The following is a 110,667-nucleotide window of genomic DNA, read 5'->3' on the forward strand; positions in this document are numbered from 1 at the left end:
AGGCGCGGGAGGATGTCAATGGCAGACTTCGAGTCGTTGATTCGGGCGTTGCTGTATACACAGTGCGCCTCGGTCTCTGGGTGTAATAGTCCGAACGGGCCGGCCGATGAGTGGATGACTCGTGAATGTGTCTGTAGAAGTCTATTTTCCGGGTGAAGCCAAACAGTCGCCAATCAGCACGGAGCCAATCGTTCGGGATGATAAGCGCTGCCGGTTCGGCGAGGCCGACTCGTATCGTGCTCGATGGGTAACTGAGAGCTCGGTGAGGTAGACTCCTTCTCGACGTGCGTTCAGGTGGTACGCTGACTGTTGTGGGAACAGGGTTCGGAACGCGTATCTGAGTCGGTGATCATTCGAGGTCATGGGCAGTGAAAAAGAAAAAATGCTGAACGGGGAGCCGTACGACGCAGACGTTCCCGAACTGTTGGCCGAGCGGGAACGTGCTCGCAAACTCGCAAGACGCTATAATCGGACGACATCGGACGACGCTGAGACGCAACGGAACCTGTTAGAGGAACTGTTCGGCTCACTTGGTGACGAATGCTACGTCGAGCCGCCGTTTCGCTGTGACTACGGATACAACATCCACGTTGGTGAGAACTTCTACGCGAATTTCGACTGCGTGATGTTAGACGAATGCCGGGTGGAGATCGGGCGGAATTGTATGCTTGGCCCGAGTGTGCATATCTACACCGCAACCCACCCGCTCGACGCGGACGAACGGATCAGCGGTCAGGAATATGCCAATCCCGTCACGGTCGGTGAGAACGTCTGGATCGGTGGCCAGGCAGTTCTCAACCCCGGCGTAACGGTTGGAGACAACGCAGTCGTTGCCTCTGGCGCAATCGTAACAGAAGACGTACCGGAGAATGTGGTCGTACAGGGTAATCCTGCAACGGTAGTGAAAGATCTTGAGGCAGACGATTGATTTTCGCCGTCCGTAACCCGTACCGAACAGAATCGGGTCGGCGTGCCGCTAGTTCAGGATGTACCCACACCACCGACACGCGCTGTATAACGCGAGACCCAACGAGACGGTATTGGAGCACTCCCTCCGCTGAGATCGTCTGAATAGGTGATATCCGGAGAGCGGACGGCTCGATTACGTCGAGCTTTCGTACGCGATTTTGCCGTCGATGACCGTGATATCGATGTCGATATCCGCGATCGACTCCGGCTCCGCGAATGGGTTCGCATCAAGCACGACCGCGTCGCCGAGTTTCCCTGATTCGAGTGTTCCTTTCTCGTCTTCGGTGAACTCGGCGTACGCCGCGTCCCGCGTGTATGCGGCGATCGCCTCGTCGACGGAGAGACGTTGCGTGTCGTGTGGTGCGTTGACCGAGTGGTGGATGCCGTGGAGCGGACCGATCGGCATCGTGTCGCTGCCGAACGCGAGCGGCACATCCGCGTCGCGGACGCTCCGGAAACGGTTGTTCCCGCCACGGGCCTCGCTCCCGAGGACGGTCTCGTAGATCCCGTCTTCGCCGGCCCACTGGAGGAAGTTCGGTTGCATACTCGCGACGATCCCGAGGTCAGCCATCCGAGCTATCGCGGCGTCGGTCGCCAGTTCCAGGTGTTCGATCCGGAGTCTCGGGTCCGGTACGCGGTAGTCGTCGAGCACCGCCTCGTAGCAATCGAGCACAGTGTCGACCGCCACGTCCCCCAGCGCGTGGGTGGCGATCTGCTGATCGGCTCGGGCGGCGGTCCGGAACAGCTCGCGGAGCTCGGACTCGGTCGTCACCATCGTCCCATCGTTGTCGGGGTCGTCGACGTAGGTGCCGGAGATCTTGCCGGTTCGTGCGCCGAGTGACCCATCGGAGAACGTCTTGAGCCCGCCGATCCGGAGCCAGTCATCGCCGAACCCGGAGGCGATCTCGAGGTTCGACAGCGACTCCGCCTTCCCGGAGTGCAGATAAAAGGTCACGCGGAGTCCCAGCTCGTCGTCTCGCCACGCGCCGAAGAACGCTGCGTGGATCGGGCTGCCGAACTCCTGTGGCGCGGTGAGCCCCGACATGTTCTGAACCGACGTGACGCCGAGTTCGTGTGCCCGCTCGGTCGCCGCCGCCAGTGCGCGGCGGGCCTTGTCGCCGCGCGGGTACGTCGCTTGTTTCACGCGGCCGGCGGCGTCTTCCACGAGCACCCCGGTCGGGGTGCCGTCGTCGTTACGGTTCACGTCACGCTCCACACCATCGAGGTCGACTCGGTCGAGCGCGAGACTGTTGACAGCCGCGGCGTGGCCGTCGACGCGCATCGCCGCGACGGGGTGATCTTCGCTCACCGCGTCGAGATCGGTTCGGGTGAGGTGTCCGTCCTCGTCTGGCCACGTCGTTTCGTCGAAGTTGTAGCCGAGCACCCAATCTCCTGGCTCGGTTGTAGCCGCGTTCTCTCCGAGCATTGAGAGCGCTTCGGCGCGGTCGTCTGTGTCGGCAAGATCGGTCTCCAACTGATCGATCCCGACAGACAGCAGGTGCGTGTGGGCGTCGTTGAACCCCGGAAGAACGACCCGACCGTCCAGATCGACGGTCTGCGGATCTGTCGCGGCCGCCTCAACGGGTTCAGTGTCACCGGCGGCGGCGACGCGACCGTCGCGGAACAGGATCGACTCGACCACGCTCCGGTCGTCATCGAACGTATGCACGGCACCGTCGCGCAGGAGGAGCTCGGTCACGGATTACGCCTCTTGATCCGGCCACCGCTCGATGTAGACGGTTTCGTCGGTGTAGAACCGGACGACGTCCTCGGCCTGCGCGTGGAGGTCGCCGAAGAACGAGTCCTTCTGACCGCCGAAGTGGAAGAACGCCATCGGGGCTGCGGTCCCGACGTTGATGCCGACGTTCCCCGCCTCGAGCTCGTGGCGGCACGTCGCCGCCTCGTCGCCGCGGTTCGTGAAGACTGACGCGGCGTTGCCGTAGCGGCTCCGGTTGGCAATGTCGACCGCTTCGTCTAGGTCACTGGCCCGAATCAGTGCCAGCACCGGTCCGAACAGCTCCTCCGTCGCGACGGTCATCTCGGGCGTTACCTCACCGAAGACCGAGGGCGCGAGGAAGCATCCCTCCTCGGAGGCGGCCTGCTCGCGCCCGTCGAGCAGCAGTTCCGCGCCCTCCTCGACGCCGGTCTCGATGGCGGCTTCGATCCGGGCTTTGGCCTCGCCGGAGACGACCGGTCCGACATCGACGCCGTCCTCGAGGCCGTTGCCGACCGTCTGGGCCGCGGCCCGGTCGACGACCAGCTCCGCGAACTCGTCGTACACGTCGTCGTGCACGACTGCGACCGGATTCGCCAGACAGCGCTGTCCGGTGTTGGCGAACGCCGAACTCACGGTCTTCTCCGCGGCGTACGACAGATCAGCCGCGTCGCTCACGATGACGTGGTTCTTCGCGCCGCCCTGCGCCTGCACGCGCTTGCCGTTCGCGGCCGCCGTCTCGTAGACGTGTTTCGCGACATCGGTGCTCCCAACGAACGAGGCGCCGACCACGTCGTCGTGCGACAACAGCGCGTTCACCGTGTCCGGGCCGCCGTGGACCAGCGAAACGACGCCGTCCGGGAAGCCGGCGCGCTCGAGCAGTTCGAACAGCGCGATCGCGGTGTACGGCGTCCGCTCGCTCGGCTTAAGTACGAACGCGTTCCCGCACGCGACCGCGTACGGGAGGAACCACAGCGGGATCATGCCGGGGAAGTTGAACGGCGTGATCGCGGTGAACACGCCGAGCGGATGGCGGACCGCTGTCTCGTCGATTCCCGGCGCGGCGTGCTGGAGGTGACCGCCCTGCAGCAGCGTCGGCGCGCCGCACGCCACCTCGACGTTTTCGATCCCGCGGCGGAGTTCGCCTTCGGCCTCCGCTCGCGTTTTCCCGTGTTCGCGGACGAGCAGTTCTGCGATCTCTGACTGGTGTTCCTCCAGCAGCGACTTGAACCGGAAGAGCGGCTGAATACGATCTTCGACCGGCGTCTGCCGCCACTCCTCGAACGCTTCGTCCGCCACGCCGACCGCGGCGTCAACGTCGGACTCGGTACTGTTCGGCGTCTCGCCGAGCGCCTCGCCGGTCGCCGGGTCGACGACCGTCTCGGCGACACCGCCGCTCGGGCGCGTCCACTCGCCGCCGACGTAGTTCGCCATCGGCCGGTCGAGGAGGTCGTGTAGGTCGGTGGCTTCCTGCTCGCCGGTTCCTTCGAGGCTCATTCGATCTGCTCCCCTTCGATGACGATCTCACGGCCCGCGAGCTCGTCGATGAACTGCTCGGGATCGAACAGCTCCTCCGGCGGCTTCGCGCCGTCGGCCGTCGCGTCGCCCTGTCCGACGAGCACTGCCGCGATCCCCATCGGGACGCCGGTCCAGACGGCGGTCGCCTTCAGTCCCCAGTCGTCGAGGCGCGATTCGACCACGGTCGAGTACCGGTATTGAGCGTGCTCGCCGTCTTCCGTCCCGGCGACGTCGACGCGGAAGGACTTCCACTCCTCGACCGGGCCGGGCTTCGGTTGCCGGTCGAGGTGCCAATCGAGGAACTCGCGGGGCGAGGTCTCGACGCCCTTGTACTCGACGGGCTCCTCGCTGGTGAGGTTCAGCCCGATGAGCACGTCGCAGATGTTGACGAGGTCGGGCGAGAATGCGACCCGGAAGTCGACGTCCTCGACGCCGGGGAACGTGGTCGGCATCGTCGCCAGCTCGGAGTGGATGCTGTGGAACCCCTCGACCTCGCCGACCGGCGACGGCATCGTGTACGTCTCGCGGCCGGAGAGCGGATCGAGCGTCCGGTACTCGCCGTCCTCGTAGACGATTGGGTCCATCGTCAGCTCGTCGAGGATCGTCTTCGCGGAGTAGGCGAAGCCCTCGCCGCCGCCGCGCGCGCCGGTGCGAATGTGAATCGATTCGACCTCGTCGAGGCGGCTCGCCCCCATCGCGGTCGCGATGTTCGTCAACCCCGGGCTGGCACCCATTCCGAGGACGGCGGTCAGGCCGGCGTCGGCGAACATCTCGTCATACGCTAGCTGGTCCTGCGTCTTGTGGTACAGTCCGCCGAGGTCGAGGTAGTGACAGTCGGCGTCGAGACAGGCCTCCATCACCGCGACGTTGAACGCGTACGGGAGCGCGTTGGCGACCACGTCTGCGTCGGCTATCGTCTCGACCACGCTCTCGTGATCGGTCACGTCGACGCGCGCCGTCTCGACGTCACCCGGGAGCTCGGCGGCGAACTCGTCGGCGGAGTCGATGTCCGCGTCCGCGATGAGGAGGTCGTCGACCGCCTCGTTCTCCGCGAGTTCCCACGACGTCGCTCTACCCATCGCGCCGCAACCGCCCAGCGCGACGACTCTCATTCGGTGCCTCCGTAGTTCATCATCACAGATTTCACTTGTGTCATAGCTTCTAAGTGCCACTTACTGCCGTACCGCCCGCCCGAACCGCTCTCGCCGTAGCCGCCGAACGGGAGCAGTCGTTCCCAGTAGTTGTTCGTCTCGTTGATGAACACGCCACCTGCCTTGATGCGGTTCGCGGCGTCGTGAGCGCGTTCCAGCGAATCGGTGAATATCGCCGCCTGCAGCCCGTACGGCGAGCGGTTCGCGATCTCGATCGCCTCTTCGTACGACGACGCGGTGAGAACCGGCGTCACCGGGCCGAACGTCTCCTCGGTGGCGACGTCCATCTCCTCGGTCACGCCGTCGAGCACGGCCGGCGTGAAGAACAGCCCGTCCGTCTCCCCGCCGGTCCGGACCGTCGCGCCGCGCTCCACGGCGTCGTCGAAGTGCGCGCGGGCCTTCGACTGGATCCGCTCGGAGATCATCGGGCCGACGTCGACCCCGTCCTCGAAGGGGTCACCGAGTACGAGGTCCTCGGTCCGCTCCACGATGGCGTCGACGAGCTCGTCGTGGACGCCCTCGGTCGCGATGACGCGCTCCGTCGCACAGCAGACCTGCCCCGCGTTCCAGTTGCTGCCCGAGACGATGCTGTCGGCCGCGTGCTCCACGTCCGCGTCGTCGAGGACGACGATCGGGTCCTTCCCGCCGAGCTCCAACAGACACTGGGCGTTGCGCTCGGCCGCCGTCTCCGCGATCTCCTGGCCGACCGCGCTGCTGCCGGTAAACGCGATGAGCCGGATGTCGCGGTTACCGACGAGCGCCGCACCGGTGTCGCCGTCGCCGGTGACGAGGTTGAACGCTCCGTCCGGGAGGCTCGACTGCGCGAACGCCTTCGCGATGTGGTACGCCGTCAGCGGCGTCTCCTCCGCCGGCTTGAACACGACCGGATTGGCCGTCGCGACGGCGGAGTAGATGCTGCCGCCGGGAATCTCCAGCGGGAAGTTCCACGGGGAGATCACCGCGCACGGCCCGTACGGCTCGCGCTGCGTGTACGCGAACCGGTCGCGCCACTCAGAGGGGACGACGTCGCCGAACAGGCGAATGGCGTCGTGCGCGTAGTCCTCGCTGGACTCGATGACGTACTCGGTCTCCTCGTAGGACTCGTGGAGGGGTTTCCCCTCTTCCTCGGTGATCCCCTCAGCGATCTCGTCCTCGTGTTCCTCGAAGTAGTCCGTCACCTCCTCGAGCACCTCCGCGCGCTCGAACGCGGTCATCTCTTCGAGTTCCGTCTGGGCTCGGCGCGCGGCGTCGACCGCGGCCGCCACGTCCCGGTCGTTCGCCTGCGGGACCGTGTCGATGACCTCTCCCGAGACGGGAGAGACGACGTCGATCCCGGCCGACGATTCCGAGTCGACCCACTCTCCGTCGATGTACAGTTGGCGCATGTGTCGTGTCCTCGGTGGCCATACAGCAACCCCCATGAAAAATCTTTCTCGATACGCCCCATTTCACCGAATTATATTCGGCAATCTGCGATCCAGAGGGGAATACCAACGGGTGTTCGCCGCTTATCGAGCGAAATTGTCTGCCCTGCGCGCTCAGTACGGGGGCTCGTCGAGCGCGAGGTTGACCGACTTCGATCGGGTGTGTTCTTCGAGCGCCTGCTGTGCGCACTCGCGGCCGAAGCCGGACTGCTTGAACCCGCCGAAGGGCGTGCCGGGAACCGTTCCGAAGTACTGGTTGACCCAGACGCTCCCCGCTTCGACGTCGGCGGCCGCGCGGTGGGCCACGGACGGGTTCTCGGTCGCGATTCCCGCCGTGAGTCCGTATTCGACGCCGTTGGCGATCTCGATCGCCTCCGCGTAGTCCGAGAACGTCATGAGGAACTGCACCGGGCCGAACACCTCCTCTTGGGCGATCCGCATGTCCGGGTCAACGTCGTCGAAGACGGTCGGCTGGTAGAAGGCGCCGTCGGCGTACTCGTCGCCCTCCGGGGCCTCGCCGCCGCTGAGGACGGTCGCTCCCTCATCGCGACCCACTTCGACGTAGTCGTCGACGCTCTGACGGTGGCCCTCGTAGGCCAACGGACCCATCACCGCTCCGTCTTCGAGCGGATCGCCGGGCTCCCAGCCGGCGAGTTCCTCTAGGTACGCGTCGACGAATTCGTCTTTCACGTCCTCGTGGACGAGGAGTCGCGTCGCCGAGTCGCAGGACTGGCCCGCGTTGTACATCCCGCCGGTCGCGGCGTTCGCGGCCGCCTCCTCGACGTCGGCGTCCGGGAAGACGATGAACGGGTTCTTGCCGCCAAGTTCGAGCGTCACGGGCGTGACGCTGTCCGCGGCGGTCCGCATGATCGACTGGCCGACGGGGACGGAGCCCGTGAACGACACCTTCCCCACGTCGGGATGGTCGATGATCGGCTCGCCCACGTCGGCTCCGGAGCCCGGAACGACGTTTATCACACCGTCGGGGAGGACGCCGTCGGCCAACTGCGCGGCCCGGATTACCGACAGCGGGGCCGGACTCGGTGGCTTGACGACCGTCGTGTTCCCGGCCGCCAGCGCCGCCCCGACCTTCCACCCCATCAGCAGGATCGGGTAGTTCCACGGGAGGATCTGTCCCGTGACGCCGTACGGCTCCTGCCGGACGTACGCATGCGAATCCGTTCCGGTCGGAACGTATTCGCCTTCCTGCGCGACCGAGACGTTCGCGTAGTACTCGAAGAAGTCGAGGCCGTTCTCGATGTCCGCCTTCGCGTACGCGAGCGGTTTGCCGACCTCCAGCGTCTGGAGGAGCGCCAGCTCGTCGACGTTCTCCCGCATCTCCTCGACCCACGCGCGAAGCAGCGCCGCCCGGTCGCCCGCGTCCATCGCTCCCCAGCCGTCGTCGAACGCGGCGTCGGCCGCCGCGACGGCGTCGTCGACGTCAGCGCCGCCGCACTGCGCGACGGCCGTTATCGGCTCGTCGACCGACGGGTCGGTCGGTTCGAACGTCTCTCCGTCGCTCGCCGGTCGCGTGTCCCCGTCGACGTACGCCCCGAAGTCGAGCTCAGCGATTTCACCGTGCGCCTGTTCGTGTCGGTCCCGAATCGTACCTGTGAAGTTCATAATCGTGTGTCCGTCGTCGGTTGCGTCACTCCGGGCCGGTCTCCGGAGTCATCTCGTCTGCCGTGTCGTTTCGTCTGCCGTCTGAGGTCCGCACGCACCCGCGAACGCAGGGATCGTGCTCTCCCATTCTCCGATTACTCGGTGAGTACCACGCTGTTCTCGGACGCCCAGCCGATCTGAACCGTCTCGCCCGGCTGGAGGTACGAGCCCTGGTCGCGGATCTGCATGTCCACGGTGAACTGCTCGCCGTCGTCCAACCGAACGACGAACTTGCCGAGATTCCCCTTGTAGATCTCGTCGATGATCTCCGCCTGGAAGCTGTTGTCGAGCCCGACGGCGTCGTCGCCGATACGGATCTTCTCCGGTCGGACGGCGAATCCGGCCGTCGGTCCGGCCGCTGAATTCTCCGGGACGCGATACGAGCGGCCATTCCGCCGAATGGTCGCTCCCTCGGCGTTTTCCGAGTAGTCGCCGCGGACCAGGTTCGTCTCGCCGATGAAGTCCGCGACGAACTCCGTCGCGGGCTCCTCGTAGATCTCGGTGGCGGTGCCGAGCTGCTCGACGTGGCCGTCGTTCATCACCGCGATCTGGTCGCTCATCGTGAGCGCCTCCTCCTGATCGTGGGTGACGTAGACGAACGTCGTGTTCAGCTCCTCCTGTAAGTTCTTCAGTTCGACCTGCATGTTCTGTCGGAGCTTCAGGTCCAACGCCCCGAGCGGCTCGTCGAGGAGGAGCACGGCCGGTTCCGTGATGAGCGCCCGCGCCAGCGCGATACGCTGTTGCTGGCCGCCGGAGAGCTCGCTCACCTGCCGGTCTTTGGTCCCCGGCAGTTCGACGAGTTCGAGCATCTCCTCGACGCGCGATTCGATCTCCTCGTTGGATCCGCGACGCACGAGCCGCTTGATCGACCGGCCGACGCCGCCGCGGCCCTCCTCGCCGCTCTCGTCGACGCCCTGCATCTGAAGCCCGAAGGCCACGTTCTCGCCGACGGTCATGTGCGGGAACAGCGCGTACGACTGGAACACCATACTGGTGTTGCGCTCGAACGGCGGGACGCGCGTCACGTCCTCGTCTTTGATGTACACCGCGCCCTCCGTCGGCGTCTCGAAGCCGTCGATACAGCGGAGGAGCGTTGTCTTTCCGCACCCGCTCGGTCCGAGCAGCGTGAGGAACTCGCCCGACTCGACACGGAGGTCGACGTCGTCGACCGCGGTGACGTCGTCGAACCGCTTCGTCACGCCCTCCAGTCGGACGTCGTAGTCCGTCATTCCTCAGGCGCTCTTGATCTCTTGCCAGGCGTTGCTGTACAGCGTCGTCGCCTGACCGATGTTCTCGATGAATTCGAGGTTGCTCATCGTCTCGTCGTCGGGATAGATCGACTCGTTGTCGAGGATCTCGTCGAGGATGTACTCCTCGGCGGCCTCGTTGGGGCTCCCGTAGTACGTGTAGTTCGTGATCTCGGCGCCGACCTCGGCGTCGAGGAAGTGATTGATGAACGCGTGCGCCGCGTTGACGTTCTCCGCCTCGGCGGTGATCGCGGCGGTGTCGACCCACACGACGCCGCCCTCCTCCGGAATAACGTAGTTGACCGGGGAGCTCCCGTCCTCGAACGTCTCCCAGTACGCTTGGAACGCGCCGCCGGACCACGCGTGGAGCGGGCTGAGCTGCTCGTTGATCAGGTTCGTCGGGAAGTTCGACGAGTCGTACGTCGCGAGGAGGTCCTTCTGCTCGATGAGCAGCTCCTTCGCCTCCTCGATCTCGGACTCCTCGGTCGTGTTGAGGGAGTAGCCGAGGTACTTCAGCGCGGCGCCCATCGTCTCGCGCACGTCGTCGAGCATCGACATCTGCCCCGAGAACTCCTCGTTCCACATCGTCTCCCACGAGTTCACCTCGATGTCGCCGACCATCTCCTCGTTGTACGCGATCCCGGACGTGCCCCACTGGTACGGGACGGAGAACCGCTGCTCCCCGGGGTCGTACGGCGCCTCGCGGAACATCTCGGAGAGGTTCCCGAAGTTCGGTATGGCGTCGAGGTTAAGCGGCTGAACCATGTCCTGCTCGTTCAGGATGTTCACCATGTAGTCGCTCGGGAAGATCAGGTCGTACTGACCCGTTCCGCCCGCGTTCAGCGCGTTGAACATCTCCTCGTTCGAGGAGTACAGCGAGACGGAGACGGAGACGTCGTACTCCTCTTCGAAGCCGCTGATGAAGCCGTCGGGCCAGTAGTCGCCCCACTGGAAGATGCGGAGCTCGTCCTCGAGCTCGTCGCCGTCGTCACTCCCGTCGCTGCCGTCGCTGCCGTCGCTGCCGTCGCTCCCGTCGCTGCCGTCACTTCCGTCGCTGCCGTCACTCCCGTCGCTGCCGTCGCCGCCTCCGCCGCTACATCCCGCGAGTCCGACGAGCCCGGCCGCCGAGACGGCGCCTGTGGTCCGAAGGAACGTTCGCCGATCGCTGGTGGATTGCTGTTGTGGCATGGGTTGTCAGTGTCTCTTTTTCTCCAACTACGACACCACACCATAAATATTTCGGGAGATCATGCGTTCAGTCGCATATATTTCACATAATTCACCAGGTCGGACCCTGAAACCATTGGGCGACGGCGACGAGAGCCATGGTGACGACGATGATCAGCGCCGCGACGACGTTGACGCCGGGCGAGATCCCCTGCCGGACCATCCCGAAGAAGAAGATCGGGAGCGTGTTCTCCTGCCCGATGATGAAGAAGGTGACCACGAAGTCGTCGAAGCTCATCGCGAACGCGAGCAGCGCGCCCGCGAGGATCCCCGGTTTGATCATCGGAAGCGTCACGAACCGGAACGTCTCCAACTCGTTCGCGCCGAGGTCCATCGCGGCCTCTTCCATCGTCTGATCGAATGTCTGTAGCCGCGCGGCGACGACGACCGCGACGAAGCTGATTCCGAACGCGACGTGGCCGATGATCGCGGTCCCGATCCCCAACTGGATCCCGACGATGTTGAAGAACAACAGCAGCGAGATTCCCATCACGATGCTCGGGATGATGATCGGCATGAACACGACGCCGGTGAACAGCCGCTTGCCGGGGAAGTCGTAGCGGTCGAGGGCGAACGCCAGCATCGTCCCGAACACGCAGCTGATGACGACCGTCGCCGCGGCGATCTCGACCGAGTTGAGCAGCGCGTTCCACGCGGCGTTCGGGTCGACCCTGGCGACCGTTTCGCCCTGCAGCAGCGCCGTGTACCACTTCGTCGTGAACCCCTGCCAGACGACCGCGTACCGCGAGTCGTTGAACGAGAGCGTGATCAACACCGCGATCGGGAGGTAGAGGAACAGGTAGACGAACGCCGTCTGGGCCAGCAGGAACCCGGAACCGCGCTCGAACAGCGACGCGCGCGCTCGGCGGAACGCGCCCATCACGCGAGCTCACCCCCGCCGCGTTGGTAGGCGGCGATGCTGAGCAGCATGATCCCCATGAGGACGAACGCGCCCGCGGCTCCGAACGGCCAGTGGCCGGCCGAACCGAACTGGCTGGCGATGAAGTTCCCGATCATCTGACTGTCGGTGCCGCCGAGCAGTTCGGGGATCACGTACGCGCCCGCGCTCGGAATGAACACGAGGATGCTTCCCGCCATGACGCCCGGCTTCGACTGCGGGAAAATGACGTAGTAGAACGCCTCGAAGCGGTCAGCGCCGAGGTCCATCGCCGCCTCTTGGAGCGTGAAGTCGATCTCCTCGATGCTGGAGTACACGGGGAGGATCATAAACGGGATCCAGATGTAGACGAGCCCGAGGAGGACCGCGAACTGCGAGTTCATCAGCGAGACCCCCTGCTCGACGAACGGGAGCACCGCGAACGCGCTCATCAGGACGCTGTTGGCCGACAACAGCAGTTGGATGGCGTAGATCCGGACGAGGAATGAGGCCCAGAACGGGAGGATGACGAGCACGACGAGGAGGTTCTGGTACTCCTCGGGAGCGATGTGGCCGATGTAGTAGGCCATCGGGTAGCCGACGACGAACGAGACCACCGTCGCGAGGATCCCGTAGCCGATGCTTTTGAAGAGGAGCCTGACGTACGGCGTCGGCTGCGTCGACGAGAGCGTCTGCGTTCCGGGAATCACCGTGTCGATCAGCCACGCGACCGTCGCCCAGAGCGCGCCGAGCATCGAGGCCTCCCCGGGGACGAAGAACCGGCGGTACTGCTGGAAGCCGAGGTTCTCGGTCGCGAGCAGGACCTCGCCGAACGCGCCTCGTTCGCCGAAGCTGAAGAAGAACATCACGGCGAGCGGTGCCAAAAAGAAGACGCCGAGCCAGAACGCGCTCGGTGCGAGGTTGACGATCGCACCGGTCCACTGGTTCCGGCGAACGCGCTGAACCAGCTGCGCGTCGACGCCCGACGCCCGATTGTTGGTATCGCGTCCCATTCTCTCGTTGGCGTACCACAGCCCACATGAAATATGTTTGGGCGAATTCGATACTTACAGACAAACGTACGAGGAGAACCGCAGTTGAGGAAATATTATCATGATAGATACCGTACCGACGAATAAACTCGTGCGATCAAACAAAACACATAGGGACCCGGCCATCGAATCACCCGGTATGGACATCGACGAGGTCGACCGGAAGATTCTCGCTATCCTTCAGGTCGACGGTAGGGCGGCTCTCTCCGAGATCGCGAGACGGCTTGATATGGGAACGGCGACCATTCATGAACGAACGAAGGCATTGGAAGAAGAGGGGTACATCCGCGATTACCGCGCGGTGCTCGATCCGGAGCTGCTCGAACGCAACGAGGTCGGCTTCATCCGCATCGTGGCGACGGCCGGCCGGTCGTCGGAAGTCGCCGAACGCCTCGTTGAGGTGACGGCGATCCAAGAGATCCACGAGCTCACGGGCGATGCGGACCTGTTATTGAAGGTCCGCGTCGCCGACCGCCAAGAGATGACTGAACTGCTGCGAGAGATCGGTCAGTTCGAGGGCGTCGAGAGCACCGCGACTGACATCGCGCTCCGGAGCGTTAAGGAAGAACACACGCTGCGCATAGACGAATGAACGAAATCTGGGACCTCGAACCGTCCGTCAGATCGGAGTACGGCTCGCTCGAACAGGTCCTGGTCCACGAGCCGGGCGAGGAGTTCAAATCGGTAGTTGATCCGGACACGTGGAACTGGGACGGGCTGCCGCGTCAGGAGAAAGCCGCCAAAGAGCACCGTTCGCTAGTGGAGGAACTGGAGGCACACGGCGTCGAAGTGCTCACGCTCGAGGGCGTTATGGGGAGCCTCGCGGAATCGCTGTTCGTTCGCGACGTCGGGTTCGCGATCGGCGGCGGAATGGTGATCGGGAAGATGGTGGAAGAGACCCGACACGGGGAGGAACGCCGACTCTCCGAGCGCATGATGGAGCTGGGAGCGCCGATTTATCACACCGTTCACGGCGACGGCGGCTTCGAGGCCGGAAACATGGTTTGGATCGACCGAGATACCGTCGCTATCGGTCGATCGCAGACCACCAACGCGGCCGGGATCCGACAGGTCCGGAGCGTCTTGGAGACGTTTGGGGTCGAAGTGGTCGAAGTACCGATATTCGGCAGCACGGAGAGCACCGGCCAGACGCATCTCGCCTTGGTGTTCGGCATGGTCGCGCCCGATCTCGCGCTCGTCTACTCCGAGGCCGTTCCTCCGGAGTTCCTCGACATGCTCCACGACCGGGGCATCGAAACGGTCTCGGTTCCGATGCGGGAGCAGCGCAACCGGGCGACGAGCGCCATCGTCGTCGATCCAGGGACCGTGCTCCTCCCCTCCGGGAACCACGAGGTGCGCGCCGCTCTCACCGACCGCGACTTCCACGTTATCGAGTTGACCCTCAGGGAAATCAGGAAGGCGGGGGGCGGTCCGCAGGGACTCGTGCTCCCGCTGTCTCGAACTGTTACCGGAGAATAATACGAATCGCCGTATCTATTTCGGTATCAGATTGCTTCTGCCAAAGATTTATTTTCTGCCCCTCCGATATCTATCTCGATGAGCCTCGGTGACAAGGAGCGCGACCATGCACGCCCGTTGGAAGAGAAGACGTCGAACAGCCGGGAGTTTCACCGGCGCGCGTCGAACGTAACACCGCTCGGGGTCGAGTCGAACGTGCGTTCGTTCGACCCGTACCCGTTCTACATTGAGGAGACGGACGGCTCGTACGTCTACGACATGGACGATAACGAGTATCTGGACTTCCTCCTAGCGCTCGGTCCGATCATCCTCGGACACGGCCATCCCGAGGTCAAAGACGCCGTCAAACGGCAGGTCGAGCAGAGCGATCTGACCGCGACGCCGCAGCCGGTCGCCATCGAGTTCATGGAGAAGGTCTGCGAAATGGTCCCCTCCATCGAGTCTGTTCGGATGGCGAACAGCGGCACGGAGGCGACGATGCACGCGCTCCGAGTCGCTCGGTCGTACACCGGGAAAGAGAAGATTGCCAAACCCGAGGGGGGATACGCGGGCGCGCACGACTACGCGCTACAGAGCGTCTACGCCAGCGAGGAGGCGCTCGGTCCCGAGGACGAACCGAACACGGTGTCGTACGGGACGGGAATCCCCGACGCGGTGAGCGAGACGGTCGTCGCGTTCCCCTTCAACGACAAGGAGGCGACCGAGAAGATCCTCCGGAAGCACGCCGATGACATGGCGGCCGTGATCATCGAGCCGGTGATGTTCTCGTGCGGTTGTCTCAAGCCTCGCGACGGGTATCACGAGTTCCTCCGCGAACTGACAGAGGAGCTCGACATCGTCCTCATCTGGGACGAGGTGATGACCGGCTTCCGGCTGGGGCCGCAGTCCGCACAAGGTCGGTTCGGCGTCACGCCGGACATGACGACGTTCGCGAAGGCCGCCGGCGCCGGCTATCAAGTCGCCGGATTCGGCGGTCGAGAGGACATCATGGAGGAGATCATCCCGCCGAGAAAGAAAGAAGCCTCCAAGTGGAACTCGTCGGCGTTCCACGGCGGCACGTACAATGGACACCCGGTCGCGGCTGCGGCCGGCCTGAAGACCCTGGAGATACTTGACGAGCGCGACGTGTACGAACACATCGACCGTCTCGGCGACAAACTGTTCACCGGGCTTCAGGAAGCCGCCGACGACGTCGGGCTCCCGGTCAATGTCGAACACATCGGCTCGATGGGACAGGTGTACATGACCGACCACGACATCCACGCGTATCGTGACACGTGGCACGCAAACACCGATCGATTCGCCGACTGGTGGATGGAAGCTGCGGCCGGCGGCGTCCTCTTCGGTAACCCGCTGCAGGGCGAGCGGTTCTTCACGACGTACACTCACACCGACGAGGAGGTCGACCACGCACTGGAGGTCGCGGAAGACGCGTTCCGCTCGGTCGACCACCAGTACGAGTGATGATGCCGAACCGGCCTAATTCATCGATTCGGGCCGTTAAGCGGTCGAATAGGACATGACGGGCGGCGATCTCGGGAAGACAAACGAACCGCTCGAACTCCCGGGGAGCAGAAGCGGAGACGACCCGTCTGTCGTGATCGTCGGCGGCGGCGTGATCGGCTGTGCGGCCGCCCGCGAGCTCGCGCCGGACCATCGCGTACTCCTGCTCGAACGCGACCAGATCGCGAGCGGAGCGACGGCACGGGCAGCGGGTGAGGTGACGATGGAGCCCTCCTACACGGACTACCCGGAGATCGCCGATTACGCGACCGACTTCTTCAGAAGGTACGACGGAACGGGCTCGTTCGAGTACACCCAGACGCCGAGCGCGGAACTCGTTACCCCTGACCGTGAGGACGAGGCACGTGCGCGCGTGGACCGTCTTCGAAAGGACGGAGTTGAGGTTGCGTTTTTGGAGCCGTCGGAGGTCGAGGATCGGTGGCCGCAGATCGACCCATCATCGTTCGCCGGTACGGTTCGGTTCACAGACACAGGTCACCTCGATCCGTACACACTCACGACGACGCTACAGTCCGACGCCGAGGCGCACGATGCTCGCTTCGAGACCGGGGTGACCGTAACGGAGATCCTCGAAGACGGCGAACGAGTCACTGGCGTCGACACCGAAGACGGGGCGATACGCAGCGACAACGTCCTCGTGGCCACCGGCTGGCGCGTCAACGAGTTACTGACTCCCATTCTGGAAGTTCCGATTCGACCGTACCGGACGCAGTGTCTGGTCTTGCGTCCGGACTCGTCGTTGTCCGACGCCTTCCCGATGGGGTGGATTCCCGGCGAGCACGTCTACTTCCGTCGCGAGGGGAACGGGGATCTCCTCGTCGGCGGCTGGTCGTTCGCCGAGGACGATCCCACGGCAGCGAGCGAACGTGCCGACGAAGCGTTCCAGGACCACGTCGCCGGCCTCGTTCCGCGGTTCCTCCGGGCAGATGGTCGCCTCCGTGTGGTCGACGGCTGGGCGGGAATCGACGGGGCAACGCCCGACACGCGTCCGATAATCGACTCGCCGGCGGACGCTCCCGACGGCCTCGTCATCGCCGCCGGATTCCACGGACGCGGTGTGATGTCCGCACCCGTCGCCGGGCGGCTCGTCCGGTGTCTCACGACCGGCGAGGATCCGCCAGTCCCGACCAGGCCGTTCTCACTGTCTCGGTTCGATTCTCGAAGCCCAGACTTCGAGTTCCTGAGTATCAGTGCCGGTGGGGACTGACGAACCACCGATCAGCAGTTTTCGCCGTCGTCGTACGAAGGGGCGTTGTTCGGACTTCGGGGGGGTGCTCCTCCAGGACGCATACGGCGCGTGTTCGTCTCAAGCGACGTACTGAGGGACAGCGATCGCTATCGCCTCGTCGGGTTTTAATGCAGTCATCTGACAAAGTGCCTCGCATGTCCGAGCCACCTACTATCGACCCTGAAACTGCCGACTGGTTAACCCTCGACGAAGACGAAGAGATCGTTTGGTCCGGAAAACCACACGAGAGCAGCTTGATCCCGGCGCTTGTCGTCGGAATCCCTCTCGCTCTCGTCCTCATCGGGTTATTCGTCATCGCCGGGACCTATCTCCAGCGCGAGAATACGCAGTACGTCGTGACGACCGATGGACTGTACAAGAAGACGGGGATCCTCTCACGTGACGTCCAGCGCATCGATTTCGGAAAGGTCCAAAACACGTCCTACAGCCAGGGATTCTTCGGCTCGCAGTTCGGCTACGGGAACGTCGATATCTCGACCGCTGGCGGCTCCGGTATCGAGATGCAGTTCCGGTCGGTCCCCGAACCGCGCGAGGTTCAAGAGCGCATCAACAAACGCGTGAAGGGCAGCCGTGGTGAACCGACGACGGAATCAGGTGAAACCACGCGCGACGTACTTGACGAGATCCTCGTCGAACTCAGAGCGATCCGCTCTACCGTCGAAGCACAACGGGAGACGACGGGGAACACATCGGCCACGACGTCCAACACCGGTAATGCGGCGGACGAACGACCGACTGGTGAAGGGAGCACCGGCCACAGTGAGTTCGCGAGTAGCAACCCGAGAGCCGAGAACGCTACCGCCGACGAAGAGTCGGCTGATGAACGGTAGCCAGCCATGACGGATTCGATAGATCCGGCGATCCCGCTCGACACCACCGAATCGGTCGAATGGTCCGGCCGCCCGCGGGTCACTACCGTCCTTCCAGCAGTCGTGGTCGGCGTTCTCCTCATCGTCTCCGGAATCGTGGTCAGCGTTGCCAGAGGGACCCCGCTCTTCCTCGCGGTCGTTCCACTCGGAGCGGCGATCCCGCTTTGGAACTATTTCGCTCTCCAAGGCGTGCAGTACGTGATAACGGAGGAAGCACTCTACGTGAAACGCGGCGTGTTGACCCGGTCTGTGACACAGGCGAACCTCGAAACCGTCCAGAACAGCTCCTTCGAGCAGGACATCACGGGGTCGATTTTCGGATACGGCTCAGTGACGTTCGAAATCGCCGGTGGGGACGACCTCTCGTTCCGGGCGATCGAAGACCCTCGTGCCATCCGGGCACTCGTCGATCGAACGGCAGCGAACGACGACGGTCTCGGTGGAGACGGTCGACGGGAATCCGGCATCCCCGGAGATCTGACGCAGTGGCGGCAAATTCGTGACGAGATACGAGCGCTTCGCAGCTCTCTCGAAGAGTAGTCGTTCGGGAAAGGCCAGAGAGTAGACGGTATCCCTGTGACGTGCCCGACTCGACGGGCGCCGAGTGAGCGTGGCGAGGAGACGAGCGAGGACGGACGGTCGAATAATTGCTTCTGGCAACTCACGACAGCAAGAGCGTCTTTCCGCGGCAACTGCGCAGCGAGACCGACACTCAGCATATACGTCTGCGAGCCTGAGTGGTGGTAGATGCGGTGGGATCCGCGACCCGCGCTTCGGCGACTCTCCAGACTGGTGACCCCGATGACGCTCACACAAACACAGATACGCGAGTACGACCGCCGCGCGATGGATAGTGCGGAGACTGCCACGGCGACGTTCGGGATCGGCTGTTTCTGGGGGCCCGACGCCCAGTTCGGTGCGATGGACGGCGTCGTTCGCACTCGCGTCGGCTACGCCGGCGGAACAAAACTCGATCCGACGTATCGCTCGTTAGGCGACCACACGGAAGTGGTGCAAGTCGAGTTCGATCCCGACGCGGTAGCGTATCGAGACCTTCTGAATCGGGTGTTCACGTCGCACAACCCGCAGCACCAGACGAAGAAAACACAGTATCAGAGTATCGTGTTAGCCGAGACGGACGACCAACGAGCGGTCCTCGATGAGTTCCTCGCTACGCGAGGGCTCACCGCCGACGGAATCGGCACACGCATCGAACAGCTCTCGCGCTTCTATCCCGCCGAGGACTACCATCAGAAGTACAAGCTTCGGTCCGTCTCCTCGCTCACGGACGCGTTCGAGGCGGCGGGATACGGCGGCGACGAGTTGCGTGAATCGCCGCTCGCTGCCACGCTGAACGGGTACGCCGCCGGACACGATGTTGCCATTGCCGAGGAACTACCGATATCCGACCGCGGGACGGCCTAGACCTCGCGAATTTGTTACCGACGGCCAGCGCCGTCGACGGAGAGTCGGTCGAACAGCGGACGCGGGTCGCCGACGGCGACGGTTCCGACACGGTCACGCCCGACGTGAAACGGCAAGCGGCGCGGGAAGCCACGCCGTATCGGCGGATCCGCAGGCTTTCACCTGTCGCGCAGTAACGGACCAGTGTGTCTAACGAACGGTCCCATCAGTCCGGTTCCGGTCTCGACGTCCTCATCTCCGGCGGATCGATGGGGGGGCTCTTCACTGGTATTGCGCTCGCACGGTCGGGCCACCGTCCGACGATCTACGAGCGGTCGGCAGGTGCGCTCAAAAGCCGCGGCGGCGGGATCGTCGCCCAACGGAACATCCGACGGTTTCTCGGCGATCACGACCTCGTCGACCCGGAAGCGATCACGACGCGGTCTCACGAGCGCCGGTTTCTCGATGAGAGCGGTGACGTCGAACGCGCCGTGTCCGAGACGATGGTGTTCACGTCGTGGGACGCGCTCTATCGACAGCTCCGCGACGCCTTCCCCGACGAGCGATACCGGACGGGGACAGCGGTCACAGCCGTGACGCCCGAGACGGCGACCGTAACGATCGATGACGGGACGGAACGGACTGCCGACGTAGTCGTCTCCGCGGAGGGCGGCCAGTCGACGACGCGCGCTCACCTGCATCCCAACGTGGAACCGGAGTTCGCATCCTACGTCGCGTGGCGTGGCGTCGTCGACGAAGCGGCCCTTCCGGCCGGGTGTGTCGAGGCCTTCGACGGGACCTTCACGTTCTACCAAGGGACCGATCAGCTCATCCTCGCGTATTTCATCCCGGGCCCGGACGGCGAGACCGAACGAGGATCGCGTCGACTCAACTGGGTGTGGTACGACACGCTAGACGGGCGGGACCGGCGTGCGATATTCACGGATACGAGCGATACCGAACGACGGTTCTCCGTCTCACCGGGTCGGTTGCGCGAACCGGTGGGTCGCCGACAGCGAGAGCGCGCAGCGACGCTTCCGCCCGTGTTCGAGACGCTCGTGGGCGAGACGCCGGAACTCTTCGTACAGGCGATCTACGACCTGACGGTGCCGGCGATGGTCGCGGGTCGGGCGTGTCTGCTCGGTGACGCCGCGTTCGTTGCCCGGCCGCACACGGCCGCCGGGACGGCGAAGGCGGCTGGCGATGCGACCGCGCTCGCCGACGCACTTGCGAGCCACGGGTCGGTCGACGACGCGCTCGAAGCATGGGGTCGAACACGCACCGAGTACGGCACCACCCTCGTTGCCCGCGGGAAACAGATGGGTGACGTGCGGCTGAACCTGGACTGATCGGTGGCTCGGAGTGACCGCCCGAACGAGCGCCGCGCGTCACCGGTCGTCGAGCGGACCGGCAACGGGTAGAAGCCGACGCACTTACTCACGGGCCAGACGGGCCTCCGTATTCCGACCACCGACCCTATCCGCTTCGACTGGTTTCAACGGCGTCCAAAGTCGAACGCTACCGGTCTCTGAACTCCACCGTGTAGCCGTTCTCTCGAAGCGCTTCTACGAGGTCGTCTCCCCGCTCGATCTTGAATTCGTGGAACGAATTGTCGGGACTGTCTGCCGAATACAGCTCCGAGTCGATATTCTCCGGTATCTCGTTCTGATGGGTATTCTCTTGGACGACGACGGGTTGGCTGGGAACGCGCCCGGAACTGCTATCCTCTGTCATTTGAACACCTGTTGTTACAGCGAGACGGCTATTTGAATTCCGATTCCGGTTTCCGTCGAGACGGCTGTCTGACGCGATCACATCCGCCGAAATGGAACCGATGAATCGCGGGTCTGTCAGGCCCTCGGACCCCGGCGCTGTTGCAGTTCTCCGCTGGGGGCCGCCTTGCAAAGCGATGCTGAATACAGCGCGCATGCCGGTCACGTGGCCCGGTCTGTGTCAGCGTCACACACAGAGCAGGCGGGTTGCGGCAGGCGAATCCGCATCTCGGCGACCGGGCAGCGACCGCCGGCGTCACCCGTGAAACCGGTACAGCGACGTGACGTACGGCAGCCGGTTGAGCATCCAGATCGCGACCGGGAGCCCCACGACCGTGACCGCGAGGAACGACGCCGCGTTCGCCCACAGCAGGCTCAGCCACCAGCCGACGAGGATGAAGTAGATCGCTCGGACGGCGAGCGAGCGTTGCCCCCGCGCCGACTCGGGCGCCGAAAGCGACCGCGGCTCCGCGAGCGTGAGCACCGTCGGCACGAGGTTGATCAGCTTGATGCCGACCGGGAGCAGGACGACCGTGACGTTGAGCAGCCACGCGGTGTTGACGACGATCGGTGTCGCCCACCAGCCGACGAACACGAACCACAGCGCGCGAACGAGGAGGGATCGTTGTGCCATTGCTCGGAATAGACCCCCACGTAGTAAATCCGTGTCGTCGATCCCGGCGATCCCTGAAAAGCGGATCTTCCGTTCTACGACGCGGAGGTACACGAGACGACGACCGAAGCGGAACGAGCAGAGCTGTGCTAGGCGTCGGGTGACTACCGACGGAACCTGCGGACTGGGACAAAACCAAGCGGGTGACTGTCTCCGAGGACGGCGCGTTTCGCGGCGGCAAAACACGCTCGTTCGCGCCGGGTGCCGGGAGGAGAGGTGCCGGATGCGACGGATGGGTCGTGACTCAGTGCGCAACTCCGTCAATACGCGAACAGAGCCCGGACATCACCCCGTACTCTGATACGTTCAAGCGTCGTCGTCGATTTCCGTTGCCGTCCGACGATACGTCTCGTCAAGCGAGGGACCGCCGAGCGTCGTGTACAGTTCGATGAGGTCGGCGACGTCACTCAGGCAGTAATCTTCGAGGAGTCGGGTGAGCTCTCGGTGGACGCTGGTCCCCTCGATGCCGGCGGCGACGTTGTCGACGTATCGCTCGCCGAGCACCTGCCCGACGTGTTTGCCTTGGACGCCGCTCCCGTCTATCTCTGAGAGGTACGTGTCCGGGAACTCGTAGTCGTCGTACCAGACGCTATCGTTGTCTACGCCGCCGAGGTCGTATGCTTTCCAGTCGGGGAGGATCTGCTGATCGTCCCAGAGTTCGTCGGCGTATTCGTCGGCCGCGGCGAGGGCGACGTCGACGTGGTTTTCGAACAGGGCCTCGGTCCGGTCGAAGAACCCGTGACCTGTCGCGGCGTCTATCTCTCGAGCCCAGTTGAGGAGGTGTTTCCCGTCGAACCAAGCACCGTTGTAGGTGAGGAGGCGGTCGACGTCCCGTTCGTCACACCACTCGAACATTCGCTGGTAGAGGTCGGTCGTGTGAGTGGCTTCCCAGTCCCCACGACGGAACGGTACCGCGGTTTCCGGCGTCGTCTCGAGACCGTCCGCGTACGCGAGACCGACGGCAACCAACTCGTAGTATTCCGTGTCGTTCGAGTTCTCGGGTGGTTCCTCGAAGGGGCTCGCGGTTTCGATGTCGAGGACGAGTGTCCCCATATTACGAGAGTGCTCCCCGGATACTCAACTCGAGTTCGCCAGTCGGTGTCGCCATAGACACGTCTCACGAGCGGTCATGATAAACATTATCTTAATATTGGGAAACTCCGAGCCGGCCGGAGTTCAAATTCATCGACGACAGTAGGATGACTGACTGATTAGTAGGACAAAATTTCCCATTTTCGACTCTGTTGAAATCTCCAGATGCTGACAGGAACTGACTGCCGGATACAGAGGATAAGTTCAGCATCGGGAGCGCGTTCAATCCAGGCTGGGCGAGTGCAGTAGCCGACTTGTCGCACCCATCGTAGTGTTGACCGTCGTAATTGAGCTACTTTTCAGGATTCGTGCCGATCAGACAGCGCAGCACCGGGGTGGATGAGCGATACTAATCAGCCCTTCAAATACTTCCGGCGGCGGATTATAATTTGGTGACATATTGACCCCGAGTCAAGAAGCACGCACCCATCGTAGTCGAGCGCCCCCCTGACCTCGAAGCCACCGCGGTCATCATCAACGTGAGAGCCAGCAGCAACACCGAAGAAACGGCCGATGTCGCCCCGACGTCAACACCCGCCTCCAACAGTCCAGCACGCAATCAGAGTTGGCCAGCGGCCAGACACACGGTCCGCGTCTGCAAGTCACGCGGCTCTGGCAGTGAACTACACCCTTCCAAGAGAAGCGCAAACTCTCGGGCCGTGAGCACATCCTCGCGGGTGTGCCGCGTGGTCAACGATTGTCGATGCCGCTGTGCCCATTCATTCGATCGATGATAGTTAATCGTCATCCACCACAAGAACGCTGTTCCCCCGAACCGAACGGCGACGTATCGGTAACAAGTCAACCCTGTGCCCGCTGAATATAGAGGAAGTTAGTTTGCCGCCGCCAGCGACGGCGTAGGGACGGACGCCCGAACCGCAACCCATCGGTAAACGACGATGAGCGCAAGATAGACGAGAAGCAACGCGATATAATTCGGCCAGATCCCTTGCCCTGGATCGACCATGAGCGGCCAGAAATTACCGACCCCGTGGAGGAAGACAACGAGATAGAGGTTCTGCGTGAGCGCGTAGATCGTGCCAAAGATCGTCCCCGACAGAGCGAGCAGCACCAGCGTCCCAGCGAGCTGCGAAACGGGCGTTCCGTTGACCAGAAGCTCAACCGGGATATGGAGCGCTGAGAAGATCACACCGGTCACCACGATACTGATCGCCGTGCGAACCCGGAGAGAGCTGAACTCGAAGAGCGAAATCAGTTTGTTCTGTAGGTAGCCACGGAACGCCAGCTCCTCGACCGGTCCGGTGAACGCGTAGGTGGTGAACGCCCCAGCAGCGATAACGGTGGTCGAGAAGTTGAACGGGTCCGACTGATAGAACGCGTACACCCCGAACGATATCTCGTTGCCCGCAAGAAGGCCCATCCCGACAACGACTGCGTTAATGACAACGATGACACCGACGACCGCGATCGCCGCAGGCCGAAGGAGTCGTCGTGACAGCCCGATCTCGTTGAGCGTAACGCCATCATAGCGGTACACCGCTGCGACGATGCCGAACTGGACGAGACCGGACGGGATAGTCCAGAGCGATTCAACGAGGACCGAGGCGTCATCTCCGAACAGCCAGGTGAACGTGGTCGTCGAAATCATCACCCAGATAGTGAACGCAAGCACCAGTCCGACTGCGGGCCAGATACCGCATTGAAAGGTGGGCGACCACTGGGCCACTGAGCTTGACGTATTCGACTGATTACTCGTCATACTCACAGGTTGGCGACAACGAGCAATATCTGGGAGCCGAGCAGGACGCCGAGTGTGCCCAGCACGGCGACGACGTAGTATGGGCGGATGGCACCGAACTCGGCGGTGTCGTGCAACAGCGCGTCAAGCGCGCACGCGAGAACTGCCGTCGCGGCCACGAGCACTGGGAACAAGGTCAGGATGAGTGGAGTGGAGGCAAACTCCGGCCCGTAGTACGGTCCCATCCCGAGCGTCCAGTGAATCCGCAGCTGCTCCGCGAGCATCCCGTAGGCGATGACGCTTCCGACCGCACTCAACAGGACCATCGCGAGACTACCAGCGGACAGTACGCGACTCGGAGCGTCATTGCCGGCGAAGCGGGTCACGAACGATACCATCCGTGCGTCGTCGATGTTCGGTGGTACTTCCATTGTCACACCCCATGCTTCAAGCGGAAGTCAAAAAGGCGTACGAGCAGTCCTTCACTCCCTGAAGCGTTCGCCACCTCTTTACTCCCCGTGGTCGCAAATGGTGTCAATGAGTGAGGATGATCCCGAAATCGAGACTGTTGCCGGTCTCCTCGAAGATCAGACGGTTCGAGAGATCCTCACCGAAACGAGCCGGGAACCCATGTCTGCAACCGCACTGAAAGAGCGCTGTGAGGCGTCGGGACCGACGATTTACCGCCGCCTCGAAGGGCTTCAGGAAGCCGATTTCGTCGTTGAACAGACCCGTCCGGATCCAGACGGTGGCCACCACCGACAGGTGTATGAACCGAACTTGGACCGCATCACGATCGGTCTCGAAGAGGGGTCGCTCTCGATGCAGATCACTCGGCGAGAACGGATGGCCGACCGGTTCACGCGGCTCGTAGAGGAGATGTAACAGTGTTCGAAGCAATGCCCAGGGGCCTGGCAAAACTCGTCCTACAAGTCGGTAGCGAACTATCGGGAACCATTCAGACGGGGCTGTTGGCGTACGAACTGTTGGGGGCAGCGCTCGGAGTGTTCATCGCCTATCTCGCCTATCGGGGGTATCGCCGCAACCGAAGTCGGCCCATGCTGTTCGTTTCGCTTGGCTTCGCCCTCGCGCTTGGTGTTCCCCTCGCGATCACACTGGTGTATCTGGCACTCCCCGTCACAGGTGGTCGGGTGGTCGTGTCGGTCGTCAACCAGACGTTCGAAGTCGTTGGTCTCTCGTGCATCGTCTATGGCCTCCGTTCATAGCAGTGATTCTCCAGCGAATCCGCGACCGTCGCTACAGTAGGTCCTCGGGCGAGAGACCCGATAGCTACAGCCGTAGTGAAATCGTCCCGCTTCAACGAGTGAAGTCCTGCTGGACGTGTTTTTTATACCCCGTTCCACCCTCCGGGTGATGACGCAGAGTTCAACGACACACCGTCGCCGGCGTGTCGCATCGCTAATCGACTCACACCCGACTGGGGCGTTTTTCCTCCTGGCAGTCGCCATCTCGTGGGGGGCCTGGATTCCGCTGTTTCTGGTGATCCCCTCCGCGACGAGTGTCGTCATGATGCCGGGGGCGTTCGGCCCCGCCATCGCGGCGGTGGTCGTACTGTGGGTCCAGGGGGAGTCAGTTCGGGAGTGGCTGACCGACGGCCTGGACTGGCACATCGAAAAACGCTGGTACGGTACTACCCTTGGACTCGCGCTCGTACTCGCGCTCGTACTCGGAGTCGGGCTCGCGATCAGTACGGGGCAATTTACCACAGATCGCCTGCCGCAAGTAGCAGCGATGTATCCGGTCACGGTGCTAATTACATCGTTGCTCGGCGGTGGTCAGGAGGAGTTCGGGTGGCGTGGATTTGCGGTCCCGGCGCTTCAGGATCGCTTCGACGCGCTAACCACGAGCGTTATCGTCGGCCTTGTCTGGGCGGTATGGCACCTGCCCGCGTTCGCGTTCGAGATCCCGGGCTACACCTCTTCGTTCGCACTGTACACACTGCTCGTCGTCGGGATTTCGATCATCCTCACCTGGCTGTACAACAGCACAGACGGGAGTGTCCTGTTGGCGATGCTCTTCCACGGCGGGGTCAACGCGGCCCCAGGTATTGGTACGGCATTCGTTGGGGATCTCTCACTGATTGACGTCTCACCGTACCTGGTTCTGGTCCCCGCTGTCTGGGTCGTCGCCCTCCTGCTGCTGTTTCGATACGGGCGAGACACGCTCTCGGCTGGCTCCAGTATGACAAACGCTATCGGGGACGCCCAGACCGAGATTACCGAAGTGTCGTAATTAGACTGCGAACCTGAAACTCCCACCGCTCGGGATTCCTCCGTGTTTACGCGGAGGAGGATGTCAACCCGGAGCAGAGCGGATTCAGCGAGTGGTTCGATCCCTTCGTCTTCGAGCGGGGAGAGAAGCCTGGCGTTCCGCCGCCTGACCCGCCACTCGGGAGCATACCAGGAGACCCGATCAACAGCGACCGTCTCCGGTGGTTCGGTGACGAGTGTCACGTTCGCGTCCGCCGGTTCTGGTACTGTTTCGGGAGCGCACCTCGGCTCCACGAAGAGCGCTCGGCGCTGTCGCGGTGAGAAGAGGGGGAGGTGGTCGGTACTCCTCCGGTCTCTACCGCTCACCTCGCTGCAAGATACGCGCCCCCCAACCCGCGAGGAAACTCATACTCCCCGCGGAGCTACGGATCGGCCAGCCTTACTGACCGTTTGCGATGGTATCCTTTTGATAATATCCCCTCAAGTATTACAGTAGGTCGTATACTCTGCATCGAACTCTCGTGGCGGTGGTTGCTGGAACTGCGAATCCACGTCCTTCGAGGTATAGGGGTTTTCCAACACGGTCAATAACCCCTTGAATTTGGATAGATCCCCGGTTTCGAGATACTCATCCAGCGCCTCTTCAACCAGGTAGTTGCGGGGGACATACCGCGGATTGGCTTCCTGCATCAACTTCTCATCTAGGCCGACAGCAGCCAACTTATTCCTGAGCCGCTCGAATTCTGCAGTTGCAAACACTGGGTCATCAAACGTACCGGGCGTCTCTAACTCGAGGAACGTATTGGTGTAGTCCGCGTTCGATTTGCGAAGCCACTCCAAGAATTCATCGACCAGTTCCTCCTCGCCATCTGAGTTGATCCCCAGTTTCTTCCGCGTCATCGCGTCGTATTGCGCATCGAATCGATCCTCAAATTCGTCTAGTTTGACTTCGAGTTCATCGTACGCGAGCGCTGATTCTGTACACAGCGGTTGGAGTGCCTCTGCGAACCGTTCGAGATTCCACCGCAAGATGGGTCGCTGGTTTCCGAATGCGTATCGCCCGTGCTTATCGATCGAGCTGAAGACCGTCTCCTCATCATAGTAATTTATGAAGGCACAGGGTCCGTAATCAAATGTCTCTCCGTCGATACTCATGTTGTCCGTATTCATGACGCCGTGGATGAATCCGACACGCAACCAGTCGACAACCATCTCGATCGATGACTGCATGACTGCATCGAAGAACTCGAGGTATGTGCGATCCGCTTCATTTAGCCGCGGGTAGTGCCTGTCAATAACGTAGTCAGTGAATCGCCGTAGTTCGTCGGATCCTTGACCTGCGACGTACTGGAAGGTCCCGTACCGAATGTGGCTGTTCATCACTCGGACAAGGACGGCTCCGGGCTCTGTCCGTCGTCGTTCGACTGCTTCGTCAGTTTCGACGACTGCCAGGCTTCTCGATGTTTTGATATTTAAATTCCGCATCGCATACGAATACAGATACTCTCTGAGCATCGAGCTGATCGTTGCGTTGCCATCGCCTCTTCCGGAGTACGGCGTTCGACCGGCCCCCTTCAGTTGAATATCGTATCTATTACCATCGTGTACATGCTCGCCGAGTATCATCGCTCTCCCATCGCCCAAGATGGTAAAACTCCCATACTGGTGGCCCGCATACGCTTGGGCGATAGGTTCTTCCAAGCAGTCTTGGCCCGCTAGAATCTTAGCATTGAGCTTCGCCGTATCCAATCCGAGATCAGCACACAGCTCGTCATTGAGAAGCAACACGTTGGGATCAGCGATACTTTTTGGCGTTACCCTCGAATAGAGGTTTGAGTCTAAATCTTTGTAAGTGGTGTCAAATGAAAAGGACATTTAGTTTCATACCGTGTTATCTTGCTTGCTTTAATAATCTTGTCCTTAGAAATGTTAAGAACCGATCGATCAGAGAGGTTCAAATTGGCGTGTGTCGCATACACGCTCTGTATCTCGCATGGCGTTCCTCACAGAAGCGGGAGAGGAGTAGTCCGGCTTCGGTCCGTAAGTTCGCGATACCGACCGCAGCGGAACAGCATCTATCACTTCCTACGGATTTCAACAGAGCCGAAGACGGTTGTTGATGCTTCCGTCGGCGGTGAGAGCGCCGCCGCGGTCCCGTCCTGTTTAGCCCGCGCTCCGTTCTGAGACCGCTCCCTTCCCGCGCGACCGGTCCGGACGCATCGGGTCCGGGACGTGTCCGGCGTTCAAGTGCGTAGAGCGTAACACCCAGCCGTGACTGACGACGCGTTCGATCCCGACGATGTCGGCCTCCCGACCGTCTCGTGTACCCGCTGTGACCGCGAGTGGAAGCTCGACCACGAACTCGACGACCTACACGCCGGCAACCGCGCGGTCGAGCAGTTCGCGCTCGATCACGAACGACACACCGGCCACTTCCCGGACGACGTGACCCCGTGGGTCGTTCGGTGCCAGCGCTGTCCGGACGGCGACCAGTTCCTGTCGGAACGCCCCGCGCGGCGCTGGGCGACCACCCACGCGCGCCACACGCGCCACGTCGTGCGACTCGACGGACCGGACGGGACGGACGAGGTCGTCTCCCCCGAGACGGAGTGAGTCCGACCGGTGAGCCGTCAGCCCGGGCCGAGCGCGGCGATGTCCGCTCCGACCGCGGCCCGGGCGTCGGCCGGGTTCGGCTCGTGGTCGGCGAGGTGGGTCCACTCGCACGCCGACAGCGCGGACAGGTGATCCACGATCGCCGGACGGTACGGCGCCGCGGCGGCGACCCCGTCGCCGTCCCGCCAGACGTCGTCGATCACCGTCATCGAGTCGATGCGCACCTCGACCGCGACCGGGTCGCACCGGGAGACGAGCGCTTCGAGTCCGAGGTGGAGCGCCGCGTACTCCGCGGTGTTGTTCTCCGCCCGCGACCCGACCGGCCGCCCGAGCGCGGCGAACGGCTCGCCGCCGGCTCGGAGCACGGCGCCCGCGCCGGCCGGTCCGGGGTTCCCGCGCGAACTCCCGTCGACGTAGAGCACGACGCCGGCGTCGTCGGCGCGCTCGCACCCCTCCCTCGCGGGCGGCGGGTCGCCGGCGAGCACCTCGTCGACGGCCGTCCGGACCTCGTCGTCGGTCGTTCCGGGGTCGAACAGCCCTCCGAATCCGTCGACGGCCGCGTCGACCGCGTCGATGGCGGGCCCGATCTCGTAGTCGTACAGGGCGAGCACCGCGTCGACCCGGCCGGCGAGCGGTGACAGCGTCGCGGTCGGTAAGCGGTCCATCTACGGGTCGCCCCGCGCTCGCCGCCGCCGCCGGTTCGTCGCATTACTCATCGCTACGCGTACGTCGGGCGGAACGGGCAAAAGAGCGCGGGTCGGAACGGTCCGTCGTCGTCGGCCGGGGCGCCGGCGTCGCCTCGCACCAGCGACCGAGCCGCAAGGACGGTCGCGCACTCACCCGTTCGAGACGGTCGTGATCGCTCTGGAGTTGTAGCGTACCGTACACTATTGCAGTCTGTCTTGCGAGAGTCAGAGGCGGGCGTTCCTCCTCGATCCGTCCCGCACGCAAGCGTTCGCCGGCCACGTCGGGGGAGGCACCCGAGGACTTATGTCTTTTATCCGTAACTAATATCTGAGGTCTACGGCGCGGCGAGGAAACCATGACACGGAACAAGCGCGACACGGAGGCGACAGGGGTATCGAAACGGGAAACGCGGACGCTGGACCGGCGACGCGTCCTCCGCGGACTCGGCGTCGGAGCCGGCGTCGCCGCGCTCGGACTCGGCGGCGTCGGCTCGGCCGCCGCCGACACGGCGTCGGTCAGTGGGGGCGGAAACGCGCTCCAAGCCGCCATCGACGACGCCGACGACGGCGACACGATCGTCGTGACGGACGACGTGACGTACGACCCGGTGACGGTCGACGCCGGCGTGACGCTCGAAGCGGACGGAGATCCGACGATCGAGGGCGCGGGGGGAATCAGCACTGCGGTCAGCATCGAAGCCGACGACGTGACGATCACGGGGTTCACCGTCACGAACCCCGACGGGCTCCTCGGGATCAAAGTGCAAGAGGGGTACGACGGCGCGACGATCGAGAACAACGCGGTCGAGGACGTCGGCCCGACCGGCCGCCTCGGCGTGACGGGGATCGTCGTCGGGCAGGGCGACCACGACGACGTTTCGATCGTCAATAACGTGATCCAGAACCTCGATCAGGAGACGACGGAGGATTCGGGGTTCCCGACCGTCAACGGCATCCTGTTCGACGCCGACAACAGCGATCCGGGGACGATCACGGAGACGACCGTGAACAACAACACGATCGAGGAGATCGAGAGCGACATCGCGCCGCTCGGCATCGTCGTCCAGCACGAGACGGACGGCGTCACGATCAACAACAACGAGATCAGGGATCTCGTCGCCGCGGACGACACCGACTCAGACCCGGACGACGGTGTCGACTTCGGGTTCACCTTCGCGCAGGGGATCAATATCGCCTCGCCGGCCACGGCGGACACCGTCATCAACCACAACGTGATCGAGGACATCACGAGCGCGGAGACGATCCTGCCGGAGGCCGTGAAGATCGACGGGGACGGGAGCGGCCTGACGTTCCGGGCCAATCGGTTCCTCGTCGCCGTCGGCCTCAACAACCGGAACGGGACCGACGACGGAAGCAGGGACCCGTCGGGCGACCCCGTAGTCGACGCGAAGAACAATTGGTGGGGCAGCGAGGACGGGCCCGAGAAGGCTGATTTCAACCAAGACGCGGACGACGACGACCGCAGCGACGTCGTCGGGAACGTCGAGTTCGAGCCGTTCCTCCGCAACCCGCCGGGCCCGAAGGGGAAGGGCAACGGCCGGGGCGGAGGCGGCGGCGGCAACGGCGGAGGCGGCGGGAACGGCGGGAATGGTCGGGGGCGTGGCAACGGTAAAGGCGGGACATAAGAGCGCTCCGGCGCGGTTTCGATCGACCGAAACGGACTGAGATGGCGACGTACACCTACGATCTGAGCGGGTTCTTGACCGTCGACTCCGAGTTCGAACTGTGCCTCGTCGACGTCCCGCCGCGGCGGTCGGATGAGGGCGGAGACATCGTCGTTCGGCGGGGCGAGGCGGGCGCGCCTACCGTCGAGTGGACCGGTCGCCGCGTCGTCGTGACGGTGCCGCCGTCGATGACCGTGGAGAAGGACGCCGCGACCGAACCGGTGCGGTTCACTAAGATACTGCTGTCGGCCGTCCAGGCATTGCTCTTGCGGCGGGAGGCGACGCTGGCCTTCGGCAGCGCGTTCCGGGCGCCGGACGGGAGCGGCGTCGGCCTGTTCGGACCGAGCGGCTGCGGGAAGTCCGCGGCCTCGTTCCGGCTCGCTCGGGAGCGGGGCTACCGACTGCTCGCGGACGACCTCCTCGTCTTCCACGACGGCCGGGTGTACCCGTTCCCGCGGTACCTGAACCTCCCGCGCGACGTCGCCGCAATCGAGCGGTGGCTCCGGTCGGAGGAGGCCTCGACCGAACGCGTCAGGCTCTGGCCCGACGCGGCGGACGTGCCGCGGCGATCGGTCACCGAGAGCGTGCCCGAGCGGATCGAACTCGACGAGGTGCTGGTGGTCGCTTCCCACGAGCCGCCCGCGGGGAGCCCGGAGCCGATACCGCCCGAAGACGCCGCCGCGACGCTGATCGATCTCGTCGACAAGTCGCTGGCCGGGTGGATCACGGAGTCGCGGACGCGCGAGGCGATCGACGACCGCGGCGTCGACCGTCGACCGATCCTCCGATCGGCGGTGAGCGGCGCGGCCTGTTACCGGCTCGAAACGCCGCGAAGCGACCTCGCGCGGTCGGTCGCGGAGTTCGTGGAGCGGTGAGCGGAGCCGGGCCGCGTCTCCCGACCCGGACGGTCGCTACCCGTCGAACCGAGCCGGCGGCCGCCGGTGATCGGTGGCCCGTTCGAAGGCGTACGCGAGCTCGAACAGCCGCTGCTCGGCGAACTCCCGCCCGAGGAGCTCGACGCCGACCGGGAGCCCGTCCGGAGTGAACCCGGCCGGGACGACGATCGCGGGGAGCCCCGTGTGGGCGGCGAGCTCGCAGTTCATCTCCGCGAACGGCTGGTTGTCGGGGATCTCGACCGGCGGTATCCGCGACGGCGGGTACAGCAGCGCGTCGAGGTCGTCGTCCGCCAGCCGCGCGAGCGTCGCGTCCCTGACCGCCTCCCGCCGCCGGAGGCTCCGCAGGTAGCCGGTGTTCTCGTCGAGCGCGTCGGCGTCGGTGTCGAGGATCGCGGTGCCCTCGAACCTGGCTCGCACCGCCGGGTGGAGCTCGCCGGTCGCGACGAGTTCGGCCAGCGAGTCCGGCGACGCCGCGTCGCACGTCTCCGAGAGGTAGGCGTCGAAGTCCCGGGCGAACTCGTACTCGAGGACGCGGGCGCTTTCGAGGCGCGTCTGGTCCACCACGTCGACGGGGTCGACGACCGTCGCGCCCGCCGCCTCGAACTCGGCGATCGCGTCCTCGACGACCGCCGTCACCCGCTCGGCGGCGCTCTCGGGGGCGCTCTCGTCGTCCCGGAGGCCGAAGAACTGCCGAGCGACCCCGATGCGCGCCCCGTCGAGCCCGTCCTCGTCGAGGTGCGCCGCGTACCCTTCGTCCGGGACCCGCCGGTCGCCGCGCGCCGTGATCGGGTCCGCCGGGTCGTACCCGGCCATCGCGTCGAGGGTCCGCGCCGCGTCCTCGACCGTCCGCGCGATCGGGCCGGCCGTGTCCTGCGTCTCGCTCAGCGGGACGATCCCCGTCCGGCTGACCAGTCCCATCGTGGGTCGAACCCCGACGACGTCGTTGAACGCGGGCGGCGACCGGACCGACGAGCACGTGTCGCTCCCGGTCCCGACGACGGCGAAGTTCGCCGCGATCGCCGCCGCCGTGCCCCCGCTCGACCCGGACGGGCGCCGGTCGCGGTCGTACGCGTTCCGCGTCGCCCCGCCGAGGGAGCTCACCGTGTCGACGCCGAAGGAGAGCTCTTGCAGGTTGGCCTTCGCGAGGACGACGGCGCCGGCCTCCCGGAGCCGCGCCACCACGGTCGCGTCGCGGCTCGGCCGTGACTCGGCGAGCGCCGTGGAACCGGCCGTCGTCGGCATGTCGTGCGTGTCCTGGTTGTCCTTGAGAACGACGGGGACCCCGTGTAACGGGCCGACGAGACCGTCGCGGTCGAGCGCGGCGTCGAGTTCCCGCGCGCGGTCAAGCGCGTCGGGATTCACCGCGAGGATAGCGTTGAGGTCGTCGTCGTGCGCCGCGATCCGCGACAGGTACGCGTCGGCGACCGCCTCAGCGGTCGTCTCCCCCGCCTCGTAGGCGGCGTGGACGTCCGAGACGGTCGCTTCGATCGGGTCGAAGTCGTCGGTGTCCGGCGGCGACATAGTGGCTTCCGTGACCAATTTGCACACAGCGTTCTCAATCTACCGCTTGACGTGGTCACCGAACGGTCGCCGAGAGACGCCTCGAACCGGACGCCCCGCGTCACGTCCCGCCACTCGACCGGGAGCGTAACACACCGAACAGTCACCGTTGAACGGTTTCGGTGTCCGGAAGCGGAAGTTCAGCACGTTTTCTCTGAGTATGTCCCGATTCTGAGCGCAATGCGTTTACAGTTGCAGTGCGTTGACACTGCACATGGAGACGGAGTCGACCCCCGTTTCGGAGCTCATGAGCACCGGCCTGCTGACGACGACGCTCGACACCGCCGTCGAGCACGCCGCGGAGACGCTGCTGACCGAGGGCGTCGGGTCCTTGGTCGTCCTCGACGAGTCGGGGGGACTCGCGGGCGTTCTCACGACCACCGACCTCGCGGAGATCGTCTCGTCGGGCCGGGTTCCCGGTTCGGCGACCGTCGCCGACTACATGACGGACGACGTGACGACGGTCGCGTCGACGGACGCGGTCCACGACGCCGCGGTGAAGATGATCCGGGGAGACATTCAGCACCTTCCCGTCACCGACGGGGACGACGAGGTCGTCGGGATGCTCTCGGCGACGGACCTCACGGCGCAGCTGACGTACATGACCAGCAGCGGCACCGACTGACCTCCCGAGTCCGGGTTCGGCTCGGACCCGAGCCGGGGGGCGTCCCGGACCGGGTCGCCGTCCCGGTGACCGAGTCGGAGGAGTAGACCCGGGCGCCGGTCGGTCAGGCGCCGTCCGTCGGCTTCCGGGCCTCGATGGCGGCGGAGACGAGGTAGTCGCCGAGGTCGCGGTCGGCGTCCCACTCGCTGATGAACTCGGTGCTGTCGTCCTTGGGCGTTATCTCGATCGCCTCGAAGCCGGCGCCGTCGAGCATCGATTCGAGCGCCCCGACGGTGGCCGCGCCGGCGACGCAGCCGGTCAGCGAGTCCGGGTCCCGCTCGACGTCGTCCGGGAAGGGCGCGGTCTGGACGACGTCGGAGACGGCCACGCGACCGCCGGGCTTGAGCACGCGGTAGGCGTCGTCGAACACGGCCCGCTTCTCCGGAGCGAGGTTGACGACGCAGTTCGAGATGACGACGTCGACGGTCGCGTCGGCGACGGGGAGGTGGCTGATCTCGCCGAGGCGGAACTCGACGTTGCCGGCGTCGTTCCGCTCGGCGTTCGCCCTGGCCTTCGAGACCATCTCCGGCGTCATGTCGACGCCGATGACGCGCCCCTCCGTCCCGACCTCCCGCGCGGCGAGGAAGCAGTCGAACCCCGCGCCGGAGCCGAGGTCGAGCACGGTCTCGCCGGGCGTCATCTCCGCGAAGGCCTTCGGATTCCCGCAGCCGAGGCCGAGGTCGGCGCCGTCGGCGACGGCGGCGACGTCGTCCGCGTCGTAGCCGAGGCGCTCGCTCCCGGTCGCGGCAGCGTCGCCGTCACAGCAGCCGTCAGCGACCCCATCACCGTCGCAGCACTCGTCGTCGGCGGCGTCGACGCCGGCCTCGTCGGAACCGTCCCGACCGCCCGACGCGATCCGGCCGTAGCGCTCGCGCACCATCTCGCGGATCGCCTCGGGGTCCCGGTCGGCCGGCGCCTCGGCGTCGTTACTCATCGGTCCCCCGCACGTCGTCGAGCGTTTCGAGGAGCGCCGCGGCCGTCTCGGTCAGGCCGTAGTACCGCCACGACCCCTCCTTGCGGCGCGTCACCAGCCCCGCGTCGCGGAGCCGCGAGAGCGCTTGGCTGACGGCGCTCTGACTGACGCCGACCCCGGCTTCGAGGTCGCAGACGCAGACGCCGCCGTCGGCGCTCGCGATCAGGCGGAGCAGCTCGTATCGCGTGTCGTTCCCCATCGCGGTCAGGACCCGGAGGTCCGTCGCCGTCGCCGCCGGGTCGACGCCGTCGAGCGACGCGCAGCAGCCGTCGGTCCCGTTTCCCGTCTCGTCGGCGGTCACGCTGTTCGTCATATTAGCGATATATTATACAACCAAGCACTAATATGTTTCCCAGGCCGCGGTTCGCGGCCCGGGTCCCCGGATCACGCCGACCGGTCCCGCGGAACGGCGGGTGAGCGACGGGGCCCGCGCGTCACTCGCCGCCGACCTTCGTCGTCACCCGGAAGGTCTCCGGGGGGTTGAGGATGCCGGCGACGGTCCCCATCGAGTGAACGACGGTGATCAGGGGGGCCAGCGGGAGCGCCAGCGCCCACTGCCGGTGGTCGTCGCCGTAGTAGATGACGCCCAGGAGGAACCACCCGAGCGTACACAGCGCCAGCCCCATGGACGCGAGGAAGAACCATCCCCCGTACGCGATCGTCACGCTCAACAGCGACAGCGGGACCGCGATGAGCGTCACGATCGGCGAGAGCGCCCAGGCGTAGTTTCGCACGCGGGTCAACAGCTCGTACCGGAACGGGAGCATCGCCGACGCCTGGACGTTACCGGCCGCCCAGCGGCGACGCTGCTGTGCGATCTCGTACAGCGACGGCGGGGCCTCGTTCCGGCACACCGCGTCCGACAGCGCGAACGTCACGTCGAGCTCCTGGAACGCCGCCCAGACGAACGCGGTGTCCTCGACGAGCGTCTCGCGGTCCCACGTCGTCCGCTCTTCGACGTCCGTGCGAACGGCGATCCCGCCGCCCCACGCGAACAGCGGAATCGAGAGCCGCGCGAACGCGCGCTGCTCGAACTGGACGCCCATCCGGTAGATGTCGGCCAGATAGCTGAGGTTCGATCCCGTGCGACGCGGCTTCTCGCGGAGCTGCACGATGTCCGCGTCCGGCAGCCCGTCGAGCGACTCGACGACGCTGTCCTCGTCGAGGTACAGCGCGAACTCCGTCTGGCACTCCAGCGTCTGTCGCGCCCACTCCTGCGCGCGGCCCTTCCGGACCGCTCGGCAGGTGAACTCCTCGGGGACGACGTGGACCGTCGCTCCGGTGACGTCGATGGGCGATTCCGCGATCACGTGGACGTCGTCGAGCCCGTCGGGCAGGGAGTCGACGGTCTCCTGCACGACGTCGGCGGCGTCGACGGTCATGATCCGAACCTGGATCTCGTCGAGGCCGTACTCGTTCGGCGGCGTCTCGTACCCCGCCCCGACGACGGTCGTGAGGACGATCCAGACGAGCGCGGTCGCCCCGAACAGGAGCGTCACGCCCCACAGCGCGATCCCGAACAGCGACGCGACTCCGCCGTCGCCGATGGCGGTCGTCGCCGCCGCTCGGGCGGGGGCCGTGCCGGGCCCGGTAACGACGGTCGGTGCGAGCAGCGTCGCGACACCGCCGACGAGTAGCGTCAGCGTCACCGCGACCAGTGCGATCCGTTCGGTGTTCATCGTACCTCTCCCTCTCTCGGCGACCCGTATGAACCGTCCAAACGCTGCACCGGGATTCGCCCGTTTTTCGACCGGATTTTCGGCCTTAATTCCGAACAATCCGGATTAATCGCACGACAGCGCCACTATGACGAGTTGTGACACGTGACAGTATAGCAAACAGCAGGATCGCCGCCGAGTCGACCGCGGCGCCCACGCGATCGCCTCGCGCGCACCGACGGCCCGCCGCTCCGATGCGCGTCGAGTCCCACTCGCACATCGGGCGTGTCGCGGTCTCGGACCGCCGCCACGCCGGGCTATCGCACACACTGCGCCCGCCGCCGCACGTAGTTTTTTGAAATCCGACTCCTCACATTGGTTATGGCCACACCTGGCGAGTTTGGTGAGTTCGGTGGTCGTCACGTTCCCGAACCGCTCGAAGAACCGCTGGCCGAGTTAGCGGCCGCGTACGAGGACGCGATCGGTGACGAGGAGTTCATGGCCGAGCTCCGGCATCTCCTCGAACACTTCGCCGGTCGTCCGACGCCGGTGTTTCACGCGGAAACGCTGAGCGAGCGATACGGCGCCGACATCTACCTCAAACACGAGGACCTCCTCCACGGCGGGGCCCACAAGCTCAACAACACGCTCGGACAGGCCCTGTTGGCGAAGCGCGCCGGTAAAGAGCGGCTGATCGCCGAGACGGGGGCCGGCCAACACGGCACCGCGACCGCGATGGTCGGCGCCCTCCTCGACCTGGACACGACGGTGTACATGGGCCGCCACGACATGCGGCGACAGGAGATGAACGTCTTCCGGATGCGGCTGATGGGCGCCGACGTGGAGCCGGTCGAGCGCGGCAACGAGGGGCTCGCGGAGGCCGTCGACGCCGCCTTAGAGGACTTCGCCGCCAACGTCGACTCGACCCACTACCTCGTCGGGAGCGTCGTCGGTCCCGACCCGTTCCCGCGGATGGTGCGCGAGTTCCAGTCCGTCATCGGCACCGAGGCGCGCGAACAGATCCGAGAGCTGCACGGGTCGCTCCCCGACGCGTGCGTCGCGTGCGTCGGCGGCGGGTCGAACTCCATCGGGCTCTGGCACGCGTTCAAAGACGACGACGTCAAGTTCTACGGCGCCGAGCCGGGCGGGATCGACGACGAGAACCACTCGGCGCCCCTCTCGAAGACTGAACAAGACGAGCCGCGGATCTTCCAGGGGATGAAGACGAAGACGATCGGCGACGACACCCAGAACCACTCCGTGTCGGCCGGTCTCGACTACCCGGCCATCGGGCCGGAACACGCCGCGCTGCAGGAGATGGGCCGCGCCGAGTACCACGCCGTCTCCGACGACGAGGCGCTGGCCGCGTTCCGCGAGCTGAGCGAGGCCGAGGGGATCATCCCGGCCCTGGAGCCGGCGCACGCCCTCGCGCTGGCCGCCAAGCTCGCCGAGGACGACCGCCACGACACGCTGCTGGTCAACCTCTGCGGCCGCGGCGACAAGGACATGCAGACGGCCGCCGAGCACTTCGACCTCGCGGACTGAGTCGGGGCGACGCGACGGGAGCGCGCGTCGGCGCTCACAGCTCTTTTTCGAAGTGAACGAGCTCGTACGCGCCGGCGACGGAGCGGGCCGCCTCTTCGTAGCCGTGCGCGCGGTAGAACTCGAGGGCCGCCGCCTGCCGAGTCGACGTCGTGGCGAGCAGGGTCTCGAAGTCGGCGGCGGCCGCGCGGCGTTCGAGCTCGTCGAGGAGCGCCCGACCGTACCCGCGTCGCTGGTACGGGGGAGCGACGCGCATCCGATGGAGCTCGGCCGCGCCGGGTCGGTCTCGCTCCTCGCCGTGGCCGGCGCGGTTCGGGAGGTAACCGCCCATCGCCGCGAGCGTGCCGTCGCGGGTGGCGAGACCGGTCTCGGACGCCTCGGCGGCGTCGGCCGCGGCGTCGGTTGAGCTGTCCGCGGGACCCGTCAGGCCGTTCGTGAGGGCGGCCGGGCCGTCCGAGGGATCGGTCGCGTCGACGACGCCGACGACGAACTCGCCCCCGGCGTCGAGGTACGACGCCTCGACCGCGCTCAGGTCGTCCGTGCCGGGAACGTCGGTCGGGTCGACGCCGGCGTCCCTGAGCGCCCACTCGTGGAGGGCCCACACGGCCGCTTCGTCCCGCGGATCGTACGTCCGGAGCCGCAATACAGCCGTCACTACGTGCGACGGTACTCGCGCGTCGGCTTGAACATACGGGTCTCCGTCGAACTCCCCGACCGACGACTGACACCGAGCCAATCCCGACCGGTGCAGGGGGCTCGCGGACGGGTCCCGACCGCAGGCGCTCGATGCAACAGACTTTCCGTCTGGCACCTCTCGTGTTCGTATGACGATAGAGACCGGCGATTCTGTGACGCTCGAGTACACTGGGCGGCTCGACGACGAGACCGTGTTCGACACCTCTCGGCAGTCCGTCGCCGAGGAGACGGGCCTCGCCGAGGCCCAGCCCGATCGAGAGTACGCGCCGCTCACGGTCGAAATCGGCGACGAACAGGTCATCGAGGGGATGGAGGAGGGACTCATCGGCCTCGAGGCCGGGGAGACGGACACCCTGACCATCCCGCCGGAGAAGGCCTACGGCGAGCCAACCGACGAGAATATTCAGACGTTCGACACCGACGAGCTCCGCGAGATGCTCGGAGGCCAGACGCCCGAGGAGGGCTCGTATCTCGAGGCTCAGAACGGCCGTCAGGGCGAGGTCGTCCACGTCGACGATGAGGTCGTCCGAGTGGACTTCAACCCGCGCCTCGCCGGGGAAACGCTGACGTTCGACGTCGAAATCGTCGACGTCAACTGATCCCGAACGGAGGCGTCTCCGGCGGTCGACGGGAGCGGCGGCGAACGGGGGACGGTGGCCCGGTCGGACTTCTCGGGCTTCGGCGGAACCGGCCCGAGACGCGGGCGCCGCGTAATCAGCCGTTTAATCCGTTTCGTACTCGGAGGGCCGGCCGCCCGAGAAGAGACGCGCGGCTCTCGCGAGGTCTCGCTTCGGGCGGCGTCGCGCCCGGTTTTGACGGACGCGGGTCGCTCGGGACGGCCTTCCGACCTGACAACGAAGCATAGAATGCGGTTATCCCCGACAGCGACGTAGCTCTCTCCGGAGTACTGATACCCAAATGATAGACACCCGTCCGGTCCTCTGCAGGCGGTGCGGCGGTCCGACCGACGTCACCGACGTGGTCGTGAGACATTCCCCGTCCGATCCGCTGGTCGTCTCCGAGTGCGCCGGCTGCGGCGCGATAGTCGGCGTCGGCGCCCATCGGTAGCCCTCAGGAGTCTCGGTGTCGTCGGACGCGCCGCTCGTCTCGGCGGGGCGGCGCAGCCGGACCGGTCGCCTCCGCGCCGAGACGAGCGGCGGCCCGGGGGTCAGAACGAGGTCTCGTCCGACTCGACGGCGGCGCGCCCGCGGTCGTCGTACCCCTTTCGACCGACGGCGTCCTCCGGGAGCAGCGAGGTGACGAACTCCTCCAGCTCGGCCTCGGACCGGAAGGCGTCCGGCTCGTCGTCGACCACGTCGAGGATCTCCGGAAGCGGCATCGTCTCGCCGTTCGCGAACTCGACGACGCCGTCGTCGCACTCCTCGACGACGGTGTCGTACGTGACGGGGTACTGGCAGTCGCAGACGTCGGTCATCGCCGCTTCCACGTCCATGTTTATTTTTCGTGATGAATACTGAAAAGGCTGGTGCCGGCGGCGCTCGCCGGCGATCGCGGTCGGTGGTCGTGTACCGTGTGCCGTTCGGTGGTCGCGGAATGGATCCCGTTCGGTGGTCGCGGAACGGATGCCGTTCGATGGTCGCGGAACGGATGCCGTTCGGTGGTCGCGGAACGCGTACCGGGCGGCGGTCTGGCGGGAGCGGCGAGATGGGTGAGGGCCTCCGCGGGTCGGAGAGTATACGTTGCCGCGCGCCGCAGAACGCTCCATGTCTCCCGCACTGCGGTGTTACCGATGTGGAGATCGCTACCGGGACCCGCTCCGCGTCCGTTGCGACTGCGGAGAGCCGCTCTGGTTCGAGCCCGACGCGGCGGCGTTCGGCTGGGAGGACTGCCGGGCGTACGACGGCGCGTGGCGGTACGAGCCGCTCTTGCCGATCGACCGGCCCGAGGGAGTCGCTCGCGCCGCGGGCGGCACCCCGCTGGTCAGGAGCGAGGGCCTCGACGACGCCGCGGGCTGTCGCGTGTACGTCAAAGACGAGGGCGAACACCCGACCGGCGCGTACAAGGACCGGGGCAGCGCCGCGGCCGTCCCGCACGCGGTCGCCGCGGCGGACGGCGCCGTCGGAACCGTCTCGTACGGCAACATGGCGATGAGCACCGCCGCCCACGCCGCGAGCCTCGACAGGGAGTGCGTCGTCCTCGTTCCCGACGACATCTCCCCGGTCCGACTCGAGCTCATCGGCCAGTACGAGCCGACGATCGTGCGCGTCGACGGCGACTACGGGGCCCTCTACGGCGACGCGCTCGACCTCTCCGACGAACTCCCGGTCCGGTTCCTCGTCAGCGACGCCCCGGCTCGGATAAGCGGATACGCGACCGCGATGTTCGAGATCTGCGAGGCGTTCGCCCCCGACGCGCCCGACGCGGTCGTCCTGCCGACGAGCTCCGGCGGGTTCGCCTCGGGGCTCTGGCGCGGGATCCGCGACCTCGAGGCCGCCGGACTCCTCGACGACCCCCCGCGGCTGTGCCTCGTCCAGACCGCCGCATCAGACCCGATAACGCGGGCGTTCGAGTCGGGCGCGACCGACCCGACGCCCATCGCGCCCGACGAGACCGGCGAGACGATCGCTCACTCGATCGGGAACCCGGACCCGCCGAGCGGCGGTCGCGCGCTCGCCGCGGTCCGCGACACCGCCGGCGCCGTCGTCTCCGTCGACGACGACGAGATACGAGCCGCGCAGCGGCGGTTCGCGGTCGACGGCGGGTTCTGCGTCGAGCCGGCGTCGGCGGCGTCGCTCGCGGGCGCGACCCGGCTGTCGGAGCGCGGCGAGATCGACGACGACGACGCCGTCGTCCTCGTTCCGACCGGGACGGGGTTCAAAGAGCTCGGGACCGGCGACGCGTCGGTGGCGACCGAGCGGACGAACCGGTCGGCCCTCCCGGAACTGCTCGCCTCGCTGCTCTGCGCCTCTTGACGGTGTCCGCGACGACCGCCGTGTGACGTCCGTCGACGGGCGGGCCGCACCTTCTCAACTCGACGCGTGACGTCGTCGGAGCGTTCGGGGGCGCTCGGACTGACCGGGCGGTTCACCGAGCGAACGTCCGCCTCGATATCGGACACGGCGGACGGCCCGCAATCTATCGAATGCAACCGTTCGAACCGGGACGTTCCGGTTCGCCCACCGTTCTGATAAGGGATGAGAAACGAACTCTCAGGCCTCTAGACGGCGGTGTTACTGTGAAACTACCATGATTTCAGCACCGTCCTGAACGCGTGTTATTCTGCCTTTTATTAATAAACACATTGTATAAAATATCCTATAGTGGTCCGAAATCGGAACTGCACACGACCCGATCAGTAGAAAAAGTGTAACCTCTCTAATCACTTCTTGAATATTATTGTTGGACCCATAACAATAATAGATTGCGTTGTCAATATGTCCGATGCTCCTCAGACGGAACCGGCCTGTCACCGTGTGCGCGGCGGCTTGTGACGCGTGTACACGTCTGAAGCCAAATCGGCGGAGGAGGCACAGCGACGAGACGACCCTATCGAGAACGGAGACGAGATCACAGTGAGCGCATCCGCAACCACCCGGTTCTTCGCGGTCGCGTTCTCCGTGCTGATGCTGGTCTCGGCCATGGGGGCCGGGATAATCGGCGGGGCCGGCGTCGCGCAGGCGCAGAGCGGTGGGGATGTTATTGAGCGGGTGAACGCGGGTGGAGCGAGCGTGAGCACGTCGTCCGGACCGGACTGGACCGCCGACAGTGGCGGGAGCACGTACAGCTCCGGCGGCACGGCGTACACGGCGGATAGCCTGTCAGCGGGGGACGTCACGAATCCGACGGACGCGCCGTCGGAGGTGTTCCTCACGGAGCGGTTCGGCGATCACTCGTGGTCGTTCGACGTGAGCTCCGGGACCGAGTACGAGGTCCGGCTCTACTTCGCCGAGATCTACTACGGCGTGAACCCCAATACAGATGGCGCGGACACGGGCGACCGCGTGTTCGACGCGTCGATCGAGGGACAGCAGGTCCTGAACGACTACGACATCGTCGCCGAGACCGGCGGCGCCGCGACGGCCACCGTCGAGACGTTCGAGGTGACCCCGTCTGACGGAACGATCGACGTCTCGTTCACGAACGAGGTGGACAACGCGAAGGTGTCCGCCATCGAGGTCGTCGAGGCCACGCCCGACCCCGGCGTGCTCGGCGGGCCCGACAGCGTTGACTTCGGGACGGTCGTCACCGGCGAGAACGCGACCGAGTCCGTCACCCTCTCGAACGAGGGGGAAAGCGGTGATCAGTCGATCACGGTCGACGGCGCCTCGGTGTCCGGCACCGACGCCGGCGACTTCTCGACGGACTTCTCCGGGAGCGTGACGCTCGCGCCCGGCGAGACGACCGACGTCCCCGTGACGTTCTCGCCGTCCGACGCCGAGGCGAAGTCGGCGAGCCTGGAGGTGAGTCACGACGCGGAGAACACCACCTCGCCGTTGACGGTCGGTCTGTCTGGTGAGGGGTCCAGTTCGGTTCCAGTCGGCTTCGGACACACAGAGCTCGACGGCTTCTCCGCGGGCAGCCCCACGTCGATCGACTGGGGGCCCGACGGGCGGCTCTACGTCTCCACTCAGGGTGGCGAGGTGTTCGCCCTCACGGTCGAGCGGAACGGAGAGGACAGCTACCAGGTGACCGAGACGGAGACGATCGACGAGATTCTGGACATCCCGAACCACAACGACGACGGCTCCTTCGCCAGTCTCGGCGACCAGCGTCTGGTGACGGGGCTGCGCGTCGGCGGCACCGCCGACCAGCCGGTCCTGTACGTCACCTCCAGCGACCCGCGCGCCCCCGTCGGGAACGACAACCCGCCGGAGCAGAGCCTCGACACCAACTCAGGGACTATCTCGCGGTTGACCCAGCAGAGCGACGGGAGCTGGGATCACGATGTCCTCGTGCGCGGCATCGCGCGCTCGGAGGAGAACCACGCCGTCAATGGGCTTGCCATCGCCGACGGCGGCGACACGCTGTACGTCGCGGTCGGCGGCCACACGAACCAGGGCGCGCCCGGCGACAAGCTGTCGTACCTGCCGGAGTACGCGCTCTCGGCGTCCATTCTGGAGGTCGACGTCGCACAGATCGAGAGCAACAACCAGCCGAAAGACGCGCTCGACGAGAACGGTAACGCGTACGCGGACTACTACTACGACATCCCGACGCTGAACCCCAACCAGTCGAACGCGCCGAACGGCGGACCGTTCGGCGGGCTCGACGGCGTCAACATGGCCAAGCTGGTCGACGGTGGTCCCGTGCAGGTGTACTCGCCCGGCTACCGGAACCCCTACGACGTTGTGATCCGCCCGAACGGCGACCTCTACACGATTGACAACGGTCACAACGGCGGTTGGGGCGACCAGCCCGTCGGCGAGGGGACGAACCAGTGCACCAACGAGATCAACGACGGCGGCGGCGGTGGCGACAACCCGCTTCACCACATCGATCAGGAAGGCTACTACGGCGGTCACGCGAACCCAACGCGCGCGAATCCGGACGGCGCGAACGTCTACGCGGGCGGGTTCAAGGACAACGCCGGCGAGCTCTTGGTCAACTTCAGTAAGAACTCGCCGGTCGAAGTCCCGGCCAACCCGGTCGAGTGCGACTGGCAGGCGCCCGGCGACGACGGAGCGCTGACGACCTTCGGTGCATCAACCAACGGGCTGGGCGTCTACACGGCGGACAACTTCGGCGGGGCGCTCGACGGCGCGCTGCTGGCGGCTAGCTTCGACGGTAACACCTACTACACGACGTTCAACGAGAACGGGACCGAGGTCGTCGACAAGCAGGCGCAGTTCTCGGCCGGCTTGAACACGCCGCTCGACGTCACCGCGATGGACGACGGCGAGGCGTACCCCGGCACTGTGTGGGTCGCTGACTTCGGCGGGAACGACATCGACGTGTACGAGCCGGACGACTACGGCGACAGCACCGGCGGCGGTGACCAGTGTATCGCCGACGATCCGGACGATCCGGACTACGATCCGGACGGTGACGCCGACGGCGACGGCTACACCAATCAGGACGAGAACGAAGCCGGATCCGATCCGTGTTCGGCCTCGTCCACGCCGCCGGACTTCGACGACGACGGGATCTCGAACCTGAACGATCCCGACGACGACAACGACGGCACGCCGGACACCGAGGACCCGTTCGCCATCGACCCGGACGACGGGACGACGACGACCGCGCCCGTCGAGTACTCGTTCCAGAAGTCCTCGGGGCCCGGAACGATCCTGGACCTCGGATTCACCGGCCTGATGACGAACGGGACGGACTATCAGGACCTGTACGACACTGAGAACGTCATCGCGGGCGCCGCGGCGCCGGTCCTCACGGTCGAGGACGTGCCACCCGGTGACGCGTTCGAGGGAACGAACACCCAGCAGTACGCGTTCCAGTCCGGCGTTCAGGTGAACGACGAACCGCTGACCGTCCACACGACGCTGGAGGCGCCGTTCTCCTCCACGCCCGAAGGCGACGGCTTCCGGTCGCAGGGCGTGTACATCGGGAACGGCGACCAAGACAACTACGTCAAGCTGGTCGTCACAGAGAGCGGGGCGACGAGCGGGACGCCCGGTCTGGAGCTGCTGACGGAGGTCAACGGGAACGCGACGAACACGAAGATCGACGAGACCGACGTGGTCGGCAGCAAGACGGTCGACCTCTACCTCGACGTGTACCCGGGTAACGACACCGCGGTCGCACGGTACGCGATCAGCGGGAACAACATCGACGGGACGGTTACCGGCACGCTCGGCGAGACGGACGTTCCGTCGAGCTGGCTCGACAGCACCGACCAGGGGATGGCGTTCGGCGTCATCTCGACGTCCAACAGCGCCGGGACGTTCGGCACGGAGGACCCGTACACGGCGACGTACACCCAGCTTGAGGTAACCCAGCAGGGGACGGAGACGGACAACACGCCGCCGTCGATCGACGCTATCTCGAACCAGTCGGTCGTCAGCGGCGAGAACGTCAACGTCTCTGTGAGCGCGTCCGACGACGACGGCGACTCGGTGTCGCTGTCGCTGAGTCAGTCGCCGGAGTTCGTGACGCTCGCGGACGGTGAGATCAGTGTCGATCCGCAGTCGAGCGACGCCGCGAACTCGCCGTACACGGTCGAGGTGACGGCTGACGACGGCACCGACACGACCACCGAGAGCTTCGAGCTCGCGGTCGACACGGCGACTTCGACCACGGCCGGTACGGCGCTTGCGCGTGCGAACGCCGGCGGGTCGACGCTCTCGGCCACCGACGACGGTCCCGACTGGACCGGCGTCACGGGCGTGACCGCCGACGGCCCGCTCGTCTCAGTCAGCGGTACTGCAGATAACTACAACGATGGTGACGACGTGACGCCGGGCGACGAGGTTTCGTCGAGCACCCCGTCCGGAGTGTACGACGCGGAACGGTTCGGTGCGATGACTTGGGAGTTCGACGTGCCGTCCGACTCCGAGGTCGAGGTCCGTCTCTACCTCAGCAATCAGTTCCCGGGGGCCAACACGAGCGGCGACCGACAGTACAACGTCGCCGTCGAGGGCGACCAAGTGCTGACGGAGTACGACCCGGTCCAAGACGTCGGTCAGGCCAACGGGACGGTGAAGGCGTTCACCACCACCGAGGACGGCGACGGGAACGTCTCGGTCAGCTTCACCGAGGGGGCGATCGAGTTCCCGCAGGTCAACGCGATCGAGGTCGTCGAGCCCGGGACATCGACGCCGGAGCCCGAAGCGTCGGCCGACGTGGCGATCACGCCCGGCAGCGGTATCGAAGCGAGCACCTACGGCGGCGGTTCGTTCGAGGTCACGAACACTGGCGAACAGAACATCGAGTCGGTGACGATCGACCTGAGCACGACGACGCTCCCCGACATGGTGTTCGATCCCGAAGGCACGGCCGGCGACGGGGCCGCCAAGGGCCTGAGCATCGACAGCGAGTCGGGTGATGGCGTCGGCGTCGTCTCGGTGGCCGACAGCGACGTGTTCAGCCAGCCGCACAACGGACAGAACGACTCGGACGGCTACGACGTGCTCACGATCGAGTTCACCGACTTCGATCCCGGTGAGACGGTCGCGTTCTCGGCCGACAACGATCCGACGAGCATCAAGGGTGCGACGATCTCCTCGCAAGAGGCGGGCCCGGTGTCCGGGCTCGAACTCGCACGGGCGACGGTCGATGTCGGGTACTCCGACGGCACGACCCAGACGACTCAGACGATCGGTGACGGGAGTCCAGGCGGCGCCGAGGCCGTCGCCGACGGTGACGTCCCGGCCGCGCCGAGCATCGGTGTCCAAAATGTCTCGCTGGACGGGAGCGTGCTCGACGGCTACCACAGCGCCGCGACGGTAACCGACGCCGCACAGACGGTTACCGTCTCCGGGCCCGCGAACGCCGATGTGACGCTCGTTAGAGTCGAGGGCGAACTCGAACTCGACAATGTACCCGACTACAACGGGACGCCGGGCTACGATATTGAGGACTACGAGGCCAACAAGGCCGAAGACGTCGAGTACTACTCGACCACGCTCGACTCGAACGGCGAGGCAGCGATACCGGTGACGCTGACCGACTCGACCGACGTCGGCAGTCTCAACTACTTCGTTGCCGCTGTGGAAGACGGTGACGGAGCGGGACTGGCCTCCGACGCGGTCGTCCTCGAACTCGACGAGGGCTCCGCCCCGACGGTTGATTCTATCACCGACAAGGGCGTCACCGAAGGCGAGTCGCTGACCGTCGACGTGCCGGCGTCCGACGCCGACGGCGACGCGCTCGACCTGTCCGTCAGCGGACCGTCGTTCGTCGCCCTCAACGACCAGAACGACACGCTCACCGTCGCGCCCGGTGACGACATGGTCGGCACGTACGGCGTGACCGTCACCGCCGACGACGGGAACGCGACCGCGAGCGAGTCGTTCGCGGTGTACGTCGACGAACCCGACCAGAACGGGACGGTCGTCACGGCAGTCAACGCCGGCGGAGGCAACTACACCGCCAGCGACGGGACCGAGTACGTCGCCAGCGCGGACAGCGACGTGTTCAGCGGTGGCTCGACGTACAGCGTCAATCAGTCCATCGCGGCCACCGAGGACGACACGCTGTACCAAACTGAACTGTTTGGCGAAGGCGACGGCGCGCCGAACGTCGACGTGCCTGTCGAGAACGGCACCTACGAGGTGACGCTGCAGTTCACGGAGATCTTCCAGGGCGTCTCCGACAGTGACTCGCCGGACTCGTCCACGCCGCCGACCGACGGCACGAACGAGAACGACCGCCTGTTCAGCGCGACGGTCGAAGGCGAGGAAGTGCTCACGGAGTACGACATCTACTCCGAGGTCGGCCCGCTGAACGCGACCGACAAGACGTACACGGTCAACGTGACCGACGGAGAGCTGAACGTCGACTTCGCGGTGACCAACGACAACGCGAAGATCAGCGCGATCAAGGTCGAGGAGATCGACACGGGCGACGAGATCGACACGCCCATCGACGGCTTCGAGAACGCGCCGACGGACCCGGACGGCGACGGGCTCTACGAGGACGTCAACGGCGACGGCGACGTGAACGTCGGTGACGCTCAGGCAATCTTCAGCAACGCCGACGATCCGGTCGTCCAGAACAACACCGACGCGTTCGATTACAACGGCGACGGGTCGGTGAACTCCGGCGACGCACAGGCGCTGTTCGCCAACGGTCTCGCGGCCGGCGACGACGACGGGACGGAGGCCTGATCAGCCGCCGCTCCGCGCTTCGGCCCGATGCCACTCCAGAGGTATGGCACCCACGCGGGCCGGGCGCCCCCGGACAGACCACGCACCAACCACCCACGACCTGACCGACCCACGACACGAGACGACAGCCCAGACGAGAAAGAACCCGATGAAACCCACAACACCGACCCAACGGAAGGCGCTGACCCTGTTGATAGCCGTGGTGGTCGCCCTCTCGGCGACCGCCGGCTTCGCAGGCGCAGCGACGACAACCGAACTGACAGTATCGATTACGGACGACGACAACACGATCGAACCCGGCGAGACGACGACCGTCGAAATCGCGGTCGCGAACGCCGACAACGGCGTCGGCGCCGCAGAGCTCGGTGTCGAATTGAGTGACCCCGGAGTCGGGACGATAACCGACGTGACGATCCCGAACGCACCCGGAAGTACGGACAACAACATCACCGGCGGCGGCGCGGCGGCAGACATCAAGTACGCCTTCGCTAACAACTCTGACACCGGTTCGGTCACCATCGTCGAGATGACCGTTCAGGGCGCATCGGCCGGGACGACAGACATCGAGATCACCGAGAACAGTCAGACCGGCTTCCTCGCCGTCTTTGACGAGAACGGAGCCGGCTACACGCTCGATACCATCGGCAGCGCGACGCTGACGGTCAACACCCCGCCCGACGCGGACGCGGGCCCGGACCAGACCGTCGACGAGGGCGAGACGGTCACGCTCGACGCGACCGCGTCGAACGACCCGGACGGCGACTCGCTGAGCTACTCGTGGACCCAGACCGGCGGTCCGGACGTCTCGCTGAGTGACGCAGACACCGCCAATCCGACGTTCCCCGCCCCGGAAGTCACCGAGGACACCGCGCTCGATTTCGAGGTGGAAGTCACGGACACCGTCGGAGCGACCGACAACGACTCGGTCAGCGTGACCGTCCAGCTGGCCGCGCCCGCGGCGGCGAACTTCCAGGTCTCGAACCTGAGCGCACCCAGTAGCGTCACAGAGGGCGAGAACATCACCGTCTCCGCGGACGTGGAGAACACCGGCGGCCAGACCGCCACTAAGTCGGTCGAGTTCCGCCTCGACACGGACGGCGACGACTCGATCGACGACGAGGGCGCGCTCGCGTCGCAGGGCGTCGAGCTTGCGCCCGGCGAATCGACGACCGTCACCTTCGATAACATCGACACGAGCGGGCTGTCGGGCACGCTCACGCACGGGGTGTTCACGGTAGACGACACCGAGACCGCACAGATCACGATCAACGAGCCCGCGGCGGCGGACTTCCAAGTGTCGAACCTGCAGGCACCCGAGAACGCGACGCAGGGCGACGCGATCGACGTCTCCGCCGAAATCGATAACGCGGGCGAACAGACCGCGACCAAGTCCGTCGAGTTCCGCATCGACGCGAACGGTGACGGCTTCGGCGACGCCGGTGACGTGGCCCTCAGTCAGAACGTCGAACTCGCCGGCGGCGAGTCGACGACGGTCGAGTTCACCGACGTCGACACGAATCCGCTGGCGCCGGGGACCTACGACCACGGCGTCTTCACCGAGGACGACAACGCCACCGCGCAGATCACCGTCGAAGCACCGCCGGAGCCGCCGGGTGACAAGGAGACGACCGTAAGCCTCCAGCCCGCCGACCAGACCACCGCCGTCGGCGTCACCGCGACCTATGAGATCGTCGTCGACAGCGCGGACGGCGGCGTCGGTGCGGCCGAGATCAGCGTCGCCGTCGACGATCCCGGTGTTGCGGCGATCACCGGCGCAAGCGCTATCGACGCGAACGCGAGCGAACAAGTTGATGTCGCCGCGGACGGCTCGTCGGTCGACCTGGATTACGCGTTCGCCGACACCGCCGAGACGGGCAGTGTCGCCGTCGCGACGGTGACCGTAGAGGGCGCCAGCGCCGGAACCGCGAACCTGTCGCTCGCACCGACCGAAACGAACGACGAGGTACTCGTCTTCGACGAGAACGGCGCCCCCTACGACGTGACCGGGACCGACGGTGCGGCAGTTGAGGTGCAAGCGGTGCAGTTCCTCGTGGACGACCTCGAGGCGCCCGAGAAGGCGCCCGTCGGGAGCGACGTCACGGTCACCGCGAACGTCACCAACGACGGCGGACAGGCCGCCACGCAGACGGTGGAGTTCCGCCTCGACGTCGAGGGCGACGGCTTCGGCGACGACGACGACGTGGTCCTCTCACAGAACGTCCAGTTGGAGCCCGGAGAGTCGACGACCGTCGAGTACACCGACATCGGTACGGGCGGTCTCGCACCCGGTGACTACACCCACGGCGTCTTCACCGAGAACGACTCCGCGACCGCGACCCTCTCGGTGGAGGAAGCGGAGGAGGGGCCGCCGCCGGTCGGAAACTTCACCGACGCACCGACTGACCCTGACGACGACGGTCTCTACGAGGACGTCAACGGCGACGGCCAGTTCAACATCGTCGACGTCCAGGCGCTGTTCGCCAACCTCGACGACGAGACGATCGAGAACTACCCGGACGCGTTCGACTTCAACGGCGACGGTACCGTCGACGTCGTCGACGTGCAGAAACTGTTCACGGAGTACTCAGACCAATGAGTGTCACAGAGATCGGTACGACGATCGAGGCGCAGAGCACGGCCGTTATCGCGGTGATAGCGCTGATTGCGACCGCCGGTATCGGCGGGGCTGCCCTGGCGGTCGGCCCGGACGCGGGCCTGCAGACGGGGGCGGCACAGCAGGAGAATCCGCTCGAGACGGGGGTGAGCCTCGAGCCGAGCAGCGCGACCGTCACCAGCGGTGAGACGACGACGTACGACGTGGTCGTTGACACCGCCAACGGGGGCGTCGGAGCGTACGAGTTCACCGTCAGCATCGCCGATCCGAGCGTCGCCTCGATATCGGACGTCGCCGTCGGCGGGAATCCGAGCGAGCAGACGACCGACGTCTCGATCGCAGCGGACGGGTCCTCAGCCGACGTGACGGCGGCGCTCGCCAACACGTCGGATAGCGGGATGGTGACTATCGGAACGGTCACCGTCCAGGGGGACGCCGCGGGAAGCAGCGACGTGTCGCTCGCAGTCGAGGCGCTCGGCACCGAAGGCGGCGCATCGTACACCGTGACCGAAACGACGGACGCATCGATCACCGTCGAAACGGCAGACGATGGCGATGACGCCGACGATGGTGACAACGGTTCCGACGGCGGAGATGGTGACGACGGTGACGATAGCTCCGATGATGACAATGGAAACTTCGACGTCAGCATCGTTACAACGAACTCACCGATCCAGAAGGGCGTAGACAGTGAATTTGTGGTGTTTGTCTCGGTTAGCAACACGGCTGAGCTACCCGACTCCGGGACTCCCGAGCCCGACACTCAGGACATCGAGCTCCGCATTAACGGGACCGACGTAGCCACGACATCACCCTTCACTCTCCGTCCCCAAGAGCAAGTAATTGACACTGGAATCTCAGTTGACGTTTCTGAGCTCGCCCCCGGTGAGTACGAGGCAGTAGTTGCATCCGATGATGATAGCGAGACAGTTCCTTTGATAATAACTCCAGGGTCCGAGTACGCTCTGTCGAACCTGGATCCAGCCGAAGCGACCGTAACGGCGGGAGATGATCCAATCGATATTTCCGCCGACATAGAAAACGTTCGTGACCTGACCGGCGACCAAGATATCGAACTGACCGTCACTGATGAGGTAACCGGTGAAGTCGTCTACAACGACACTGAACCGGATGTCACACTCGACGCCGGTGACTCGACAACCGTCACGTTCGAAAATGTCCCAGCCGGTGACCTCGAACCCGGAGAATATACTCACGAAGTCTCTTCGGAGGACGACTCCGTCGCTGGCAACCTGACTGTCGAAGAAGACGAGCAGAACGGTTCCGATGGTGACGACGGAGACGACGGTGACGACGGAGACGACGGTGCGGACGACGGTGAAGACAGTGACGACGGAGATGACGGTGCGGACGACGGTGAAGACAGTGACGACGGAGACGACGGCGCGGATCTGGAGACTGCGGTGAGCCTCCAGCCGTCGGAATCGACGGTTACCGTCGGCGAGACGACGACGTACGACGTGGTCGTCGACACGGCTAACGGCGGTGTCGGTGCGTACGACTTCGATATCACGGTCGACGACCCGTCGGTGGCTTCCGTTACGGATCTCGAGTTCGGCGGAGACCCGTCCGCGGAAACCAGTAACGCGACGTTCGCCGACGACGGCTCGTCGGTGTCGGTCTCGGCCGCGCTCGCGAACACCAGTGACACGGGAAGTGTCACCATCGCGACGGCCACCGTCACCGGAGATGCTCCCGGAACGAGCGGGTTGTCGCTCGCGGTCGACGCACTTGGCACCGAAGACGGCGAGCCGTACACCGTGACCGAGACGACGGACGCCTCGATCACGGTCGAGTCTGATGACGGCGACGACGGTGACGCTGGCGACGGGGACGGTGATGACGGTGATACAGACGACGGTGATGACGGTGATGGTGCCGACGACGGCGACGATGACGATGCGGGCGACGGCGATGGTGCCGACGACGGTGACGATGGCGAGGACGCCGACGATGGCGATGCGGGCGACGATGGCGATGCGGGCGACGGCGACGGTGATGACGGTGATGGTGCCGACGACGGCGACGACGAAACCGTCTACTGGCAAGTTGACTTCAGCGAGGGTGAGGATCCGCCGACGCCGCCCTCGTACTGGCCGAACGATGTGATGTCGGGGCTCGGTAACTCCGAGAATGGGGTTACGGAAAACCCCTCACTCCGTAGACAAGAATCGGACGGACAGCTCGGTGACGTCAACATCGTCGACAACGAGTTCAAATTCGATGACGAGGGGAACCCGACGGAAGTCACGGTCAAATTCGAACTCGAAGAAGGCGCCGAAGCACGGGACCTGCACCTCGCAGCGTTTACGCTTCCGGGACCGTTCGACGAAGATGAAATCGACCAACAAGAGCTGTTCGAAGCCACCAGCGGGACCTACGAGGGAGGTGAGACGGGAGAGCTAACGGTATCGATCCCGCAAGAGGACGGGGACGAGGACGGCTGATCGCGACGGCCGCCTCCGAACGAATTTTTAGCCGAAAACGGATCGAAGACCCTTCCTCAGCGAGTGGCGAGAGAGGAAGGAGCGAAGGCGACGCGCTGAGAGAGGACGTCGACGGGTTCACAAACGCTGCGGTATCGAATTGACGGACCGCGGGGGGAGGACGACCGCGTACGTGTTCCGCATTGACCGATCCGGACGCACGCCCCACAGCTGACCCGTATGCGAGAGCGGCATCTCCTATTCGGCGGTCCTCGCCGGCTCGTCAGCGACTGGACGTTTCGACGGGGTCGAACCAACCGATCCCTACGCCACGAGCTCGTCGATCAGTTCGCGCGATCCACCGGACGGCCGCGTCGCTCTCAACCGAGGACTCCCAAGCGAAGTACGGGTACAACTTCTCGGATCGTAGCACCGAGGCCGCCGGCGAGGTCAAGGCGATCTTCGACCGCCAGCCGTTCCCCGACGGAACGGAGCCGGCCGACATCCGGACGCGCGACGAGATCGCCAATGAACGCTACGGCCACGACTTCGACGACGTGTGCCGCGAGACGACGATCGAGATCCAGAACGACTACGACGCGCAGTTCGAGCTGGATAACGAGCCCCGCGATCTTATTTTTATTCGAACGCCAGGGGATCGAACGGGATCGCCCGCTCCCAGTAGCGGTCGAATCGGTCGGTCGCCCACTCCCGGACGGGTGCCGATCCAGTGCTCAACGACGCCGTCGTCCTCGTTCCGACCGGGACGGGGTTCAAAGAGCTCGGGACCGGCGACGCGTCGGTGGCGACCGAGCGGACGAACCGGTCGGCCCTCCCGGAACGGCTCGCCTCGCTGCTCGGCGCCCGCTGATCCCGACGGCGGAGAATCTCCGCGTCCGCTTTTCTCGTCGCGGTACGAACGCCGACTGATGAGACTCACGCCCGGATCGAAAACGGGGTCGGTTCGACCGCACGCGCTCCTGTATCCGCTGGGCGTCTGGGCGGTGATGGCTGTCATCGCCGTCGCCAACGGCGTCTTCCGAGAAGTCTTCCTCATCCCCCGCATCGGCGACTACCCCGGACACGTGGCGAGCACCGCGCTCCTCGTCGCCGCGATACTCCTCGTCTTGCTGGTCTACTTCTCCCGGACCCCGATCGACTACGAACGGATCGAGCCGATCGGTATCGGCGTCCTCTGGACGGCGCTCACCGTCGGCTTCGAGTTCGTCGTCGGGTACGCGGAGGGCACGCCCGTCTCGGTCACGCTCGGGCAGTACGACGTGCTCGCGGGGCAGGTCTGGATCGCCGTCCCGATCGCGCTGCTCGTCTCTCCGCTGCTGTTCGGACGATATTTGGCTCGCTGACGCCTCGTGTCCCCGACAGTCGAGGGATGTCGGAAGCGGCGAGCGGTCACTCGGTCCGGATCCACCCGAGCGTGTCGCCGATCTCGAACGCGTCGTCCTCGGCCACGACGACCTCGTCGAGCGTCCCGGCCACGGGCGCAGGGACGTCGACGCTCACCTTCTCGACCTGTATCTCACAGAGCGTGTCGCCCGCCTCGACCGACCGGCCCTCGCGGGCGAACCAGTCGACGAGGATGCCCTCGGTCTCGTCGACGTCCGCTTCCCAGTCGCCGGTCGCGCGGACCGCGACCCGCATCCCGGTGCCGCCGTCGGCCGCCAGTCGTCGCTCGCTCATTCCGCGGACAGGACCGCTCGAACGCGCTCCTCGATATCGCCCGCGTCCGGGATCACCTCGTCCTCCATCGGACGGGCGTACGGGATCGGGACGTCCGGGACGGCCACTCGCTCCACGGCGTCGGTCCGCCTTCGATCGCGGCTCCGGACGCCTAGCCCGGGTCGGCGACGATCCACGGCTTCTCGTCGGGGTCGTACTCGGCGATCGCCCCGCTGTGACTGCGCGTTTCGGGCGCGAGCACGCCGACGTGTTTCAGCTGCTGGACGAAGTTGAACAGGACGTTGGTGCGGATCACGTCCCGCCAGACCGACGGGTCTCGATAGAGCCGAGCGGTCTTCCCCCGCTCGATCAGCTCTCGGGCGCGGGCGGCGCCCCGCGTCGTGCAGAACGCGCTCAGGAACACGTTCGGGTACTCGCGGACCAGCCGCTCGACGAGGTCGAGGAACTGCACGCGCGGCCCCTCCTTGCGGAGCGCGTCGAGCAGCAGCCCGAACTCGGGGTGTCTGGAGAAGGAGTTCCGGAGGAGCACCGCGAGCGGCGGGTGGACCTCGGCGACCGTGTCCCGGCCGACGTCCGCCTTCGTCAATCGGAGGTCGCCGAGGTCCTCGATCCCGTACCCGCGGAGCACCGTCGCGGCCAGCTCGCCCTGCGAGGTCAGCTCGTTCGGCGAGCCGAGCGCGAGGAGGCCGAGGGTCCGAGCGCTCGCAGCGGTCTCGTCGCCGGCGCCGAACCCGTACTCGTCGGCGATGACGTCGACGAGTTCGTCGCGCGCGAGCGGGCCGTACCGATCGAGGGCGACGACCGGCGCGAGGTAGTTCAGCGGTTGCGCGAGGCTCAGGGTCGTGACGTCGCCGCCGAACGCGTCGCTCCGAAGCCTGACGGACAGCTGCCCCTCGATGTCGGCGACCTCCTCGGCCGACTCCGCGCTCGGCGGGTCGCTCCACGAGGTCGCCCCGTCGGCGTCGACGCCGATGACGCCGACCCCCTTCGACCGGAGCAGGTTCGCGTGCGGCGCGACGGCCTCGCCGTCGCCCGCGAGGTACGAGACGTGCGCGCCCTGCTGGTACGTCATCGCCTGCCCGATGCCGCGGAGGAGGTTCGTCGACCCCTTCACCTCGATCGCGAACACGCGGTCCGCGTCGGTGAAGCCGAGCACGTCCGGGTACCGCCCCCGGATCGCGATCTCGTGGCGGCGACAGCGGTCGAGCACGTCGGCGTACGTCTCGCTGTGGGCGTCCGGGACGTGCACCAGCGGCTCGTAGTTCCGCTCGTCGAGCGCGGTCACGACGCGGTCGAACACCGCCGCCTCGTCCATACGGGGCCGTGCGCCCCGCGGGCAATAAACGATTCTCCCGTTCGATCGATGAGGTTCTCGACCTCGACGACGCGGTGGTGCCACAGCAGCGGATCGACAAATTACCAGATATACAGGTATAATATAATCCTTATATACAGCAGTTACGTGGATCGTCTCTGTTCGTTCCGTATCGGCGATCACATTGGCGTTTCGCGTCGACGGAGAAGCTGACCTCTCACGACGCCAGTTCTCGATATGCGCCGATAACGGCCCATATACGTCGGTCGAACGGGATTCGAATCCGACGACGGGCCGCTCGGGCGAGGGGACCGACGACCGAGGACTGAGCGGTGACGGTCGAACGAGCCGTAGACGCGCCGATCGACGGTGACCGTTCGTCGACGAGTCGGCGTCAGAGACGGTTTCAGGCGTCTGATAACCCGATACCGCAAACGGAACGAACGCCGACGTATCGACCGACTCCGAACGACTGACTCTCACGATCGAAATAACATCTATCCAGTATTTATCTATAACTATACGATTACTTATATAAATGTCGGCCCGGTCTCGGCTCGACCGCCGCCGTCGACGGAACGCATTGCCACCGCACCGCCGTCACAGCCGTCGCAGCCGTCGGAGGGGTCGCCGCCTCGTCACCGATTCCGGCGGTAGTCGAGGTAGCTGTCGTCCTGCATCACCTGCGAGCGCCCGCCGTCGACGAGGAGGCTCTCGCCGGTGATGAAGTCCGCGTCGTCGCTCGCGAGGAACGCAGCGAGTCCGGCCACGTCGGCCGGTTTCCCGAGGCGACCGACCGGGTGGATGTCCTCCGTGTGCTCGTAGTCGTCGCCCAGTTCCTCCCGGGTCCGTTCGATCTCGATCCAGCCGGGGCTGATCGTGTTCACCGTGATCCCGTCTGGACCGAGCTCCAGCGCCAGCGCGCGGGTCATTCCGTTGATCCCGGCCTTGACCGCGTTGTACGGGAACAGCCCCGGCATCGTGAGGAACGCGTGGTTCGAGGAGGTGTTGAGGATCGTCCCGCCCGGGGGCATCCGCTCGGCCGCGTGCTTCGCGCACAGCCAGAACGACCGGAAGTCGGTCTCGACGACGAACTCCCAGTCGTCGATCGTCGCCTCGCGAGCGGTCGTCTCCGTCTGGACGCCAGCGTTGTTCACCAGCACGTCGATCCGCCCGTGCTCCGCGACGGCGTGGTCGACGAGCGCCTCGATCTCCGCCGGCTCGCGCATGTCGGCCCGGACGAACGTCGCGTCGCCGCCCGCCGACTCGATCTCGTCGACGACGGCCTCGCCGCGGTCGGCGGAGCGCCCGGTCACCACGACCGCGGCGCCCTCGGCGGCGAAGCGACGGGCGACGCCCGCGCCGATCCCTCGGGTGGAGCCGGTGACGAGGGCGACGGTGTCCGCGTGTCTGTCCGCGACGGCGTTCTCGGTCGGATCGCTCGGTGACATACGTGTCATGGCGACGCCGCCGGTGAAATAATCACCGCCCGCGGGCCCCCGCGCCACTCGCCTATCCCCGCGCTCGCCTTACCACTCGGCGACGCTCCCGTCGTCGTGTCGCCACACGGGGTTGTGCCAGTCCACGTCCCTCTCGGCCTGCTCGCGGACGTGCTCCTCGTCGATCTCGATCCCGAGCCCGGGGCCGTCGGGGATCCGCACGTACCCGTCCTCGTAGTCGAAGACGGACGGGTCCGCGAGGTAGTCGAGCACGTCGCTCGTCTCGTTGTAGTGGATGTCGAGGCTCTGCTCCTGGATGAAGGCGTTCGGCGAGCAGGCGTCCACCTGCAGGCAGGCGGCGAGCGCGATCGGGCCGAGCGGGCAGTGGGGGGCCATCGCCACGTCGTACGCCTCGGCCATCGCGGCGATCTTCCGCACCTCGGTGATCCCGCCCGCGTGCGAGAGGTCCGGCTGGATCACGTCGACGGCGCCGCTCTCGAACACCTCCTTGAAGTCCCACCGCGAGTACATGCGCTCGCCGGTCGCGATCGGCGTCGTCGTGTGCGCGGCGATCTGCGGGAGGGCGTCGTTGTGCCCCGACAGGACGGGCTCCTCGACGAACATGGGGTCGTACGGCTCCAGCGCCGCCACGAGGCGCTTCGCCGTCGGCTTGGACACCCGCCCGTGGAAGTCGACGCCGATCCCGACCTCGTCGCCGACGGCCTCCCGGACCTCGCGCAGTCGCCGCGCGGCGGCGTCGACGGTCGCGGGGTCGTCGACCCGCTCCATCTCCTCGGTCGCGTTCATCTTCAGCGCCGTGAACCCGGCCTCGACCTGTGCGCGGGCCTGCTCGGCCACGTCGGAGGGCCGATCGCCGCCGATCCACTGGTACACCCGAATGCGGTCGCGCGCCGCGCCGCCGAGCAGGTCGTGGACGGGGACGCCGAGTTGCTTCCCCTTGATGTCCCACAGCGCCTGGTCGACGCCGGCGATGGCGCTCATCAGCACCGGCCCGCCGCGGTAGAAGCCGCCGCGGTACATCGCCTGCCAGTGGTCCTCGATCCGACCGGCCTCCTCCCCGAGCAGGTAGCTCTCGAACAGCTCCTCGACGGCGGTCCGCACCGTCTTCGACCGCCCCTCGACGACCGGCTCTCCCCACCCGACCGTTCCGTCTGCGGTCTCGACGCGCAGGAAGAGCCACCGCGGCGGCACCTCGAACAGCTCGTAGTCGACGATTTCGCTCATCTGATCGCCTGGGAGTACCCCACCGGCGCTGTTAGTCGTTTCGGGTGGATCGGCGGTCGCCGGGAGCGAGCGTTGCCTGCGAGCCGTCCCATTTATTAGGGTCGCCGTCGCGGATGCGGGTATGCACTCACGACGAGCCGACCGGATCCGCGAGGGCGGGGTCGTCGCGATCCTCCGCGGCGTGGACCCGGACGCGGCGATCGACGTGGCGGACGCGGTCGTCGACGGCGGCGTCACGGCGCTCGAAGTGACCGCGGACACGCCGGCCGTCACGGAGACGATCGGCGCGCTCGCCGACCGGTTCGACGACGTCCTCGTCGGCGCCGGGACGGTCCTCGACGCGGAGACCGCCCGGGCGGTCCAGCTCGCGGGCGCCCAGTTCCTCGTCACGCCGACGGTCGACGCCGGCGTGATCGAGACCGCGAACCGCTACGGGACGCCGGTCGCGACCGGCGCGTTCACGCCGACGGAGGCCCTCCGCGCGTCCGAGGCCGGCGCCGACTTCGTGAAGGTGTTCCCGGCCGCGACCGGCGGACCCGAACACGTCGCGGCCCTCGGCGGCCCGCTCCCGCAGATCCCCCTGGTGCCCACCGGCGGGGTCGGCCCCGCGAACGCCGGCGACTACGTCGAGGCCGGCGCCGTCGCCGTCGGGGTCGGCAGCGCGATCGTCGACGACGACGCCGTCGCGAACGGGGAGTTCGAGCGCATCGCGGAGAACGCGCGCCGGACGGTCGACGCGGTCGCGGCGGCCAGAGAGCGGTAGTCGGCCGGTCGCGAGTCAGTCGCCGTCCGCCGCGGCGTCTCCGGTCTCGCAGCCGCAGCCGCCGCGCCGGATGAGCTCGCTGACAGGCGCGTCAGCCCCGCAGTGGGGACAGACGGCCCGCACGTCGACGAGGACATCGTAGTCGTCTCGGTCGAGCTCGTCGGCGTTCGCGAGCGACGAGATCGCCGACTCGCTGACCGCCGAGAGCCGCCCCTGCAGCTTCTCGATCGTCTGGATCTTCCGTTCGACGCGGCCCTCATCGTCGGTCGGGAGGCTCGCTCCGCGGTCCTCGGTGAGGTACGTGTGGATCGCCTGGTGCGTGACGAAGTCCCCCGTCAGCTCGTCGACGTCCACGCCCTTGCGTTCGAGCCGCCGTCGCGCCCGAGTCACTTCCGAGCCGGTCCCGTCCTGCAGCGCCTCGTACGTGCTCGATATCTCGACGTCGAGCGACGGGTTGGCGGTCTCGCGGACCGCCGCCGTCAACACCGCCTCGTTGAACTCGTCGGCGAGATCCCGCAGGCTCGTGCGCTCGCCCGTCTCGCCCGTCCACTCGGCCTCGAGCGTCGGCCCCATCTCGTCGAGGTCGTACGCCTCGATCACTCGGCCGACCTTCGTGTTCGGTCCGTCCTCGCCGGTCATACCGATCGATCGAGGGGTAGCGTTACAAGGGTATCGGTGTCACGCCGCGTTCCGGCACCGGACGGCGCCGGTTCCGAACCGATCAGTGGCGGTCCGGAGTCACTCGATCTGCTCGACGTACGCGTACTCGTCGGGGAGCGCGGCGGCGTCCTCGGGGAGCAGCGCGGCCACGAGGTAGTCGGCGTGGTCGCGGAAGTAGTCGACCACGCGGGCGATGCGGTCCGAGTCGATCGCCTCCAGCGAGTCGAGGATGATGAACGGCACCGTCTCGTGGACGTCGTGAACCAGGTATCCCGCCAGGGCGAACACCAGTCCGGTCACCTCGCGCTCGCTCTCGGAGAGGTGGTCGACGGTGTCCTCGTACGCCGCGCCGTCGGGAGACGAGCGGACGATGTGGAGGTCGAACCGCGTCTGCGTGACCTTCTGCCGCCCCTCGCGCACGTCGGTCTCGCGGCGCTCGATCCAGATCCGGTCGAGGTTCTCGTACTCGAGGATGTCGAGGACGGTCGCCATGTGTTCGTTGAACTCCTCGACGGCGCTCTCCTCCAGCCGGTCGACCCGCGTTCGCAGCTCCGTCAGCCGGTCCGCGACCGCCTCCCGCTCGGCTTCGAGATCCTCGCGGCGCTCGATCGCCTCCTCCCGCTCGTCGATCTGCGCTTCGATCTCCTCGATCTCGTCCTCTAGCCGCCCGATCCGGAGTTCGATCTCGTTGGCCTCGCGGTGGCGCTCCAGCGCCTCGTTGTGACCGTCCACGTCGATCGACTCGGCCTCCGCCTCCAGCTCCTCGATATCCGACTCCTTCGACTCGATCCGCGATTCGAGGTCGGCGATTCGAGACTCCGTCGCCTCTATCTCCGAGTGGACCGTATCGAGCCGCTCCTCGGCGCGCTCGACCTCGCGTTCCGCCTCGCGCAGCGCGGACTGTCGGTCGGTGAGCTCCTGGATCTCCGAGCGCAGCGAGCTGCGCTCGTCGAGCCGCTCCGACCGCAGGTCCCGGAGGCGGTCGAGCGTCGTCTCGATCTGTTCGGTCTCGACCTCGGAGCCGCAAGTCCAACACGTCGTCCGGTCGTCGCCGGTCAGCGCGTCGGTCGGACTGTCGCCGGCCCGGGACGCCCCGTCGGCGTCGGCCGCGCCGTCGCCGCTCCGACCGACGTCGATGGCGGGCGCCGACCCGTCGAGCATGTCCTCGTTGAAGTTGATGACGCTGCCGAGCTCGTTGATCGCGTCGTCGAGCGACCGCTGGCGGCGGCGCAGCTCGTCGACGCGTCCGGCGAGCTGATCGGGGCTCTCCTCCGGCTCCTGTGCCGACTCGATCGTCTGCCGGAGCTCGTCCCGCTCCGCCTTCAGCTCCGTCAGCGTCGACCGCTCGGTCTCGAGGTCGAACTCGAGGTCGTCGAGCTCCGAGCGAGCGTCGCGAACGCGCTGGAACGCCTCCTCGAGCTCCCGCTTCCGGGTGCGGCTCTCCTCGACGCCGGCGTCGAGGTCGTTCAGCTCCTCCCTGACCGCTTCGAGCTCCGCCTCGGCGTCGTCGAGGGCCGACCGCTTCTCCCGGAGCTCGGCCTCGAGCTCGGGGAGGTCCCGTTCGAGCCCGTCGAGTCGGTCGATCTCGGATTCGATCTCGGACCGCTCCTGTTTGCACTCCCGGATCTCGGCGTCGATCGAGTCGGTGTCGATCGGGCGCATGATGATCTCCTGGAGGTCGTCGCCGCGCGCGACGGCCCGACGCGCCTCGTTGTTCTCTAACAGGAACGCGAACAGGTCCGCGAGCTCCGGGTCGTCGAGGTACGGGTCGCCGCCGAACGCGACCGAGTCGCCGCGTCTCGTCAGCGTCCGGGTGTACGTCTCGTCCCCGACTTCGAGGGTCACAGCGCCCTCGTCTGCGTCGCCCTTCAACGAGCTCCGACGACTCCCGAGCCCGGCCATCAGCGCCTGCAGGAAGGATGTCCGGTTCGTCGCGTTTCGCCCGGCCAACACCGAGACCCCCTCGGGGAGGGTCACGGACGCCTCGTCGATGCCGCCAACGTTTCGAACGTCGACGCGCACGACCGATTGAGAGGTCTGAACCATCGGTTATCTTACTCAATCCTCTCACGGACTTAAATCTATCTTTCAATCGCCGCCGTCTCCGGTTTCGTGCGGCGTCGGCGCGACGAACCGGCCGTCGTCGAACTCGATCGGGCTCGGCTCCGCGAGGACCCGCAGGTCGTCGCGTTCGCGCGCCTCCTCGACGAGCGCCGGAGAGGCGTACAGCCGGCCGAGCCGCATCGTGTCCGTCGCCCGAAGCACGCGGGCGTCGTCGGGGCCGACGACGCCGACGGTCGACAGCGAGGCGACGAGGCCGGCGCGGTCCGTCTCGACGACCGGCGGGAGTCGAACCCCCCGCGTCGTACTCGCGGTGATCGCGTTGATGAGGGTGGTCGAGCTGTCGAGTTCGGCGGCCAGGTCGCGGCCGACGAAGTCCGCGGAGCCCATCCCCATGGCGTTGCCGTGTGTCGTCTCCGTCAGGCCTCGCACGAAGATCCGCTTGACGTCCGGCAGCTCCGGCTCCGGCTCGTTGATCGCGAACGGGCGGCGACCGATCACGTTCGTGTCCATCCCCTGTCCGCTGACGTCTTTACCCTGTCGATCGAGGACTAACACGTCGACGTCGTCGAACGGGATCGTCGGCAGGCGGTCGTACGCGAGCTCCAGCAGCTCCGCCTCGCGGTCGAGGAAGCCGGACGGGGGGACGCCCTCGATCACGGCGGTGTCGTCGAACTGGTCCTCGACGATCGCGACGCCGCCCGCGACCGGGAGCTCGGCCAGCAGCTTCTCCGCGATCTCCGGGATCATGTTCCGGAAGCTCCAGTCGATCGCCCACTCGTGTGCGGTCTTCGCCCCTCGCTGTTTCCCCATGCCGATGACGAGCATCTTCGAGAGGCCGCTCTCGACGGGGCCGTCGTAGTCGGTGTGGGGCTTCACCCGGTTGACCGGGACGATCGCGTCGGCGCCGGCGGCGTGCGCGTCCGCGTACACGGGAACGCCCCGGTCCGGCGTCTCGCCGACGCGGGCGACCTCCATGCTCGACCGGATCTCGCAGCCGATCGCCGCAGGGGTCACGCCGAGGGATTCGAGCATCTCCCGCTGTCCCTCCGCGGTCGCCCCGCCGTGGCTCCCCATCGCCGGGAACACGAAGGGGTCGTAGCCGGCGTCCTCGATCGCGCCGACGACGCCGCTCACGATCGACGGGAGGTTCGCTATCCCGCGGCTGCCGGCGCCGACGGCGACCTCGCCGCCCTCGGGAACCCCGGCGAACTCCAGCGACGCCACCGTCTCGGCGGCCGCGGCCTCGACGCGATCGCTCGGGATCGGATCGGTGTCCCAGTCGCGCTCGACGAGCCCCAGATCCGGGAGCGGTCGGTCGCCGCACGCGTCGAGCACGGTCGCCTCGGGCACGACGAGGTCGTCGAGTGAGTCCATGCGAACGACTCCCGCTCGACCGACATAAACGTGGGGGCCGCGGCGCGATTCGTCCCGAAACCGACCCCCCGCGACCGTCCCTTCGCGACCGTCCCCCACGATCGGCACCTGCGACCGTCCCTCCCGCGACCGGTCCCGGCGCCCGTCCCCCGCGATCGGTACCTGCGAGGCGTCGATCCCGCGTCGCCGGTCCGAATGCCGTTACAAACGTACGGATGTAATGAACTTCGTCGAGATCCGACATGGATCCGAACATACCGGATCGACGTCTGTAGTCGGCACGACTTTCTTTTTTGCCTTACTCGCCGATATTAAGCGTCAGAATCCGGGACGAGTCGTCCCGCAAAATCAGATTTCGGTCCGATTCGGCCGCGTCTGTCCGGGATATAGGCCGGCTCACGCGGTCAAATATTCTTTATTATCCGAGTACACGGGAAGTTAAGTGGCTTGGGGCGGTGTACCGTGTATGGCAAAAGAGCTCAAATCGGTCGCGAAAACGACTGAAACGTCGTTACGACTGATCGACGTACTGCGAGATACCGACGGGATGACTATCGTTGATTTATCCGAGCATCTCGGATTGGCTCCGAGCACGGTCCACCGCCACCTCGCCACCCTGAAGAAACACGGGTACGTCGTCCGCGACGGCGACGTGTACGCCCTCGGCCTCCAGTTCCTCACGATCGGCGGGCAGATCCAGCGACGGGTGACGGCGTACCCCATGATCAAGGAGAAGGTCGACGCCCTCGCCGACGAGACGGGCGAACGCGCGCAGTTCATCGTCGAGGAGAACGGCGAGCGAGTGTACCTCTACACCGAAGTCGGACAGAGCGCCGTCCAGACCGGCGCCCACGTGGGCAAGCGCGGCGCGATCCACACGAGCGCGGGTGGGAAGGCGATCCTCGCGGCCTACGACCGGGACCGCGTCGAGGCGATCCTCGACGACCGCGGACTGGACGCCGGACACGACGCCATCACGACCCGCGAGGAGCTGTTCGCGGAGCTCGACGCGATCAGCGACCGCGGCTACGCGTTCAACCGACAGGAGACGACGGCGGGCGTCCACGCGATCGGCGCGCCGGTGATCGCCGGCGGCGAGGTGGTCGGCGCGCTGAGCGTCTCCGGACCCGCCAACCGGATCACCGGCGATCGCTTCACGGAGGCGCTCCCCGAGCGGATCCTCGGCGCGGTCAACGAGCTGGAGCTCCACATCGAACACTCCGTGTGAGGATCGCCGGGCCCCGAGAGTTTATTACGTCTCTCGGCGCTCGTCAACCCAATGAACGCGAACGACCGGGCTCTCGTGCGATTTACCTCTCTCGCCCACGGGATGTTTCACACGTACGAACTCTCCATACCGCTCTTCGTCGGGCTCTGGATGGCCGAATTCGACGTCTCGGCGGCCGTCATCGGCACCGTCATCGGCGCCGGATACGCGTTCATCGGGCTCGGCGCGCCGGTGAGCGGCGTCCTCTCCGACCGGTTCAGCTCGCGGCGGCTGATCTTGGCCTCCATCGTCGGGATGGGGATCGGGTTCGGGATCGTGGCCCTCGCGCGCGGCGTGGTCTCGCTCGCCGTCGCCGTCCTCCTGTGGGGCTGTTTCGCGAGCGTCTACCACCCCGCCGGGCTCTCGCTCATCAGCCGCACCGCGGACGCCCGCGGCACGGTGTTCGCGTATCACGGCGTGGGCGGCAACGTCGGGACGGCGTTCGGCCCGCTCCTCACGGCGCTGCTCCTCATGTTCGCCGACTGGCGGCTCGCGGCCGGCGCGCTGTCGGCCGTCGCCCTGCTCGTCGGGCTGGCCGGCACGCGGATCGAGTTCGAACTCGGCGGGGGCGAGGACGCCGGCGAGACGGGCTCGATCGCCCAGGAGCTCCGGAAGACCGCTCGGGACTCCCGCACCCTGTTCGCGACCGCCTTCACGGTCGCGCTCGTCGCGGTGCTGCTGTACGGCACGTACTACCGCGGCCTGCTGACGTTCCTCCCGGACGTCCTCGCCGAGTCCCCGGCGCTGCGCCCCTTCGAGCTGTTCGACCAGACCGTCCAGCCGGCCCAGTACGTGTACACCGGCCTCCTGACCGTCGGCATCGGCGGCCAGTACGTGGGCGGGCGGCTGACCGACCGCGTCTCCAGCACCACCGCGTTCTTCGGCTTCTTCGCGGTCCTCGCCGGTCTCGCCGCGGCCTTCCCGTTCGTCCGGGGACTCGGGACCGTCGCGCTCGTCGGGGTCTGCCTCCTGATCGGTTTCTTCGTGTACGGCACGGCGCCGATCTATCAGGTCGTCGTCGCCGAGAACGCCGGCGAAGCCGTGCAGGGGCTCTCGTACGGGTTCACGTATCTCGCGATGTTCGGCGTCGGGGCCCTCGGCGCGTCGCTCGCGGGGTTCGTGCTCACGCACGCGACGAGCTCCGTGCTGTTCTTGCTCCTCGCGGGGATCGCCGGGCTCGGCGGCGCCGCGGTACTGTTATTGATGCGGCTGTAGCCGTCCGCCGGGCACCCCCCGAAATCTCCCAACCTTTATGACCTCGTCGTCGGAGTGGTAGGTATGAGCGCAGACGAGAAGCGACAGCGACTCTTAGAGGAGATCGTCGTGATCGACCTGACGACGTTCGTCACCGGCGGCTTCGCCACATTGATGTTAGCGAACCAGGGCGCGGAAGTGATCAAGGTCGAGCGGCCGGGCGTCGGCGACGACAGCCGGTACTCCGGGCCGCCGTTCGTCGACGTCGAGGGGTACGAGGGCCCCGGGAAGCCGGCGTCCGAGGAGGGCGAGTCGCCGTACTTCTGGACGGTGAACTACGGCAAGCAGAGCATCGAACTGAACCTGAAGACCGAGGAGGGGCTGACGGCGCTGTACGACGTCGTGGCCGAGGCCGACGTCGTCGTCGAGAACTTCCGACCGGGCACCGCCGAGCGGCTCGGCGTCGACTACGAGACGCTCCGGGAGCGGAACGACGAGCTGATCTACTGCTCGATCTCGGCGTTCGGCGAGACGGGCCCGTGGAGCGACCGACCGGGGTACGACCTGCTCGTGCAGGGGATGAGCGGCATGATGAGCGTCACGGGCTACCCCGACGCCCCGCCGGCGAAGGTCGGGCTCCCGCAGACGGACCTCATCACGGCGATGTGGTCCGCGTTCGGGATCGTCACCTCGCTGTACAACCGCGAGCGGACCGGGGAGGGCGAGCGCGTCGAGCTCGGGATGCTCGACGCGGCGCTCCCGTGGCTCACGAAGCAGGCCGGCAAGAGCTTCGTCGGCGAGGAGACCTCGCGGATGGGGACGAAGGACCCGGTGCTCGCGCCGTACCAGATGTACCCGACGGCCGACGGTCACCTCAACGTCGCCTGCGGGAACCAGAAGCTCTGGGAGGAGTTCTGCGCGGCGATCGGCCGCGAGGACCTCTCGACGGACGAGCGCTTCGCCACGAACTCGGCGCGGGTGAACAACATGGACGCGCTCGAAGCGGAGCTCTCGGAGGTCCTCCGAACCAAGACGACCGACGAGTGGGTCGACCTGCTGGCCGACGAGCGCGGGCTCCCCGTGGGGCCGGTGTTCGACGTCGACGAGGCGCTGGATAACGAGCAGGTGCGCGCCCGCGGCGCCGTCGGCTCGATCGACCACCCCGCGGCGGGGGAGATCCCCGTCATCGAACACCCGCTCAACTACGACCGAGCCGACTCGGGGTTCGAGAAGGCGCCGCCGCTGCTCGGCGAGGACACGGTGCGCGTGCTGAAAGCGGCCGGCTACGACGACGCCCGCATCGACGAGCTAATCGAGGCCGGCGCGATCCCGGAGCCCTGACCGGCACGCCGGCGATCAGCGAGACGTGTCGAGGACGACCTTTCCGAGCGTCCCGGAGGAGCGCAGTTCGGCCAGCGCCTCGGGCACCGAATCGAGCCCGAACACGGAGTCGACCGCCGCGGTGAACGTCCCGTCGGCGAGGCGCTCGCCGACCCGTTCGAGGATCGCCGCCTGATCGCCCGCGGAGGCCACGATCGACATGAACCGGAGGTCCGCGTCCGCCTGCTTCGCCGCCATCGACGTCCCGCCGTCGACGGCGATCGGCCCGTCCTCCCCGATGACGACGATCCGACCGCCGCGCGTCAGGCACGCCAGGTTCGCCGCGAGGTGCGCGTCCGCCCGCGGCTCGAACACCACGTCGACCTCGCGCCCCTCGGCCGCCGCCGCGACGTCGTCGGCGAGGCGCTCGCTCCGGTAGTCGACGACCGCGTCGGCGCCGAGTTCCCGCGCGAACGCGGCTGGCTCGCCGTCGCGGGCGGTGCCGACGACGGTCGCGCCCGCCGCCGCGGCGACCTGCACCGCCGCGTGGCCCACGCCGCCGGACGCGCCGTGGACCAGCGCGACGTCGCCCAGTCGGAGGTCGCCGCGGGTCACGAGCGCGCGCCAGGCGGTCGCGAACGCCATCGCGGCCGCCGCCCCCTCCCGGAACGGGACCGACTCGGGCAGCGGCGCGAGCTGGTCGACCGGCGCCGCGGTGTACTCCGCGTACGTCCCGGGCGAGAACAGGCCGAGGCCGGTCGCGAACACGCGATCGCCCGGCTCGAACGCGGTCACGCCGTCGCCGACCGCCTCGACGACCCCGGCGAGGTCGGACCCACCGACGTGCGGGAGGCCGGACGGTGGGCTCACGCTCCCCTCGCGCACGTACTCGTCGATCGGGTTCACGCTCGCCGCCTCGATCCGCACGAGCGCCTCCCCCGGGCCGGGATCGGGCCGGTCGACGGTCTCTACGGTCAGTACGCTCTCGTCTCCGTGGTCGTGGAATCTGACGGCACGCATACGGCTCCGTACGACGAACCGACGTATAGTGTTGTGCCCGCGGTCGGGCCCCGCGGGGAGCGCTCCGACGCGGCGAGCGCTCCGCCCCGCCGAGCGCTTATGTGCTCGCCGTTCCCACAGAACGCATGCACGTCACCGGGCTCGATCACGCGGTGTTGACCGTCGCCGACGTCGACCGCGCCGTCGACTTCTACGCTGGGACACTCGGCGGCACGGCCGAGACGTTCGACGGCGGTCGGCGGGCCGTCTCGTTCGGCGACCAGAAGATCAACTTCCACCCGGCGGACGCCGTGTACTCGCCCCACGCGGATCGGCCGACGCCGGGGAGCGGGGACCTCTGTCTCGTCGTCGACGACTCCCTCGAAGCGCTCCGCCGGCACCTCCGCGACCGCGGCGTCGAGGTCGTCCACGGCCCCGTCGAGAAGGTCGGCGCGCGCGGCCGAACGGAGTCGGTGTACGTCCGGGACCCCGACGGCAACCTGGTCGAGTTGGCCCGGTACGACGCGAATGCTTAATGCGCTCCGAGCAAAGTAACTGGTACATGACCGATGGTTGGACACACGTGACGCCCGAGGAAATCGGTCGACGCGAGGACAAGCCCGGACGGCGCTGGGAGCTTTCCCCGGAACTAGAGATCGACGCATTCAATCTCAACGTCGCCGTCTTAGAGCCCGGCGAGCGGCTCTCGGAGAATCACTTCCACTACCATGACGACCAACAGGAGGTGGTGTACGTCGCCGACGGGACGTGCCGGGTCGAGGTCGACGAGGGCGGCTTCGACGCGACGGCGGACGACGTCGTCCGGTTCGACGCGGGCCGCGACGGCGCGCACCTGATCCACAACCCGTTCGACGAGCCGGTCCGGCTCGTCGCGATGGGTTGGCCGCCCGAGGGCCGCCACCCCGTCCACAAGATCGCGACGCTCGACGAGCTCGACGGCGGCGACGTGTAGCCGGTCGGCGACTAAGCGGGTCTCCGCCGGTTCTCCCGGGCGACGGCCCCCTCGGGGGCGGCTCATTCAACCCCGGCTCACTCGACGGCCGCGAGACGGACGCCCCGCAGCGGCCCGTCGTCGGTGGCCCGGAGCTCTCTGTCCCCGACCAGCCGCACGCCGTCGCCGATCGAGAGCGTCTCGTCGAGCTGGGCGACGACGTTCGCGCCGCCGGGGAACGCGGCGAGCCCGAGCGCGTTCGGCTCCCGGACCCCGTCGGGCGTGACGTGCACGGTCGTCACCGACAGCAGCTCGCCGGTCCCCGCCGCGACGCCGTCGAATTCCGCCCCGCCGCACTCCGGACAGCGGTGCTTCTCGTAGAAGGTCCGGTGCCCGCAGTCGCGGCACTCCAGCAGTTCGGTCACGCGTCGCCCTCCAGCAGCGTACAGACAGCGTTGTTTCCGAACCCGGCGACGTTGACGGCGAGCCCGCGGGACGCGCCGTCGACCGCCCGCTCGTCGGGCAGGTCGCCGCGGAGCTGCCACACCAGCTCGATCACCTGCGAGATCCCCGTCGCACCGAGCGGGTGCCCGCGGGCCTTCAGCCCGCCGCCGGGGTTGACCGGGAGCTCCCCGTCGAGGTCCGTCAGCCCGTCGCGAGTGCGCTCCCACGCCCGCCCCTCGGGCGCGAGCCCCAGCTCCTCCATCTCCAGCCACTCGAGGATCGTGAACGCGTCGTGGATGCACGCGAGGTCAATCGCGTCCGCCCCGAAGCCGGCCGCGTCGTACGCCCGCTCGCCGGCGACCCGGACGCTCTCGATCTCCAGCGGGTCCGTCCGGTCGGCGACCGCGTGCGTCCCGGTGGCGCTCTCGCAGGCGGCGACCGTCACCGGGTCGTCGGTCGCCGCCGCGCCGGCCTCGACCACGACCGCCGCGGCCCCGTCGCTGGTCGGACAGCAGTCGTAGAGGCGCAGCGGCGACGCGACGGACGGCGACGCGAGCACGTCCCCCACGTCGATCCGCTTGTTGAACTGGGCGCACTCGTTCGCGTACGCGTTCGCGTGATTCTTCACGGCGACCCGCGCCAAGTCGCGCCGGTCCGCGTCGGTCTCGCGCAGGTAGGCGGCCGCCGCCAGGCCGCCGAACGACGGCAGGGTGACCCCCTGCTCGTACTCCCGGTCGTGCGTGATCCGACTGATGATCTCGGTGGCCGTCGCCGTGTCCGCGGCGGACATCTTCTCGCCGCCGACGGCCAGCGCCCGTTCGCTCCGCCCGCTCGCGACCGCCGCGACGGCGCTCTGAAACGCGCTGGCGCCGCTCGCGCTTGTGTTCTCGACCCGTCGGGCCGTGACGCCGGTCATGCCGAGCCCGCCGACGAGCGCGTTCGCCAGCCCGGACCGGCGGTTGAACGCCTCTGCGGCCATGTTCCCCACGTGGACCGAGTCCACGTCGGCCGGGTCGCGGTCGGCGTCGTCGAGCGCGCGCTCCGCCGCGACGAGGAGCAGGTCGAGGAGCGACCGGTCGTCGGCGGTCGCGAACGCCGTCATACCGGCGCCCGTTATCGCCGGCGGGTCGCCGCGAACGGGTGATGCGTCTACTGCCCGCGCTTCTCGCTTCTGGGCGGTCATCGTACGGTCTAACCCAGACGCTAGACCGGTTTATAGGCACGGTTCCCGCCGCTCGTTGCACGCGAACGACTCGCCGGCCCTCGGCGCGCGTGCTCGACGCGAACGACTCGGCGGCCCTCGGCGCGCGTGCTCGACGCGAACGACTCGGCGGCCGACGGAGCGCGGGCTCATCGGTGGTCCGATCGAGCATTTAAAAAACAGAGCCGCGAGCAGTACGTCGGTCGTCGGGCGTTCGGCGACGCCCGGCCGAGTGTCGAAGCGATCCGCCGTGCCGGGGTGTCCGGCGACGCGCTATCTGAGGTTATTCACCGCTCTTTTCACGTACGGTCCGAGGAACGGCCCGAACAGCGCCAGGAGGATCAGGATGGAGATCCCGAGCGAGAGCGGCCGGCTCGGCGACACGAAGATGCCGTACCCGCCGCCCGATAGCTGTAGCGAGCGGAAGAAGTTCTCCTCGGCTATCGGCCCCAGCACGATCCCGAGGACGAACGCTATCACCGAGTACTTGTACTTCACCATGTAGTAGCCGAGGATGCCGAGCGCCAGCACGCCGAAGGCGTCGAACCAGCTCCGCCTGAGGCTGAACGCGCCGATGAACGAGAGGACGATCACCATCGGGATGATGACGTCCGTGTCGAGCTTCGTGATCGCGCTCGCGTACGGGATGACCGTGTACCCGACGGCGAGGATGATGAAGTTGCCGAGGAACACCGAGACGAACAGCGCGTACGTGATGTGAAGCTGCGCGCCGAACAGCCCCGGACCGGGCTGGAGCCCGTGCATCAGGATGCCGCCGAGGAACACCGCCGTCGAACCGCTCCCGGGAATACCGAACGAGAGCGTCGGAACCAGCGACCCGCTGACGGTCGGGTTGTTCGCTCCCTCGGGGGCGATGATCCCCCGCGGGTCGCCCTCGCCGAATATCCCGGCGGCGGCCGAGGAGCGCGCCTCCTCGGCGTACGCGACGAACGTCGACGTCGTCGCGCCGGAGCCGGGGACGGCGCCGATAAGCATGCCGATCACACCGCCTTTGAACAGCGACTTCGGGTACCTGAACACCGTCTTGATCCCCTCGGTGATGCTGCCCGTGATGCCGACCGCGTCCTCAGCGATCTGGTTTTGGACCGCGAGCTTCATCATCTCCGCGAAGGCGAACATCCCGATCAGGGCGGCGACGAAGTTGAGCCCGTCGTACAGCGCGAGCTGGCCGAACGCGTAGCGCGGCGTCGGCGCCATGATGGCGATGCCCATCGTCGAGATCATAAAGCCGAACGCGCCCGCGACGATCCCCTTCACGATCGACCCGTCCGCGACGATCGTGATGAGCGAGATCCCGAGGATCGCGAGGAGGAAGTACTCCACCGATCCGAACAGGAGGACGACCTCGATGAGGATCGGGGAGATGAGGACTAACAGGATCGCGGCGATGAACCCGTTAAACGCGGAGGCCGTCGTCGCGATCGCGAGCGCGTTCTTCGCGAGCCCCTTCTTCGCCATCGGATAGCCGTCGAGCGTCGTCGCGGCCGCCGACTCGGTCCCGGGGGCGTTCAACAGGATCGCGGAGATGCTCCCGCCGAACATCGCACCGCTGTAAATCGAGATCAGGAGGATGAGCGCGGGCGTCGGATCGAGCGGGACGGTGAGCGGGAGGACGATCGCCATGCCGACCGGCGAGCCGATCCCCGGCAGCGCTCCCAGGACGATCCCCGCGAGCAGCCCGGCGGCCATCCAGCCGATGACCGGCCAGCTGACCGCGATCTGTATCCCCTCGACCAGACTTGCGACCGCCATTCAGAGCCCCTCCGTGAACACGATCGCTCCCTGATCGAACGGCATGAGCAGGAAGACGATGAACCCGTACACGATGACCGTCGCGAGCACGGCGAGGAACGCCGACTTGAGCGGTCTCACTCTGAACCACGTGGTGTACGCGAAGACGAACAGCGGCGTCACGTAGAGGAACCCGACCGCCCACCCGAGCGCGAAGTAGATGCTCGAGAAGACGATCATGATAACGGTGTTGTTGATGTCGATGCCCCACTTCTGATGGAGCGGGAGGTCTTTCGCCCGGACGCCCTCGGTATCGTCGTCATCGTCGGTATCGAGATACCTCTCGTCGACGGCGGTGTCCGCGACGTCCGTGGAGCCCTCGTCCTCCTCGGCGTCCTCGATGGCGCCGACACCTTCGGTTTGGCCCTCCTCGAAGCTCTCCGTCATACTCACTTCCTGAGCGACGAACTTCTGGAGCGGTCCCGGGAGGTAGTTCTGTATGAGGAGGAGAAACGATCCGATCCCGACGACCTGTGCCATCAACTGCGGAAAGATCGTCGCGTTCTCCGGGTAATCTTTGATTATCGGGTCGACGTAGAACACTACGGACAGCCCGAGCAGCGTTACGAGTAGGACGTGTTCCGCCGTGATTCCTTCAAGTCGTTTTGAGTAATTGACCATGACAGTATTATCTGATCCGCTGGACTCCAACTATAAATAAATTGAGTTCGACGCGCCGGTCGCGCCGCGATCGATTCAGGGCTGGTTTTCGTTGACGAGTTCGAGGATTTCGAGCTCCTCGTACTGCGTGAAGGCGTCCGCGAAGTTCTGCTCGGCGACCTCCGGGCCCTCGTACACGACCGGGTTCCCCGTTTCGTTGCTCCACTCCTGCACGGGCTCGCTGTTGACGGTCTCTTCCAGCGCTTCGGCGTAGAAGTCGGCGATCTCCTGGTCCATCTCCGGCGGGCCGTACATGCCGCGCCAGACGCCGCCGACGAAGTCGATCTCCGGGTAGCCGAGGTCGGTGACCGAATCGATGTCCGGGTAGACCTGGGTGCCGGACCCGAAGAACGTCACGACGGGGTAGACGCGGCCCGTGTCGACGACGGACTGGGTCCCGGCGTCGGTCCCGATACCGCACGGGACCTCGCCGCTGGCGACCGCCTGCGTCACGGGACCCGTCCCGGTGTACTGCACGCGGTTCTGCCAGTTCCAGCCGACCTCGTCTTCGTACGCGTACTTGTACAGCAGAACGATGATGTCCTGGGAGCTCCCGGACGACTGGACGCCGATGTTCTCCCACTCGCCGCTCTCGTACTTCGCGAGGACGTCGTCGAACGTCTCGACCTCGTCCTGGTACTCCTCGTTGACGACGAGACACCACGTCGACTGCCCGACCACGCCGAGGCCGGTGAGGTCGCGGATGTCGAAGTCCGGCTCGTTGATCAGCTGCGGCGCGACTTCGAGCGGTCCGGCGTTGCCCGCGATGGTCTGTCCGTCGGGCTCCGAGCGGTACAGCTCTCCGAGTCCGTTCAGACCCCCGGCGCCCGGGATGTTGTCGATCTGCAGCGACTCGCCGACCGCCTCTCGGAGTCCCGGCTGAATCCCGCGTGCGTACGTGTCGGTTCCGCCGCCCTCGTCGTACGGGACGATGTACCGGACCGTCCCTTCGGGGGACCATCCGTCGCCGCCGTCGCTTCCGTCACTGCCGTCGCTTCCGTCGCTTCCGTCGCTTCCGTCGCTTCCGTCGCTGCCGTCGCTGCCGTCGCCGCCGTCGCCGCCGTTGCCGGAACAGCCGGCGAGCGAAATGGCGGAGGTTGCGCCGATCGCCTGCAGGAAGCGTCGCCGCTTCGTGTTCGAGGTCGATTCGACCGAGTCGGTTGGTGTTTCTTCTGTCATCTTGTCACGTTGGTCGGCTCAGCTGGTTTTCTCGCCCGGATCCGCTTTCGGGGGTTCGGCTTTCGCCGTATCCATGCATGCCATTCGGTGGCAATATCATAAATGTTTCTATTAAAATTCCCGTTGTCAGCTGTCGAACTTGGTATACAAAGGCGGTGTGCGCCCCGGTCGACCGGCGAGAGCCAGTTCGGTCGTCGATCGTCGTTCGCGCCGGTTCGCGCGCCGCGGCCCCGTGACGCGAGTCGACCCACCGGGAGGAACCTTTTATATTCCGGGGCGGAATACGGTCAGTATGGTAATCGTTGCAGCCGTCGATCGATCGGAGAGAGCGCCGGGTATCGTCGAGGAAGCGAACGAGCTCGGCGAGGCGTTCGACGAGCCCGTCCACGTCGTCCACGTCCTGTCCCGCTCGGAGTTCGTCGGGCTCGAACGGACCAGCGTGACCGACACCGGGAAGTCGATCCCGAGGGACGACGTCCTCGAGATCGCCGAGGAGTTCTCGCAGGAGGCGATCGACGAGGCGGGCGTCGACGACGCGGAGCCGGTGGGGCTCCTCGGCGAGCCGGCCGACGAGATCAGCAACTACGCCGACTCCAACGACGCCAGGTACCTCGTCATCGCCGGTCGGAAGCGGTCGCCGGTCGGGAAGGCGCTGTTCGGGAGCGTCGTTCAGTCCCTGATGCTCAACTCCGAGACCCCGGTCGTCTCGATCCGAACCGACTGATCAGAGCCGACTGATCAGAGTCGCTCTGCGATCGCCGCGACGATCTTCCCGGTCGACGCCGACCCGCCGAGGTCCGGCGTCGACGGGGCGTCCTCGTCGGCGAGCACTTCCCGAACCGCGCTCCAGAGGGCGTCGGAGACCGCCGCCTCACCGAGGTCCTCGAAGAGCATCGCGGCCGAGAGCACGGTCGCCATCGGATTCGCGACGCCCTGCCCGACGATGTCGGGGGCGCTCCCGTGGACGGGCTCGAACATCGACGGGTAGTCGTCGTCGACGTTGATGTTCCCGGACGGCGCGAGCCCCATGCTGCCGCTGACGATGGCGCCGATGTCGGTGAGGATGTCGCCGAACAGGTTGGAGGCGACCAACACGTCGAACTCCTCCGGCCTGCGGACGAGGTCCATGCTCCCGGCGTCGATGAGCAGCGACTCGACCTCGACGTCGGGGTACTCGGTCGCGACGTCCTCGACGACGTCGTCCCAGAACGTCATGCTGAACGCCTGCGCGTTGGACTTCGTGATGCTCGTCAGGTGTCCCTCGCGCTCCGTCGCCGCCTCGAACGCCGCCCGAACGATGGTCTCCGTCCCCTCGCGGGTGTGGACCGCGCTCTGGATCGCCACCTCGTGGTCGAACCCCTCGTGGACGCGGCCGCCGGCGTCCGAGTACTCCCCCTCCGTGTTCTCGCGGTACACGACGAAGTCGATGTCACCGCCCTCGTACCCGCGGAGCGGGCTCTCGACGCCGTCGAAGAGGATCGACGGGCGCTTGCACACCTGCTGGTTGAACCCCTTCCGGATCGGTAACAGGAGCCCGTGCAGCGTGATGTGGTCCGGGACGTCCGGATGGCCGACCGCGCCGAGGAGGATCGAGTCCGCGTCGACGATCCGATCGAGCGCGTCGTCCGGCATCATCTCGCCCGTCTCCATGTACCGCTCCGTCCCCCAGTCGTACTCGGTGAACGCGACGTCGACGCCGTGGCGGGACGCCGCCTCGTGAAGGAGCGGGAGCGTTTCGTCGACGACCTCCGGACCGATACCGTCACCTGGTATCGTCGCTATCTCGTATGACATGGTTCCGGAATTCGCTCACACAATCTAAACTCTTTGGGCCGTGGCACCCCTTGCCCGCCCGATTCGAGGCCGGATCGCTCCTCGCGAACGGTGCGGCTCCTCGCGAACGGTGCGGCTCATCGCCCGCGATTACCCCACTCACAACGCTTTTCACTCCCCGATGGGAGGTTGAGTCATGGTAAGCGAGACTGCCTACGAGAGTATCTCGCTCGACGTCACAGACGGCGTGGCGACGATCGAGTTCCACCGGCCCGAGGTGTACAACGCGCTCAACGACACGGTCATGCTGGACCTGCTCCGAGCGTTCGACGAGATCCAGCTCGACCGGTCCGTCGACGTGGTCGTGATCACGGGCGAGGGCGACGACGCCTTCTCCGCCGGCGCGGACATCTCGCAGTACGCGGGCTCCGCCGAGGAGCACGACCCGCGACAGAAGGACCGCCAGGAGCTGTTCTACGAGATGTACCGCAAACCGTTCGAGTGCCACGCGCCCGTCATCGCGAAGGTCAACGGGTACTGCGTGGGCGGCGGCCTCATCTTCGCGATGTACTGCGACATGCGGATCGCCGTCGACGACGCGAAGTTCGGCGTCCCCGTGACCGACATCGGCCAGATCCCGACCGGGAACTCCACGTGGCGCGCGATCGAGCTCGTCGGCGAGGCGAAAGCGAAGGAGCTCGTCTACACCGCCGGGATGATCGAGGCCGACGAGGCCGAGCGGATCGGGCTCGTCAACCACGCCGTCCCGCGCGGGGAGCTCGACGAGACGGTCGGGGACATCGTCGACGCGATCCAGAGCACGGGCCGGTCCGCGGTGAAGAACTCTAAACGCGCGTTCAACCACGCGGTCGACGCGCAGAGCGCCGAGGAGAACCGCGCGTTCGAGTCCGAGGTCTGGTGGGACCAGTTCGCGACCGACGAACGGGAACGGCTCGTCGACGAGTTCAACGACGCATGACCGGGGGACCGCTCGCCGGCCTCACCGTCGTGGAGATGACCGGCCACCGCGCGGGCCCGTTCTGCGGCGCGCTCCTCGCCGACATGGGCGCCGACGTCGTGAAGATCGAGCGCCCCGGCGTCGGCGACCCCGCCCGCAGTCAGGGCGTCGGCCCCGACGGCAAGTCCGGCTACTTCATGGCGAACAACCGGAACAAGCGCTCCGTCACGCTCGATCTCAAGTCCGACGCCGGCACCGAGGCGGCGCTGTCGCTGCTGGAGGCGGCCGACGTGTTCATCGAGAACTTCGGCTACGGCGTCACGGACAAGCTCGGCGTCGGCCACGAGGCCGCCAAGGAAGTGAACCCGGAGATCGTCTACGCCAGCATCAAGGGGTACGGCGAGACCGGCCCGCGGAAGGAGCAGGCCGGCCTCGACCTCATCCTGCAGGCGGAGGGCGGGATCATGAGCGTCACCGGTCCCGAGGGCGGCGAGCCAGTGAAGATCGGGCAGGCCATCGGCGACCTCACGACCGGGATGTTCACCGCGATCGGGATCCTCGCTCGGCTCTACGAGCGCGGGAACGCGGGCGGCGCGGAGGGCGAGGGCGCCGGCGGCGCGGAGGGCGAGGGTGCCAACGGCGCGGAGGGCGAGGGCGCCGGCGGCGCGGAGGGCGGGGAGGCCGATTCCGCCGCCGACTCGTTCAACGGCAAGTTCGACGTCGGCCTCTTCGACTCCATCGTGACGCTGCTGAACGAGTACCTCACGTCGTACTCGATGGACGGGTCGGTGCCGGGGCCGCAGGGCACCTCCCACCAGACGCTCGTCCCCTACCAGCGGTTCGAGACCGCCGACGGCGCCCTCGTCACCGGCGTCCCGAGCGACGACCGGTGGGACGACTTCGTCGAGCTGGTCGGCCGCGACGAGCTGGCGGAGTACCCGACGAACGACGACCGGTTCGAGCACGCCGACGCCGTCGTCGGGATCATCGAGGCGGAGTTTGCGACGGAGTCGACGGAGTACTGGCTCGACCGCCTCATCGACTACGGCTTCCCCTGCGGCCCGATAAACGACGTTGAGGACGTCGTCCACTACGACCAGACGCGAGCGCGCGACCTCGTCGTCGAACACGACGACCCCGACTGGGGCGAGTGCCTGCTCCCGGGCCACCCGATCAACTTCCCCGAGCACGACGACATTATCCGGTCGCCCGCGCCGCGTCTGGGCGAGCACACGGAGTCCGTGTTCGCCGACGTCGCCGGGGACCAGACGACGCTCGACGAGTGGCGCGAGGGCGGCGCGTTCGGCGACTAGGACGAATATTCGGTTTCTCGTCGCGTTTGTTTATAAACGGTTGACTTCGGATCGACGGTGAACCACTCCAAAGACGTAGCCGATCGCGCATAGGTCGCTGACGACCCGGTGAACACCTCCAAAGCCCCAGCCGTGAGGGGCGCGCACGCTCGCTGCGCTCCTCGGTCGCTCACTCTGTTCGCTCCCTGCGGTGCTTGCATCGTCCTCAGAACGCGAAGCGTTCTGATTGGCTCACGAGAGCTCCGCTCTCGTGAACGCCTCCGCGCCCCTCACGGCTGCCCCTTTGAGTCCCACCCAACCGCTCCGCACAGCACCTCACGCCTCCCCAGCCTCGTCGCTCACTCCGTTCGCGACTCCCTCGCGCGTGCGGTTCACGGCCTGTCGGCCGCTCACCGGCACGCGCCACTGCACCGTCGCAATCATTGATAAACACCGTCGCCGCGCTCGTCCCCATTTAAGTACCGAACGACGTCCGCGAGCCGAGGCGCCCTACGCCAGCGCGTCGGCGATCTTCTCGATCGGGTGCGGCGGCTTCTCGTCGTACTCGTCGCCGATCTGCGTCCGGCAGGAGGCCCCGGGGGCGACGACGGAGTCGCCGTCGCTGTCGTCGATCCGGTCGAACAGCATGGAGCCGATGGCCTGGCTCATCGAGTAATGCTCCGACTCGTAGCCGAACGTCCCGGCCATCCCGCAGCAGGAGGTGTCGAGCGGGTCGACCCGGAACCCCGTCCGCCGGAGGACGCCGACCGCGTGGTGGTCCTTCTTCACCGACTTCTGGTGGCAGTGGCCGTGGTAGGTGAGCCGCTCCGCGCCGCCGTCGGCGTCGAGCGCCTCGTCGAGCCGGCGGGTGTCGAGGTACTCCAACACGCCGTAGGCGTGCTCGGCGACCTGTGCCGCGGCGTCGGACGACAACAGGTCGAGGTAGTCGGACTGCAGCATGACGGCGTCGGACGGCTCGACCACGACGACGTCGCGCCCGTCGTCGACGTGCGCCGCCAGCGTCGCGACGTTGGCTTCGGCCGTCTCGCGGGCCTTCCCGAGGAGCCCCTTCGAGTGCGCGGGGCGGCCGCTGTCGGTGATCTCCTCGGCGACGGAGACGTGGACGCCCGCCGCTTCGAGCACCCTGACCGCGGCCTTCCCGGCCTTCGGGTTGTTGTAGTTCGTGACCGTGTCGGGCACCAGCACGACGCGCCGGTCCGCGGTCGACTCGCTCACCGTCGACCCGCCGCGGTCAGCCCACCAGTCCACGAACGTCTCGCGGTGGAACGTCGGGAGCGAGCGCTCTCGGGCGATCCCGAGCGTCTTCTCCATGACGACGCGCGCGCCGGGGACCTTGGTGCCGAGGTTCGACAGGGGCGCCGTCGCGCTCCCAATCTTCGAGAGCGCGTCGACGTTCGCGAACAGCTTTGACCGGAGGTCCGCCCCGTGTTCCTCGTGGTGGGCGTGTTCCACCTCCACCTTCATCTTCGCCATGTCGACCTCGCTGGGACAGTCGATCGAACACCCCTTACAGCCGACGCAGAGGTCGAGCACCTCGCGCATGAACTCCGTGTCGAACTGCTCGTCCTCGGAGAGGTCCCCGCTCATCGCCTGCCGGAGCAGGTTCGCGCGACCGCGAGTGCTGGTGATCTCCTCCTGTGACGCCCGGTAGGTCGGACACATCACGCCGCCCGCGCCCTCCTGACTGGTGCGACACCCGCCACAGCCGTGACAGAGTTCGGCCATTCCTTGGAACCCGTTCTCGTTCTCCCACTCCAGGGCCGGCTCGAAGCCGGCGTCGAACTCGTACTCCTCCCCGAACCGGAGGTTCTCGCTCATGTCGTGGTCGCCGCAGACGCTCCCGGGGTTGAGCAGCCAGTCGGGGTCGAACGCCGTTTTCAGGTCCTGAAAGACGTGCCAGAGGCGATCGCCGTACAGCTTCCGGTTCCACTGGGTCCGGGCGCGCCCGTCGCCGTGCTCGCCGGAGACCGACCCGCCGTACTTCACCGCGAGGTCCGTGGCGGCGTCGGAGATGGACACCATCGTCTCGGTCCCCTCGGCGTTCTTCGTGTTGATGAGCGGCCGGACGTGCATGCAACCCGGGCCGGCGTGCGCGTAGAAGCTCCCGAACGTGTCGTGGTCCTCGAAGATCTCCTTGAACTCCTTGGTGTACTCCGGCAGGTGCTCCGGCGGAATCGCGAGGTCCTCGATGAACGCGATGTGCTTCTCGTCGCCCGTCCGCGACAGCAGGATCGGCGTCGACGCCTTGCGCATCTTCCAGAACTTCTTCTGGGTCTCCTCGTCGTACGCCGCCATCCCGTCGAACGCCAAGTCGCCGACGCGGTCTTCGATGAGGTCGTCGACCTGCCTCTTGGCCGACTCCTCGTCGTCGGCGTAGAACTCGATCAGCAGGAACGAGTCGGTCTCGTCGGGTAACAGGCCGATGACGTCCTTGAACTCCTCGAGTTCGCGCGCCAGGTCGACGAGGACGCCGTCGAGCACTTCGACCGCCGCCGCGTCGTGTTCGAGGATCGGGCCGACGTCCTCCATCGCGTCGAGCAGGTCGTGGTACGTGAGCAGCGCGACCCCCTTCGTCTCCGGAATCGGCTCCAGGCTCACTTCGGCCTCGGTGACGATAGCGAGCGTCCCCTCGCTCCCGACCAGCAGGCGCGCGAGGTTGACGGTCCCCGATTCGGCCTCCTCGATCAGCACGTCGAGGTTGTACCCCGACACGTTCCGCTTGAGGTCGGGGTACCGCTCGTCGACCTCGTCTGCCTCCTCGTCGATGATTCGGACGATCTCCGCGTAGATGCGTTCGAGGAGCGCCCCGTCGGGGTCGGCTCCCTCGCGCAGCTCGGCGACGTCGACCTCGCCGAACGTCTCGACGCTCCCGTCGGCCAGCACCGCCTCGACCTCCTCCACGTAGGCGTCCGTCTTCCCGTACTTCAGGGAGTGCGCCCCGGTCGTGTTGTTCCCGATGGCGCCGCCGAGCGCGCTCCGGTCCGCCGTCGACGGGTCGGGCGCGAACTTCAGCCCGTGCGGTTCGAGGGTGCGGTTCAGCTCGCCGAGGGTGATCCCCGTCCGGGCCCGGACCCCTTCGCCCTCGGGGTCGACGTCGACGACGTCAGTCATGTACCGCGTGAAGTCCAAGACGATCGCCTCGTTCACCGACTGGCCGGCGAGGCTCGTCCCGCCGCCGCGGGGGAGCGCGGGGATCTCCTCCGCGTCGCAGTACTCCATCACGGCGGCGACGTCCGCGGTCGAGGTCGGGTAGACGACCCCGATCGGCGTCACCTCGTACGCGCTGGCGTCGGTCGCGTACATCTGCTTGGAGTACTCGTCGAAGCGCACGTCGCCGTCGACGAGCGCGTCGAGGTCGGCGACGAGCGACGAGTCGTGCTCGGTCTCGCTCTGGTAATCGTAATTCGCCCGCGGGTCGGTGGACGGATCCGGTGCTGTGTTCTTCGATCCCATCGGTTAATTGACTGTCCTCAGTGTGGCGTAGACATGAATGTTACGCGTCAACACGGTACGACTGCCGGGAGGACGCGAGTCGTCGCTCCGAGTCGCGCGGAACGCGTCGGGGGTTCGAACCGCCCGGACGCGGTCCCGTCGCGGCGGTTACTCGCGCTGCTGGGCGTCGACGACGGCGACGCTCGCGAGGTTGACGATGTCTTTGACCTCGTCGCCCCGCTGGAGCACGTGGACCGGCTCGTCCATGCCGACGAGCATCGGGCCGATGGCGTCCGCGTCGCCCAGCCGCTGGAGCAGCTTGTAGCCGATGTTCCCCGACTCCAGGTTCGGGAAGACGAGGACGTTTGCGGCCTCGTCGAGCTCGGAGAACTCGTAGGTGTCGGTGAGCATCTCCTCGACGAGCGCCGTGTCGGCCTGCATCTCACCGTCGACCGGGAAGTCGACCGCCGGGTCGTCGCGGAGCATGGCGGCCGCCTCCCGCGGCGCCTCGGTCGTGTCGGCGTCGACGCTCCCGAAGTTGGAGTACGACAGCAGCGCCGCCCGCGGGTCGACGTTGAACTGCCGCGCCAGGTCCGCGGTGTGGCGCGTCGTCTCGGCGAGCACGTCGGCGTCGGTCTCCCGGTTGACCGTGACGTCGGCGAAGAACACGACCCGGTTCCCGATCGTCAGCATGTAGACGCCGGAGACGTACTCGGCGTCGTCGGCGGTCCCGATGACCTGCAGCGGCGGCCGGAGCGCCGAGGGGTAGTGGTGGGTCAGCCCCGTCAGCATGGCGTCGGCGTCGCCCTGGTCGACCATCACGCTGCCGAGGTAGTCGGTGTTGTTGCGGATCAGGTCGCCCGCCTCGCTGCGGGTGATGCCCTTCCGCTTGCGGAGCTCGTGGAGGCGGTCCGCGTACTCGTCGTACTCCCCGGTGGTCGGGTCGACGACGGTCGCCTCGAAGTCGAGGCCGAGGTCGCCGACGGTCCCGGCGATGGCGTCGGCGTCGCCGAGCAGGACGGGCTCGGCGATCCCCTGCTCGAAGAGCTGGTACGCCGCGCGGATCATCTTCTCGTCTTCACCCTCGGCGAGCGCGATGCGCTTGGGGTCCTGTTTCGCCTTGTTGACGACGATCCGCATCATCTCGCGCGACTTCCCGACGCGCGCCTCCAAGTCGTCGCGGTACGCTTCGAGGTCGACCTCGTCGCGCGCGGCGCCGGACTCCATGGCCGCCTCCGCGACCGCCGGCGCGACCTCGAACAGCACGCGCGGGTCGACCGGCTTCGGGAGGATGTACTCCGGCCCGAACTGGAGCGGCTCGTCGCCGTACGCCTTCAGCACCGCGTCGGGGACGTCCTGCCGCGCCAGCTCCGCCAGCGCCTCCGCGCAGGCGACCTTCATCTCCTCGTTGATCTCCGAGGCCCGGACGTCGAGCGCGCCGCGGAAGATGAACGGGAAGCCGAGCACGTTGTTCACCTGGTTCGGGTAGTCGGACCGGCCCGTCGCCATGACCACCGTGTCGTCGCGGGCGTTCTTCCCCTCCTCGTAGCCGATCTCCGGGGTCGGGTTCGCCATCGCGAAGATGATCGGGTCGTCGGCCATCGACCGCACCATCTCCGGCGAGACGATCCCGCCGGCCGAGAGGCCGACCAGCACGTCCGCGCCCTCCATCGCGTCGGCGAGGTCGCCGTCCGGGACGTCCCGGGCGAACTCACGCTTGTACTCGTTGACGTCGCCCGCTTCGGCCCGCGCCTCCGTGATGATGCCCGTCGAGTCACAGAGCGTGATGTTGTCCCGCTCGACCCCGAGCGAGACGTAGAAGTGCGCGGTCGCGAGCGCCGACGCGCCGGCCCCCGAGAACACGACCTTCACGTCGCCGAGGTCCTTGTCGACGATGTCGGCGGCGTTGATCAGGCCGGAGCCGTTGATGATGGCGGTGCCGTGTTGGTCGTCGTGGAACACCGGGATGTCCATCTCGTCCTGGAGCCGGTCCTCGATCTCGAAGCACTCCGGCGCTTTGATGTCTTCGAGGTTGATCCCGCCGAACGTCGGCTCCATCGCCGCGACGGCCTCGCAGAAGGGGTCGACGCCCGCGATGTCGAGCTCGACGTCGAAGACGTCGACGTCCGCGAACCGCTTGAACAGCACTCCCTTCCCCTCCATGACCGGCTTCGACGCCGTGGCGCCGATATCGCCGAGACCGAGCACGGCCGAGCCGTTCGAGACGACCCCGACGAGGTTCCCCTTCGCCGTGTAGTCGTACGCCTTCTCGGGGTCGTCTGCGATCTCGCGGCACGGCCCCGCCACGCCGGGCGAGTAGGCCAGCGAGAGGTCTCGCTGGGTGTTCGTCGGCTTCGTCGTCGCGATCTCGATCTTCCCGGGCGGGTCGGCCCGGTGATACTCCAATGAGTCGTCTTCTAGCGTCATACCGATCGATTACGCGAATCGCATAAATACTTATGGGCGTCACCGTCCAGTCTCGCGATGCGCGGCCCCTCGCGCCGGCGCGGCGGACCGTCGAGCGCGGATCGAAATACGAGCATACGGGATCGGTCGACGAGGCGGCCACGCGGCGCCTCGCCGCGCTCCGCGAAACGCCCCGCCGCCCGGTCGGCCCGTCCGAGCATCTCGAACGCGGTCCACCGACCGGGCCGACCTCGGACTACCGGGCCGCGGGCGCCGTCGACCGCCGAGCTCTCCCGGGCCTCACTCCAGGTCGGGCCGAGAGAGCTCCGTCTCCTTGGCGGTGATTATCTCCAGGAGGGCCGGCGTCCCCTCCTCCGTCTTCTCGATGGCGCGTTCGAGCGCGGGCGCGACCTCATCGGGGTCCTCGACGCGCTCCCCGTAGCCGCCGAGGGCCTCGCCGACGTCGGCGAAGTCGCCGCCGAACGGCGTGTCGTACGACGCCATCTCGTAGTTGTTCAGGTGGATGGTGAGGATCGGGGCGTCCTCGCGGGCCGCCGTCTCGAAGTCGAGCCCGGTCATCCCGATGGCGCCGTCGCCCATGATGTTGAGACAGAGCTTCTCCGGGAAGCGGACCTTCGCGCCGATCGCGAGCCCGAGCCCGTAGCCCAGCTGCGTCGTCTTCCCCCAGCCGATGTACGAGAGGGGCTCGTCCGTCTCGTAGAACGGCGCGAGGAAGTCCCGCGGGTTCCCGGCGTCGGCCGTGATGACCGTCTCGTCGGGGTCGACGACGTTCGTGATCTCGTGGATCACGCGGTAGGGGTTGATCGGGGTCTCGTCGGACGTGAGCTTCGGCTCCCACTCGTCGAGCCAGTCGGCCTTGACCGCCGCGATCTCCTCGGCCACGTCGTCGAAGCGGCCGCGGTCGTCGTCGACGCGCTCCGCCACGGCGTCGGTCACCGCGTCGAGGACGAGCTGCGCGTCGCCGACGAGCGCCATCTCCGAGCCGACGTCTTTGTCGATGTCGGTGGGATCGAGCGTCGAGTGGATCACCGTCTTGCCCTCGGGGACCGTGATCCCGTAGGCGGTCTCGGTGAAGCTGCAGCCGACGCCGAAGAGGACGTCGCACTCGTCGAGGAAGTGCGCGAGCTGTCCGGGCTCGCTCTTGCTCCCGGCGCCGAGCGAGAGCGGGTGGCTCTCGGGGAAGGCGCTCTTCCCGTTCAAACTCGTGGCGACCGGCGCTTCGAGCGTTTCGGCGAGCTCCTTCAGCTCGTCCCATCCCTTGGCGTAGTGAACGCCCTGTCCGGCGAAGACGACCGGGTTCTCCGCGTCGACGAGGGCGTCCGCGACCGCCGGGACCGCGTCGGGGTCCACGCCCGCGCGGTTGGCGCTCGACGGCTCGTACTCGAAGTCGCCGATCTCCTCCCAGAAGACGTCCTTCGGCACCTCGACGACCGCGGGGCGGGGGCGGCCGTTGCGCGCCGCGGTGAACGCCCGGCGGAACGTCTCCCCGACCGCGTCCGGGTCCGAGAGCTGCTCGCACGTCTTGCTCACGCTCTGGTAGCTCACCAGGGAGTTGAACTTCGGATCGACGTCCGTCTTGGCGCGATCGTAGCCGGCCGGGATCGCCACCAGCGGCGACGACTCGCCGTACGCCTGCGCGACGGCGCCGATGGAGTTCTCCGTCCCCGGACCGTGCTGGCAGGCGAAGGCGACGACCTCGTCGCCGGACGTGAGCCGGCCGATAGCGTCCGCCATGTGGACCGCCGTCCGCTCCTGACGAGTGATGATCGTCCGGAGACCGGCGTCTTCGGCGGCGCCCGTGTCGAACAGCGGGTTACTCGGGAATCCGAACAGATACTCTACACCCTCCTCTTTCAGTGCTTTCGCGATGGCTTCTGTAACGTTCATCTTTTATTTGATCGTATACTTCTGGCTCCGGTCCGGGGTTAAATAAAGGTACCTGTCGAGGCCGGTTTCGTCGCTTCGAGCGTCGCTGCGGTCCGAGCCGTCGCGGCCGCGTCCCTAATCTTGCCGGCTCCCGAAGGACTGATACGCCGCTGTGACGACGGTCCGCGTATGTCAGACCGAGCGCAACTCGATACCCTGTCCGTTCACGACTCCGTCGAGAACGTCATTCCGCCCGAGGCCTTCGTTAAGGCGTTCGACGACCTCGACCTCGACGTCGGACTGGTCGGCGACGGCGAGAGCTACGACGAGACCGACGCCGTCGCCACCTACGTCCCCCGACCGGAGTTCCTCGACGCGGGGTGGGTCCACTGTATCCGCGCCGGCTACGACGAGTTCGACACCGCGGCCTACGAGGCGGCGGGCGTCCCGCTCACCAACAGCACCGGCATTCACGACACCACCGTCAGCGAGGTCGCGCTCGGCTACATGCTGTCGCTCGCGCGTCTCCACCACGTGTACCGCGACCACCAGAACGAGCGGCACTGGTACACGCCGGCGTACGAGCGGCCGTTCACCGTGGAGAACGAGCGGCTCTGCGTCGTCGGTCTCGGAACGATCGGCCGGGGGATCGCCGAGCGCGCCGACGCGCTCGGGATGGACGTGATCGGGATCAGACGGTCCGACGAGCCGGTCCCGGGCGTGTCGGAGATATTCGACCCGTCGGACCTCCACGACGCCATCGACGACGCGCGCTTCGTCGCGCTCGCGCTGCCGCACACCCCCGAGACCGACGGGCTCATCGGGGAGGCGGAGTTCGAGGCGATGCGCGACGACGCGTACCTGATCAACGTCGCCCGAGGCCCGTTAGTCGACGAGACCGCGCTCGTCGACGCGCTCGAGAGCGACGCGATCGGCGGCGCGGGGCTGGACGTGTTCGAGACCGAGCCGCTCCCAGACGACTCCCCGCTCTGGGGCTTCGAGGACGTGATCATCTCGCCGCACAAGGGGTCAGCGACCAACCGGTACCACCTCGACATCGCCGAGCTCGTGACGGAGAACGTCGAGCGCTATCAGGCGGCCGAATCGCTGCGGAACCGCGTCGCGTAACCCTTCTCGGCCCGCTGCCGATCCGCAGCCGAGATGTTTCGTCATTCCGAACGACTGATTATCGAGTTTTCGGAATATCGTACATTACGACGTTGTCTTGCTACTGGTGTTTTTTCGAGTCATTTCGGACGTTCCGTCGGCTTTGACCGAAATATCGCCTGTTTCGGTCAGTCACCGAGAGCCAATACGACCGAATCCGATCCAGATTCGGGTCGAATCACCCACCGTCGAGAAGAAAATCGGTTTCCTATATTCGAACTGCGAGTCGTGTCATTCGTTCGGCCGGCGAGCGGCTCCGCTGCCGAATTCGGCTCATTCACCCGCTTCATTACATTACTACGATTGTAATGATGTCGACTGGTGGTGTAATTGTAATTCGCGTGTGTTCACGACCGTCCGTGGGTGAGGTTGACCTCGATCACGTTCGCCGTCCGGTTGAGGCTCTCGGTGTACGCGCGCCGCTGCTCCTCGGGCTTCAGGCGGCTGATCGGCGTCATGATGCTGATCGCGGCGTTTCGACGCTCTCCGGTCTCGATCGGCGTGCCCACGCATCCGAGCCCGCCCAGTCGCTCCTCTTCGTTGTACGCGAACCCCTCCTCGCGGATCCGGTCGAGCTCCTCGAACAGCGCGTCCCGGGTCGTGATCGTCTCGTCGGTCCGAGCCGGCAGCCCGTGCCGGTCGACGATCTCGTCGACTCGCTCGTCGGAGAGGCTCGCGAGCAGGGCCTTGCCGAGCGCCGTCGTGTGGAGGTAGACGCGGCGTCCCAGGTGGACGTCGAAGTCGATCGCCTGCCGGCCGCGGGCGGTGTAGACGTAGATGCCGAGCCCCCGCTCCTCGAACAGCAGGTTCGCCAGTTCGCCCGTCTCCTCGGCCAGCTTGCGCACCTCCGGCTTCGCGACGTCGTAGACGCCGTCGTACTGCCGAGCGATCCCACCGAACTCCAGGCAGCGGAGGCCGAGCCGGTAGCCGTCCTCGCGCTTGACGACGAGCCCGTGCTCCTCGAGCGTGATCAGGTGTTTGTACACCGTGCTCTTGGCCAGGTCCAGGCTCTCGACCAACTCCGCGATAGAGACTCCCTCATCCCGGTCTGCGATGGCCGTCAGTACGCGCATAGAGGTCCCCGTCGCCCGTACCGACTCCGTTTTTGGCCTCTCCATGCGCTACCTCACCGAAGGCGGGTAATAAGAATTATGGGGCGGACGTATAGGGCGATGTTAAGTTACGAACGAGGCGGTGGGTGTTTCGAATGGTGTATGTCCGAATCCAACTGCCTCAACGGCTGTACAGATTGTATCGACTTGGAGTTTGTGAGGCGAGAGAGGACTCCCCACGAGATCATTGAAACCGGTATTCGACTCCATCTTGCTGGTGTATCAATTTCGAATACAAAACAGTATATTGAGAAGTTGGGTGTCGAGCGAAGCCGGACAGCGATTCACAACTGGATTCAAAAGGCCGATCTACAGCCAGCTGACGAGGCGAGCCCGAATCGCGTTGCGGTCGATGAGACGGCAATTCAGATCGACTAAGACGGATTCTGGCTATATACTGCCGTCGATTCCACAAATCAATTCCGTCACTTCGACCTGTTTCCCGTCCAAAATAAACAATTCACGCCGGTGTTTCTCCGCGATCTCAGAGAGAAACAACACGTCGACGATGCGGTCTTTCTCGGTGATGTCGGCGGCCATCTCACCGCTGTGCTCTCACGAGCCTCGCTCCGATTTCAAATCACTCGTCATGGAAACTGGAATGATGTCGAACGTCTAGTTAGAGCGGTAAAACGTTGAACCTCTTCGTTCTCAAATATGTTCAGAAACGCGGAGCCGACGGTGGCAGAATTGCGGCTCCGAGCCTTCTCCGTCTACTGGAACCGATGCTTAAGTTAACACGACCCCGTCGAGGTGGCTGTGTCGGGGAGAGTGTGTTCCGAACCGAGACTTCCTCGGTTTCCCAAACTCATTACGGCATGATCGTGCTGCCCTCCTCTATTCTAATACAGTGTTTCATAGAGGGATCGAGTCGCTCGGATTCGGACGCAGACTACTCGAGACGACGGGCGGCTCGTAATTGATCGACAATCACCGGGCCGAAGCCTCGAATCGTGGTGGTGCTGAAAAAATTACATTAGTGCGGGTGTAAAGACGACGAAGGCGAGTTCAATTCGGATCGCTTGATCCATTACAAACGTATGATTGTAATGGGAATATGCTCGGATCCTATCGGCATCAGGACATCGAGTTCTCGAGTTCGAACTCGTTTGCGACGCCGAGGAGAGTTCTCGGGATTTCCTCTTCGAACCGATCTTCGGTCATCCGATTTGCGGGACTGGCGACGCTAAAGGCACCGACCACACGGCCATCGGAGCCGTCGACGGGGACCCCGACGGCCTTCACTCCCTTCAACTGCTCCTCGTCGTTGAAAGCGACACCTCGGTCCTCGACAGCTTCCAGTTCCTCGAGTAGCACGGACCGGTCGGTGATGGTGTTCTCCGTGCTTGCAGGGAGTCCCCACTCTTCGATGATGTCGATGACTCGCTCTCGAGGGAGCCGGGAGAGGATCGCCTTTCCGGCAGCGGTCTGGTGGAGGTGGAACCGCTTGCCGACGGTGGAGTACTTCCAGACGGCGTGCTTCCCGGAGTAGGTGTACATGTAAACACCCCGACCGTTCTCCTCGACGACGAAGACGGCGCGACACTCCGTCTCCCGAGCGAGCTGGTCTGTGTACGAGTCGGCGATCCTGTAGGCGTTTCGCCTGTTGCGAACGTAGTCGGCCAGTCCGAGGAAATGGAGGCTGAGGTGGTAGCGGTCTCCTGATTTGACGACGTAATCCGCGCCGACGAGAGTCGAGAGGTGAGCGTGAACGGTGCTCGCCGAGAGGTCGAGCGCCTCCGCGAGCTCCGTCACGCGAGCGCCGTCCAACTCGCGCAACTTCTCCAGGATCTCGAGCGAGGTCATCGTGGCCTGAATCTGCCGACTGCCGCTGTTACCGTTCATGCGTACGCATATCCCCGGTAGTATATAAAGTTCGCGTGTACCGAACCGCGAGATACTTCCTCGATATCATTCAAGGATTAAATACCTGGTAGCACGTGACACGCCAACATAGTATATAAAATTCGCGTCTCCACAACCGTTCTCCGAGAATAAGCGAGCGGCGGCTTTCCGTCGGCAGGCGGGACCCGCAACTCCGAGCCGTCGAAAGTTGCGATCCCGACCCGTTTGAGAGCGCGATCTGGCCGAACCGGACGCGAAAGCTCCGGTGTTCGGTGGAGGATAGCGACTGAGAGAGGATTCGCGCATCCCGAATATGCGTGGACAATTCGAACGCTCGGTCGGGTCTCTCGAAGCGTCGAGACTCAGATTCCGAGCATCTCGCGAGCGTCCGCGGGGGACGCAACGGACCGTTCGAGTTCGTCGGCGATGCGTGCGGTCCGCCTGACGAGCTGCGCGTTGCTCTCGGCGAGTTCTCCCTTCCGGTAGTAGACGTTGTCTTCCATTCCGACGCGGACGTGACCGCCCATCGTGATGGCCGCCGTCGTCATCGGGAGCTGGTGTCTGCCGACTGCGAGACACTGCCACTCGACGGGGTCGGGCAGGTTATCGACGAAGGCCTTCAGGTTATGCGGCCCGGGCGGCATCCCGTTCTGCATCCCGAAGATGACCGTCGCCCAGTACGGTTCCGCGAGGAGCCCCTTCTCGATCAGGTGTTCAGCCTCCGGGATGTGGCCCGGATTGAACAGTTCGAGTTCGGGTTTGACCCCGGCCGCACGCATTCGCTCGGCGTACTCCTCGTTCTGTTCGCGCGTGTTCTCGGCCGTCCGCGTCTGGCCGAAGTTGATCGGACCGAGGTCGACGGTCGCCATCTCCGGTCGTGGATCCGTCTCTAGCACCGGAGCGATGCGCTCTTCTCGCGGGTAGATGCCGCCACCGCCCGTGGTGAAGTTGACGATGATGTCGTCGCAGCGCTCGTCGATTTCGTCTCTGAGCTCCTGATACCTCGCCACCGATTTCGTCTTGTTCCCGTCTTCGTCACGCGCGTGGAGATGGACGATCGACGCCCCCGCCTCCTCACAGGCGGCGACGTCCCGTGCCACTTCGGCGGGCTGTGTCGGAAGATTCGGATTCGCTTCTTTTCCTTGATGTCCCCCGGTCGTCGCGACGGAGATGATGAGCTTTCGGTCAAAGTGATCTCTGTAGCCACTGTATGGCATACCTCAACCGACCCATCTCAACGTGTTAATTCTTCCGGGGACGCGCCTGAGACGACCGGTTCGTGACGCAACGCGGACCCGCGACAGTTCCCGGACTCACGGCTGTCGCTCGGTAGTGCGTCTGCACGTGCGAGGCTCAGTTTGGGTGAAATACCCTAATGTTTATTAACACTGTTCGGAATGTGAGCGTATGCAGCAAGATAGCACAGCGCTGGTTACCGGTGGCGGTCGCGGTATCGGTCAAGCAATCTGCGTCGAACTGGCACAATGCGGGGCCGATATCGTCATCGCCGACCTGAACGCCGACGAGATGCAGGAGACCGTCGAACTCGTCGAGGCCGAGAACGGGCGTGCCCGCGCGCTCGAGACGGACGTCACCGATCTCGACTCCGTCGAATCGACGGTCGAGACCGCACTCGAGGAGTTCGGCAACGTGGAGTGGCTCGTTAACAACGCCGGCATCGCCGGACCGACTGCGCCGTGCGAGTCCATCGACGCGGACGAGTGGGACGCCACGCTCGACGTGAACCTCCGCGGAGCGTTTTACACCTGCCGGACGCTGCTTCCCTCGATGAAACGACAGTCGTACGGCCGCATCGTCAACATCTCCTCGGTGACAGGGAAACGGCCGCTCACCCAGCGGACACCGTACGCGGCAGCGAAGATGGGTCTCATCGGCTTCACGCGAACGCTCGCGGCCGAGGTGGGCGACCACGACATCAACGTCAACGCGATCTGTCCGGGATCGGTCGACGGGCCCCGCATCCGGCGCGTCTTCGAAGAGAAAGCGGAGGCTACCGGTCGGTCCTACGAGGCGGTCCGATCCGACGCCGAAAATCAGAGTCCCCGGCACGAACTGGTAAACAGAGAGGATGTCGCGAACACTGTCGCGTTTCTCTGTTCGACCGACGCCGATCGGATGACCGGACAGGATCTCAACGTCTCGGCAGGCAAAGTGATGTACTGACGATTCGCCGTAGCGACGCCCTGTGACGGACTGACGAATCTCGGTGCATAAGCCAGCAGGAACGGACCGCGCCCGGCGAGAGGGATGACTAAGGAAGTGTATCGTATGATCGATCATAAACTATATAACCGGTGACTCTCCACACCCTATTGACGCAAACATGGCACAAGATAGCACCAACCAGACGAGACGCCGGTTTATGAAGAAAACCACCGTCGGCGGGTCCGCGATCGCATTGGGTGGTCTCGCGGGATGTACCGGAAACTCGGGCGGTGACGGCTCATCGGGTGGGGACGGCTCGTCCTCGGACGGCTCGAACGGCTCGGACGGATCCGATGGCTCGATGACATCGATGGCGTCCATCGCAAACCGACAGAACTCCTACTGGCTCAGCTGGGAGAAAGGCTACCTGGAGGCGTGCGAGGCCTTCGGCTACGACACGAACGTCCAGACGAACAACGGCGAGGTCCAGACGCAGCAGCAACAGTTCGATTCGGCGGTCTCTAACGACGCCGACTTCATCGTCGGCCAGACGTACACCAACGCTGCCGCGATCACGCTGGCGGAGACGCTGGTGGAGGCGGGAACCCCCGGTGTCCTCGCCGTCACCATCGCCGACTGGTACGTCCCGCAGGACGCCGGCGGGGAGTACGTGACGTTCTTCACGCCGCACTTCGTCAACCACGCGTACAGCGCCGCGAAGATGCTGTTCGAGTCGATGGACGGCAGCGGGAAGTTCGTTCACATCGAGGGGAACCGAGGGACGGCCCCGAACATCGGCCGGAACAAGGGCGTCGATCTGGCGATGCAGGAGTACCCCGACATCGAAATGGCGGGGCCACGCCAGCCGGGCAACTGGATTCGCTCTGACTCTCGGTCGGTCATGAACGACAAGGTCTCCCAGTTCGGCGACGAAATCGGCGGCTTCTTCGGCCAGAACGACGCCGTCGCGCTCGGTGGAATCACCGTCCTCGAGGAGAACGACATCGACGTCCCCGTCGTCGGCATCGACGCCAGCGAGCCCGGACTCGCGGCCATCGACGAGGATCGGATGACCGGCACCGTCTCGGGCATGGGCCCGTGGCAGGCCGGCTGGTCGGTCGCGAAGTGTCACGACTTCCTCAACGGACACACGCTCAGCGACGCGGAGAAGATGATGTCGTTCAACGCGCCGGTCTGCGTGAAGAACCCCGACGACTGGACCGACACGATCGACCGGCTCCCGGTCGTCGACGCCGCCGACTACAACGAAGCGATCTTCTCGGGCGAGACGCCCTACGACTGGAAAAAGATGTCCGTCGTCGAGTCCGGCGAGGACGCTTGGGACCCACAGATCGACATGCAGCCAATGAGCCTCGACGGCATGAAAGAGGTTCTCGACTGGAAAGAAGACGACAAACCGAGCGGCTATTCGCTCCCGGGCGCGTACACCGATAGCGCGGTTCAAGAGGAGACGGCGCAGCAGTACGTGGACCGATTCCAGTCGAATCCGCTCAAATAATCCTTGTCAAAATCCCCCATGGCATCACAGACACATACCAACGCGACGGACGCGGGCCAACCCGACCCGACTGACGGGGGCGACCACAGCTTTCGCGTCGAGGGTATCTCGAAGTCGTTCCGCCACGTGCAGGCCCTCAAAGACGTGTCGCTGGCCGTCGACCACGGCGAGGTCATCGGGCTGGTCGGAGAAAATGGCGCGGGCAAGAGCACACTTCTGAACATCCTGACCGGCGTGTTGCAGGCCGACGAGGGACAGCTGTTCGTCGACGGGGAAGCGGTCACGTTCACGAACCCGCGTGAAGCGGCGAACTACGGTGTCTCGCTCGTCCATCAAGAGCAGGACATCATCAAGACCATGCGGGGGTACGAGAATCTCTATCTCGGGCGAGAGCTCGAACGCCTCGGAGTGCTCGAGAAAGAGAAGATGCGTAAGGAGGCGCAGGCCTTCGTCGATGACTTGGGCATCAATATCGACGTGGACGAGCGCGTCCGCAACTACTCGTTCAACGAGCGCCAGATGCTCGAGATCGCGAAGGCGTTTCACGTCTCACAGAAGTCCGAGAATCCCGTCATCCTCCTCGACGAACCGACGGCCGCGCTCGAGGAGAGCGGCCGCCAGATCCTCTTCGACCTCGTGAACGACCTGCGGGACCGGGCGACGTTCGTCTTCGTCTCCCACGAGCTCGACGAGGTGCTGCAGATATCCGACCGGATCTACGTTCTCAAAGACGGCGAGCGCGTGGCGGACATGGCGACGGCCGACGCCACCACAGAGACGCTGCAGAAGGCGATGGTCGGCCGGGAGACCGCCGACGAGTACTACCGGGTCCCCGACCAGCAGCGCGACACCGAACTCGGCGAGACGGCCCTGACCGTCGACGGCGCGGTCCACGGTGACACGGTCGGGCCAATCTCGCTTTCCGTCCGTGAGGGCGAGATATTCGGGATCGTCGGCGTCGAGGGCTCGGGAAAACAGCAGTTGGGTCGCCTGCTCGCGGGCGACCTCGCCATAACCGAAGGCTCGGTGTCGGTCGGCGACACCACCCTGCAGAGCCCGACGGTGTCGGATATGGTCGACGCGGGCGTCGGCTACATTCCGAAAGACCGGAAGTCAGAGGGCCTGTTGCTCTACCAGTCGGTGTTGGTCAACACCTCTCTCGCGATGGTCCGGGACATGAACGGCAACGTGCCGTTGCTCGACCTCGACGCCGAACGGCAGGCGACCGTCGACGCCATCGAGGAGCTGTCGATCAAGACGCCGGGCCCCGACGCGCTGGTTCACGGCCTGAGCGGTGGGAACCAGCAGAAGGTCGTCATCGCCCGTTGGCTGGCCCAAGAGACGCCGATACTCGTGATGGACAACGTGACCCGAGGCATCGACGTCGGTGCCAAAGAGGAGGTGTACCGTCTCTGCCGTGAGCTGACCGACCAAGGCGTCTCGATCGTCTTCATCGGCGACGAGCTGCCCGAGGTCATCGGTATGTCCAACCGCATCGCCGTGATGGCGAACGGAGAGTTCGTCGGCGAGCCCATAGACGCCTCGCCGGGGAACAAACCGACCGAACAAGACCTGATACAGGAGATGATCTGACAATGAGTACAAGTGGCGTCAGCGAGTGGATCACCGACCAGCGAGAACAGCGCACGCTCCACGACTGGATACAAGACTTGGGCCCGTTCGTCATGCTGTTCGGGCTGATACTCACGTTCTCGTTCACGACGGACCGCTTCCTAACCGAGGCCAACCTGCTCGACAACGTCGCGAAAAACGCCGTCACGCTGTTGTTGGTGGCGCTTGCGGGGACCTTCCCGATTCTCCAGCAAAGCATCGACCTCTCTGTCGAGTCGATCGTGCTACTGACGGGCGTTGTGACCGTCGTCCTGATCTCGCAGTTCGGCTTGGGCCTCTTAGCCATCCCGATCGCCATCGGTGCCGGGATGCTTGCTGGCCTGTTCAACGGTATCATCTTCACGAAGCTCAAGGTCCCTTCGTTTCTCGTCACGCTCGGGACGCTCTCGGTGATGGCCGGGGTCGGGAAGATCATCACAGGCGGGTCGACCATTACGTTCCGGAACCCCGCCATCCGAACCATCTCGAACGGCGAGGTCTTGGGTATCCCCAACCTCGTGCTCTGGGGGCTGCTCATCTACGTCGGCACCATCGTCCTCGCGTTCCGGACGAAGTTCGGCCGGTACTGCTTCGCGCTGGGCGAGAACGAGCGCGTCGTCGAACTGGCCGGTGCGAAGGTCGACCGCTACAAGATCTACCCGTTCGTACTGTCGGGACTGCTCTGTGGGACCGCCGGCGTCTTGCTGACGCTGCGTATCTCGTCGGCCTCTCCGAACATCGGGAGCGGGCTCTTGCTCCCCAGCATCGCCGCCATCGTCATGGGCGGGACGGCCCTGACCGGCGGTGTCGGTGGGCCGCACCGAACTATTCTGGGGGTGCTCGTCATCGCGGTGCTGAACAACGGCATGAACCTGCTCGGCATCGACTCGTTCGTCCAGGAGATAATCCTCGGACTCGTGGTGGTCGGGGCGGTGGCCCTGTCGATCGACCGCGAGAAGATCGACGTGGTGAAGTAGAACGTCGCGTCCCGGTTCCCCTTTTTTCCGCCTTCGCCTTCCCGCGTGACCCGTCCGTTCGCGCCTCTCAGTCGCGTCCGGAACGAAACGAGACGCCCGCCGCGTCCGACGACCCGCGACGGGCAACGCGCGCTGGAGTACGCCCGTTCGATCCACGGCGGCGACGAGTCCGTCTCCGTCTGCGCCATCGGCTACGGAGCGTCCGTCACCGATCCAGAATCCAAGTCGCCGGGCGCTCCCCGGAAAAAAGAGCGAGAAAACGGTCAGTCGGCGCTCACGGCGGTATCGACGTGCCCGCTCGGGACGGTGCCCTCGTCGGTCCAGCCGCGGCGCTCGTAATACTCGTCGAGCGCCGCTTCGAAGTTCGGCAGCGAGTAGGGGAGCGCGTCGTCTTCACGGTCGACGCCGCGATGATTGTTGAAGTGTCGTTCGAGGTCGACGACCTTCGATCCGACCGCTAAGAGCGTCTCGTAGTCGGTCGAGAACAGTCCCTCGAGCCGTTCGGGCGTCATGAAACTCCGCGAGAAGCGACAGATGATCCCGCAGTCCTCCAGCGCGCGGGCGTTCTCCTGCTCGATGACCATCTCGGGTTTCCCCTCGAGGCCCGTGGGATCGTACGCCTCCTCGCCGTCGACCAGGGGATACTCCCACGCGTACATCGTGGTAAACATGTGGTCTGCGCCCCTCGTGGCCGTCGCGTACGACAGCCCCTGGCCGTTCAGCGTGCGGCCGTCGTGGGCGGCGAAGTCGAGCCCTTTCACGGTCCAGTTCTCGACGCCTAACTCCTGGTGGAACCGGTCGATCCCCTCTGCGAGGAGGTCGCCGACGCCCTCTCGATGAGCGATCTTCTCGACCATCTCGAAGATCAGCTCCGTGTTCCCGAACTCCCCTTCGCTCGCCAAGTAGGCGGAGACGACGTTCCCGCAGGTGATGCTGTCCAGTCCGTACCTATCGCACAGCTCGTTCGACTGCATCACGTCGACGATATCGTCGACGCCGGCGTTCGACCCGAACGACATCACCGTCTCGAACTCCGGTCCCTCCGTCTCGACGCCTCGTTCCTCGTCTTTCGTCGGGAGCTTACAGGCGAACGCGCACGACGAGCAGGTCGCTTTCTTGAACTTCTTTTCCTCGACTCGGTCCCCGTTGATCCCTTCGACTCCCTCGAACTGCAGCTCGGAGAAATACCTCGTCGGCAGGGCCGACACCTCGTTGGCCAGTTCGGTCACCGACGTCGTCCCCTGCCGTTTCATGATGTGGTCGGCGGTGGCCGCGTCGCGGTGGACGTCCGTCTGGATGGGGGGGATCTCGATCTCCGGGCTCGAATCGCCGTCGAACGTGATCGCCTTGACCCCCTTGGCCCCGAGGACGGCGCCCAGCCCCCCGCGGCCGAACGCTCTCGACTCCGAGGTCATGATGGAGGCGAAGCGGACTCGATTTTCCCCGCCGGGGCCGATACAGGCGACGTGTTCGCTCTCCATGCCGTGTTCCGTCTCGATATACTCGACCGTTTCCGGTACCGTCGCGCCAGCGAGGTCCGGGACGGGTTCGAACTCGACGCCGGTGTCGGTGACGTGAACGACGACGAGTTCGTCGCTCGCGCCCACGAGTTCGACGGCGCTGTAGCCCGTCGCAGCGAAGTTGCGCGACATGAACCCGCCGGCGTTCGACGAGAGTAGCCCGCCTGTGAGCGGCGAGATACCCGTGCAGTTCATCCGACCGGTGAACGACATGGTCGACGACTGCATGGGTCCAGTAGCGAAGTAGAGCCGGTTTGCCGCGCCCAGCGGGTCGGCGTCGAACGGGAGTCGATCGTGCGCGAGCCGCGTCGCGACGCCGCGCCCGCCGATGAACGTTTCGTTTATTTCGTCGATGTCGGTCGTTTCCGTCGAGCGATCGCCGACGTCGACCGTTAAGAGGGGTCCCTCTGCGTGAAGCATGCACACAGATGTCGCGGGTACGAAATAATAAGTGTTGCTCACCCCCTCCCGATTCAGGCGGTGAAGCCGCCGTCCATGACGAGATTGTGGCCCGTGACGAACGACGACTCGTCGCTCGCAAGGAACAGCGCCGCGTCCGCGACCTCCTCGGGTTGGCCCGCCCGCCCCAGCGGCGTCTGATCGAGAATGCCGCCGGCCGTGTCACCGTCCTCCATCGTCATCGCCGTCTCGATGAACCCCGGATTGAGGGCGTTGACGCGGATGTCATGTTCGCCGTGCTCGACGGCTAACTCCCGGGTCAAGTTCGTCACCCCGCCTTTCGAGGTACAGTACAGCGAGGAGTTCTCCAAGCCGCGGATGCCGCCGATCGAGGACATGTTGATGATGCTCCCCCCCTCGTCCTGCTCGCGCATCACCTCGACGGCCGCTTGGCTCCCGAAGAACACGCCCTTGAGATTGATGTCCATGAGCCACTCGTAGTCCTCCTCTGTGACGTCCGCTAAGGGCTTTTGACGCTCGACGCCGGCGTTGTTGACCATCACGTCCAGCGATCCGAACGCTTCGACGGTGGCGTCGACCGCCTCGTGGAGGTCGTCGACCGAGCTGACGTCGCAGTGGACGAATTGGGCGTTTCCGCCACCGGCCTCGATGAGATCGTGTGTCGGCTCACCGCCCATTCGCGGGTCGTCGCGGACGTCCGCGACGGTGATGTTCGACCCTTCCTCGGCGAACCGTCGAGCGATCGCCCGTCCGTTGCCGGAGGAGCCGCCGGTGACCAGTGCCGTCTTCCCTTGCAGACGCTCGGACATAACGGATGAAGCTGCTACTGCCGCTCAGATAAGTGTTTCTCGGGCTCCGGCCCAGTTGTCCGTATCCCGGCTCAATCGCGCACCGTCAACGCACACACGCTTCCCGCCGCTAACCCAAATGTTTATTAATGATTCATCTGTCCTACCACACGAGATGTTAGACAGTGGCTCACTTGTAGTGGACTCCGTGTCACACTGCTTCAACCACACGCCGGAGAATCACAAACACCCGCACGCACAGGTCTGGGACGACGAGACGTACGAGATGGGGGCGAAGATCCTCCCGGACGGGTACGTGCCGTCCGAAGAGGTCTTCTACCGCGATCACCAGCCCGAAGAGCTCGCTCGGCTCCTCTTTTTGGAGAGTCAGATCGACTACTCGGTGTACCACTCGCTGCCGCTCGACGACTACTTCCACGACGGCTACGTGTCCCGTGAGAAGGGGTTCGAGTTCATGGAGCAGAATCAAGAGCGCGTGTCGATGTACGTCGACGTCAACCCCCTCGAAGACGACGCGGGCGACCAGATAGAGGAGTTCGCCGCGAAAGACGGGGTCGAGGGCATCAAGTTCTATCCCGCGCGCTACCAGAACGGCAACGACCTCTCGCTCCAGCTGACCGAAGACGCCGTCTGGCCCCTCCTCCAGCGGGTCGCCGACTCGGAGGTCGACACGCTAGCGATTCACAAGTTCATCCCGTTCGCGACGGCGCCCGTCCGCTATTTCAAACCGGACGACATCGAAGACGCCGCCAACTCGTTCCCCGACATCAACTTCGAGATCATCCACGCGGGCTTCTCGTTCGTCGAGGAGACCGTCCTCGCGATGGCGAGCCACGACAACGTTTACGCCAATCTCGAGAACACGGCGTGTCTCGTCAACACCCGCCCGCGGAAGTTCGCGAAGGCGCTCGGTGAGATGCTCTACTGGGCCGGACCGGACCGCATCGTCTACGCCGGCGGCGCGACGGCGCTGCATCCGCAGCCCCCCATCGACGGCATCTGGAACTTCGAGATGCCCGAGGACCTCATCGAAGACTACGACTACCCCGAAGTCACCAAGGACATGAAAGAGAAAATCCTCGGAAAGAACGCGCTGCGCCTCCTCGATAAGGACCCAGAGCAGATTAAAAAAGACATCAAGGGCGACAAGTGGGACCAGCTCCGGGATGAGCGCGAAGAGAGCGGCGACTACCCCGCCGAGCCCTGGTCGACTTACGAGGCCGACTCGGCGCTCGCGTCCGACGACTGATCATGTCTGCACACACCGACCCATACGCGCGAACGGAAGCGGCCACGCACGTCACTCCGGACACGGAGTTCGACGACGAGCGCAAAACACGGATTAAAGCCGAACTCGACGAGGTACTCGACCCCTGTAGCTGTATGAGCGATCATCCGATCAGCATCCTCGATCTAGGTCTCGTCGAGTCTATCTCCGTCGACGACCGCGACGTGGAGGTAACCCTCCTCTTGACCTCACAGCGGTGCACGTACTTCCTCGATATCAACGACGAGGTGCGCGAGCGCGTCGAGGCACTCGACGAGGTCGACAGCTGTGAGGTCCACCAGGACACCAGCGGCCAAATCTGGACCAACGACCGGATGTCGACCGAGCAGCGAAAGGCCAGACGGAAGCGCTTCCACGATCAGATGGAAGCCGCCGGCGTTACGCCCTACGCCGAGCGGTCCGACTGACTGCAGGAGCCGAATCGGCCGAGTCGACCCTTCGACCCGTCGACTCCACGTTCTTTACGTGCTCACGCAGATCGCCCTGAGCGACGACGTCCGCGAAAATGATACCCCGCGGTCGCCGCAGTCTGTCCACCGCCTCCCGTTACGACGCCGCTTCGATCTCGTCGAGCGCCTCGGGGTTCTCGATGCTCGACATGTCGCCCAGCTCTTCGCCCTGGTAGAGCGACGAGATGGCCCGTCGGATCACCTTGCCCGACTGCGTCTTCGGGAAGTCGGAGACGAAGAGGATCTCACGCGGGCGGAACGGTTTGCCGTGTTCCTCGCCGACGAGCGCCGACAGTTCGCCGCGCAGGTCGTCGCTTCCGTCGTAGCCGTCTTCGAGGACGACGTACGTCACGACCGCGGTTCCGGTCGTCTCGTCTGGGACGCCGACGGCTGCGGCCTGGTTCACGGCCTCGTGTTCGGTGAGAACGCCCTCTATCTCGGCGGGACCGACCTTCCGGCCCGCGACGTTGAGTGCGTCGTCGGCCCGTCCGTGGAGGAACCAGAAGCCGTCTTCGTCCTTCTGGGCGAAGTCGCCGTGATCCCAGAGGTCGTCCCACGTCGACCAGTACTCGTTCAGGTAGCGCTCGTCGCCGGACCACAGCGACTTCGTCATCGACGGGCAGGAGTCGCGGGCGACGAGAAAGCCGCGTTCGTGACTGTCGGCGACGGAACTGCCGGCCTCGTCGACGATGTCGATGTCCATTCCCAGCCCCGGACCACCGAGCGACGTGGGCTTCAGCGGCTGGGTCGGCATCGGCATGAGGAAACAGCCGCAGATCTCGGTGCCCCCGGAAATGTTGATTATCGGGGCCTCGCTCCCCCCGACGTGCTCGTAGAACCACTGCCACGATTCGGGGTCCCACGGTTCGCCGGTCGAGCCGAGGAGGCGTATCGACGAGAGGTCGTGTCCCTCCACCCACTCGTCGCCGTGTTTGCGCAGCGCCCTGATGGCCGTCGGCGAGATGCCGAACGTCGACAGCGAGTGTCGGTCGATCATCTCCCAGAACCGGTCGGGTTCGGGGTGGTCGGGCGCGCCCTCGTACATGAACACCGTCCCGCCGAACGTGTGGTTGCCGATGAGCGTCCACGGCCCCATCATCCACCCGATGTCGGAGACCCAGAAGAAGCGGTCCGAGGGCTTGTGGTCGAAGCCGAAGTAGATTTCCTTGGCACACTGCAGCTGCACGCCGGCGTGGGTGTGTACGATGCCCTTCGGTTTGCCGGTCGTCCCCGACGAGTACAGCAGCATCGACTCCTGTGAGGCGGGGAGCGACTTGGTGTCGTACTCGTCGTCGCGGTCTTCGATCGCGTCGTCCCACCACTCGTCGCGCGCCCCCATCGGGACCTCGGCTTCGTCGCCGATGCGGTCGTAGACGACGGTGTGTTCGACGTGTCCCGCGTCCTCGATGGCGTCGTCGGCCGCCCCTTTGAGCGTGAGCGGCTCGCCGCGTCGGTAGAACCCGTCGCCGGTGAACAGCACCGAACACTCCGAGTCGTCGATGCGCGTGGCCGTGGCCTCGACGCCGAACCCGGAGAATATCGGGACCGCGACGGCGCCGACCTTGAAACAGCCGTACAGGATCGAGATGACTTCCGGGACCATCGGCATATACATCCCGACGGTGTCGCCGGTCTCGACGCCGACCGATTCGAGGTAGTTCGCCACCTTGTTCGACTGACGAGCGAGTTCGTGGTACGTCACTTCCCTGACGTCGCCCGGTTCGCCCTCGAAGAGACACGCGACGTTGTTTCTCGCCTCGGAGTCGACGGCGGCGTGGCGATCCACTACGTTGTGTGCGAGGTTGATCTCACCGCCGGGGTACCACTCCGAGAACTGCGGACCGTCGGTGTCGTCACGGACCGTGTCGTACGGCTCATAGAAATCGATACCGAGATACTCTGGCATGGTGTCCCAGAACCACTCGACGCCCGACGCTTCGACGCCGTCGACCTCTTCCGTTGTTCGACGGACGAGTTCGTCGTAGTCGTCGATATCGTACGTCTGCATGAACTCGTAGACGTTTGTCGACTTGACGAACTCCCGGCTCGGCTCGTGGATGATCGATGACTCTTGCTGGATATCCTCTGTCATGGTTGCGTACCTGAAGGATGCTGCAGCAATAGATATAAAATATCGGGGTCACCGCGGCGGGATCGTCGAGACGTGCCGGTCGACGGTCTCAGTCGACCGCCCGATCGTTCCGACCACTGATGGTCTCGGTCACTCGAACCCCCCGGCCGCTTTGTACCGACGGCCGAGGTCGACGTAGTGCCGGTGGACGCGGTCGATCTCGTCGCGTTGGGCGTCCGTGAGGGGTTTCGTCTCGGCCGGGGCGCCGTAGGCGAGGTGTCCCTCCGGTATCGTCTGCTCTTGGAGGACCACCGCGCCGGCGGCGACGATGCAGTCGGACTCGACCGTCGCGTCCCGGAGGACGCGGCTCCCCATCCCCACGAGGGAGTGGTCCTCGACGGTCGCGTAGTCGACGACGGCGTTGTGGCCCACAGTGACCTCGTCGCCGATGATCGCACCGTGGAGCATCGTGAACTCCTGGACGTTCGCCTCCTCGCCGACGACCGTGGACCCGCCGTCTCCCCGAAGACAGGTGAACGGCCAGAGGCTCGCGCGGTCGCCGACCACGACGTCGCCGATCAGGTACGACTGTTCCGAGACGAAGGCCGACTCGGCGACGCTCGGTGTCAGCTCCTCGAGAGTGCGTTGCATAGCGCTACCATGAGAATGAGACGGTATAGTGCTGCCGGGACCGCTGAAACTTCAGGCAATTCGACGTCGGCCGCGGTAACCCCGGCGTCGTCGTAGGCGACCGTCGCCGCTCGGGTCGTTGCCGGGGTCCGCGTGAGCGACTCTCGGAGCTGTAAGGCGAGCGAGTCGGTCTCCCGTCCGGTTCCGTGATGGCGACTGACTCGTTCAGGTCGTGATGCGCCGCGTACGCCTCGCTGACGAGGACACGCGCAATGGCCCCGTCGGTGATCGGACGGGCGTCGCACAGTCCGAGCGGGTCAGCGACGGTCGGCGCTTCGAGGACGTCGGTCGTGGATATCTCCTTCTGGAACTGGGCCATGTCGTTTCCGGGGGCGTTCCGGTGGTTCTTCACCGCGGTCGCGGCGAGGTCCGCTCGCGTCCCGCCGAACTCCTCGAAGTGCGCGCGCGCCGTGAGCGCGTACGTACCGGGGAGCGTCACGCTTATCACCGCACGCTAGTATCTCTCATGCGATGTATGAGATCCTACTCCCGGTAGACGACAACACCGATCGGGCAGCCGCTCAGGCCCGGTACGTCTCGGGACTTCCCGGCGAGACGGACGAGCTACGCGTGACGGTCGCTCACGCCTATCACGACGATCCGAGCACTACAGGCGATGACAGTTTCGACGAGGAGAGCCCGGGCGTGATCGAAGCAACGGACATCCTCTCTGCCGCCGGCATCGCGACAGAACAGAGGGAATTGTACGTTCCGGTTGCGGAGTCGATCGTGGATATGTCGGACGAGTTAGACGCGGACGAGGTCGTGCTGTGCGGACGAAAACGCTCACCGGCCGGTAAAGCGCTCTTCGGGAGCGTCACTCAGTCGGTTGCGCTCGAGTCGTCAATTCCGGTGACCATCGTCCCGGTCGAGTGAACACTGTCGGATTGATGGGTTTAGTTACCGACGGTCGTTCTCCCTTCTAGGAATGGCCTCCTATCGCCCGCTCCGACCGCGCTATGCGTTTCGATATAAGATAGTATATCTGACTTTTTCCTAAATATATAAGAAATATTATTAGACGGCCGTATCAGCGCTGCGTTTCTGGGCTCGATCACACTCGGATACGCTTCGCACGAGAACCGCAACTACCGGTCTTTCAACGCCTTTTGACCGCTCTCGATCTCGTTCGGACCAGCGGCCTAGATCGTTCCTCCCGTCTCTGGTCTCGATTTTAGAACAGTTGGAAATATGTGTGGTATCAAAACTAATTTATACTATATCTTAATATTTATGCCAAATAAATATATTTATTATAGTATCCGTATACGGACCTCGACCGAATCGAACGTGACGCAGAGGTATAATATTACTATCATAAATTTTATTCTGACAATTATGCGAAAATGGGTTCGTCTTTTTACCGGCGACTGTTGTCTCAAGTGGCCATCGCTTCGAACGCGAGCCACCGGCTTCGGGGCGGGCCGATCTCGGGGCGCCATCGGCCGCCTTCGGCGGCGTGTCTGCGAGTCGAGGCTCGCACCGCTGCGCGCTCCGCGCTCGATCACGTCGCCGCGTCTCCGACTCGGTATTGTATTTGAAAGACTATACCGTCAGATCGGAGCCGTCAGACAGACGCCTCCGCGGTGTTCCCGGCGATACTCGCGCGTAGCCCGGAAGTCGGCGTCGGAGATCGGTCGGCTTCGAAGAGTCGAATGGTCTCGTTTCGGACGATCGGGTCGCGTCGACGTCAGCTCTCGGCGGCCGGAGACGAGGTCTCCACCTGCTCGTACTTGTCCTCGAACTCCTGGATGAGCTGACCCATCTTCGCGTACCAGTCGTTGAGCATCCGCTGCATGTCGTCGGCGACCTTCTCCGGGTCGGTCGGCCTGTAGACGTGGTAGTACCCGCCCTGATCGTAGTTCACCTGTTCCTTCTGAATGAAGCCCGCCTGAAGGAGCCGTTGCACGGCCCGATACGCGGTCGAGCGCTCGCGGTCGACTTCGTCGGCAATTTCGTCGATCGTCAGCGGCGTTTCGGTCTGGACGAGCTCTTGGAAAACCCGCTTGTCGAGCTGTTTGAGTCCGTGGAAACACTCTAAGAGCCCTTCGCACACCATGTCCCGCTGGAGTTGTTCGGACATCGAATCTGGCATTTTGTTACCTATCCGTATGCCGTGAGCTCTTAAAAGACTTGTGTATAGATTACACAATTGTGCGCTAGCTTCGTCGGGTCGCGGAGCGACGACGGGTCCGCAACGGCGGGTCCGCGACGGCTCGTCGCGTGAGTCGACGGCCGGCCTCGACCAGAGCGGCCGCGTTCAGTCCGTCGTCGCCGTCTGTCGGCCGCGCGTCGTCCGCAGCGAGACGACCGACGTGTAGATGACCGCGGCGGCGACGACGACGGCCGCGCCGATCACGAGGACCAGTCCGACCGTCTCCATGAGCGAGTTCCCGATGTAGGACCCGATCTCGCCGATGCCGACCGCGATGGCGCCGGCGAGCAGCATCCCGCCGAAGTACACCTTGATGCCGTCGGAGTCGACGACGGCGGTCGCGGCGGAGCCGACGCGGGCGCCGAGCGCGCTCCCGAACAGCAGCGGGACGACGATGCCGAGGTCGACGCCGCCGCCCTGTCCGTAGAGGTAGCTTCCGAGCCCGCCGGAGAAGACGATCTCGAACAGGTCCGTTCCCACGGCGACGGGAACCGGGACGCCGATCGCGTAGATCATCGCCGGCATCCGGATGAAGCCGCCGCCGACGCCGAGGAACCCGGACAGGAGGCCGGTCGCGAAGGCGACGGCCGTGATGACCCACGCGGAGACGCGGACGTCGCCGCGGAGCGTCACCATCGGCGGAATCCGGACCGTCCGCTGAATCGTCTTCGCGATCTCGGGGATCTCGTACTCGCTGAGGTCGCGGTCGGCCGCCTCGTGGTCGATGCCGCCGCCGTCGTCGTTTTTCAGGGCGTCACGGGTGACCATCGCCCCGACGCCGCCGAGCAGGGCGACGTAGGCGACGCTGATGACGCCGCCGGCGAGTCCCAGCGATTCGAGGTAGTAGACGCTGGCGCGGCCGGCCTCGATACCGACGGTCGTCCCGGTGATCATGATCGCGCCGAGCTTGTAATCGACCTGCCCGAGGTCGTGGTGTTTCAACGTCGCGATGACGGCCGTCCCGAAGACGAACGCCATCCCGCTACCGACCGCGACGGGCGCCGGGTAGTCCAGCATCAGCAGGGCGGGGGTAACGAGGAACGACCCGCCCATCCCGAAGAACCCGAACAGGACGCCGACGACGAGGCCGAAGCCGACGAACAGCGCCGCCATCTCCGGGCTCGTCCCGAGGAGGCCGAGTCCGTCGGAGAGGCTACTGAGCATCCTCTTCGCCTCCGATTAGGAGTCGCATGAAGCGGGGCCCGAAGAGGCGCTCGATCCCGCCGTAACCCACGTACAGCACGATCGCTTCCAAGAGGATCGCGCCGATGAGCATGGCCGTCTCCGGGTCCCACGTGGGAATCTCTAACCCTGACATCGATCCGTCCCCCGGTCTTCGCAGTTGGAAATTCGCTGTTGGCACATTTCTGTTCAACTCACTCTACCCGGTTCACGCCTATAACGGTTTTGGGATTATCGCACAATACTATATCCGAATAACCTCGGGCCGACCATTCATAACTTATGCGTAACGTACTGCGCTCGCCGGTCCAGACGACCGGTCGGCGCACGCGCGGGACATCGGTCGCACGCGCGGCGGTGACGGCTGCGCTCGAAGCGAAGCGGCGGTCGACGTCAGAATACAGTGACGGCCGATTTCAGAGGAGGAGAGACGCGGCCGCGTACGCGAGCGCGAACGAGACCCCGAACGACCCCGCCCACGCTCCCACCGTCACACCGATTTTCCGGAGGTCGACCGCGTCCCGGCCGCCGACGGCGGCGCCGCTCCCGATGATGGCGCTGACGACGATCTCGTTGAACGACACCGGAACGCCGAGCAGGACGGCCAGCTGCGCGATCAGGAACGACGGAACGAGCGCCGAGATCGAGCGTCGCGGCCCGAGCGACGAGTAGTCCTGCGCGAGGGACTTGATCATCCGCGGTGCGCCCGTCCACGACCCGACGAGCATCCCCAGCCCCCCGCCGACGAGCACGGTGAACGTCGAAATCGTCCCGACCTCGTCGAGCAGGGGTAACAGCGGCCCGACGGCCAGCCCGACCTGACTACCTCCCGCGGAGAACGCGACGAGCGAGCCGAGCGCGAGCAACACGCGCCGGAGCCCGGCGCGCTCGTCGCGCCCGATGTCCCACCAGACGACGGCGGCGACGACCAGCGCGGCGACGCCGGTAACGGCGACCCCCGACGCGAGGCCGTCGACCTCCAGCGCCCGCTGTCCGAGACCGCGGACGGTCCCCGAGGCGCTCCCGTCGCCCAGGAAGCTGAACCGGACGTTCACGAGGACGGCGCCGACGAGACCGGCGAGCGCCGGAACGCAGTACCGCTCGGGGACCCCGGGACGCGGCAGGAGGCTCGCGATCCCGAACGCGATGCCCCCGCCGACGAACGGCGTCAACGTCCAGACGAGGGCGATCTGCCGGTACTTCGCCCAGACCGGGGTCCCGCCGAGCGCGAGACCGACGCCGATGACCGCGCCGGTCACCGTGAACGCGGTCGCGATGGGGTACCCCGTCGTGATGCCGACCGCCATCAACCCCGCGCCCAGCGCTAACACCAGGATGACGCCGGCGACGGGGAGGCTGATGTCGCCGACGAGGCCGCTCCCGACGGCTTCCGAGACGTTGCTCCCCTGCGTGACGGCACCCGTGAACCCGAAGGCTCCGACCAGGAGAGCGGCGCGCATCGTCCCGATGGCGTTCGCGCCGACGGCGGGGGCGAACGGCGTCGCGCCGCTCGACCCGGCGCCGATGACCCACGACATGAACAGGCTGGCCACTGCTGCACCGATGAAGAGCGCGAAAAGAACGGGGTCCATCTGCGGGTGGGCGGGTCAGTCCGCGCCCGCCGCGGCGGCGTCACGCGCCCGGGTCCTGCTCCGCCAGTACCCCTGGAGGTACGCGCCGACGAACATGCCGCCGAGCGCCCAGAGGATGGGGACGTTGCC

92 protein-coding genes and 3 pseudogenes are annotated in these 110,667 nt (G+C 65.8%); 42 read left to right on the forward strand and 53 right to left on the reverse strand.

Annotated features, from left to right (window positions below):
• The first annotated feature begins 361 nt into the window (after positions 1-361).
• On the forward strand, positions 362-928 hold the full coding sequence (locus DJ81_RS00560) for a sugar O-acetyltransferase (protein WP_094526380.1): 567 nt from the start codon (positions 362-364) through the stop codon (positions 926-928).
• 174 nt (positions 929-1,102) lie between these two features.
• Here DJ81_RS00560 and DJ81_RS00565 read toward each other — a convergent pair whose 3' ends face one another.
• From DJ81_RS00565 to DJ81_RS00605, 9 genes are all read right to left on the reverse strand, one after another.
• On the reverse strand, positions 1,103-2,668 hold the full coding sequence (locus tag DJ81_RS00565; RefSeq protein WP_094587931.1) for an amidohydrolase: 1,566 nt from the start codon (positions 2,666-2,668) through the stop codon (positions 1,103-1,105).
• 3 nt (positions 2,669-2,671) lie between these two features.
• The gene (locus DJ81_RS00570) at positions 2,672-4,117 is read right to left on the reverse strand and encodes a CoA-acylating methylmalonate-semialdehyde dehydrogenase (protein ID WP_094588022.1); all 1,446 of its coding nucleotides are present in this window, start codon (positions 4,115-4,117) and stop codon (positions 2,672-2,674) included.
• Between the two features lie 59 nt (positions 4,118-4,176).
• A complete protein-coding gene (locus DJ81_RS00575; RefSeq protein ID WP_094587932.1) occupies positions 4,177-5,313 on the reverse strand; it encodes a saccharopine dehydrogenase family protein in 1,137 nt (378 codons plus the stop codon).
• A complete protein-coding gene (locus tag DJ81_RS00580; protein WP_094587934.1) occupies positions 5,310-6,737 on the reverse strand; it encodes an aldehyde dehydrogenase in 1,428 nt (475 codons plus the stop codon). Before DJ81_RS00580 ends, DJ81_RS00575 begins: the two co-directional genes overlap by 4 nt.
• A gap of 153 nt (positions 6,738-6,890) precedes the next feature.
• Positions 6,891-8,399, reverse strand: coding sequence for an aldehyde dehydrogenase (locus DJ81_RS00585; RefSeq protein ID WP_094587936.1), 1,509 nt, complete (start codon positions 8,397-8,399; stop codon positions 6,891-6,893).
• A gap of 134 nt (positions 8,400-8,533) precedes the next feature.
• Complete coding sequence (locus DJ81_RS00590; RefSeq protein WP_094587938.1) at positions 8,534-9,667, reverse strand: ABC transporter ATP-binding protein; 1,134 nt, start codon at positions 9,665-9,667, stop codon at positions 8,534-8,536.
• A 3-nt stretch (positions 9,668-9,670) separates the two neighbouring features.
• Positions 9,671-10,873, reverse strand: coding sequence for a spermidine/putrescine ABC transporter substrate-binding protein (locus DJ81_RS00595; protein WP_094587940.1), 1,203 nt, complete (start codon positions 10,871-10,873; stop codon positions 9,671-9,673).
• 91 nt (positions 10,874-10,964) lie between these two features.
• Complete coding sequence (locus DJ81_RS00600; RefSeq protein ID WP_094526373.1) at positions 10,965-11,792, reverse strand: ABC transporter permease; 828 nt, start codon at positions 11,790-11,792, stop codon at positions 10,965-10,967.
• Entirely contained in the window at positions 11,792-12,802 is a 1,011-nt protein-coding gene (locus tag DJ81_RS00605; RefSeq protein WP_094587942.1) for an ABC transporter permease, read from the reverse strand. Before DJ81_RS00605 ends, DJ81_RS00600 begins: the two co-directional genes overlap by 1 nt.
• Positions 12,803-12,980: 178 nt before the next feature.
• Here DJ81_RS00605 and DJ81_RS00610 point away from each other — a divergent pair, with 178 nt between their 5' ends.
• The 8 genes from DJ81_RS00610 (at position 12,981) to DJ81_RS00645 (ending at position 20,715) form a co-directional block, all read left to right on the forward strand.
• Positions 12,981-13,433: an Lrp/AsnC family transcriptional regulator gene (locus tag DJ81_RS00610; RefSeq protein ID WP_094526371.1), complete on the forward strand. Its 453-nt coding sequence runs from the start codon at positions 12,981-12,983 to the stop codon at positions 13,431-13,433.
• Positions 13,430-14,320, forward strand: coding sequence for a dimethylarginine dimethylaminohydrolase family protein (locus DJ81_RS00615; protein WP_094587944.1), 891 nt, complete (start codon positions 13,430-13,432; stop codon positions 14,318-14,320). The genes DJ81_RS00610 and DJ81_RS00615 overlap by 4 nt, the downstream gene beginning before the upstream one ends.
• A 78-nt stretch (positions 14,321-14,398) precedes the next feature.
• A complete protein-coding gene (locus DJ81_RS00620; protein WP_094526369.1) occupies positions 14,399-15,784 on the forward strand; it encodes an aspartate aminotransferase family protein in 1,386 nt (461 codons plus the stop codon).
• A gap of 55 nt (positions 15,785-15,839) precedes the next feature.
• Positions 15,840-17,051, forward strand: coding sequence for an FAD-binding oxidoreductase (locus DJ81_RS00625; RefSeq protein ID WP_094587946.1), 1,212 nt, complete (start codon positions 15,840-15,842; stop codon positions 17,049-17,051).
• Between the two features lie 176 nt (positions 17,052-17,227).
• On the forward strand, positions 17,228-17,923 hold the full coding sequence (locus DJ81_RS00630) for a PH domain-containing protein (protein WP_094587948.1): 696 nt from the start codon (positions 17,228-17,230) through the stop codon (positions 17,921-17,923).
• Positions 17,924-17,929: 6 nt separating this feature from the next.
• Positions 17,930-18,502 carry a PH domain-containing protein gene (locus DJ81_RS00635; protein ID WP_094522926.1) on the forward strand — a complete coding sequence of 191 codons (573 nt, stop codon included), beginning with the start codon at positions 17,930-17,932 and terminating at the stop codon, positions 18,500-18,502.
• Between the two features lie 261 nt (positions 18,503-18,763).
• Positions 18,764-19,387 carry a peptide-methionine (S)-S-oxide reductase gene (locus tag DJ81_RS00640; RefSeq protein ID WP_094588024.1) on the forward strand — a complete coding sequence of 208 codons (624 nt, stop codon included), beginning with the start codon at positions 18,764-18,766 and terminating at the stop codon, positions 19,385-19,387.
• Between the two features lie 185 nt (positions 19,388-19,572).
• A complete protein-coding gene (locus tag DJ81_RS00645; RefSeq protein ID WP_094526365.1) occupies positions 19,573-20,715 on the forward strand; it encodes an FAD-dependent monooxygenase in 1,143 nt (380 codons plus the stop codon).
• A 169-nt stretch (positions 20,716-20,884) separates the two neighbouring features.
• Here DJ81_RS00645 and DJ81_RS00650 read toward each other — a convergent pair whose 3' ends face one another.
• The 5 genes from DJ81_RS00650 to DJ81_RS00670 all read right to left on the reverse strand — a co-directional run bounded on the left by DJ81_RS00650 (position 20,885) and on the right by DJ81_RS00670 (position 25,033).
• Positions 20,885-21,100: a hypothetical protein gene (locus DJ81_RS00650; protein WP_094522922.1), complete on the reverse strand. Its 216-nt coding sequence runs from the start codon at positions 21,098-21,100 to the stop codon at positions 20,885-20,887.
• Positions 21,101-21,394: 294 nt separating this feature from the next.
• Positions 21,395-21,772, reverse strand: a complete 378-nt coding sequence (locus DJ81_RS00655; RefSeq protein WP_094522920.1) for a YccF domain-containing protein — start codon at positions 21,770-21,772, stop codon at positions 21,395-21,397.
• Positions 21,773-22,117: 345 nt separating this feature from the next.
• Positions 22,118-22,864, reverse strand: a complete 747-nt coding sequence (locus tag DJ81_RS00660) for a hypothetical protein (RefSeq protein WP_141212499.1) — start codon at positions 22,862-22,864, stop codon at positions 22,118-22,120.
• An 871-nt stretch (positions 22,865-23,735) separates the two neighbouring features.
• A complete protein-coding gene (locus tag DJ81_RS00665) occupies positions 23,736-24,536 on the reverse strand; it encodes a CPBP family intramembrane glutamic endopeptidase (RefSeq protein WP_170938206.1) in 801 nt (266 codons plus the stop codon).
• An 89-nt stretch (positions 24,537-24,625) separates the two neighbouring features.
• Positions 24,626-25,033, reverse strand: a complete 408-nt coding sequence (locus DJ81_RS00670; protein ID WP_094587950.1) for a hypothetical protein — start codon at positions 25,031-25,033, stop codon at positions 24,626-24,628.
• Between the two features lie 106 nt (positions 25,034-25,139).
• On the opposite strand from DJ81_RS00670, the gene DJ81_RS00675 reads away from it, so the two are divergent.
• The 3 genes from DJ81_RS00675 (at position 25,140) to DJ81_RS00685 (ending at position 26,855) form a co-directional block, all read left to right on the forward strand.
• Positions 25,140-25,487, forward strand: a complete 348-nt coding sequence (locus tag DJ81_RS00675) for a helix-turn-helix domain-containing protein (protein WP_094522140.1) — start codon at positions 25,140-25,142, stop codon at positions 25,485-25,487.
• Between the two features lie 2 nt (positions 25,488-25,489).
• The gene (locus tag DJ81_RS00680; protein ID WP_249269042.1) at positions 25,490-25,828 is read left to right on the forward strand and encodes a hypothetical protein; all 339 of its coding nucleotides are present in this window, start codon (positions 25,490-25,492) and stop codon (positions 25,826-25,828) included.
• Positions 25,829-25,976: 148 nt separating this feature from the next.
• Positions 25,977-26,855 (forward strand): CPBP family intramembrane glutamic endopeptidase, encoded by an 879-nt coding sequence (locus tag DJ81_RS00685; RefSeq protein WP_094522139.1) that lies wholly within the window; start codon positions 25,977-25,979, stop codon positions 26,853-26,855.
• A gap of 458 nt (positions 26,856-27,313) precedes the next feature.
• Here DJ81_RS00685 and DJ81_RS00690 read toward each other — a convergent pair whose 3' ends face one another.
• Positions 27,314-28,708 (reverse strand): YdiU family protein, encoded by a 1,395-nt coding sequence (locus DJ81_RS00690; RefSeq protein ID WP_094587952.1) that lies wholly within the window; start codon positions 28,706-28,708, stop codon positions 27,314-27,316.
• Positions 28,709-29,104: 396 nt separating this feature from the next.
• Between DJ81_RS00690 and DJ81_RS00695 the strand changes: the two genes are divergently transcribed.
• Entirely contained in the window at positions 29,105-29,446 is a 342-nt protein-coding gene (locus DJ81_RS00695; protein WP_094558059.1) for a hypothetical protein, read from the forward strand.
• Between the two features lie 17 nt (positions 29,447-29,463).
• On the opposite strand, the gene DJ81_RS00700 is transcribed toward DJ81_RS00695, so the two are convergent.
• Entirely contained in the window at positions 29,464-30,111 is a 648-nt protein-coding gene (locus DJ81_RS00700; protein ID WP_094526359.1) for a ribonuclease HI family protein, read from the reverse strand.
• A gap of 377 nt (positions 30,112-30,488) precedes the next feature.
• Between DJ81_RS00700 and DJ81_RS00705 the strand changes: the two genes are divergently transcribed.
• Both DJ81_RS00705 and DJ81_RS00710 read left to right on the forward strand, forming a co-directional pair.
• Positions 30,489-31,778 carry a hypothetical protein gene (locus tag DJ81_RS00705; RefSeq protein ID WP_094587954.1) on the forward strand — a complete coding sequence of 430 codons (1,290 nt, stop codon included), beginning with the start codon at positions 30,489-30,491 and terminating at the stop codon, positions 31,776-31,778.
• Between the two features lie 41 nt (positions 31,779-31,819).
• Positions 31,820-32,692, forward strand: coding sequence for a hypothetical protein (locus DJ81_RS00710; protein WP_094587956.1), 873 nt, complete (start codon positions 31,820-31,822; stop codon positions 32,690-32,692).
• A 36-nt stretch (positions 32,693-32,728) separates the two neighbouring features.
• Here DJ81_RS00710 and DJ81_RS00715 read toward each other — a convergent pair whose 3' ends face one another.
• Positions 32,729-34,234, reverse strand: a complete 1,506-nt coding sequence (locus DJ81_RS00715) for an amidase (protein WP_094587958.1) — start codon at positions 34,232-34,234, stop codon at positions 32,729-32,731.
• A 253-nt stretch (positions 34,235-34,487) separates the two neighbouring features.
• On the opposite strand from DJ81_RS00715, the gene DJ81_RS00720 reads away from it, so the two are divergent.
• Entirely contained in the window at positions 34,488-34,898 is a 411-nt protein-coding gene (locus DJ81_RS00720) for a CBS domain-containing protein (RefSeq protein WP_094587960.1), read from the forward strand.
• A gap of 103 nt (positions 34,899-35,001) precedes the next feature.
• On the opposite strand, the gene arsM is transcribed toward DJ81_RS00720, so the two are convergent.
• The 3 genes from arsM to DJ81_RS00735 all read right to left on the reverse strand — a co-directional run bounded on the left by arsM (position 35,002) and on the right by DJ81_RS00735 (position 37,589).
• Entirely contained in the window at positions 35,002-35,871 is an 870-nt protein-coding gene (arsM, locus tag DJ81_RS00725) for an arsenite methyltransferase (protein ID WP_094587962.1), read from the reverse strand.
• Positions 35,864-36,223 carry a helix-turn-helix transcriptional regulator gene (locus tag DJ81_RS00730; RefSeq protein ID WP_094587964.1) on the reverse strand — a complete coding sequence of 120 codons (360 nt, stop codon included), beginning with the start codon at positions 36,221-36,223 and terminating at the stop codon, positions 35,864-35,866. The genes arsM and DJ81_RS00730 overlap by 8 nt, the downstream gene beginning before the upstream one ends.
• 121 nt (positions 36,224-36,344) lie before the next feature.
• Complete coding sequence (locus DJ81_RS00735; protein WP_094587966.1) at positions 36,345-37,589, reverse strand: glycosyltransferase family 2 protein; 1,245 nt, start codon at positions 37,587-37,589, stop codon at positions 36,345-36,347.
• Between the two features lie 360 nt (positions 37,590-37,949).
• On the opposite strand from DJ81_RS00735, the gene trpB reads away from it, so the two are divergent.
• The gene (gene trpB / locus DJ81_RS00740) at positions 37,950-39,113 is read left to right on the forward strand and encodes a tryptophan synthase subunit beta (RefSeq protein WP_094522129.1); all 1,164 of its coding nucleotides are present in this window, start codon (positions 37,950-37,952) and stop codon (positions 39,111-39,113) included.
• 34 nt (positions 39,114-39,147) lie between these two features.
• On the opposite strand, the gene DJ81_RS00745 is transcribed toward trpB, so the two are convergent.
• Positions 39,148-39,765, reverse strand: a complete 618-nt coding sequence (locus DJ81_RS00745; protein WP_094587968.1) for a GNAT family N-acetyltransferase — start codon at positions 39,763-39,765, stop codon at positions 39,148-39,150.
• A gap of 193 nt (positions 39,766-39,958) precedes the next feature.
• On the opposite strand from DJ81_RS00745, the gene DJ81_RS00750 reads away from it, so the two are divergent.
• Positions 39,959-40,405: a peptidylprolyl isomerase gene (locus DJ81_RS00750; RefSeq protein WP_249269046.1), complete on the forward strand. Its 447-nt coding sequence runs from the start codon at positions 39,959-39,961 to the stop codon at positions 40,403-40,405.
• Between the two features lie 569 nt (positions 40,406-40,974).
• Here the strand turns inward: DJ81_RS00750 and DJ81_RS00755 are convergent.
• Complete coding sequence (locus DJ81_RS00755; RefSeq protein WP_094522126.1) at positions 40,975-41,259, reverse strand: hypothetical protein; 285 nt, start codon at positions 41,257-41,259, stop codon at positions 40,975-40,977.
• Positions 41,260-41,530: 271 nt separating this feature from the next.
• Here DJ81_RS00755 and DJ81_RS00760 point away from each other — a divergent pair, with 271 nt between their 5' ends.
• From DJ81_RS00760 to DJ81_RS00785, 6 genes are all read left to right on the forward strand, one after another.
• Positions 41,531-42,739 (forward strand): pyridoxal-phosphate dependent enzyme, encoded by a 1,209-nt coding sequence (locus DJ81_RS00760; protein WP_094587970.1) that lies wholly within the window; start codon positions 41,531-41,533, stop codon positions 42,737-42,739.
• Positions 42,740-43,339: 600 nt separating this feature from the next.
• Positions 43,340-49,549 (forward strand): malectin domain-containing carbohydrate-binding protein, encoded by a 6,210-nt coding sequence (locus DJ81_RS00765; RefSeq protein WP_141212500.1) that lies wholly within the window; start codon positions 43,340-43,342, stop codon positions 49,547-49,549.
• Positions 49,550-49,697: 148 nt separating this feature from the next.
• Positions 49,698-52,145 carry a CARDB domain-containing protein gene (locus tag DJ81_RS00770; protein ID WP_170938207.1) on the forward strand — a complete coding sequence of 816 codons (2,448 nt, stop codon included), beginning with the start codon at positions 49,698-49,700 and terminating at the stop codon, positions 52,143-52,145.
• Between the two features lie 221 nt (positions 52,146-52,366).
• Positions 52,367-54,631, forward strand: a complete 2,265-nt coding sequence (locus DJ81_RS00775; RefSeq protein ID WP_141212501.1) for a hypothetical protein — start codon at positions 52,367-52,369, stop codon at positions 54,629-54,631.
• Positions 54,632-55,340: 709 nt separating this feature from the next.
• Positions 55,341-55,481, forward strand: a complete 141-nt coding sequence (locus tag DJ81_RS18590) for a hypothetical protein (protein ID WP_249269043.1) — start codon at positions 55,341-55,343, stop codon at positions 55,479-55,481.
• A gap of 58 nt (positions 55,482-55,539) precedes the next feature.
• Positions 55,540-55,974, forward strand: coding sequence for a hypothetical protein (locus DJ81_RS00785; protein WP_094587980.1), 435 nt, complete (start codon positions 55,540-55,542; stop codon positions 55,972-55,974).
• A gap of 46 nt (positions 55,975-56,020) precedes the next feature.
• Here the strand turns inward: DJ81_RS00785 and DJ81_RS00790 are convergent, their stop codons facing one another.
• The 5 genes and pseudogenes from DJ81_RS00790 to dgoD all read right to left on the reverse strand — a co-directional run bounded on the left by DJ81_RS00790 (position 56,021) and on the right by dgoD (position 60,307).
• Complete coding sequence (locus DJ81_RS00790) at positions 56,021-56,308, reverse strand: lipoyl domain-containing protein (protein WP_094587982.1); 288 nt, start codon at positions 56,306-56,308, stop codon at positions 56,021-56,023.
• Positions 56,305-56,430, reverse strand: a pseudogene (locus tag DJ81_RS19935) (alpha-ketoacid dehydrogenase subunit beta); the annotation flags it as partial. The gene DJ81_RS00790 and the pseudogene DJ81_RS19935, both read right to left, overlap by 4 nt.
• A gap of 29 nt (positions 56,431-56,459) precedes the next feature.
• Complete coding sequence (locus tag DJ81_RS00800; RefSeq protein ID WP_094587984.1) at positions 56,460-57,623, reverse strand: hypothetical protein; 1,164 nt, start codon at positions 57,621-57,623, stop codon at positions 56,460-56,462.
• 638 nt (positions 57,624-58,261) lie between these two features.
• Positions 58,262-59,083, reverse strand: a complete 822-nt coding sequence (locus DJ81_RS00805; RefSeq protein ID WP_094587986.1) for an SDR family NAD(P)-dependent oxidoreductase — start codon at positions 59,081-59,083, stop codon at positions 58,262-58,264.
• A 69-nt stretch (positions 59,084-59,152) separates the two neighbouring features.
• Positions 59,153-60,307, reverse strand: coding sequence for a galactonate dehydratase (dgoD, locus tag DJ81_RS00810; RefSeq protein WP_094587988.1), 1,155 nt, complete (start codon positions 60,305-60,307; stop codon positions 59,153-59,155).
• Between the two features lie 121 nt (positions 60,308-60,428).
• On the opposite strand from dgoD, the gene DJ81_RS00815 reads away from it, so the two are divergent.
• The gene (locus DJ81_RS00815; RefSeq protein WP_094522118.1) at positions 60,429-61,070 is read left to right on the forward strand and encodes a bifunctional 4-hydroxy-2-oxoglutarate aldolase/2-dehydro-3-deoxy-phosphogluconate aldolase; all 642 of its coding nucleotides are present in this window, start codon (positions 60,429-60,431) and stop codon (positions 61,068-61,070) included.
• A gap of 15 nt (positions 61,071-61,085) precedes the next feature.
• Here DJ81_RS00815 and rdfA read toward each other — a convergent pair whose 3' ends face one another.
• The 3 genes from rdfA to DJ81_RS00830 all read right to left on the reverse strand — a co-directional run bounded on the left by rdfA (position 61,086) and on the right by DJ81_RS00830 (position 65,168).
• A complete protein-coding gene (gene rdfA / locus DJ81_RS00820; RefSeq protein ID WP_094522117.1) occupies positions 61,086-61,709 on the reverse strand; it encodes a rod-determining factor RdfA in 624 nt (207 codons plus the stop codon).
• A 99-nt stretch (positions 61,710-61,808) separates the two neighbouring features.
• Positions 61,809-63,776: an archaea-specific SMC-related protein gene (locus tag DJ81_RS00825; protein ID WP_094587990.1), complete on the reverse strand. Its 1,968-nt coding sequence runs from the start codon at positions 63,774-63,776 to the stop codon at positions 61,809-61,811.
• 42 nt (positions 63,777-63,818) lie between these two features.
• Positions 63,819-65,168, reverse strand: coding sequence for a DUF362 domain-containing protein (locus DJ81_RS00830; protein WP_094587992.1), 1,350 nt, complete (start codon positions 65,166-65,168; stop codon positions 63,819-63,821).
• A gap of 466 nt (positions 65,169-65,634) precedes the next feature.
• Here DJ81_RS00830 and DJ81_RS00835 point away from each other — a divergent pair, with 466 nt between their 5' ends.
• The 3 genes from DJ81_RS00835 to DJ81_RS00845 all read left to right on the forward strand — a co-directional run bounded on the left by DJ81_RS00835 (position 65,635) and on the right by DJ81_RS00845 (position 68,970).
• The gene (locus DJ81_RS00835) at positions 65,635-66,396 is read left to right on the forward strand and encodes an IclR family transcriptional regulator (RefSeq protein WP_094522114.1); all 762 of its coding nucleotides are present in this window, start codon (positions 65,635-65,637) and stop codon (positions 66,394-66,396) included.
• A 51-nt stretch (positions 66,397-66,447) separates the two neighbouring features.
• Positions 66,448-67,650: an MFS transporter gene (locus DJ81_RS00840; protein WP_094522113.1), complete on the forward strand. Its 1,203-nt coding sequence runs from the start codon at positions 66,448-66,450 to the stop codon at positions 67,648-67,650.
• Positions 67,651-67,713: 63 nt separating this feature from the next.
• The gene (locus DJ81_RS00845) at positions 67,714-68,970 is read left to right on the forward strand and encodes a CaiB/BaiF CoA-transferase family protein (protein ID WP_094587994.1); all 1,257 of its coding nucleotides are present in this window, start codon (positions 67,714-67,716) and stop codon (positions 68,968-68,970) included.
• Positions 68,971-68,985: 15 nt separating this feature from the next.
• Here DJ81_RS00845 and DJ81_RS00850 read toward each other — a convergent pair whose 3' ends face one another.
• A complete protein-coding gene (locus DJ81_RS00850; protein ID WP_094522111.1) occupies positions 68,986-69,969 on the reverse strand; it encodes an NADPH:quinone reductase in 984 nt (327 codons plus the stop codon).
• Between the two features lie 125 nt (positions 69,970-70,094).
• Here DJ81_RS00850 and DJ81_RS00855 point away from each other — a divergent pair, with 125 nt between their 5' ends.
• Both DJ81_RS00855 and DJ81_RS00860 read left to right on the forward strand, forming a co-directional pair.
• Positions 70,095-70,484 carry a VOC family protein gene (locus tag DJ81_RS00855; RefSeq protein WP_094526337.1) on the forward strand — a complete coding sequence of 130 codons (390 nt, stop codon included), beginning with the start codon at positions 70,095-70,097 and terminating at the stop codon, positions 70,482-70,484.
• Positions 70,485-70,510: 26 nt separating this feature from the next.
• Positions 70,511-70,921: a cupin domain-containing protein gene (locus DJ81_RS00860; RefSeq protein WP_094522109.1), complete on the forward strand. Its 411-nt coding sequence runs from the start codon at positions 70,511-70,513 to the stop codon at positions 70,919-70,921.
• 77 nt (positions 70,922-70,998) lie between these two features.
• On the opposite strand, the gene DJ81_RS00865 is transcribed toward DJ81_RS00860, so the two are convergent.
• The 5 genes from DJ81_RS00865 to DJ81_RS00885 form a co-directional block, all read right to left on the reverse strand.
• On the reverse strand, positions 70,999-71,325 hold the full coding sequence (locus DJ81_RS00865) for a Zn-ribbon domain-containing OB-fold protein (protein ID WP_094526336.1): 327 nt from the start codon (positions 71,323-71,325) through the stop codon (positions 70,999-71,001).
• Complete coding sequence (locus DJ81_RS00870) at positions 71,322-72,527, reverse strand: thiolase family protein (protein WP_275542420.1); 1,206 nt, start codon at positions 72,525-72,527, stop codon at positions 71,322-71,324. Before DJ81_RS00870 ends, DJ81_RS00865 begins: the two co-directional genes overlap by 4 nt.
• A gap of 291 nt (positions 72,528-72,818) precedes the next feature.
• Positions 72,819-74,318 (reverse strand): tripartite tricarboxylate transporter permease, encoded by a 1,500-nt coding sequence (locus DJ81_RS00875; RefSeq protein WP_094526334.1) that lies wholly within the window; start codon positions 74,316-74,318, stop codon positions 72,819-72,821.
• Positions 74,319-74,978, reverse strand: coding sequence for a hypothetical protein (locus DJ81_RS00880; RefSeq protein ID WP_094522105.1), 660 nt, complete (start codon positions 74,976-74,978; stop codon positions 74,319-74,321).
• A 75-nt stretch (positions 74,979-75,053) separates the two neighbouring features.
• The gene (locus tag DJ81_RS00885) at positions 75,054-76,196 is read right to left on the reverse strand and encodes a tripartite tricarboxylate transporter substrate binding protein (protein ID WP_094587998.1); all 1,143 of its coding nucleotides are present in this window, start codon (positions 76,194-76,196) and stop codon (positions 75,054-75,056) included.
• A gap of 292 nt (positions 76,197-76,488) precedes the next feature.
• Here DJ81_RS00885 and DJ81_RS00890 point away from each other — a divergent pair, with 292 nt between their 5' ends.
• Positions 76,489-76,920 (forward strand): universal stress protein, encoded by a 432-nt coding sequence (locus DJ81_RS00890; RefSeq protein WP_094522103.1) that lies wholly within the window; start codon positions 76,489-76,491, stop codon positions 76,918-76,920.
• Between the two features lie 14 nt (positions 76,921-76,934).
• Here DJ81_RS00890 and DJ81_RS00895 read toward each other — a convergent pair whose 3' ends face one another.
• Positions 76,935-77,990, reverse strand: a complete 1,056-nt coding sequence (locus tag DJ81_RS00895) for an isocitrate/isopropylmalate dehydrogenase family protein (protein WP_094588000.1) — start codon at positions 77,988-77,990, stop codon at positions 76,935-76,937.
• Between the two features lie 175 nt (positions 77,991-78,165).
• Between DJ81_RS00895 and DJ81_RS00900 the strand changes: the two genes are divergently transcribed.
• Positions 78,166-78,948, forward strand: coding sequence for an enoyl-CoA hydratase/isomerase family protein (locus tag DJ81_RS00900; RefSeq protein WP_094588002.1), 783 nt, complete (start codon positions 78,166-78,168; stop codon positions 78,946-78,948).
• Entirely contained in the window at positions 78,945-80,240 is a 1,296-nt protein-coding gene (locus DJ81_RS00905; RefSeq protein WP_094588004.1) for a CaiB/BaiF CoA-transferase family protein, read from the forward strand. The genes DJ81_RS00900 and DJ81_RS00905 overlap by 4 nt, the downstream gene beginning before the upstream one ends.
• Positions 80,241-80,729: 489 nt before the next feature.
• On the opposite strand, the gene DJ81_RS00910 is transcribed toward DJ81_RS00905, so the two are convergent.
• From DJ81_RS00910 to DJ81_RS00920, 3 genes are all read right to left on the reverse strand, one after another.
• Complete coding sequence (locus DJ81_RS00910) at positions 80,730-83,693, reverse strand: FAD-binding and (Fe-S)-binding domain-containing protein (protein ID WP_094588006.1); 2,964 nt, start codon at positions 83,691-83,693, stop codon at positions 80,730-80,732.
• Between the two features lie 147 nt (positions 83,694-83,840).
• Entirely contained in the window at positions 83,841-86,099 is a 2,259-nt protein-coding gene (locus tag DJ81_RS00915) for an NADP-dependent malic enzyme (RefSeq protein ID WP_094588008.1), read from the reverse strand.
• 279 nt (positions 86,100-86,378) lie between these two features.
• Positions 86,379-87,986 (reverse strand): thiamine pyrophosphate-requiring protein, encoded by a 1,608-nt coding sequence (locus tag DJ81_RS00920; RefSeq protein ID WP_094588010.1) that lies wholly within the window; start codon positions 87,984-87,986, stop codon positions 86,379-86,381.
• Positions 87,987-88,154: 168 nt separating this feature from the next.
• Between DJ81_RS00920 and ddh the strand changes: the two genes are divergently transcribed.
• Positions 88,155-89,093 (forward strand): D-2-hydroxyacid dehydrogenase, encoded by a 939-nt coding sequence (ddh, locus tag DJ81_RS00925; RefSeq protein ID WP_094558717.1) that lies wholly within the window; start codon positions 88,155-88,157, stop codon positions 89,091-89,093.
• Between the two features lie 386 nt (positions 89,094-89,479).
• Here ddh and DJ81_RS00930 read toward each other — a convergent pair whose 3' ends face one another.
• Entirely contained in the window at positions 89,480-90,250 is a 771-nt protein-coding gene (locus tag DJ81_RS00930; protein ID WP_094522095.1) for an IclR family transcriptional regulator, read from the reverse strand.
• A gap of 96 nt (positions 90,251-90,346) precedes the next feature.
• On the opposite strand from DJ81_RS00930, the pseudogene DJ81_RS00935 reads away from it, so the two are divergent.
• Positions 90,347-90,982 (forward strand): annotated as a pseudogene (locus tag DJ81_RS00935) (IS6 family transposase).
• 339 nt (positions 90,983-91,321) lie between these two features.
• Here DJ81_RS00935 and DJ81_RS00940 read toward each other — a convergent pair.
• Positions 91,322-92,089, reverse strand: a complete 768-nt coding sequence (locus DJ81_RS00940; protein ID WP_094558718.1) for an IclR family transcriptional regulator — start codon at positions 92,087-92,089, stop codon at positions 91,322-91,324.
• A gap of 362 nt (positions 92,090-92,451) precedes the next feature.
• Positions 92,452-93,306, reverse strand: coding sequence for a 3-keto-5-aminohexanoate cleavage protein (locus DJ81_RS00945; protein ID WP_094558719.1), 855 nt, complete (start codon positions 93,304-93,306; stop codon positions 92,452-92,454).
• Positions 93,307-93,496: 190 nt separating this feature from the next.
• On the opposite strand from DJ81_RS00945, the gene DJ81_RS00950 reads away from it, so the two are divergent.
• The 4 genes from DJ81_RS00950 to DJ81_RS00965 all read left to right on the forward strand — a co-directional run bounded on the left by DJ81_RS00950 (position 93,497) and on the right by DJ81_RS00965 (position 98,362).
• A complete protein-coding gene (locus tag DJ81_RS00950; protein WP_170938208.1) occupies positions 93,497-94,273 on the forward strand; it encodes an SDR family NAD(P)-dependent oxidoreductase in 777 nt (258 codons plus the stop codon).
• A 160-nt stretch (positions 94,274-94,433) separates the two neighbouring features.
• Positions 94,434-95,774, forward strand: a complete 1,341-nt coding sequence (locus tag DJ81_RS00955; RefSeq protein ID WP_094558720.1) for a sugar ABC transporter substrate-binding protein — start codon at positions 94,434-94,436, stop codon at positions 95,772-95,774.
• Between the two features lie 18 nt (positions 95,775-95,792).
• Positions 95,793-97,367 carry a sugar ABC transporter ATP-binding protein gene (locus DJ81_RS00960; RefSeq protein ID WP_094588012.1) on the forward strand — a complete coding sequence of 525 codons (1,575 nt, stop codon included), beginning with the start codon at positions 95,793-95,795 and terminating at the stop codon, positions 97,365-97,367.
• 92 nt (positions 97,368-97,459) lie between these two features.
• A complete protein-coding gene (locus DJ81_RS00965) occupies positions 97,460-98,362 on the forward strand; it encodes an ABC transporter permease (RefSeq protein ID WP_094558724.1) in 903 nt (300 codons plus the stop codon).
• A 263-nt stretch (positions 98,363-98,625) separates the two neighbouring features.
• Here the strand turns inward: DJ81_RS00965 and DJ81_RS00970 are convergent, their stop codons facing one another.
• On the reverse strand, positions 98,626-100,302 hold the full coding sequence (locus DJ81_RS00970) for an aldehyde ferredoxin oxidoreductase family protein (RefSeq protein ID WP_094588014.1): 1,677 nt from the start codon (positions 100,300-100,302) through the stop codon (positions 98,626-98,628).
• Between the two features lie 53 nt (positions 100,303-100,355).
• Positions 100,356-101,111, reverse strand: coding sequence for an SDR family NAD(P)-dependent oxidoreductase (locus DJ81_RS00975; RefSeq protein WP_094588016.1), 756 nt, complete (start codon positions 101,109-101,111; stop codon positions 100,356-100,358).
• 154 nt (positions 101,112-101,265) lie between these two features.
• Between DJ81_RS00975 and DJ81_RS00980 the strand changes: the two genes are divergently transcribed.
• Entirely contained in the window at positions 101,266-102,360 is a 1,095-nt protein-coding gene (locus tag DJ81_RS00980) for an amidohydrolase family protein (protein ID WP_094558189.1), read from the forward strand.
• Between the two features lie 2 nt (positions 102,361-102,362).
• A complete protein-coding gene (locus DJ81_RS00985) occupies positions 102,363-102,806 on the forward strand; it encodes a metal-sulfur cluster assembly factor (protein WP_094558190.1) in 444 nt (147 codons plus the stop codon).
• Between the two features lie 139 nt (positions 102,807-102,945).
• Here the strand turns inward: DJ81_RS00985 and DJ81_RS00990 are convergent, their stop codons facing one another.
• From DJ81_RS00990 to DJ81_RS01000, 3 genes are all read right to left on the reverse strand, one after another.
• On the reverse strand, positions 102,946-104,940 hold the full coding sequence (locus DJ81_RS00990; protein WP_094588018.1) for an AMP-binding protein: 1,995 nt from the start codon (positions 104,938-104,940) through the stop codon (positions 102,946-102,948).
• Between the two features lie 129 nt (positions 104,941-105,069).
• Complete coding sequence (locus DJ81_RS00995) at positions 105,070-105,570, reverse strand: gamma carbonic anhydrase family protein (protein WP_094558192.1); 501 nt, start codon at positions 105,568-105,570, stop codon at positions 105,070-105,072.
• A gap of 4 nt (positions 105,571-105,574) precedes the next feature.
• The gene (locus DJ81_RS01000; protein WP_249269045.1) at positions 105,575-106,057 is read right to left on the reverse strand and encodes a hypothetical protein; all 483 of its coding nucleotides are present in this window, start codon (positions 106,055-106,057) and stop codon (positions 105,575-105,577) included.
• 23 nt (positions 106,058-106,080) lie between these two features.
• Here DJ81_RS01000 and DJ81_RS01005 point away from each other — a divergent pair, with 23 nt between their 5' ends.
• Positions 106,081-106,485: a universal stress protein gene (locus DJ81_RS01005; protein WP_094558193.1), complete on the forward strand. Its 405-nt coding sequence runs from the start codon at positions 106,081-106,083 to the stop codon at positions 106,483-106,485.
• 814 nt (positions 106,486-107,299) lie between these two features.
• Here DJ81_RS01005 and DJ81_RS01010 read toward each other — a convergent pair.
• The 5 genes and pseudogenes from DJ81_RS01010 to DJ81_RS19530 form a co-directional block, all read right to left on the reverse strand.
• A complete protein-coding gene (locus DJ81_RS01010) occupies positions 107,300-107,704 on the reverse strand; it encodes a helix-turn-helix domain-containing protein (protein WP_094522094.1) in 405 nt (134 codons plus the stop codon).
• A 165-nt stretch (positions 107,705-107,869) separates the two neighbouring features.
• The gene (locus DJ81_RS01015; protein WP_094522093.1) at positions 107,870-108,928 is read right to left on the reverse strand and encodes a sulfite exporter TauE/SafE family protein; all 1,059 of its coding nucleotides are present in this window, start codon (positions 108,926-108,928) and stop codon (positions 107,870-107,872) included.
• Positions 108,918-109,082, reverse strand: a complete 165-nt coding sequence (locus DJ81_RS19020) for a hypothetical protein (RefSeq protein ID WP_170938209.1) — start codon at positions 109,080-109,082, stop codon at positions 108,918-108,920. Before DJ81_RS19020 ends, DJ81_RS01015 begins: the two co-directional genes overlap by 11 nt.
• A gap of 280 nt (positions 109,083-109,362) precedes the next feature.
• Positions 109,363-110,538, reverse strand: coding sequence for an inorganic phosphate transporter (locus DJ81_RS01020; protein WP_094588020.1), 1,176 nt, complete (start codon positions 110,536-110,538; stop codon positions 109,363-109,365).
• A gap of 15 nt (positions 110,539-110,553) precedes the next feature.
• Positions 110,554-110,667: pseudogene (locus DJ81_RS19530) on the reverse strand (YeeE/YedE family protein); the annotation flags it as partial.

The organism is Halorubrum sp. Hd13 (genome assembly GCF_002252755.1).
Lineage (GTDB): Archaea > Halobacteriota > Halobacteria > Halobacteriales > Haloferacaceae > Halorubrum.

Excerpts from the sequence above, each read along its gene's own strand:
- DJ81_RS00970 (WP_094588014.1), bottom strand. The coding sequence starts at position 100,302 with ATGCTTCACGCAGAGGGACCCCTCTTAACGGTCGACGTCGGCGATCGC.
- DJ81_RS00850 (WP_094522111.1), bottom strand. The coding sequence starts at position 69,969 with ATGCGTGCCGTCAGATTCCACGACCACGGAGACGAGAGCGTACTGACC.
- DJ81_RS00860 (WP_094522109.1), top strand. The coding sequence starts at position 70,511 with ATGACCGATGGTTGGACACACGTGACGCCCGAGGAAATCGGTCGACGC.
- DJ81_RS00685 (WP_094522139.1), top strand. The coding sequence starts at position 25,977 with ATGACGCAGAGTTCAACGACACACCGTCGCCGGCGTGTCGCATCGCTA.
- DJ81_RS00760 (WP_094587970.1), top strand. The coding sequence starts at position 41,531 with ATGTCTCCCGCACTGCGGTGTTACCGATGTGGAGATCGCTACCGGGAC.
- DJ81_RS00705 (WP_094587954.1), top strand. The coding sequence starts at position 30,489 with ATGACACGGAACAAGCGCGACACGGAGGCGACAGGGGTATCGAAACGG.
- DJ81_RS00965 (WP_094558724.1), top strand. The coding sequence starts at position 97,460 with ATGCTGTTCGGGCTGATACTCACGTTCTCGTTCACGACGGACCGCTTC.
- DJ81_RS00930 (WP_094522095.1), bottom strand. The coding sequence starts at position 90,250 with ATGGAGAGGCCAAAAACGGAGTCGGTACGGGCGACGGGGACCTCTATG.
- DJ81_RS00940 (WP_094558718.1), bottom strand. The coding sequence starts at position 92,089 with ATGAACGGTAACAGCGGCAGTCGGCAGATTCAGGCCACGATGACCTCG.
- DJ81_RS01015 (WP_094522093.1), bottom strand. The coding sequence starts at position 108,928 with ATGCTCAGTAGCCTCTCCGACGGACTCGGCCTCCTCGGGACGAGCCCG.
- DJ81_RS01010 (WP_094522094.1), bottom strand. The coding sequence starts at position 107,704 with ATGCCAGATTCGATGTCCGAACAACTCCAGCGGGACATGGTGTGCGAA.
- DJ81_RS01005 (WP_094558193.1), top strand. The coding sequence starts at position 106,081 with ATGTATGAGATCCTACTCCCGGTAGACGACAACACCGATCGGGCAGCC.
- DJ81_RS00950 (WP_170938208.1), top strand. The coding sequence starts at position 93,497 with ATGCAGCAAGATAGCACAGCGCTGGTTACCGGTGGCGGTCGCGGTATC.
- trpB (WP_094522129.1), top strand. The coding sequence starts at position 37,950 with ATGGCCACACCTGGCGAGTTTGGTGAGTTCGGTGGTCGTCACGTTCCC.
- DJ81_RS00700 (WP_094526359.1), bottom strand. The coding sequence starts at position 30,111 with ATGGACCGCTTACCGACCGCGACGCTGTCACCGCTCGCCGGCCGGGTC.
- DJ81_RS00895 (WP_094588000.1), bottom strand. The coding sequence starts at position 77,990 with ATGTCATACGAGATAGCGACGATACCAGGTGACGGTATCGGTCCGGAG.
- DJ81_RS00595 (WP_094587940.1), bottom strand. The coding sequence starts at position 10,873 with ATGCCACAACAGCAATCCACCAGCGATCGGCGAACGTTCCTTCGGACC.
- DJ81_RS00980 (WP_094558189.1), top strand. The coding sequence starts at position 101,266 with ATGTTAGACAGTGGCTCACTTGTAGTGGACTCCGTGTCACACTGCTTC.
- DJ81_RS00990 (WP_094588018.1), bottom strand. The coding sequence starts at position 104,940 with ATGACAGAGGATATCCAGCAAGAGTCATCGATCATCCACGAGCCGAGC.
- DJ81_RS00805 (WP_094587986.1), bottom strand. The coding sequence starts at position 59,083 with ATGACACGTATGTCACCGAGCGATCCGACCGAGAACGCCGTCGCGGAC.
- DJ81_RS00650 (WP_094522922.1), bottom strand. The coding sequence starts at position 21,100 with ATGACAGAGGATAGCAGTTCCGGGCGCGTTCCCAGCCAACCCGTCGTC.
- DJ81_RS00585 (WP_094587936.1), bottom strand. The coding sequence starts at position 8,399 with ATGAACTTCACAGGTACGATTCGGGACCGACACGAACAGGCGCACGGT.
- DJ81_RS00910 (WP_094588006.1), bottom strand. The coding sequence starts at position 83,693 with ATGGGATCGAAGAACACAGCACCGGATCCGTCCACCGACCCGCGGGCG.
- DJ81_RS00785 (WP_094587980.1), top strand. The coding sequence starts at position 55,540 with ATGAGACTCACGCCCGGATCGAAAACGGGGTCGGTTCGACCGCACGCG.
- DJ81_RS00790 (WP_094587982.1), bottom strand. The coding sequence starts at position 56,308 with ATGAGCGAGCGACGACTGGCGGCCGACGGCGGCACCGGGATGCGGGTC.
- DJ81_RS00845 (WP_094587994.1), top strand. The coding sequence starts at position 67,714 with ATGAGCGCAGACGAGAAGCGACAGCGACTCTTAGAGGAGATCGTCGTG.
- DJ81_RS00615 (WP_094587944.1), top strand. The coding sequence starts at position 13,430 with ATGAACGAAATCTGGGACCTCGAACCGTCCGTCAGATCGGAGTACGGC.
- DJ81_RS00995 (WP_094558192.1), bottom strand. The coding sequence starts at position 105,570 with ATGCAACGCACTCTCGAGGAGCTGACACCGAGCGTCGCCGAGTCGGCC.
- DJ81_RS00675 (WP_094522140.1), top strand. The coding sequence starts at position 25,140 with ATGAGTGAGGATGATCCCGAAATCGAGACTGTTGCCGGTCTCCTCGAA.
- DJ81_RS00900 (WP_094588002.1), top strand. The coding sequence starts at position 78,166 with ATGGTAAGCGAGACTGCCTACGAGAGTATCTCGCTCGACGTCACAGAC.
- DJ81_RS00825 (WP_094587990.1), bottom strand. The coding sequence starts at position 63,776 with ATGGTTCAGACCTCTCAATCGGTCGTGCGCGTCGACGTTCGAAACGTT.
- DJ81_RS00620 (WP_094526369.1), top strand. The coding sequence starts at position 14,399 with ATGAGCCTCGGTGACAAGGAGCGCGACCATGCACGCCCGTTGGAAGAG.
- DJ81_RS00870 (WP_275542420.1), bottom strand. The coding sequence starts at position 72,527 with ATGACCGCCCAGAAGCGAGAAGCGCGGGCAGTAGACGCATCACCCGTT.
- DJ81_RS00735 (WP_094587966.1), bottom strand. The coding sequence starts at position 37,589 with ATGAACACCGAACGGATCGCACTGGTCGCGGTGACGCTGACGCTACTC.
- DJ81_RS00640 (WP_094588024.1), top strand. The coding sequence starts at position 18,764 with ATGACGCTCACACAAACACAGATACGCGAGTACGACCGCCGCGCGATG.
- ddh (WP_094558717.1), top strand. The coding sequence starts at position 88,155 with ATGTCAGACCGAGCGCAACTCGATACCCTGTCCGTTCACGACTCCGTC.
- DJ81_RS00660 (WP_141212499.1), bottom strand. The coding sequence starts at position 22,864 with ATGGGGACACTCGTCCTCGACATCGAAACCGCGAGCCCCTTCGAGGAA.
- DJ81_RS00815 (WP_094522118.1), top strand. The coding sequence starts at position 60,429 with ATGCACTCACGACGAGCCGACCGGATCCGCGAGGGCGGGGTCGTCGCG.
- DJ81_RS00905 (WP_094588004.1), top strand. The coding sequence starts at position 78,945 with ATGACCGGGGGACCGCTCGCCGGCCTCACCGTCGTGGAGATGACCGGC.
- DJ81_RS00635 (WP_094522926.1), top strand. The coding sequence starts at position 17,930 with ATGACGGATTCGATAGATCCGGCGATCCCGCTCGACACCACCGAATCG.
- DJ81_RS00625 (WP_094587946.1), top strand. The coding sequence starts at position 15,840 with ATGACGGGCGGCGATCTCGGGAAGACAAACGAACCGCTCGAACTCCCG.
- DJ81_RS00920 (WP_094588010.1), bottom strand. The coding sequence starts at position 87,986 with ATGAACGTTACAGAAGCCATCGCGAAAGCACTGAAAGAGGAGGGTGTA.
- DJ81_RS00655 (WP_094522920.1), bottom strand. The coding sequence starts at position 21,772 with ATGGCACAACGATCCCTCCTCGTTCGCGCGCTGTGGTTCGTGTTCGTC.
- arsM (WP_094587962.1), bottom strand. The coding sequence starts at position 35,871 with ATGAGTAACGACGCCGAGGCGCCGGCCGACCGGGACCCCGAGGCGATC.
- DJ81_RS00890 (WP_094522103.1), top strand. The coding sequence starts at position 76,489 with ATGGTAATCGTTGCAGCCGTCGATCGATCGGAGAGAGCGCCGGGTATC.
- DJ81_RS00630 (WP_094587948.1), top strand. The coding sequence starts at position 17,228 with ATGTCCGAGCCACCTACTATCGACCCTGAAACTGCCGACTGGTTAACC.
- DJ81_RS00690 (WP_094587952.1), bottom strand. The coding sequence starts at position 28,708 with ATGTCCTTTTCATTTGACACCACTTACAAAGATTTAGACTCAAACCTC.
- DJ81_RS19020 (WP_170938209.1), bottom strand. The coding sequence starts at position 109,082 with ATGTCAGGGTTAGAGATTCCCACGTGGGACCCGGAGACGGCCATGCTC.
- DJ81_RS00830 (WP_094587992.1), bottom strand. The coding sequence starts at position 65,168 with ATGGACTCACTCGACGACCTCGTCGTGCCCGAGGCGACCGTGCTCGAC.
- DJ81_RS00985 (WP_094558190.1), top strand. The coding sequence starts at position 102,363 with ATGTCTGCACACACCGACCCATACGCGCGAACGGAAGCGGCCACGCAC.
- DJ81_RS00800 (WP_094587984.1), bottom strand. The coding sequence starts at position 57,623 with ATGGACGAGGCGGCGGTGTTCGACCGCGTCGTGACCGCGCTCGACGAG.
- DJ81_RS00840 (WP_094522113.1), top strand. The coding sequence starts at position 66,448 with ATGAACGCGAACGACCGGGCTCTCGTGCGATTTACCTCTCTCGCCCAC.
- DJ81_RS00915 (WP_094588008.1), bottom strand. The coding sequence starts at position 86,099 with ATGACGCTAGAAGACGACTCATTGGAGTATCACCGGGCCGACCCGCCC.
- rdfA (WP_094522117.1), bottom strand. The coding sequence starts at position 61,709 with ATGACCGGCGAGGACGGACCGAACACGAAGGTCGGCCGAGTGATCGAG.
- DJ81_RS00880 (WP_094522105.1), bottom strand. The coding sequence starts at position 74,978 with ATGGTCAATTACTCAAAACGACTTGAAGGAATCACGGCGGAACACGTC.
- DJ81_RS01020 (WP_094588020.1), bottom strand. The coding sequence starts at position 110,538 with ATGGACCCCGTTCTTTTCGCGCTCTTCATCGGTGCAGCAGTGGCCAGC.
- DJ81_RS00720 (WP_094587960.1), top strand. The coding sequence starts at position 34,488 with ATGGAGACGGAGTCGACCCCCGTTTCGGAGCTCATGAGCACCGGCCTG.
- DJ81_RS00945 (WP_094558719.1), bottom strand. The coding sequence starts at position 93,306 with ATGCCATACAGTGGCTACAGAGATCACTTTGACCGAAAGCTCATCATC.
- DJ81_RS00560 (WP_094526380.1), top strand. The coding sequence starts at position 362 with ATGGGCAGTGAAAAAGAAAAAATGCTGAACGGGGAGCCGTACGACGCA.
- DJ81_RS00755 (WP_094522126.1), bottom strand. The coding sequence starts at position 41,259 with ATGGACGTGGAAGCGGCGATGACCGACGTCTGCGACTGCCAGTACCCC.
- DJ81_RS00875 (WP_094526334.1), bottom strand. The coding sequence starts at position 74,318 with ATGGCGGTCGCAAGTCTGGTCGAGGGGATACAGATCGCGGTCAGCTGG.
- DJ81_RS00670 (WP_094587950.1), bottom strand. The coding sequence starts at position 25,033 with ATGGAAGTACCACCGAACATCGACGACGCACGGATGGTATCGTTCGTG.
- dgoD (WP_094587988.1), bottom strand. The coding sequence starts at position 60,307 with ATGAGCGAAATCGTCGACTACGAGCTGTTCGAGGTGCCGCCGCGGTGG.
- DJ81_RS00600 (WP_094526373.1), bottom strand. The coding sequence starts at position 11,792 with ATGGGCGCGTTCCGCCGAGCGCGCGCGTCGCTGTTCGAGCGCGGTTCC.
- DJ81_RS00885 (WP_094587998.1), bottom strand. The coding sequence starts at position 76,196 with ATGACAGAAGAAACACCAACCGACTCGGTCGAATCGACCTCGAACACG.
- DJ81_RS00955 (WP_094558720.1), top strand. The coding sequence starts at position 94,434 with ATGGCACAAGATAGCACCAACCAGACGAGACGCCGGTTTATGAAGAAA.
- DJ81_RS00715 (WP_094587958.1), bottom strand. The coding sequence starts at position 34,234 with ATGTCGCCGCCGGACACCGACGACTTCGACCCGATCGAAGCGACCGTC.
- DJ81_RS00605 (WP_094587942.1), bottom strand. The coding sequence starts at position 12,802 with ATGGGACGCGATACCAACAATCGGGCGTCGGGCGTCGACGCGCAGCTG.
- DJ81_RS00730 (WP_094587964.1), bottom strand. The coding sequence starts at position 36,223 with ATGACGAACAGCGTGACCGCCGACGAGACGGGAAACGGGACCGACGGC.
- DJ81_RS00835 (WP_094522114.1), top strand. The coding sequence starts at position 65,635 with ATGGCAAAAGAGCTCAAATCGGTCGCGAAAACGACTGAAACGTCGTTA.
- DJ81_RS00770 (WP_170938207.1), top strand. The coding sequence starts at position 49,698 with ATGAAACCCACAACACCGACCCAACGGAAGGCGCTGACCCTGTTGATA.
- DJ81_RS00570 (WP_094588022.1), bottom strand. The coding sequence starts at position 4,117 with ATGGCGAACTACGTCGGCGGCGAGTGGACGCGCCCGAGCGGCGGTGTC.
- DJ81_RS00580 (WP_094587934.1), bottom strand. The coding sequence starts at position 6,737 with ATGCGCCAACTGTACATCGACGGAGAGTGGGTCGACTCGGAATCGTCG.
- DJ81_RS00855 (WP_094526337.1), top strand. The coding sequence starts at position 70,095 with ATGCACGTCACCGGGCTCGATCACGCGGTGTTGACCGTCGCCGACGTC.
- DJ81_RS00960 (WP_094588012.1), top strand. The coding sequence starts at position 95,793 with ATGGCATCACAGACACATACCAACGCGACGGACGCGGGCCAACCCGAC.
- DJ81_RS00610 (WP_094526371.1), top strand. The coding sequence starts at position 12,981 with ATGGACATCGACGAGGTCGACCGGAAGATTCTCGCTATCCTTCAGGTC.
- DJ81_RS00975 (WP_094588016.1), bottom strand. The coding sequence starts at position 101,111 with ATGTCCGAGCGTCTGCAAGGGAAGACGGCACTGGTCACCGGCGGCTCC.
- DJ81_RS00575 (WP_094587932.1), bottom strand. The coding sequence starts at position 5,313 with ATGAGAGTCGTCGCGCTGGGCGGTTGCGGCGCGATGGGTAGAGCGACG.
- DJ81_RS00710 (WP_094587956.1), top strand. The coding sequence starts at position 31,820 with ATGGCGACGTACACCTACGATCTGAGCGGGTTCTTGACCGTCGACTCC.
- DJ81_RS00590 (WP_094587938.1), bottom strand. The coding sequence starts at position 9,667 with ATGACGGACTACGACGTCCGACTGGAGGGCGTGACGAAGCGGTTCGAC.